This window comes from Streptomyces minutiscleroticus (assembly GCF_014650875.1).
Classification (GTDB): domain Bacteria; phylum Actinomycetota; class Actinomycetes; order Streptomycetales; family Streptomycetaceae; genus Streptomyces; species Streptomyces minutiscleroticus.
This window is the reverse complement of record NZ_BMVU01000025.1, coordinates 1-114,056: the sequence shown is the minus strand read 5'-3', so window position 1 is coordinate 114,056 and position 114,056 is coordinate 1. Positions and strand designations below refer to the sequence as shown.

97 protein-coding genes and 4 pseudogenes (1 of these 101 running past the window's edge) are annotated in these 114,056 nt (G+C 74.9%); 60 read left to right on the top strand and 41 right to left on the bottom strand.

The annotated features are described in order from the left end of the window. Together IE271_RS23290 and IE271_RS23285 are read right to left on the bottom strand one after the other, a co-directional pair. Nucleotides 1–678: the 5' portion of a peptidoglycan-binding domain-containing protein gene (locus IE271_RS23290; RefSeq protein WP_229919503.1), read on the bottom strand. Its footprint begins 303 nt before the window's first position; only the first 678 of its 981 coding nucleotides appear in the window; its start codon is at nt 676–678; its stop codon lies off the left edge, out of view. A gap of 157 nt (nt 679–835) precedes the next feature. Then, nucleotides 836–1,351 (bottom strand): VOC family protein, encoded by a 516-nt coding sequence (locus tag IE271_RS23285; protein ID WP_229919502.1) that lies wholly within the window; start codon nt 1,349–1,351, stop codon nt 836–838. A gap of 414 nt (nt 1,352–1,765) precedes the next feature. Between IE271_RS23285 and IE271_RS23280 the strand changes: the two genes are divergently transcribed. The 4 genes from IE271_RS23280 to IE271_RS23265 all read left to right on the top strand — a co-directional run bounded on the left by IE271_RS23280 (nt 1,766) and on the right by IE271_RS23265 (nt 6,033). Then, entirely contained in the window at nt 1,766–2,365 is a 600-nt protein-coding gene (locus tag IE271_RS23280; RefSeq protein WP_190192345.1) for a hypothetical protein, read from the top strand. Next, nucleotides 2,352–3,179, top strand: a complete 828-nt coding sequence (locus IE271_RS23275; RefSeq protein ID WP_190192344.1) for a class F sortase — start codon at nt 2,352–2,354, stop codon at nt 3,177–3,179. The genes IE271_RS23280 and IE271_RS23275 overlap by 14 nt, the downstream gene beginning before the upstream one ends. Before the next feature lie 141 nt (nt 3,180–3,320). Next, complete coding sequence (locus IE271_RS23270) at nt 3,321–4,736, top strand: S1 family peptidase (protein WP_190192343.1); 1,416 nt, start codon at nt 3,321–3,323, stop codon at nt 4,734–4,736. A 94-nt stretch (nt 4,737–4,830) separates the two neighbouring features. Beyond that, on the top strand, nt 4,831–6,033 hold the full coding sequence (locus tag IE271_RS23265) for a damage-control phosphatase ARMT1 family protein (RefSeq protein ID WP_190192342.1): 1,203 nt from the start codon (nt 4,831–4,833) through the stop codon (nt 6,031–6,033). A 207-nt stretch (nt 6,034–6,240) separates the two neighbouring features. On the opposite strand, the gene IE271_RS23260 is transcribed toward IE271_RS23265, so the two are convergent. After that, on the bottom strand, nt 6,241–6,435 hold the full coding sequence (locus IE271_RS23260) for an antitoxin (RefSeq protein ID WP_190192341.1): 195 nt from the start codon (nt 6,433–6,435) through the stop codon (nt 6,241–6,243). A gap of 120 nt (nt 6,436–6,555) precedes the next feature. Continuing rightward, nucleotides 6,556–7,266: a ribonuclease H family protein gene (locus IE271_RS23255; protein WP_190192340.1), complete on the bottom strand. Its 711-nt coding sequence runs from the start codon at nt 7,264–7,266 to the stop codon at nt 6,556–6,558. Between the two features lie 154 nt (nt 7,267–7,420). Here IE271_RS23255 and IE271_RS23250 point away from each other — a divergent pair, with 154 nt between their 5' ends. The 6 genes from IE271_RS23250 to IE271_RS23225 all read left to right on the top strand — a co-directional run bounded on the left by IE271_RS23250 (nt 7,421) and on the right by IE271_RS23225 (nt 12,498). Further along, nucleotides 7,421–8,884 carry a serine hydrolase domain-containing protein gene (locus IE271_RS23250; RefSeq protein ID WP_190192339.1) on the top strand — a complete coding sequence of 488 codons (1,464 nt, stop codon included), beginning with the start codon at nt 7,421–7,423 and terminating at the stop codon, nt 8,882–8,884. A gap of 78 nt (nt 8,885–8,962) precedes the next feature. After that, a complete protein-coding gene (locus IE271_RS23245; protein WP_190192365.1) occupies nt 8,963–9,886 on the top strand; it encodes a MurR/RpiR family transcriptional regulator in 924 nt (307 codons plus the stop codon). Between the two features lie 208 nt (nt 9,887–10,094). After that, complete coding sequence (locus IE271_RS23240) at nt 10,095–10,481, top strand: hypothetical protein (RefSeq protein WP_190192338.1); 387 nt, start codon at nt 10,095–10,097, stop codon at nt 10,479–10,481. Between the two features lie 78 nt (nt 10,482–10,559). Further along, on the top strand, nt 10,560–11,300 hold the full coding sequence (locus IE271_RS23235; RefSeq protein WP_190192337.1) for a TetR family transcriptional regulator: 741 nt from the start codon (nt 10,560–10,562) through the stop codon (nt 11,298–11,300). 158 nt (nt 11,301–11,458) lie between these two features. Next, entirely contained in the window at nt 11,459–11,860 is a 402-nt protein-coding gene (locus IE271_RS23230; protein WP_373308814.1) for a Zn-ribbon domain-containing OB-fold protein, read from the top strand. 131 nt (nt 11,861–11,991) lie between these two features. After that, nucleotides 11,992–12,498, top strand: a complete 507-nt coding sequence (locus IE271_RS23225) for a mycothiol transferase (protein ID WP_190192336.1) — start codon at nt 11,992–11,994, stop codon at nt 12,496–12,498. 250 nt (nt 12,499–12,748) lie between these two features. Here IE271_RS23225 and IE271_RS23220 read toward each other — a convergent pair whose 3' ends face one another. From IE271_RS23220 to IE271_RS23205, 4 genes are all read right to left on the bottom strand, one after another. After that, nucleotides 12,749–13,036 (bottom strand): hypothetical protein, encoded by a 288-nt coding sequence (locus IE271_RS23220; RefSeq protein ID WP_190192335.1) that lies wholly within the window; start codon nt 13,034–13,036, stop codon nt 12,749–12,751. Nucleotides 13,037–13,243: 207 nt separating this feature from the next. After that, nucleotides 13,244–15,223, bottom strand: a complete 1,980-nt coding sequence (locus IE271_RS23215; protein WP_190192334.1) for an elongation factor G — start codon at nt 15,221–15,223, stop codon at nt 13,244–13,246. Nucleotides 15,224–15,417: 194 nt separating this feature from the next. Next, entirely contained in the window at nt 15,418–15,921 is a 504-nt protein-coding gene (locus IE271_RS23210; RefSeq protein WP_190192333.1) for a metallophosphoesterase family protein, read from the bottom strand. Nucleotides 15,922–15,926: 5 nt separating this feature from the next. Next, complete coding sequence (locus IE271_RS23205; protein WP_190192332.1) at nt 15,927–18,386, bottom strand: SpoIIE family protein phosphatase; 2,460 nt, start codon at nt 18,384–18,386, stop codon at nt 15,927–15,929. A 286-nt stretch (nt 18,387–18,672) separates the two neighbouring features. On the opposite strand from IE271_RS23205, the gene IE271_RS23200 reads away from it, so the two are divergent. Further along, complete coding sequence (locus IE271_RS23200) at nt 18,673–20,826, top strand: SpoIIE family protein phosphatase (protein WP_373308813.1); 2,154 nt, start codon at nt 18,673–18,675, stop codon at nt 20,824–20,826. 225 nt (nt 20,827–21,051) lie between these two features. On the opposite strand, the gene IE271_RS23195 is transcribed toward IE271_RS23200, so the two are convergent. Then, nucleotides 21,052–22,404 carry a S1 family peptidase gene (locus tag IE271_RS23195; RefSeq protein WP_190192331.1) on the bottom strand — a complete coding sequence of 451 codons (1,353 nt, stop codon included), beginning with the start codon at nt 22,402–22,404 and terminating at the stop codon, nt 21,052–21,054. A gap of 684 nt (nt 22,405–23,088) precedes the next feature. Here IE271_RS23195 and IE271_RS23190 point away from each other — a divergent pair. The 4 genes from IE271_RS23190 (at nt 23,089) to IE271_RS23175 (ending at nt 29,352) form a co-directional block, all read left to right on the top strand. Next, the gene (locus tag IE271_RS23190) at nt 23,089–23,301 is read left to right on the top strand and encodes a type A2 lantipeptide (RefSeq protein WP_190192330.1); all 213 of its coding nucleotides are present in this window, start codon (nt 23,089–23,091) and stop codon (nt 23,299–23,301) included. A 135-nt stretch (nt 23,302–23,436) separates the two neighbouring features. Further along, nucleotides 23,437–24,243 carry a biotin/lipoyl-containing protein gene (locus IE271_RS23185; protein ID WP_190192329.1) on the top strand — a complete coding sequence of 269 codons (807 nt, stop codon included), beginning with the start codon at nt 23,437–23,439 and terminating at the stop codon, nt 24,241–24,243. A 56-nt stretch (nt 24,244–24,299) separates the two neighbouring features. Next, the gene (locus IE271_RS23180; RefSeq protein ID WP_190192362.1) at nt 24,300–26,516 is read left to right on the top strand and encodes an NHLP family bacteriocin export ABC transporter peptidase/permease/ATPase subunit; all 2,217 of its coding nucleotides are present in this window, start codon (nt 24,300–24,302) and stop codon (nt 26,514–26,516) included. 1 nt (nt 26,517) lies between these two features. Beyond that, entirely contained in the window at nt 26,518–29,352 is a 2,835-nt protein-coding gene (locus tag IE271_RS23175; RefSeq protein WP_190192328.1) for an NHLP bacteriocin export ABC transporter permease/ATPase subunit, read from the top strand. Nucleotides 29,353–29,588: 236 nt separating this feature from the next. Here the strand turns inward: IE271_RS23175 and IE271_RS23170 are convergent, their stop codons facing one another. Both IE271_RS23170 and IE271_RS23165 read right to left on the bottom strand, forming a co-directional pair. Further along, a complete protein-coding gene (locus IE271_RS23170; protein WP_190192327.1) occupies nt 29,589–29,765 on the bottom strand; it encodes a hypothetical protein in 177 nt (58 codons plus the stop codon). Nucleotides 29,766–29,787: 22 nt separating this feature from the next. Beyond that, nucleotides 29,788–30,246 carry a hypothetical protein gene (locus tag IE271_RS23165; RefSeq protein WP_190192326.1) on the bottom strand — a complete coding sequence of 153 codons (459 nt, stop codon included), beginning with the start codon at nt 30,244–30,246 and terminating at the stop codon, nt 29,788–29,790. Between the two features lie 1,737 nt (nt 30,247–31,983). On the opposite strand from IE271_RS23165, the gene abmR reads away from it, so the two are divergent. Together abmR and IE271_RS23155 are read left to right on the top strand one after the other, a co-directional pair. Further along, complete coding sequence (gene abmR, locus IE271_RS23160) at nt 31,984–32,547, top strand: ATP-binding transcription factor AbmR (protein WP_190192325.1); 564 nt, start codon at nt 31,984–31,986, stop codon at nt 32,545–32,547. A 186-nt stretch (nt 32,548–32,733) separates the two neighbouring features. Beyond that, nucleotides 32,734–33,903, top strand: a complete 1,170-nt coding sequence (locus IE271_RS23155; RefSeq protein ID WP_190192324.1) for a lactate 2-monooxygenase — start codon at nt 32,734–32,736, stop codon at nt 33,901–33,903. Nucleotides 33,904–33,951: 48 nt separating this feature from the next. Here IE271_RS23155 and IE271_RS23150 read toward each other — a convergent pair whose 3' ends face one another. Together IE271_RS23150 and IE271_RS23145 are read right to left on the bottom strand one after the other, a co-directional pair. Then, the gene (locus IE271_RS23150; protein ID WP_190192323.1) at nt 33,952–35,559 is read right to left on the bottom strand and encodes an RICIN domain-containing protein; all 1,608 of its coding nucleotides are present in this window, start codon (nt 35,557–35,559) and stop codon (nt 33,952–33,954) included. A 462-nt stretch (nt 35,560–36,021) separates the two neighbouring features. Beyond that, nucleotides 36,022–39,133 (bottom strand): annotated as a pseudogene (locus tag IE271_RS23145) (glycoside hydrolase family 2 TIM barrel-domain containing protein). 408 nt (nt 39,134–39,541) lie between these two features. Here IE271_RS23145 and IE271_RS23140 point away from each other — a divergent pair. From IE271_RS23140 to IE271_RS23130, 3 genes are all read left to right on the top strand, one after another. Then, nucleotides 39,542–41,986: a SpoIIE family protein phosphatase gene (locus tag IE271_RS23140; protein WP_190192322.1), complete on the top strand. Its 2,445-nt coding sequence runs from the start codon at nt 39,542–39,544 to the stop codon at nt 41,984–41,986. A gap of 243 nt (nt 41,987–42,229) precedes the next feature. After that, on the top strand, nt 42,230–42,616 hold the full coding sequence (locus IE271_RS23135) for a hypothetical protein (RefSeq protein WP_190192321.1): 387 nt from the start codon (nt 42,230–42,232) through the stop codon (nt 42,614–42,616). A 535-nt stretch (nt 42,617–43,151) separates the two neighbouring features. After that, nucleotides 43,152–44,411, top strand: a complete 1,260-nt coding sequence (locus tag IE271_RS23130; RefSeq protein WP_190192361.1) for an SLC13 family permease — start codon at nt 43,152–43,154, stop codon at nt 44,409–44,411. Between the two features lie 282 nt (nt 44,412–44,693). Here the strand turns inward: IE271_RS23130 and IE271_RS23125 are convergent, their stop codons facing one another. Then, the gene (locus IE271_RS23125; protein ID WP_190192320.1) at nt 44,694–45,341 is read right to left on the bottom strand and encodes an HAD-IA family hydrolase; all 648 of its coding nucleotides are present in this window, start codon (nt 45,339–45,341) and stop codon (nt 44,694–44,696) included. Further along, nucleotides 45,325–46,500, bottom strand: coding sequence for a hydroxyacid dehydrogenase (locus tag IE271_RS23120; protein WP_190192319.1), 1,176 nt, complete (start codon nt 46,498–46,500; stop codon nt 45,325–45,327). Before IE271_RS23120 ends, IE271_RS23125 begins: the two co-directional genes overlap by 17 nt. A 347-nt stretch (nt 46,501–46,847) precedes the next feature. On the opposite strand from IE271_RS23120, the gene IE271_RS23115 reads away from it, so the two are divergent. Together IE271_RS23115 and IE271_RS42220 are read left to right on the top strand one after the other, a co-directional pair. Beyond that, nucleotides 46,848–47,717, top strand: coding sequence for an endo alpha-1,4 polygalactosaminidase (locus IE271_RS23115; protein ID WP_190192318.1), 870 nt, complete (start codon nt 46,848–46,850; stop codon nt 47,715–47,717). A 126-nt stretch (nt 47,718–47,843) separates the two neighbouring features. Then, nucleotides 47,844–48,506, top strand: a complete 663-nt coding sequence (locus IE271_RS42220; protein ID WP_229919501.1) for a hypothetical protein — start codon at nt 47,844–47,846, stop codon at nt 48,504–48,506. Nucleotides 48,507–48,554: 48 nt separating this feature from the next. Here the strand turns inward: IE271_RS42220 and IE271_RS23105 are convergent, their stop codons facing one another. Genes IE271_RS23105 through IE271_RS23095 form a run of 3 tightly spaced genes read right to left on the bottom strand, consistent with a single transcriptional unit; the run spans nt 48,555 to nt 50,515 of the window. Next, nucleotides 48,555–49,073: a flavoprotein gene (locus IE271_RS23105; RefSeq protein ID WP_190192317.1), complete on the bottom strand. Its 519-nt coding sequence runs from the start codon at nt 49,071–49,073 to the stop codon at nt 48,555–48,557. A 32-nt stretch (nt 49,074–49,105) separates the two neighbouring features. After that, entirely contained in the window at nt 49,106–49,303 is a 198-nt protein-coding gene (locus IE271_RS23100) for a ferredoxin (protein ID WP_190192316.1), read from the bottom strand. 24 nt (nt 49,304–49,327) lie between these two features. Continuing rightward, the gene (locus tag IE271_RS23095; protein WP_229919500.1) at nt 49,328–50,515 is read right to left on the bottom strand and encodes a cytochrome P450; all 1,188 of its coding nucleotides are present in this window, start codon (nt 50,513–50,515) and stop codon (nt 49,328–49,330) included. Between the two features lie 504 nt (nt 50,516–51,019). Here IE271_RS23095 and IE271_RS23090 point away from each other — a divergent pair. The 8 genes from IE271_RS23090 to IE271_RS23055 all read left to right on the top strand — a co-directional run bounded on the left by IE271_RS23090 (nt 51,020) and on the right by IE271_RS23055 (nt 59,097). Then, entirely contained in the window at nt 51,020–52,480 is a 1,461-nt protein-coding gene (locus tag IE271_RS23090; protein WP_190192314.1) for an aldehyde dehydrogenase family protein, read from the top strand. A 253-nt stretch (nt 52,481–52,733) separates the two neighbouring features. Continuing rightward, the gene (locus IE271_RS23085; RefSeq protein ID WP_190192313.1) at nt 52,734–54,212 is read left to right on the top strand and encodes an aminotransferase class I/II-fold pyridoxal phosphate-dependent enzyme; all 1,479 of its coding nucleotides are present in this window, start codon (nt 52,734–52,736) and stop codon (nt 54,210–54,212) included. Between the two features lie 266 nt (nt 54,213–54,478). Then, nucleotides 54,479–55,162, top strand: a complete 684-nt coding sequence (locus IE271_RS23080; protein WP_190192312.1) for a HemK2/MTQ2 family protein methyltransferase — start codon at nt 54,479–54,481, stop codon at nt 55,160–55,162. Then, nucleotides 55,146–55,361 (top strand): CDGSH iron-sulfur domain-containing protein, encoded by a 216-nt coding sequence (locus tag IE271_RS23075; RefSeq protein WP_190192311.1) that lies wholly within the window; start codon nt 55,146–55,148, stop codon nt 55,359–55,361. The genes IE271_RS23080 and IE271_RS23075 overlap by 17 nt, the downstream gene beginning before the upstream one ends. Further along, nucleotides 55,358–56,392 carry an iron-containing redox enzyme family protein gene (locus IE271_RS23070; protein WP_229919499.1) on the top strand — a complete coding sequence of 345 codons (1,035 nt, stop codon included), beginning with the start codon at nt 55,358–55,360 and terminating at the stop codon, nt 56,390–56,392. Before IE271_RS23075 ends, IE271_RS23070 begins: the two co-directional genes overlap by 4 nt. Before the next feature lie 49 nt (nt 56,393–56,441). Further along, nucleotides 56,442–57,314: an SDR family oxidoreductase gene (locus IE271_RS23065; RefSeq protein ID WP_190192310.1), complete on the top strand. Its 873-nt coding sequence runs from the start codon at nt 56,442–56,444 to the stop codon at nt 57,312–57,314. 22 nt (nt 57,315–57,336) lie between these two features. Further along, entirely contained in the window at nt 57,337–58,569 is a 1,233-nt protein-coding gene (locus IE271_RS23060; protein ID WP_190192309.1) for an FUSC family protein, read from the top strand. Between the two features lie 81 nt (nt 58,570–58,650). Next, nucleotides 58,651–59,097, top strand: coding sequence for a nitroreductase family deazaflavin-dependent oxidoreductase (locus IE271_RS23055; protein WP_190192308.1), 447 nt, complete (start codon nt 58,651–58,653; stop codon nt 59,095–59,097). 345 nt (nt 59,098–59,442) lie between these two features. Here the strand turns inward: IE271_RS23055 and IE271_RS23050 are convergent, their stop codons facing one another. Next, nucleotides 59,443–60,447, bottom strand: coding sequence for a cation diffusion facilitator family transporter (locus IE271_RS23050; protein WP_229919505.1), 1,005 nt, complete (start codon nt 60,445–60,447; stop codon nt 59,443–59,445). 325 nt (nt 60,448–60,772) lie between these two features. On the opposite strand from IE271_RS23050, the gene IE271_RS23045 reads away from it, so the two are divergent. The 3 genes from IE271_RS23045 (at nt 60,773) to IE271_RS23035 (ending at nt 62,771) form a co-directional block, all read left to right on the top strand. Continuing rightward, nucleotides 60,773–61,840, top strand: coding sequence for a glutathione S-transferase family protein (locus tag IE271_RS23045; protein WP_190192307.1), 1,068 nt, complete (start codon nt 60,773–60,775; stop codon nt 61,838–61,840). A gap of 77 nt (nt 61,841–61,917) precedes the next feature. Next, a complete protein-coding gene (locus IE271_RS23040; protein WP_190192306.1) occupies nt 61,918–62,214 on the top strand; it encodes a DUF4235 domain-containing protein in 297 nt (98 codons plus the stop codon). 86 nt (nt 62,215–62,300) lie between these two features. After that, a complete protein-coding gene (locus IE271_RS23035) occupies nt 62,301–62,771 on the top strand; it encodes a peroxiredoxin (protein ID WP_308435203.1) in 471 nt (156 codons plus the stop codon). Between the two features lie 160 nt (nt 62,772–62,931). Here IE271_RS23035 and IE271_RS23030 read toward each other — a convergent pair whose 3' ends face one another. Beyond that, complete coding sequence (locus IE271_RS23030) at nt 62,932–63,324, bottom strand: VOC family protein (RefSeq protein ID WP_190192305.1); 393 nt, start codon at nt 63,322–63,324, stop codon at nt 62,932–62,934. A 392-nt stretch (nt 63,325–63,716) separates the two neighbouring features. Between IE271_RS23030 and IE271_RS23025 the strand changes: the two genes are divergently transcribed. Further along, nucleotides 63,717–64,754, top strand: coding sequence for a 7-epi-alpha-eudesmol synthase (locus tag IE271_RS23025; RefSeq protein ID WP_190192304.1), 1,038 nt, complete (start codon nt 63,717–63,719; stop codon nt 64,752–64,754). Between the two features lie 183 nt (nt 64,755–64,937). On the opposite strand, the gene IE271_RS23020 is transcribed toward IE271_RS23025, so the two are convergent. Genes IE271_RS23020 through IE271_RS23000 form a run of 5 tightly spaced genes read right to left on the bottom strand, consistent with a single transcriptional unit; the run spans nt 64,938 to nt 69,513 of the window. Continuing rightward, nucleotides 64,938–66,200 carry a cytochrome P450 gene (locus IE271_RS23020; protein WP_190192303.1) on the bottom strand — a complete coding sequence of 421 codons (1,263 nt, stop codon included), beginning with the start codon at nt 66,198–66,200 and terminating at the stop codon, nt 64,938–64,940. Next, nucleotides 66,197–66,802, bottom strand: a complete 606-nt coding sequence (locus IE271_RS23015) for a GTP-binding protein (RefSeq protein WP_229919498.1) — start codon at nt 66,800–66,802, stop codon at nt 66,197–66,199. Before IE271_RS23015 ends, IE271_RS23020 begins: the two co-directional genes overlap by 4 nt. Next, on the bottom strand, nt 66,783–67,154 hold the full coding sequence (locus IE271_RS23010) for a DUF742 domain-containing protein (RefSeq protein ID WP_190192302.1): 372 nt from the start codon (nt 67,152–67,154) through the stop codon (nt 66,783–66,785). Before IE271_RS23010 ends, IE271_RS23015 begins: the two co-directional genes overlap by 20 nt. Then, nucleotides 67,151–67,561 (bottom strand): roadblock/LC7 domain-containing protein, encoded by a 411-nt coding sequence (locus IE271_RS23005; protein ID WP_190192301.1) that lies wholly within the window; start codon nt 67,559–67,561, stop codon nt 67,151–67,153. Before IE271_RS23005 ends, IE271_RS23010 begins: the two co-directional genes overlap by 4 nt. Continuing rightward, nucleotides 67,558–69,513, bottom strand: coding sequence for an ATP-binding protein (locus IE271_RS23000; protein ID WP_190192300.1), 1,956 nt, complete (start codon nt 69,511–69,513; stop codon nt 67,558–67,560). The genes IE271_RS23005 and IE271_RS23000 overlap by 4 nt, the downstream gene beginning before the upstream one ends. Nucleotides 69,514–69,984: 471 nt before the next feature. On the opposite strand from IE271_RS23000, the pseudogene IE271_RS22995 reads away from it, so the two are divergent. From IE271_RS22995 to IE271_RS22985, 3 genes and pseudogenes are all read left to right on the top strand, one after another. Beyond that, nucleotides 69,985–70,346, top strand: a pseudogene (locus IE271_RS22995) (DUF1304 domain-containing protein). Next, nucleotides 70,343–70,892 (top strand): annotated as a pseudogene (locus tag IE271_RS22990) (TetR/AcrR family transcriptional regulator). Before IE271_RS22995 ends, IE271_RS22990 begins: the two co-directional pseudogenes overlap by 4 nt. Nucleotides 70,893–71,932: 1,040 nt before the next feature. After that, complete coding sequence (locus IE271_RS22985) at nt 71,933–72,313, top strand: anti-sigma factor antagonist (protein WP_190192299.1); 381 nt, start codon at nt 71,933–71,935, stop codon at nt 72,311–72,313. Between the two features lie 80 nt (nt 72,314–72,393). On the opposite strand, the gene tuf is transcribed toward IE271_RS22985, so the two are convergent. Beyond that, nucleotides 72,394–73,587 carry an elongation factor Tu gene (gene tuf, locus IE271_RS22980; RefSeq protein ID WP_190192298.1) on the bottom strand — a complete coding sequence of 398 codons (1,194 nt, stop codon included), beginning with the start codon at nt 73,585–73,587 and terminating at the stop codon, nt 72,394–72,396. Between the two features lie 253 nt (nt 73,588–73,840). Between tuf and IE271_RS22975 the strand changes: the two genes are divergently transcribed. Next, nucleotides 73,841–74,491, top strand: coding sequence for a DUF4230 domain-containing protein (locus IE271_RS22975; protein WP_190192297.1), 651 nt, complete (start codon nt 73,841–73,843; stop codon nt 74,489–74,491). A 10-nt stretch (nt 74,492–74,501) separates the two neighbouring features. Here the strand turns inward: IE271_RS22975 and IE271_RS22970 are convergent, their stop codons facing one another. Next, a complete protein-coding gene (locus IE271_RS22970) occupies nt 74,502–74,717 on the bottom strand; it encodes a DUF6479 family protein (protein ID WP_190192296.1) in 216 nt (71 codons plus the stop codon). Nucleotides 74,718–75,178: 461 nt separating this feature from the next. Here IE271_RS22970 and IE271_RS22965 point away from each other — a divergent pair, with 461 nt between their 5' ends. Then, on the top strand, nt 75,179–75,838 hold the full coding sequence (locus tag IE271_RS22965; RefSeq protein ID WP_190192295.1) for a VanZ family protein: 660 nt from the start codon (nt 75,179–75,181) through the stop codon (nt 75,836–75,838). Nucleotides 75,839–75,966: 128 nt separating this feature from the next. Continuing rightward, complete coding sequence (locus tag IE271_RS22960) at nt 75,967–77,214, top strand: glycoside hydrolase family 16 protein (RefSeq protein ID WP_190192294.1); 1,248 nt, start codon at nt 75,967–75,969, stop codon at nt 77,212–77,214. An 86-nt stretch (nt 77,215–77,300) separates the two neighbouring features. On the opposite strand, the gene IE271_RS22955 is transcribed toward IE271_RS22960, so the two are convergent. Next, a complete protein-coding gene (locus IE271_RS22955; RefSeq protein ID WP_190192293.1) occupies nt 77,301–77,537 on the bottom strand; it encodes a hypothetical protein in 237 nt (78 codons plus the stop codon). A gap of 213 nt (nt 77,538–77,750) precedes the next feature. Between IE271_RS22955 and IE271_RS22950 the strand changes: the two genes are divergently transcribed. From IE271_RS22950 to IE271_RS22940, 3 genes are all read left to right on the top strand, one after another. Continuing rightward, on the top strand, nt 77,751–78,788 hold the full coding sequence (locus IE271_RS22950) for a PHP domain-containing protein (RefSeq protein WP_190192292.1): 1,038 nt from the start codon (nt 77,751–77,753) through the stop codon (nt 78,786–78,788). Nucleotides 78,789–78,854: 66 nt separating this feature from the next. Next, entirely contained in the window at nt 78,855–79,520 is a 666-nt protein-coding gene (locus IE271_RS22945; protein ID WP_190192291.1) for an HAD family hydrolase, read from the top strand. Nucleotides 79,521–79,937: 417 nt separating this feature from the next. Further along, the gene (locus tag IE271_RS22940) at nt 79,938–80,900 is read left to right on the top strand and encodes an SDR family NAD(P)-dependent oxidoreductase (protein ID WP_190192290.1); all 963 of its coding nucleotides are present in this window, start codon (nt 79,938–79,940) and stop codon (nt 80,898–80,900) included. Nucleotides 80,901–80,970: 70 nt separating this feature from the next. Here the strand turns inward: IE271_RS22940 and IE271_RS22935 are convergent, their stop codons facing one another. After that, nucleotides 80,971–81,243, bottom strand: a complete 273-nt coding sequence (locus IE271_RS22935) for a hypothetical protein (RefSeq protein ID WP_190192289.1) — start codon at nt 81,241–81,243, stop codon at nt 80,971–80,973. Between the two features lie 98 nt (nt 81,244–81,341). Next, a complete protein-coding gene (locus tag IE271_RS22930; RefSeq protein ID WP_190192288.1) occupies nt 81,342–82,634 on the bottom strand; it encodes an ROK family transcriptional regulator in 1,293 nt (430 codons plus the stop codon). 166 nt (nt 82,635–82,800) lie between these two features. Here IE271_RS22930 and IE271_RS22925 point away from each other — a divergent pair, with 166 nt between their 5' ends. From IE271_RS22925 to IE271_RS22895, 7 genes are all read left to right on the top strand, one after another. Further along, the gene (locus IE271_RS22925) at nt 82,801–84,120 is read left to right on the top strand and encodes an ABC transporter substrate-binding protein (RefSeq protein ID WP_190192287.1); all 1,320 of its coding nucleotides are present in this window, start codon (nt 82,801–82,803) and stop codon (nt 84,118–84,120) included. Nucleotides 84,121–84,125: 5 nt separating this feature from the next. Further along, nucleotides 84,126–85,115: a carbohydrate ABC transporter permease gene (locus tag IE271_RS22920; protein ID WP_190192286.1), complete on the top strand. Its 990-nt coding sequence runs from the start codon at nt 84,126–84,128 to the stop codon at nt 85,113–85,115. A gap of 17 nt (nt 85,116–85,132) precedes the next feature. Beyond that, entirely contained in the window at nt 85,133–85,972 is an 840-nt protein-coding gene (locus IE271_RS22915) for a carbohydrate ABC transporter permease (RefSeq protein WP_190192356.1), read from the top strand. A gap of 29 nt (nt 85,973–86,001) precedes the next feature. Further along, nucleotides 86,002–87,360 carry a GH1 family beta-glucosidase gene (locus IE271_RS22910; protein WP_190192285.1) on the top strand — a complete coding sequence of 453 codons (1,359 nt, stop codon included), beginning with the start codon at nt 86,002–86,004 and terminating at the stop codon, nt 87,358–87,360. 206 nt (nt 87,361–87,566) lie between these two features. Next, nucleotides 87,567–88,061: an FBP domain-containing protein gene (locus IE271_RS22905; RefSeq protein WP_190192284.1), complete on the top strand. Its 495-nt coding sequence runs from the start codon at nt 87,567–87,569 to the stop codon at nt 88,059–88,061. Between the two features lie 68 nt (nt 88,062–88,129). After that, nucleotides 88,130–89,380 carry an FUSC family protein gene (locus IE271_RS22900; protein ID WP_190192283.1) on the top strand — a complete coding sequence of 417 codons (1,251 nt, stop codon included), beginning with the start codon at nt 88,130–88,132 and terminating at the stop codon, nt 89,378–89,380. A gap of 194 nt (nt 89,381–89,574) precedes the next feature. Then, nucleotides 89,575–90,816: a lactonase family protein gene (locus IE271_RS22895; protein ID WP_190192282.1), complete on the top strand. Its 1,242-nt coding sequence runs from the start codon at nt 89,575–89,577 to the stop codon at nt 90,814–90,816. Here the strand turns inward: IE271_RS22895 and IE271_RS22890 are convergent. From IE271_RS22890 to IE271_RS22850, 9 genes are all read right to left on the bottom strand, one after another. After that, nucleotides 90,784–91,509 (bottom strand): DUF2470 domain-containing protein, encoded by a 726-nt coding sequence (locus IE271_RS22890; RefSeq protein WP_190192281.1) that lies wholly within the window; start codon nt 91,507–91,509, stop codon nt 90,784–90,786. The genes IE271_RS22895 and IE271_RS22890 overlap by 33 nt on opposite strands. 120 nt (nt 91,510–91,629) lie before the next feature. After that, nucleotides 91,630–92,502 carry a pentapeptide repeat-containing protein gene (locus IE271_RS22885; RefSeq protein WP_190192280.1) on the bottom strand — a complete coding sequence of 291 codons (873 nt, stop codon included), beginning with the start codon at nt 92,500–92,502 and terminating at the stop codon, nt 91,630–91,632. A gap of 238 nt (nt 92,503–92,740) precedes the next feature. Beyond that, entirely contained in the window at nt 92,741–94,042 is a 1,302-nt protein-coding gene (locus IE271_RS22880) for an alpha/beta fold hydrolase (RefSeq protein WP_190192279.1), read from the bottom strand. A gap of 157 nt (nt 94,043–94,199) precedes the next feature. Beyond that, nucleotides 94,200–95,231 carry a LacI family DNA-binding transcriptional regulator gene (locus IE271_RS22875; RefSeq protein WP_190192278.1) on the bottom strand — a complete coding sequence of 344 codons (1,032 nt, stop codon included), beginning with the start codon at nt 95,229–95,231 and terminating at the stop codon, nt 94,200–94,202. A 283-nt stretch (nt 95,232–95,514) separates the two neighbouring features. Further along, nucleotides 95,515–95,835 (bottom strand): L-rhamnose mutarotase, encoded by a 321-nt coding sequence (locus IE271_RS22870; RefSeq protein ID WP_190192277.1) that lies wholly within the window; start codon nt 95,833–95,835, stop codon nt 95,515–95,517. Between the two features lie 10 nt (nt 95,836–95,845). Next, on the bottom strand, nt 95,846–96,931 hold the full coding sequence (gene rhaS / locus IE271_RS22865) for a rhamnose ABC transporter substrate-binding protein (RefSeq protein ID WP_190192276.1): 1,086 nt from the start codon (nt 96,929–96,931) through the stop codon (nt 95,846–95,848). Between the two features lie 33 nt (nt 96,932–96,964). After that, nucleotides 96,965–97,963 carry an ABC transporter permease gene (locus tag IE271_RS22860; protein ID WP_190192275.1) on the bottom strand — a complete coding sequence of 333 codons (999 nt, stop codon included), beginning with the start codon at nt 97,961–97,963 and terminating at the stop codon, nt 96,965–96,967. Then, a complete protein-coding gene (locus tag IE271_RS22855; protein WP_190192274.1) occupies nt 97,956–98,996 on the bottom strand; it encodes an ABC transporter permease in 1,041 nt (346 codons plus the stop codon). Before IE271_RS22855 ends, IE271_RS22860 begins: the two co-directional genes overlap by 8 nt. Further along, the gene (locus tag IE271_RS22850; RefSeq protein WP_190192273.1) at nt 98,993–100,510 is read right to left on the bottom strand and encodes a sugar ABC transporter ATP-binding protein; all 1,518 of its coding nucleotides are present in this window, start codon (nt 100,508–100,510) and stop codon (nt 98,993–98,995) included. The genes IE271_RS22855 and IE271_RS22850 overlap by 4 nt, the downstream gene beginning before the upstream one ends. 263 nt (nt 100,511–100,773) lie before the next feature. Here IE271_RS22850 and rhaI point away from each other — a divergent pair, with 263 nt between their 5' ends. The 8 genes from rhaI to IE271_RS22810 all read left to right on the top strand — a co-directional run bounded on the left by rhaI (nt 100,774) and on the right by IE271_RS22810 (nt 110,858). Beyond that, nucleotides 100,774–101,934, top strand: a complete 1,161-nt coding sequence (rhaI, locus tag IE271_RS22845; protein ID WP_190192272.1) for an L-rhamnose isomerase — start codon at nt 100,774–100,776, stop codon at nt 101,932–101,934. Between the two features lie 314 nt (nt 101,935–102,248). Next, on the top strand, nt 102,249–104,288 hold the full coding sequence (locus tag IE271_RS22840) for a bifunctional aldolase/short-chain dehydrogenase (RefSeq protein WP_190192271.1): 2,040 nt from the start codon (nt 102,249–102,251) through the stop codon (nt 104,286–104,288). Beyond that, a complete protein-coding gene (locus IE271_RS22835) occupies nt 104,285–105,769 on the top strand; it encodes a rhamnulokinase (protein WP_190192270.1) in 1,485 nt (494 codons plus the stop codon). The genes IE271_RS22840 and IE271_RS22835 overlap by 4 nt, the downstream gene beginning before the upstream one ends. Before the next feature lie 133 nt (nt 105,770–105,902). Next, nucleotides 105,903–106,658, top strand: a complete 756-nt coding sequence (locus IE271_RS22830; RefSeq protein WP_190192269.1) for a (Fe-S)-binding protein — start codon at nt 105,903–105,905, stop codon at nt 106,656–106,658. 85 nt (nt 106,659–106,743) lie between these two features. Then, nucleotides 106,744–108,201 carry a LutB/LldF family L-lactate oxidation iron-sulfur protein gene (locus tag IE271_RS22825; protein ID WP_190192355.1) on the top strand — a complete coding sequence of 486 codons (1,458 nt, stop codon included), beginning with the start codon at nt 106,744–106,746 and terminating at the stop codon, nt 108,199–108,201. Next, nucleotides 108,198–108,860, top strand: a complete 663-nt coding sequence (locus IE271_RS22820) for a LutC/YkgG family protein (RefSeq protein ID WP_190192268.1) — start codon at nt 108,198–108,200, stop codon at nt 108,858–108,860. Before IE271_RS22825 ends, IE271_RS22820 begins: the two co-directional genes overlap by 4 nt. A gap of 176 nt (nt 108,861–109,036) precedes the next feature. Beyond that, nucleotides 109,037–109,930 (top strand): lytic polysaccharide monooxygenase, encoded by an 894-nt coding sequence (locus IE271_RS22815; RefSeq protein ID WP_190192267.1) that lies wholly within the window; start codon nt 109,037–109,039, stop codon nt 109,928–109,930. A 91-nt stretch (nt 109,931–110,021) separates the two neighbouring features. Continuing rightward, nucleotides 110,022–110,858 (top strand): MBL fold metallo-hydrolase, encoded by an 837-nt coding sequence (locus IE271_RS22810; protein ID WP_190192266.1) that lies wholly within the window; start codon nt 110,022–110,024, stop codon nt 110,856–110,858. A 30-nt stretch (nt 110,859–110,888) separates the two neighbouring features. Here IE271_RS22810 and IE271_RS22805 read toward each other — a convergent pair whose 3' ends face one another. Then, nucleotides 110,889–111,080: a DUF2795 domain-containing protein gene (locus tag IE271_RS22805; RefSeq protein ID WP_190192265.1), complete on the bottom strand. Its 192-nt coding sequence runs from the start codon at nt 111,078–111,080 to the stop codon at nt 110,889–110,891. A 159-nt stretch (nt 111,081–111,239) separates the two neighbouring features. On the opposite strand from IE271_RS22805, the gene IE271_RS22800 reads away from it, so the two are divergent. Beyond that, nucleotides 111,240–111,581 carry a tetratricopeptide repeat protein gene (locus IE271_RS22800; RefSeq protein ID WP_190192264.1) on the top strand — a complete coding sequence of 114 codons (342 nt, stop codon included), beginning with the start codon at nt 111,240–111,242 and terminating at the stop codon, nt 111,579–111,581. A 107-nt stretch (nt 111,582–111,688) separates the two neighbouring features. Here the strand turns inward: IE271_RS22800 and IE271_RS22795 are convergent, their stop codons facing one another. Then, nucleotides 111,689–113,128, bottom strand: a complete 1,440-nt coding sequence (locus IE271_RS22795) for a PepSY-associated TM helix domain-containing protein (protein WP_190192263.1) — start codon at nt 113,126–113,128, stop codon at nt 111,689–111,691. A 192-nt stretch (nt 113,129–113,320) separates the two neighbouring features. Here IE271_RS22795 and IE271_RS22790 point away from each other — a divergent pair. Then, nucleotides 113,321–113,986, top strand: a pseudogene (locus IE271_RS22790) (peptide deformylase); the annotation flags it as partial. Nucleotides 113,987–114,056: the final 70 nt, after the last annotated feature.

The window sequence follows — 114,056 nt, the reverse complement described above, 5'->3', positions numbered from 1 at the left end:
CCCCTGCCGGAGCGTGCCGGCGCCGTCCGGGTCCGGGACGGCCGCTCCGGACGCGGTGGCCGACGGCGCGGGGACGGCCGGTGCCCGCCCGTGCGCGGCGTCGGCGGGCTGACCGCGCACGAGCAGCAGGGCGAGGCCGAAGCCCGCCACGACGGCCGCCGCGAGGGCGATCCCGACGGCCGTGCGCCGGAACCACGGAGGGTGTGCCTCCGCTCCCGCGTGCGCCCGCGGTCCCGCGCGTCCCGTCCGTCTCGCGTGCCCGGACGGTCTCTGGCGGCCGGCCCCGCGCGGCGGCTCCGCGAGCGAGCGCAGCAGCCGGCCGAACCCGGCGGCTTCCGGCCACCTTGTGGAGCGGCGCGACCGGCGCGACCGGCGGCCGGGCGCGACGCCCGCGGACGGCCACGCCTCCGCCCGCCCGACGACGACGTGCGGCGACGGCCCCGCCCCGGCGACGGCCGGCGCCGTCTCCTCGGTGTCCTCGTCGGCGTCGTCGGCGTCGTCGGGCGGCGCCGGGGGGATGCGGACCACCTCGTAGTGCTCGTCCGCGCCCCGCTCCCGCGCCTCCCCGCCGCGCCGCAGCAGGTCCGCCAGCGTCTCCCGGCGGCGGGGACGCAGGACGTGGGTGGGTTCGAGCGCGGGTCGCCGGGTCGGCTCCGCGGGTTCGGACGGTGTCGGCACGCTGCTCTCCCTCCGTGCACCGGCGGCCACTGATACGCACGAACGGAGCCGGAGGTTCAGCATGCGGCGGGCGGCCGCGGGCCCGGCGCCGTTCCGCGCGCCGGGCGCGGAACCCGGCGCACGGAGCCGGGGCGAGGCGGGCGGGGCCGCGGCGCGCTCAGTTCACGACGGTCCCGTACATCTCTCCCAGCGGGTCCGCGATCAGTTCGACGCGTACGCCGTCGGGGTCGCGGAAGTAGACCGATGTGCCGCTCTCCTCCTGGTAATCGACGCCCGCCGCGGCCAGCTTGTCGCGCAGCCGCCGCCAGGTCTCCGGCTCGACGGAGATGGCCAGGTGGTGCAGTCCGCCGAGGACCTCCGCGTACGGGCCGAGGTCGAGGCCGGGGAAGTCGAAGAAGGCGAGCAGGTTGCCGTTGCCGAGGTCGAAGAAGAAGTGGGTGGAGCCCTCGTAGTCGCGGTTCCCGATCATCTCGGTGAGCGGGAACTCCAGGAGGTCCTGGTAGAAGCGCACGGTCCGCTCGACGTCCGAGGAGAGCAGCGCCACGTGGTGCAGGCCGCGGGCCGAGCTCGCGGGCCGCTCCTGGGCCAGATGGGTGTCGCGGATCCGGGCGCGCTCCGCCTCGATCGCGGTCAGGTCCACAGTGGGCTCCTCCATGACTGGGTGTCCGGGCATGACTGGGTGTTCGGGTACGGGACGGCCGGAAACCGCCGACGGCCGCGGAGAGTCGCCCGAAAGCAGTTCGACGTTCAATCAGTCGCCACTCTAGACACCTCCTCCGCCCGGTCAAGTCGGCGCGAAGGGCACGTACCGGAACAGGCCGCAGGTCCGCCCCGGAGCCGCCCGGACGGGTCACACCGGCACGGCGCGCCGACCGCGCGGAGGACCTCCGGCACCCCGCCCCGGGGCGGTCGCCCCCTGCCCCCTCCCGGCCCCGGGATCCGGCCCGGCCGGGCGCCGGGACTGGGCCGATCGGGCGGTTTCTGACGTGTCATCAGCGTTGTGCCGCATCGTCCCGCCGCGAATGTGACAGAAAGTCAGTCGCACGACAGATTTGTACGACAATCGCACTTCTCGGAGGAACCCCGCATGCCTGCCTTCCCCCTCTCCGGCCCCCGCCCCGCCCGCACGGGCGCGGCCGCCCTCGCGGCGGTCACCGTCGCCGCCGGCGGCGTCCTGCTCGCCGCTCCGTCCGCCCTCGCCGCGCCCGGGGACAACGGCGACGTCAAGGTCCACCAGCCGAACACGCCCACCGGCGACCTGCGGGACGAGCCGAAGGTCTGCGAGTTCTACCTCGACGCCACCAACTTCGACACGGTGCCGACGCTCAGCTGGACCATCGAGCCGCAGCCCAAGAGCACGAGCACCTCGACGCTGACCGGCACCCTCACGCTCCAGGAGGGCACCGGCCGCACCCCGGCCCAGTCGCTGCCCGACGGGCAGTACAAGCTGAGCTGGACCGTCCCGGGCAACCCGACCGCGAACAAGCAGAAGGTCTTCAAGGTCGAGTGCGCGAAGACCAACGCCGCGCCGGAGCCCGGCCCGAGCGGCGGCGTCGCCGCGGGCGGCGGCGGCCTGGCCGAGCCGAGCGTCTCCCAGGTCGGCGCGGCGGCCGCCGTGGGCCTGGTCGGCGTGTCGGGCTTCGCCTACGTCCGGATGCTGCACCGCCGCACCGATGGCGCCGCGTAGGGGCCGCAGGAGGCCCTGGTTCCGGACGCGCGCCTTCCGCCTGGCGAGGACGGTCGTCCTGGCGTACGTGCTGGTGGCGGGGGTCGTCTGGTGGTGCCAGGACGACGGGCGGCCGGCCGACGCGGCGGTCGCCGGTGCGGCGGGGTCCGGCCTGGCGGGGGCCGGGGACGCGAAGGCGTCCCCGGCTCCGGCCCGGTCCCGGGAGGCCGGCCGCACGCCCGCCCCGCGCCGGACCGCGTCCGCCCCGCCGAGCCCGCCCGCCGGCCGGGCGGCGCCGCGGCCGCCCGCCCCCCGCGCTCCGTCCGCCACGCCCCGTCCGGCCCGCCCCTCGCCGAGTCCCCCGGCGCCCCGGACGCTGCCACGTTCCCCGGCAGCGACGCTGAGCATCCCCTACCTGGGGCTGAAGGCGCCGGTCATGGGCCTGAAGCTGAACCGGAACCGGGAGCTCGCCACCCCGCCGCTGGACAGGCCCGAGCTGGTCGGCTGGTACGAGGACGGCCCCTCGCCCGGGGAGCCGGGCACCGCCGTGGTGGTCGGGCACCTGGACACCAAGCGCGGGCCCGCCGTGTTCGCCGGCCTCGGCTCGCTCACCCCGGGCCGGCTGATCGAGGCCCGGCGGGCGGACGGACGGACCGCCGTCTACACCGTGGACGCCGTGGAGACGTACGAGAAGGACGCCTTCCCGAACACCAAGGTGTACGGCCCGCGGAACCGGCCCGAACTGCGGCTGATCACCTGTGGCGGCTCCTACGACCACAAGACCGGCTACGACAGCAACACCGTGGTCTTCGCCCATCTGACCCGCACCGTGTGAGACGCACGGTGCGGGTCGCACCGCGTGCCGGGGCCCGCGGTGAACCGGACGGCCCGGCGGCACGTACTGGAGGGGGGCTCCCGGCTCGCGGGGCGCCCGTACTGGTGACGCCGGTTCGGCACGGTCGCACGGGAGCCATGGATGAGGCACGCACGACGGAACGTTCAGCGCATCGCCCGGCTGGCCGCCCTCGGCGGCCTGCTGTGCGGCGGTCTGATGGTGTCGTACGCCGCGGCGGACGAGGGCGGCGACGGTCCGGCCGCGGCGGGCGGCACCGCGCACGCCGCCGCCACGGGCGCCCGCCTGGTCGCCGAGCTGGGCCCGTCGCGCACGGCGGGCAGCTGGATCGGGGACGACGGGCGCCCGGTCGTCGCGGTGACCGACGAGGCGGCGGCGGACGCGGTGGAGCGGGCGGGCGCCCGCCCGAAGAGCGTCCGGTACACCCTGCGGGAGCTGAGGTCGGCCACGGCCGAACTGGGTGACGCGCCCCGGGTGTCCGGCACGGCCTGGGCGGTGGACTACGCGGCCAACCAGGTCGTCGTCCGCGCGGACAGCACCGTGTCCGCCGCCGAGTGGACGCGCCTCGCGGAGGTCGCCGACGGCATCGGCGCGACCGTGCGCATGGAGCGCGTCGAGGGCGCCTTCACCCCCCGGCTGAACGGCGCCGAGCCCATGTTCGCGGGCACCGGCCGCTGTTCGGCCGGGTTCAACGTGACCGACGGGCGGTCCGAGTTCGTCCTCACGGCCGGGCACTGCGGGCCGGTGGGCACGGACTGGTTCACCGGCCGGGACGCGCGGCAGCGGCTCGGGGAGACGGTCTCCGGTTCGTTCCCCGGCGACGACTACTCCCTGGTGCGCTACGCGCCCGGCACGGACCCCGGGCAGGCCGGCGTGGTGGCGGTCGGCGGCGGGCGCGGGGTGCGCGTCACGGGCACCGGCGCCGCCGCGGTGGGCCAGCGGGTGTTCCGCAGCGGCAGCACCACCGGCCTGCGCTCCGGCGAGGTGACCGGTGTGAACGCGACGGTGAACTACCCCCAGGGCACCGTCAGCGGGCTGATCGAGACCACGGTGTGCGCCGAACCGGGCGACAGCGGCGGCCCGTTGCTCGCCGGGGGCCTCGCGCTGGGCGTCACCTCGGGCGGCAACGGGGACTGCGACGAGGGCGGCACGACGTTCTTCCAGCCGATCGGCGAGGCCCTGGACGCGCTGGGGGTGACCCTGCTGGTGGACGAGGCCCCGGACGGGCGGGCGGCCACGCCCTCCGCCCGGGACGACGGCGCGGGCGCCGCTCCCCCGGCGGACCCCCCGGCCGCCCCCACGGACCCGGCCGCCGCGCCCGGCGCCATGGGCCCGGCGGACGCGCCGCCCGCGGGGGCCGGGGCGGCGCCCGGTGCGGCGGCGGAACCGTCGCTGCTGCGCCGCGTCTCCGACGTGCGCACCCTGGGCCCTGGCCTGTTCGTCGTCGCGGGGAGCCTGCTCGCCCTGGTGGCCCTGCGCATCCGCTCGGAACGGGGCCGCCGGCGCTACCGCAGCGAGTACGCGCGCACCTGGGGCTGACGCACCCGCGATCCCCGGGGCGGCGGGCCCGGGACGCCGCGGGCCGCGCCGCCCGGGACGCCGCGTCCCGCCCCCCAGGGCTTTACTGGGACCCATGACACCTTCCTCCCCCGCCACCGGAACGGCCGCCTCCCCGGCCGAGGACCGCGCCCCCGTCGTCGTCGGCACCCCCGGCTCGTTCGCCCGGAGCGTGCTGGACGAGCGGCACCCGGCCCTCCTGGAGCGCGTACGGCGGGCGACCCCGTACCCGCCGGAGCTGCGGGCCGCCCTCGACGGTCTCCTGGAGGAGGTCACCGAGGGAGTGATCGAGCCCCTGGACGGCACCGAGCCGGGCGCCGGGCCGTGGCTCGCGTGGGGCGGGGGGCACTACGGGCGGCCCTGGTCCGAGGTGCCGTTCCTGTGGGCGGAGAGCTTCTTCTACCGCAAGCTCCTCGCCGCCCTGCGCTACTTCCGCCCCGGCCCGTGGCAGGGCGTGGACCCCTTCGCGCCGATGAAGGCCGCCGAACTCGCGGGCGGCGGCGTGGACTCCGAGTTCGCCGCGCTCGACCGGCTCCCCGGCGACCCGCCGGAGCGGGACCGCGCCCTGCTGCACGCGGCGCTCTGGGGCAACCGGGCCGACCTGGGGTTCCGGCTCTCGGCGGGCGGCACGGGACCGGGCGAGCGCGCCACCGGGCTCGTCGCGGACGACTCGGCCCGGCTCTGGGCGGTCCTGGAGGCGTCGGCGCCCGGCACGGTCTGCCTCGTCGCCGACAACGCGGGCCCCGAGCTGCTGCCCGACCTGGTCCTCGCCGACCACCTGCTGGCCACGGGACGGGCGGCGGCGGTCGTCCTGCACCTCAAGGCGTACCCGTACTACGTCTCGGACGCCGTCACCGCCGACGTCCTGGCCTGCCTGGCCCGTACGGCGGCGGCGTCCGGGCGGGCCGCGGAGACCGGCGAGCGGCTCCGGCGGGCCCTCGCGGACGGCCGGCTGGAGCTGCGCGCGCACCCTTTCTCCTGCGCCCCCTTCGGCTACGACCGCATGCCGGGCGACCTCGCCGCCGACTTCGCGTCGGCCACCTTGACGATCATGAAGGGCGACCTCAACTACCGCCGTCTGGTGGGCGACCGGCACTGGCCGGCGGAGACGCCCTTCGCCGAGGCCACCGCGTACTTCCCCGGTCCGGTCGCCGCCCTGCGCACGCTCAAGTCGGACGTCGTGACCGGCCTGGAGGCGCCGGCGGTCGAGCGTCTGGAGGCGTCCGAGCCCGGCTGGCGCACCAGCGGCCGGCACGCCCTGGTCCAGGTGTCGGCCTGAGGAACCGTCCGGCGGTGCGGGCGCGGCCCTCCGCCCGGTGCCCGGACGGCACGGCGACGGCCCCCGGTCACAGGGGCGGGGTCCGGCCCGCGCGGGAGGACTCCGCCCCCGCACGCGCACGGGCCGGCCCCCGGTGCGGGAGCCGGCCCGTGCCCGGCGGAAGCGGGTCCCTCTGCCGGGATGCGGCCGATGCGCCGGCGCCGGCGTTCAGGTGCGCGGCGGCCCGTCCTGCCCCTGTCCGCCGCCGAACTCGTCCCTCATCCGGTCCTGGGCCGTGTCGACGTGCTGGGCGTACTTGCCCTGGGTCCTCCGGTCGACGTAGTCGCCGGCCTTGTCGATGCCCTTGTCCGTCTGGCTCTCGTGGCCTTTGAGCATCTGCTTGAGCTTGTCCATCATGGACATGAGCAGTCCTCCTCGTCGGCTCGCTCCCCCGCACCCATCCAGGGTCCTCTCCGGGGGCGGGTTCCGCATCCCGAGCGGCCCGGATCCCGACGTACCGCGTCCGACGTGCGAGAACGACGGCTACACGGCCACCTCGGACCGGCACTCGGGGTGGCCCCAGCCGTCCGGGTTCTTCGCGATGGTCTCGCCGGCGGCGTAGGAGCGTCCGCAGCGGCAGCGGCCCGGGAACTTGGCCTTCAGCGTGCGGCCGGAGGAGCCCGAGGAGCGCCCGCGCGAGGACGCCGCCCCGGACGTGCCCTTCGGCGCCGGCTTCCTGGCGGCGGGCACGGACGAGGCCGGCGGCTCCGGGGAGCCCTGCTCGCTGCCCGCGGCGCGCTGCTCGGACGCGGCCTGGCTGGCGGCCCGGTCGGCGAAGTCGTTGAGCCGGTCGCCGTCGACCTGGTGGGCGGGCACGTAGCGGAACTCCACCGAGCGGCCCTGCAGCAGCTCGTCGATCCGCACGACCAGCTCCTGGTTGGCCACGGGCTTGCCCGCCGCCGTCTTCCAGCCCTTGCGCTTCCAGCCCGGCAGCCAGGTGGTGACGGCCTTCATCGCGTACTGGGAGTCCATCCGGATCTCCAGCGGGACGTCGGCGGCCACGGCGGTCAGCAGCCGCTCCAGCGCGGTCAGCTCCGCCACGTTGTTGGTCGCCGTGCCCAGCGGGCCCGCCTCCCACCGGTCGGGGGCTCCCTCCTGGTCGGCGACGACCCAGGCCCAGCCCGCGGGCCCGGGGTTTCCCTTCGACGCCCCGTCACACGCGGCGACAACACGATCTGCCATAGGCACGATCATGCCAGCCCCCGGCACCTCCTCCGGCCGTGGGGGGCGGGCGCCCGCGACCGCCCGGCAGGGGGGCGGCCGGTCCGTGGACATACCCGCCGCCCCGCAGGAAAGATGACCATTACACAGAGTGCCGCCGTCCCCACGCCACCGGAGGAGAGCCTCGATGAGTGCCCGTCCGCTGCCCCTCAGCCCGCCCGCCGCGCAGGGCGTCGACGCACGCGGCGTCCACGCGTTCCTGGACGCCGTGGAGGCCGCGCCGGACATCGAGCCGCACAGCCTGATGATCCTGCGCCACGGTCACCTCGTCGCCTCCGGCTGGTGGGCCCCGTACACCCCGGAGCGGCGGCAGCTGCTGTACTCGCTGAGCAAGAGCTTCACCTCCGCGGCGGCCGGCCTCGCCGTCGCCGAGGGGCTGCTGGACCTGGACGCCCCGGTGGTCTCCTACTTCCCCGAGTTCGAGGCCGACGTCACCGACCCGCGCAGCCGCGCCATGCGCGTGCGGCACGTGGCGTCGATGGCCAGCGGCCACGTGGCGGAGACCCTGGAGCGGGCGCTGCGCCTGGACCGGAACGAGATCGTGCGCGGCTTCCTGCTGCTGCCCCCGGAGCGCGACCCGGGCACCGTCTTCGCCTACAACCAGCCCGCCACCCACACGCTCGCCGCGATCGTGCAGCGCGTCACCGGGCAGAGCCTGACCGCGTACCTGCGGCCGCGGCTGCTGGACCCGCTGGGCATCGGCGAGGTGGCCTGGCAGCAGTTCCCGCCCGGCCGCGACCTGGGCTTCAGCGGGCTGCACGCGACGACCGACGCGATCGCCCGGCTCGGCCTGCTCCACCTCCAGGGCGGCGTGTGGGACGGCGAACGGCTGCTGCCCGCCGCGTGGATCGCGGAGGCGACGCGCGCGCACGTCCCCACCTCGGACGGGACGGACGTGAAGACCGACTGGCAGCAGGGGTACGGCTTCCAGTTCTGGATGTCGCGGCACGGCTACCGGGGCGACGGCGCGTACGGGCAGTTCTGCGTCGTCCTGCCCGAGTACGACGCGGTGATCGCGACGACGGCCGCCACCGAGCAGATGCAGCTGCTCCTGGACGCGGTGTGGGACCTGCTGCTGCCCGCCTTCGGACCGGTCCCGCTGGAGGGCCGCGAGGAGGAGGACGCGGCACTCGGCGAGCGCCTGGCCGGGCTGCGCCTCGCGCCCGCCGTCGGCGCGGCCGAACCGCCCGCCGACCGCGCGGACGCCTGGTCGGGCACCGGCTTCGTGCCGAGGGGCGGGGTGTGCGAGGACCAGCCGACGCTCACCGGGATCACGGTGGTGCCGCCCTCCGACGGCGGCGGCTGGGGCGTCGCGCTCGACGACAAGGACGTACGGCTCGGCCTGCGCCTCGGCGGCGCGAAGTGGACGACCGACGAGGGGACGGCCGGCCCGGACGCGCCGCCCACCGCCGTGAGCGGCGGCTGGACCGGACCGGACACCCTCGCCTTCGACGTCGTCTTCCTGGAGACGCCGCACCGCCTCGCCCTGACCTGCTCGCTGCGGGACCGCACCTTCACCGCGCGCTGGCGCACGGCGCCGCTGCGCCGGGGTCCCCTGCGCTCCCTGCGCGCACCCCGTACGCAGGGCTGACGGCCCGTCCGCCGCCGCGGCGGACCCGGTCGCCGGTGCGTTATGTTGAACGCGGCCGGGTCACGAAGGAGGCGCATGGTGCCATCGCCGCAGCAGGCGCGCGCACAGGCGTCCGCGATCACCTCGGGCGGGCCGGCCCCGGCCGCGGAGCCCTCCCCCACGTCGGCCCTGCGGGCGCTGTTCGACGGCCCCCGGCTCTCCCCCGGGCAGCGCCGCATCGCCCAGTACCTCATCGAGAACGTCGCCGAGGCGGCGTTCCTGTCGATCACCGACCTCGCCGAGCGCGTCGGCGTCAGCCAGCCCTCGGTCACCCGGTTCGCGACGGCGGTCGGCTTCAGCGGCTACCCGGCGCTGCGGGAGCGGCTCCAGGCGCTCGCGCTCAGCGCCCGGTCCGGCGCGCCCGAGGCGTCCGGCGTGCCCCGCCCCAACGAACTGCAGGCGGCCGTCGACGCGGAGATCGAGAACCTGGAGAACCTGCGGCGCGACTTCGCCGACCCCGCCCGGGTGGTGGAGGTCGGCCGCGCGCTGTCGCGGTCGAGTCCGCTGACCGTCCTCGGCCTGCGCATCTCGGTGTCCCTCGCCGAGTACTTCGCGTACGCCGCCCGCCGCATCCACCCCGACGTGCGCCTCGTGACCCGCGGCGGCAGCGTCGCGTACGACGCGCTGCTGCAGTCCCGGGAGGCCGGCGGCACCTGGGTGCTGGCCTTCGCGATGCCTCGGCACGCGCAGGAGTCGCTCACGGCCATGCGGGTCGCGCGCCACGCCGGCCTGCGCGTGGCGCTGGTGACCGATCTGGCGCTGGGCCCGCTGGCCGACGAGGCGGACGTGGTCTTCGCCACCGGGACCGGCTCCCGCCTGGTCTTCGACTCCTACGCGGCCCCGGTCCTGATGTCCGCGGCGCTGCTGCAGGCCATGACGGACGCCGACCCCGAGCGCACCCACGCCCGCCTGGAGGAGTACGAACAGGTGGCGGAGCAGCACGCGTTCTTCCTCAAGGACTGAGGACCGGCGCGGACGCGGGAAGGGCGGACAGGGAGACGCCCCTTTCCCGAATACGGGGCCGCCTTTTGACGACGTGTGATTCAAAAGCCCCCGGACATGAATTTTTTCATTCACTTGCGCATTGGATCGTATATCTGAATACTGCCTGCTGATCGGGGTTCCACGGGTCCCCGGTCGCCCCGGGAACAGCTCCTCGGAAGCGATGATCATGGCACTGACGACGTACTCACCGATCGACTCGGACTGGCCCTGCCAGGTCAGGACGCCCGGCAGCCGTGACTGGGAGCGATCGGCGTCGAAGTGGCTGCGCGAGCTGGTGCCCGCCCGCTACGGCAGCTACCCCCTGCTCGTCCGGCAGCCCGTGCTGCTGGCCCGGCACGCCCAGATCCAGCTCCAGCACGAGATCCGCGTCGTGCGCACCGCGCTGCACACCGCCCGGGCCGAACTGCCCGCCACCGGCATGCCGGAGTCGGTCATCGAGCACACCATCAAGATGTACGCCGCCGAGCTCGCCCAGCTCCACCACATCGCGCGCGGCGTACGGGTCGTCATGCGGGCGCTGCTGGACGAGGGCTCCGCCCGGCACGGCCACTGAGCCCGCACGGCTCCGGCACCCGGTTCCCTCCCCCGCGCACCGAGTGCCACCGCTCGGGGTGAATGCTAGGTTCCCCGCATGAGCGAGGCACCCCGCCGCGGCCGGGCGGACGACGCGACGACTTCGAAGCCGCCGATCCGGGACGCCCTCGTCGCGGCGGCGTTCCGGCTGTTCGTGGAGCGGGGCTACGAACACACCACCGTGGACGACATCGTGGCGCTGGCCGGCGTCGGACGGCGCTCCTTCTTCCGGTACTTCCCGTCGAAGGAGGACGTGGTCTTCCCCGACCACGAGCGCTGCCTGGCGGAGATGACCGCCTTCCTGGCGCACGGCGGCGACGCGGACGACCCGGTGGCGCGCGTGTGCGACGCCGCACGCCTCGTGCTGCGCATGTACGCCGAGAACACCGCCTTCTCGGTGCAGCGCTACCGGCTGACCCGCCGGGTGCCGGGCCTGCGCGCGTACGAGCTCTCCGTGGTGTGGCGGTACGAGCGGGCCCTCGCCGGCTATCTGCGCGACCGGTTCGCGGGACGGCCCGACGGGGCGCTGCGGGCCGACGTGATCGCCGCGGCGGTGGTCGCCGCGCACAACAACGCCCTGCGCTCCTGGCTGCGCGCGGACGGCGAGGGCGACGCGGCCGCCCAGGTGGACCACGCGCTCGCGCACGTCAAACGGACCTTCGGCGACGGCACCGGTCCCCGGCCCGCCGCGGCCGGCGGCGACGAGCGGGACGACGACGTGGTGGTCGTCGTCTCGCGGCGCGGCGCGCCGCTGTGGCGGGTGGTCCAGGAGATCGAGTCCACGCTGGGACGCGACTGACCCCGGGAGCCGCGACCGCTCTCCCATCGAGGGGTACTGAGTGCCTTTACGGGTGACACTGCGTGCCATACATTGGAATCCGCGCGTCACCGGTGCCCGCGGTTCCGCGGCCGCGTGCGCGCGCTTCGGCTGCCGGCCCGGCACAGGGAGATGACATCGTGTTCCACAGAGGAAACGGGATCACCGCGGGTGTGCTCGACGCGGAGGAGCCGCCGCGGGAGACCGAACCGGCTCTCTACTACCAGCGCTGCCGGTGGTGCGGGACGACCATGTTCCACCGGCTGCTCTGCCCCGTCTGCTCGGGCAGCGACCTGCGTCTGGAGCGCAGCGAGGGCACGGGCATGGTGCGCCACGCCACCGTCGTGCAGCGCAACACCCCCGCCGCGCGCAACGTCTCCCTCGTGGAGATGGCCGAGGGCTTCGTCGTGCGGGGCCGCGTGCTCGGCCCGCTCGTGGCGATCCGCCCCGGGGACCGCGTACGGCTGACCACGGCGCAGGACCCGGTGCGCCGCGAGCCGGTCTTCCAGCTCTGCGAGGATCCGTACCCCTCCTGGTCGTAGACCGGGCCGCGGGCGGTCCGGGCGGTTCCGCGGAGGACGGGCGGCCCGTCACGGCATGGCGTGCGGCGCATGGAAGCCGTTCCCGGGGAAACTGGCGAACGACAACCGTTCGCGCAGACCGCGGAGGACACATGCGCTCCCAGGACGTTCTCGTCGAGGCGTACGGCCGCATCAAGGAAGAGGTGCACGCGGTCGTCGACGGCCTCACCGCCGACGACCTCAACGCCCGCGTCGGCGGCGGGGCGAACAGCATCAGCTGGCTTGTCTGGCACCTGACCCGGGTCCAGGACGACCACGTCGCCGACGCCTTCGGCCTCGACCAGGTGTGGCCCGCCCAGGGCTGGGCGGACCGCTTCAAACTGGACCTGCCGCACGAGGACACGGGGTACGGGCACTCGTCCGAGCAGGTCGGCAAGGTGCGCGTGGACTCCGGCGACCTGCTCCTCGGCTACTACGACGCCGTGCACGACCAGACGCTCGCCTGTCTGCACGGCGTCGGCGACGCGGCGCTCGACCGCGTCGTCGACGAGAACTGGGACCCGCCCGTCACGCTGGGCGTCCGCCTGGCCAGCGTCCTGTCGGACGACCTCCAGCACGTGGGCCAGGCCGCGTTCGTGCGGGGGCTGGTGACCGGCTGAGGCGCGCCCGGCCCCCGGACGGCCGGGAGCCGGGCGCGCGTCCCGGAGGACGGGGCCTGGTGCCGTGACCGGGGAGGTTCACCGGCTCACGACGCCCGGCACGGCACTCCCCCTGGCTCTTCGAGCAGGGGGACCCCCACGCCGCGTTGCCGGAGCCACCCGGGTACGCCCGGTACGAGGACGGTCCTCCGCCTCGCGGCGCACCGCACCGGACGCCGCGAGCCCACAGCAGACCTCTCCGGTCACGGCACTAGATCGGCAGGAGGTTGAAGACCGGGGCCACGGGAGCCACCAGCTGCTCCAGCTGATTGAGGTTGTTCAGCTGCTGGAGACCGGTGAGCTGGTCGGTGACGGTGGGGACCGCGCTCTGCTGCTCGGCGGGCAGACCGGCGCGGGTGACCGCGTTGAGCGTGTCGTCGGCGTCGATCGGGCCCATGCCGCCGATGGCCGGAACGGCGGCGCTCGCGGTCGGCACGGCGAGGACCGTGAGTCCGGCGGCGAGACCGACGGCGGCGGCGATGCGTCGTGTTGAGATCATGCTTTCGTCAACGGCGCGGACCGCCCGCGGACACGGCCGCCCCCCGCCCCTCACCCGGGAGGCGCATCGTCCCGGCCGCGCGGGCCGGTGCGGCCGGGGCGGACAGGCCCGTAAGTGCCAAGCTCCGTACGCCCGTTCGCACCCGCGGTCCGGCCCCGCGCACCCCCGCCGGCCCGGCCGCGTACGCCGGGCCGGGCCGTCCTGCGGTCACCCGTCGACGCGGCGGGTGACGTTCAGGAGGTACTCCTTGCGGTCGAGCGGGTTGTCGTCGGTGCGCGGGCGGTGCGGGACGGTGCCGCCCGCGACCGGCTCGTAGTGGTCGAACTCCGTCTCCAGCTCCGCCTCGCCGCGCGTGGGCCCGGGGAGCCGCCGCTGCAGCGCGTGCACCCGGGCCGCCGGCACGGTGCCCTCCAGCACGCAGACGCCGCCCCCGGTCCGCACGTCGCCCGGCACCGCGCGCTCCTTCGCCAGCAGCGGCAGCAGTACGCCCAGCGTGTCCGCGGGCGCCTCCAGGCGGAAGCGGTGGACCGGCTCGTGCACCCGCGTGCCGGCCGCCCGCAGCGCCGCCGTCAGCACCAGCGGGGTCAGGCCCCGGAAGTCCGCGCCCGTGCTCGACATGCTCTTGTCGAAGCCCTGGTGGGCGTGGCTCTGCCGGGGCGAGTAGCCGCAGTGGGTCATCGCCACCGCGCAGCCGGTGACCTCCCAGCCGTACAGCCCCTGGCCCAGCGTCTCGCGCACGGTGTCCTCGACGGCCCTGAAGAAGGCGTACGGCATCGCCCCGAGCTCCACCTCCAGGCCGAAGGAGACCCCCGAGCCGGGCGGCGCCGGCTCGACGCGCAGCCCGACGGTCGCGAGGAAGGGGTTGCCGTCCCGGCCGTTGAACTCGGCCGCCGAGCCGGTTCCCACCGGCCGCTCGACGCACAGCGGCGTCGTCCCGCGGAACGTCACGTCGAGGCCGTACTCCTCGGCGAGCGTCGCCTGGACCACCTCCTTCTGCACCTCCCCGTACAGGGACACGGACAGCTCGCGGCGCACCGCGTCGTGGCGCAGGCCGATCAGCGGGTCCTGCTCGGCGAGCTGCGTGAGCGCCAGGTGCAGGGCGCCCGCGTCGGCGGGGTCGCGGGGCACGACGACCGTCTCCAGCGTGGGCGGGGCGAAGTGGTGCGCGCCCGGCGGCGGGGCGTCCCCGCGCGGTGCGCCGAGGGTGTCGCCGATCCGGACACCGTCGAGCCCCCACAGCTTGCCGATGCGCCCCGCGGCGACCGCGCCCTCGCGGGCGTCCGCGCCGCCGTCGAAGACGCGGGCCGCGGTGACCTTGCCCTCCCGCCCGTCGCGGAGGGGGACCGTGTCCCGGGTGCGGACCGTCCCGGAGAACATCCGCACGTACGCGATCCGCTCCCCCGCCGCCCCGCGCTCGACCTTGAAGACGCTGCCCGAGACCGGGCCCCCGGGAGCCGGCAGCAGCTCCGTGACGCCGCCGATCAGCGCGTCCACGCCCGCGCCGGTGAGGGCCGAGCCGAGGAACACCGGGTGTGCGCGGGCCCGGCGGGTCTGCTCGGCGAGGGCCGCGCGCAGCCGCGCGCCGGACAGGCCGCCCTCGACGTAGGCGGCCAGCAGGGCGTCGTCGCGGTCCGCGAGCACGTCGAGCGCGGCGTCGCGCAGGGCGTCGTCCGCGTACGGGACGTACGCGGCGGCCGGGGTGCCGGGCGCGGCGGCGCGGCCCATCGGCACGACCGCCGGGGTCAGCCGCGCGGCGATCCGCCGCAGCACGGCCTCGCACTGCGCGCCCCTGCGGTCGATCTTGTTGACGAAGAGCAGCGTCGGGATGCGCAGCCGCCGCAGCGTGCGCATCAGGACCCGCGTCCGCGCCTGGACGCCCTCGACGGCGGAGACCACGAGCACGGCGCCGTCGAGCACGCCGAGCACCCGCTCCACCTCGGCGACGAAGTCCGGGTGGCCGGGGGTGTCGATCAGGTTGACCGTGGTGGTGCCGACGGTGAACGAGACGACGGCGGACTTGATGGTGATGCCGCGCCGGCGCTCCAGCGCGAGGGTGTCGGTCCTGGTGCTGCCGTCGTCGACGCTGCCGATCTCGTCGATGGCCCCGACGGAGTGCAGGAGCCGCTCGGTCAGGCTCGTCTTTCCGGCGTCTACGTGCGCCAGGATCCCCAGATTGAGCACGTGCACGAAGCGTCTTGTCCTTCACGGGAGGAGGGAGGGAGGCATGTCCGGGTGGACATGGACGCTCCGCGCATCGTGGCTCCTCGGCTCTCGTGGACGACTCCGCCGCCCTCATGGGCGGCTCCGTCCGTAGTGCAGCAGGCGGCACCGCCGGACGGCAACGGATTAATCCGCAACGGACTGATACGCGCCACGCCGCGTCAGGTGCGCGGCGGCAGCCGGTGCAGGCGCACGTCCCGCAGCTCGCCGCCGGAGACCTCGGCGGTCATGTACGTGCAGTGGGGCTGGCGGCGGCGGTCGGTGGGCGAGCCCGGGTTGAGCAGGCGCAGCCCGCCGGGGGCCGTGGTGTCCCAGGGGATGTGGCTGTGGCCGAAGACGAGCACGTCCAGGTCGGGGAAGCGCTCCTCGCACCGGCGTTCGCGGCCCTGCGCGGCCCCGGTCTCGTGGACGACCCCGAAGCGCACTCCGCCCAGCTCGGCCCGGGCCACCTCGGGGAGCCGGGCGCGCAGCCCGGGCCCGTCGTTGTTGCCGTACACGGCGAGCAGCCGCTTCGAGCGGCTCTCCAGGAGGTCGAGGGTGGCGGTGTCCACCCAGTCCCCGGCGTGGACCACCACGTCGGCGCGCGGGAGTTCGGCCAGCAGGGCGTCGGGGAGCCGCTTGGCGCGGCGGGGCAGGTGGGTGTCGGTGGTCAGCAGCAGGCGCACACGGCTCAGCCTAGGGCGATGTCGCTCCAGACCTGCTTCCCGCCGCTCACCGGAACGGTTCCCCAGGCCGTGCTCATCGCCTCGACGAGCAGGATGCCGCGGCCCCCGGTGGCCTCCCAGCCGATGCTCGTGGGCTTGACCGGCGTCCGCGGCGAGGAGTCGGCCACGGCGACGCGCAGTCGGCCGTCGACCAGCGTGAGGTCGAGGCGGACCGGGCCCTCGGTGTGCGCGAGCGCGTTGGTGACCAGCTCGGAGACGACCAGTTGCACGGCGTCGGCGTCGGCGGCCTCGGCGGCGCCCCACGAGCGCAGGGTGCGCCGGGTGAAGCGGCGGGCGTGCCGCACCGCCTCGGGCACCCGCCACACCGTCCAGCTCTCGCGCAGCGGCCGCAGCGCCATGCCGTCGTAGCGCATCAGCAGCAGCGCCACGTCGTCGCCGCGGTTGGCGTCGGCGAGCAGCGCGTCGGCCACCGGCCCCAGGCGGGAGGGGTCGGCGGCGGCGAGTTCGCCGGCCATCCGGCGCAGCCCGTCGTCGAGGGGGAGTTCGGAGGACTCCACCAGGCCGTCCGTGGTCAGGGCCAGCAGCGTGCCGGGGCGCAGGGCCAGCTGGGTCATCGGGAAGTCCGCCCGGTCCAGCACGCCGAGCGGCGGGCCGCCCTCCGCGTCGACGACCGCGGTGGTGCCGTCCGGGTGGCGCAGGACCGGCGGCAGGTGCCCGGCGCGCACGCACCAGGCCGTGCCCTCCGCCATGTCGACGTCGACGTAGCAGCAGGTCGCGAAGAGGTCGCTCTCCATGCCGGTCAGCAGGCGGTTGGCGCGCGAGACCACGACGTCGGGCGGGTGGCCCTCGACGGCGTACGCGCGCACGGCGGTGCGCATCTGGCCCATCAGGGTGGCGGCCTGGGCGTTGTGGCCCTGGACGTCGCCGATGACGAGGGCGACGTGGTGGTCGGGCAGCGGGATCACGTCGTACCAGTCTCCGCCGACCTCCAGGCCCGCCGTGGTGGGCAGGTAGCGGGCGACGGCCTCGGCGCCGGGCAGGGCGGGCAGCCGGCGCGGCAGCAGGGTGCGCTGGAGCATGCCGACGAGCTCGTGCTCGGCGTCGAAGGCGTGGGCCCGCAGCAGGGCCTGTCCGGCGAGCCCGGCGGAGGCCGTGAGCAGGGCGCGCTCGTCCGGCCCGAAGTCGTGCGGGCTGTCCCAGCCGATCAGGCAGGCGCCGGCCATGCGGCCGCCCGCCGGGAGCGGCAGCACGGCCAGGCCGCCGGGGCCGACGTCGGCGAGGGCCGGCTCCAGCGGCGTACCGGCCGGCCAGATGGCGGCGCGGCCCTCGCGCAGGGCCGCGGCCAGGGTCGGCATGGTGCGCACGGGCGCGTCGGGCCACTCGGTGCGCCACTCCGCGCGCCACAGCTCCGGCCATGCCTCGGGCTCGGGCGGGTCGAGGACGGTGACGACGAGCCGGTCGCCCTCCAGCGCGGCCAGCGCCATGCGGTCGGCGAGGAGGGGCCGGCGCAGCGCGGTGACCACGGCCCGGCCCACGTCGCGGACGGTGCCGGCGGTGGCCAGGGCGGCGGCGAGGCGCTGGACGCGGGCCACCTCGTTGCCGCCGGAGCGCAGCTTGGAGGCGTCGGTGACGGTGCCCACGAGCCGGGCCGGGCGGCCGTCGGCGGCGGGCAGCAGCCGGCCGCGCAGCCACAGCCAGCACTGCTCGCCCGAGGGCCGCATGATGCGGAACTCCAGCTCGCGCTCGCCGCCCGACAGGTGGTCCGCCTCGACCACGGACATCAGCGCGGGCAGGTCCTCCGGCACGGTCAGCGCGAGCAGGGTCTCGACGCGGCCGTCGAAGTCGTCCGGGCCGAGCCCGAACAGCTCCAGCATCTCGTCGTCGACCTCGATGCGCCCGGTGTCCGTGGCGAGGCTGAAGGAGCTGCCCGGCCGCTCCGCGGTGTCCTCCGCGCCGGACGGCGGCGGGCAGGACGCGGCCGCGGCGAGCAGTTCGAGGCAGCGCCGGTCCTCGGCGTCGAAGCCGCCGGGGCGCTCGGTGACGGCGAGCAGGCAGCCGCGGCCGTGCCGGCCGCGGGGCAGCGGCAGGGCCGCCAGCGCGTGGTCCCCGGCGGCGGTCCGCCGGGCCTCCGGGTGCGCCGCCCGCTCCTCGGGGCCGCACCACAGCGGGCGGCCGAGGCGGAGGGCGTCCGCGACGGCGGAGCCGCCCGACAGCGGGTAGCCGGTGCGCAGCCCGTACAGCGTGCGCGGCACCCCGGCGGACTCGATCAGGCACAGCTCGTCGCCGCTGCCCCCCGGCGCGTACACCGCGACGAGGCTCGCCCCGGCGAAGACGAGCGCCTGCTCGACGACGCGGCGCAGCCGCTCCCTGGCGCCCAGGTCGGCGTCGAGCGCCTTGAGGGCGAGCTCGGCACGCAGGGATCTCGATCCTTGTTCCGCAGCGCCCTCACCGACCACGTCCGTCATTACAGCGCTTCCGGGGCGCTCGCGCAGCCCCTGTGACCGTTCCGCGCCCGGAGCGTGGCCCGCCCGGCGGTACGCGGCGCGGCCGGCCGGGCGGCACGGGGCGCGGGCGGGCACCGGCGGATCCGCCGGGCGCCGGTCCGCCGTCCGCGCAGACGGGCCCGCCCCACCGCGCGGACCGGCCCGTCCCGGCGCCCGCACCGGCTCGTTCCGCCGTGCGGGGAGCGCGGACACGGGAGAGCCTTGAGCCCTGGACACCCGGTGCGCCGAGCGGAGGGAGGTGGCGGACGTGTCCGACGCGTCCGACGGACCCCCGTCCGGGGACGGCACCGCCGGGGACGCGGCGCGGACCGGCGCCCCCGTGCTGTCCCTCGCCCTGGCCTCGCTCATGGACGACCTCAGGGCCCACGCGGGGGCCGTGTACCTGCTGCACCCGCAGGAGCCCGTGCTGGAGCTGGCGGTGATGGCCGGGCTGCCCCGGCCGTTCGTGGCGCCCTGGGAGCGGCTGGGGCTCAGCGCGAAGGTCCCCGTGGCGCAGGCGGTGCGCGAACGGCGGCTGGTGTGGGTCGGCGACGGCGAGGAGATGGCCCGCCGCTTCCCGCGGATCGCGGTGGTCCTGCCGTACGCCTTCACGCTGGCCGCGCTGCCGCTGGCGACCGGCCGGGCCACGTACGGCGCGGTGTTCGTGGCCTGGCCGAGCACGCATCCGGCGGAGCTGTCCGAGCGGGAGCGGGGCCTGCTGACCGCCGCCGGGGACCGGCTGGCGCGGCGGCTGGAACGGGCCGCCGAGAAGGGCCGCCCGGCGCGCCCCGAGCCCGATCTGCTGTCCCCGGCCCCCGTGGCGGCGGGCGTGGGCACGTTCGGCAGCCTGGAGGCGGCGCGGATGGTGGCGCGGCTGCCGTACGGCATGTGCGCCCTGGACCTGGACGGCCGCGTCGGCTACGCCAACCCCGCGGCGGGCGAGCTCCTGGGCCTGCCGGTCAGCGCGCTGCTGGGCAGTCCGCTGTGGGCCAACCTGCCCTGGCTCACCGACCCCGTGTACGAGGACCGCTACCGGGCGGCGCTGATCAGCCGGCGCCCGACGTCGTTCGTGGCGCTGCGCCCGCCCGCCGACTGGCTCTCCTTCCGGCTGTACCCCGGCGCGGACGGGCTGAGCGTGCGCATCTCCCGGGCCGGGCCCCGGGCCCGGCCGGGGGCGGAGCGCCCCTCGGGCGCCGACGACGTGCCGCTCGTGACGATGACGCAGGTCCTCGGCCTGACCGGCGCGCTCACCGAGGCCGCGAGCGTGCAGGACGTGATCGACCTGGTCGCGGACGAGATCGGGCCGTCCGTGGGCGCCCGGGCCGCGGTCGTGCTGGGCTCGCAGGGCGGCCGGATGCACGTGCTCGGCCACCGCGGCTACCCGGACGCGCGCCTCGTCGAGCGGTTCGAGGGGACGCCGCTGACCGCGCGGACGCCCGGGGTGCGGGCGCTGACCACCGGGCTGCCCGCGTTCTTCGAGTCCCGCGCCCACCTGGAGCAGGTCTACCCGGAGCGGGAGGCAACACCGGACACCATGGCGGCCTGGGCGTACCTGCCGCTGATCGCGTCGGGGCGGCCGGTGGGCGCCTGCGTCCTGGCCTACGCCGAGCCGCACACCTTCCCCACCGGCGAGCGCGCGGTGCTCACCAGCCTGAGCGGGCTGGTCGCGCAGGCGCTGGAGCGGGCCCGCCTGTACGACGTCAAGCACCGGCTCGCGCACGGTCTGCAGGCGGCGCTGCTGCCGGACTCGCTGCCGTCGCTGCCCGGCGTCGAGGCCGCCGCCCGCTATCTGCCGGCCACGGAGGGCATGGAGATCGGCGGGGACTTCTACGACCTGGTGCCGACGCCCGGCGGGGCCGCCGCGGTGATCGGCGACGTGGAGGGCCACAACGTCACGGCGGCCGCCCTGATGGGGCAGCTCCGTACGGCCGTGCGCGCGTACACGACCGTCGGGCAGCCGCCGGACGGCGTCCTGCGCGGCACCAACCGGCTGCTGATCGAGCTGGGCAGCGACCTGTTCGCGACCTGCGTCCACCTGGCGATCGACGTCGCGGGCGGCCGGGTGCGGATGGCGCGGGCGGGGCATCCGCCGCCGCTGCTGCGCGGGCCCGACGGCCGGGTGCGGACGCTGGAGGTGCCCGGCGGGCCGCTGCTCGGCTTCGACCCGGACGCCCGGTACCCGGCCACCGAGGTGCCCTTCCCGCCGGGGTCCGTGCTCGCCCTGTACACCGACGGGCTGATCGAGTCGCCGGGCGTCGACCTCGACGACGCGCTCGCCGCGCTCGTCCGGCGGCTGGCCTCCAGCGGCGACCTGCCGCTGGAGGAACTGGCCGACCACCTCGTCCGGCACAGCGCGACGGCGCGGCGGCGCTCCGACGACGTGGCGCTGCTGCTGCTCCGCGCGCTGCCCGGCGGCGGCTGACGAACCGCCGGGTACCGGACGGGCGGACGGGAGCCGGGACGGCGACGGTCCGGCCCTCCCGCCGGAGGGCCGGGCCGCGCGCACCGGCTGCCGCCGGTCCGGTCCGCCGCACGGCGCGCCGCCCCGCCTCGCCGCTTCACGGGGGTGCGGCGGGGCGGGCGCTCGCGGCGGAGCCGTGCGACCGGGGCGGCGGCCCGCCCGGAGCCGGGAGCCGCCGCCCGGCCGTCACTGGCGGGACGCCGCGCCCGAGGCGTCGTCCGCGCCCCGGTCTGCTCCATGGCCGTCGCCGGCCTGGTCGCCCGCGCCGCCGGCCGCCTGGTCGTCGGCACCGGCGCCCGCGTCACCCGCGCCGGCGCCCTCGTCGCCCGCACCGGCCACCGCTCCTCCGTCGCCCGCACCGGCCACCGCGCCTTCGTCGCCGGCGCCTCCGGCGCCCGCCTCGTCACCGGCGCCCGCACCCGCGTCGCCCGTGCCGATGGTCGCGCCGACCGCCTCCAGCGCGGTGGTGACCGGCTGGAAGAAGGTCTCGCCGCCGGCCGTGCAGTCGCCGCTGCCGCCCGAGGTCAGGCCGATCGCGCTGCCGTCCTCGGTGAACAGCGAGCCGCCGCTGTCGCCCGGCTCGGCGCACACGTCGGTCTGGATGAGGCCGGTGACGGTGCCCTCCGCGTAGTTCACGGTGGCGTCCAGGCCGGTCACGGTGCCGTCGTTCAGGCCGGTGGTGCTGCCCATGCGGAGCACCTGCTGGCCCACGGCGGCCTCGGCGGCCTGGGTGATCTCCACGGTCCGGCCGTCGCCGAGGTCCACCGTGCTGGGCGCCTCGGTCGCCGGGTCGTCGTAGGCGACCAGCGCGAAGTCGCCCTCGCCGGGGAAGGTGGCCGTCTCGACCGTGCCGATGGGCGCGCCGTTCTGCGCGTCCGACCACTCGGCCGCCGCGACGCCGCAGTGGCCCGCGGTCAGGAAGCCGGGGGCGCCGTCCTGGGTGGTGACGTTGAAGCCGAGCGAGCAGCGCGCCCCGCCGCCGAAGACGGCGTCGCCGCCCTCCACGAACGGCTTGAACTCCCCGGCCGACCTCTTGACGGTCGCCATGCCGGAGCCGAGGTCCTGGACGGTGGACTCCAGCCGGTCCCACTCGGCGCCGGTGACCGTGCTGTCGGCGGTGACCTGGATCCTGTTGGTCCGGGGGTCGACGGCCCAGGCGGTGCCCGGGATGGTCGCCTCGGCCTTGAGCGTCTGCGCGGCGGCCTCGATCTCGGCCGTGCTGTTGTCGACCTCGCGGACGGCGGCGCCCGCCTTCTTCGCCTGGACGACCAGGTCGTTGTCGTCGCCCACGACGTTCACGACCAGCTGCCGGCCGTCCGCGTCGTAGTAGGCACCGGCGAAGGCCCCGCCGAGCTGCTCGGCCAGCCGGGAGGCGAGGTCCGAGGCCTCGGCCGCCTTCAGGGTGCGGGGGGCGGCGTCGTCGGCCGCGTCCGTCTGGGACGCGTTGGCGTTCGGCAGCAGGAGTGCCGCCGCTCCGAGGGCCGCCACGGCACCTGCCGCCAGGGCGGCCTTGCGCTTGGGTATTCGCTTGTGACTCAACTCTCGACCTCCTGGGGGGCGGGGTCCGTGCCGCTGCCGGCAGCGGCTGGTGCCGCGCCTGGACGGCTGTTGGTACGGACGTGCCGCCCGGGGTGTTCAAAGAGTCCCGGAAACCGACCGGTCCCCCCTGCCAATTTCCTTTGCCAATAAGGAAGTTGAAGAATCTTCCCCGCTCCTCGCGTCCGTCTCCTCCTTCCGCGCGCACTCCGGCACCGACAGGCGGACACCGCGAGCCGCGGGTCACGAACCGCGACCGCCCCGTCACCCGCCGTCCGGCCGCCGGACCGGAATATTGGCTTCAGCGAATCTGCACAGCGACTGCGCAGCCGGGTCACGGCGTACGGAGGACGCGCACAACCCGCCGGGGTGCCTCACGAACTTGGTGCGGGACTGTCCGGTTCCGGCTCCGGGCGGTCGCCACCGGCGCACGAGCGGAGCGCGGAGGCTGTGAAGGACTCGCCACCGAGGCGTGCCCGCGTCTGCACGTCTGCGTCGCTTGCGGCCCTCAAGTGCCCTGGTCGGGCCGGGGGTTGAGTTGAAGCCCGCGGACGCAGGCGCTTGGATCCTTGTCACCGCGAGGGCCGCTCGCCGGTTCCCGCCCCACGGGTTCCGGAAGTCCCCCGCGCTGTCCCCCGAGGGGGCCGCCACCCCCTGTGAGAATCCATACGAAGGGAAGTTCCATCAATGAACACCCCCCAGGTCGAGACCGCTGAGATCTCCGACGCCGAGCTGGACAACGTCTCCGGCGGTCTGTCCCTGGACGTCGTGAACACCGTCACCGGCACCGTCGACTCGGTCGCCCCCGTCACCGGCGTGGTGAACCACGTCGTCGGCACCGTCGAGGGCGTGACCGGCCTGAACACGGCCCCGGTCACCGGCCTCGTCGCCGGCCTCTGAGACCCGGCACCGCCCGTGGGTCCCGGAACCTCCTGACGGTTCCGGGGCCCGCGACGCCGTGATCCGAACGGCCGTGCCCCGCCTCCCCACGGGACACGGCCGCCCGTCCCCGCCCGCAGCCGAGGGAAAGTCCCCGTGCAGTTCCGCCAGCAGGCCCTCGCCAAGCTGCAGTCGCCCGAGGAGCTCGACCTCCCGGTGCGCCTCGCCCGTCCCCAGGGCTGGCTCGTGCTGGCCGTGACGGTGGCCGTCACGGCCGCCGCCGCCGTGTGGGCCGTGACCGGCTCCGTGGCGTCCACGGTGAGCGCGCCCGCCGTCCTGACCCACGCGCAGGGCAGCTACGTCCTGCAGAGTCCCGTCTCCGGCCAGGTCACCGCCGTCCTCGCCGAGCAGGGCGAGCGGCTGCCCGCCGGCGCGCCCGTGATCGAGGTGCGCACGGACCGCGGCGAGACGGTTGTGCGGACCGTCGCGGCGGGCCGCGTCACCACCCTCGCCGCCGCCCTCGGCGCGATCGTCACGACCGGCGCGGACGTCGCCGCCGTGGAGAAGGTCGCGCGGACCGGCGACCCGCTGTACGCCACGGTGTACGTCCCGGCCGGGAGCGCCGCCGCGATCCCCGCGCACGCCGCCGTGGACCTCGCCGTCCAGTCCGCGCCCGCCGGACGCTACGGCGTGCTGCGCGGCCATGTGCGGTCGGTGGACCGCGCCGCGCAGAGCAGGCAGCAGATCAGCGCGTTCCTCGGTGACAGCCAGCTGGGCGAGCAGTTCACCGCGCGGGGACGGCCGGTGGCCGTCCTGGTCCGGCTCGACCGCTCCTCCGCCACGGAGTCCGGCTACCGGTGGTCGTCCGCCCAGGGCCCGCCCTTCCGGCTCGCCTCCATGACCCAGGCCACCGGCACGATCCGGCTGGCCGACCAGCGTCCCGTCGATTGGCTGCTCCCGTGACCGCTCCCCAGGAGACCGCAGGGACCACGGCGGCAGGGGCGGTCCCGCGGCCGCCGCTGCCGCCGCCCGTGCGCGGCCGGCGCCGCGCCGCGCCGAGGCGCCCGCCCGCGCCCGGCGGCAGGGCCAAAAGGGTCCGTACGCCCACCGTCCTGCAGATGGAGGCCGTGGAGTGCGGCGCCGCCTCGCTGGCCATGGTGCTCGGCCACTACGGGCGGCACGTGCCCCTGGAGGAGCTGCGCATCGCGTGCGGCGTCTCGCGGGACGGCTCGCGCGCGAGCAACCTGCTGAAGGCCGCCCGCGGTTACGGCCTCACCGCCAAGGGCATGCAGATGGACACCGCCGCGCTCGCCGGGGTCCGCGCGCCCGCGGTGCTGTTCTGGGAGTTCAACCACTACGTCGTCCACGAGGGCATGGGGCGCCGCCTCGGCCGCCGCGGGGTGTACGTCAACGACCCCGGCAAGGGGCGGCGGTTCGTGCCCATGGAGGACTTCGACGCCTCCTTCACCGGTGTGGTCCTGGTCATGGAGCCGGGCGAGGGCTTCGAGAGGGGCGGCCGCCGGCCCGGCGTGCTGGGCGCGCTGCCCGCCCGGCTGCGCGGCACCTCCGGCACCGTGCCCGCGGCCGTCCTCGCCAGCCTGCTGCTGGTGGCGGTCGGCGCGGCGGTGCCCGCGCTCAGCCGGACGTACATCGACACGTTCCTCATCGGCGGCCGGACCTCGCTGCTCGGTGTGCTGTTCGCGTCGATGGGCGCGTGCGTGCTGCTCACGCTGGCGCTGACCTGGCTGCAGCAGGCGAACCTGCTGCGCGGCCGCCTCATCGCCTCGACGCTGGGCAGCGCCCGCTTCCTGCGCCACCTGCTGCGGCTGCCGGTCACCTTCTTCGCCCAGCGCAGCCCGGCCGACCTGGTGCAGCGCCTGCAGTCCAACGACGCGGTGGCCGAGACCCTGGCCCGCGACCTGGCCGCCGCCGGGGTGGACGCGGTGGTCGTCGTGCTCTACGCGCTCCTGCTCCACGCCTACGACCCGCAGCTCACGGCCGTCGGCGTCGGCGTGGCGCTGCTCAACGTGGTCGCGATGCGGGTGGTCGTACGGCTGCGGGCGACGCGCACGGCCAAGCTGCGCGCGGACACCGCGCGGCTGACCACCACGGCGTACACCGGTCTGCAGCTGATCGAGACGATGAAGGCGACCGGTGGCGAGGACGGCTTCTTCCGCACGTGGGCCGGGCAGCACGCCACGACGCTGGAGGAGCAGCAGCGTCTCGGGGTGCCGGGCGCCTGGCTGGGCGTGGTAGCGCCGACGCTGGCGACGCTGAACAGCGCGCTGATCCTGTGGATCGGCGGGCTGCGGGCCGTGGAGGGCCACCTCTCGGTCGGTCTGCTGGTCGCCTTCCAGGCGCTGGTCACCCGCTTCACCGCGCCGCTGACCCGGCTCAACGGCGTCGCGGGCCGCATCCAGGACTTCGCCGCCGACGTGGCCCGCCTGAAGGACGTCGAGAGCTTCGCCGCGGACCCGGTCCACACCCGGCGCCCGGCGGACGGGAGCACCCGCCGGCTGCGCGGGCACGTGGAGCTGGAGGACGTCACGTTCGGCTACAGCCCGCTGGACGAGCCGCTGCTCACCGGCTTCTCGCTGTCCGTGGGCCCCGGGCGGCAGGTGGCGCTGGTCGGCGGGTCCGGCAGCGGCAAGTCGACGGTGTCCCGGCTGATCTCCGGCCTCTACGCCCCCTGGGAGGGAGCGATCCGCATCGACGGGCGGCGCCTGGCGGACATCCCGCGCGGCGCGCTCGCGGCCTCCGTCTCCTTCGTCGACCAGGACGTGTTCCTCTTCGAGGGCACCGTCCGCGACAACGTCGCCCTGTGGGACCCGTCGATCCCCGACGACGCCGTGCTCGCCGCGCTGCGCGACGCCGTCCTGGACGACGTGGTGGCGCGCCGCCCCGGCGGCATCCACAGCCGCGTCGAGCAGGACGGGCGCAACTTCTCCGGCGGCCAGCGCCAGCGCCTGGAGATCGCGCGGGCGCTGGTGCGCGACCCCGGTGTCCTGGTCCTGGACGAGGTCACCAGCGCCCTGGACGCGGAGACCGAGCAGCTCGTGATGGACAACCTGCGGCGCCGGGGCTGCGCCTGCGTGGTGATCGCGCACCGGCTGAGCACCGTGCGCGACAGCGACGAGATCGTGGTCCTGGAGCACGGCTCGGTGGTCGAACGCGGGCGGCACGAGGCACTGGTGGCGGCGGGCGGCCCGTACGCGCGGCTGGTCGGGGAGCGGTGAGATGACCTCCGTACGGCACCAGCACCGGCCGGTGGCCGAGGGCGACCACGTCCTCGCCGCGCTCTGCGGCACGGGCACCCCGGTCGACGGCTCCGGGCTCAGCCGCCTCGACCTCGAAGGCCCGCACGTGCTGTGGCTCGTCGCCCGCGGCGCGCTGGACCTGTTCGCGGTCGACGCCGCCGAGGAGGGCCACTGGCACCACCTCGGCCGCCTGGAGGCGGGCGCCCTGCTGCTCGGTCCGGTCGCGGGCGCCCGGCACACCCTGGTCGGCCGCCCGGCGCGCGACTGCGTCCTGCGCCGCGTCGCCCTGCGCGGGCTGCACCGGCCCCCCGAGGCGCGGACCTGGACGTACGACGCGTACGGCACCCCGCAGTACGTGCCACCGGAGACGAGCCCGCTGGAGTACGCCCTCTCGCTCGGTCTGGGCCGGGGCCTGGCGCTCCTCTTCGGAGCGCCGTCGGCCTCCGAGGCGGCGGCCGCCGCGCCGGCCGACGAGGACGTCCTGTGGACGCAGGTCCCGCCGGGCGGCGTGCGGTACGGCGCGGAGGCCGGCGCCGGGGCCGCGGCCGACCTGCTGGTGGACCCGGGGCTGTGGCAGGCGATGGTCGACCGGCAGTACCGGCTGCTGACCGTCCTGGACCGCTGGATCGAGCAGTTGGAGCGCCGCCACGAGGACCGCGCGGCCGAGGGGATCAGGGCGGGCGAGGCCGTCCGCGCCCGCGCCGACCGCGCCCTGCTCGCGTCGCTGTCCGGGCGCCCGGCGGCGCGGCCCGCCGCCGACGCCGACGCCACGTACGCCGCCTGCCGGCTGGTCGCCCGCGAGGCGGGGATCGAGCTGTCGGACCCGGCGCGGGGCGGCGCCGGGGGCGAACGGCTCGACCCGGTCGAACGGGTGGCCCTCGCCTCCCGGGTGCGCACCCGCGCCGTCCGCCTCGACGGGCGCTGGTGGCGCGAGGACGCCGGGCCGCTGGTGGGCCGGCGCGCCGCGTCGGGCGCGCCGGTCGCGCTGCTGTGGCGGCGCGGCGGCTACGTGGCGGTGAGCCCGTCGAGCGGCCGCGAGACCCCGGTGGAGAAGACCGGCGCGCGGGAGTTCGAGCCGCGGGCCGTGATGTTCTACCGGCCGCTGCCCGAGCGCCCCACCCCGCTGCGGCTGCTGCGGTTCGCCCTGCGCGGCACCGGCGGCGACCTGCGCAACCTCTTGGTCAGCGGGCTGGTGACGGTGGCGCTCGGCGCCCTGGTGCCGCTCGCCACGGGCCGGGTGCTCGGCGAGTACGTGCCGAGGGCGCAGCACTCCCTGATCGTGCAGACCTGTCTGGCGGTGATCGTCGCGAGCGTGGTCTCGGCGGCGTTCCTGCTGCTGCAGAACCTCACGCTGCTGCGCCTGGAGGGCCGTATCGAGGCGACGCTGCAGCCGGCGGTGTGGGACCGCCTGCTGCGCCTGCCGGCCGCGTTCTTCACCGAGCGGTCCACCGGCGAGCTGGCGAGCGCCGCCATGGGCGTCAGCGCCGTCCGCCGGCTGCTGGCGGGCACCGGCCCGGTGGTCGTGCAGGCGGGCACGGTCGGCGCGGTGAACCTGCTCCTGCTGCTGTGGTTCAGCGTGCCGCTCGCGCTGGCCGCCTGCGCCATGCTGCTGGTGGTCTCGGCCGTGTTCCTCGTCCTCGGCCTGTGGCAGGTGCGCTGGCAGCGCCGTCTGGTCGCGCTCACCAACAAGCTGAACAACCAGGCGTTCCAGACCCTGCGCGGCCTGCCCAAGCTGCGGGTCGCCGCGGCCGAGAACTACGCGTACGCGGCCTGGGCCGCCGAGTTCGCGCGCAGCCGCGAGCTCCAGCGCAGGGCCGGCCGCGTCAGGAACCTGAACACCGTGCTCGGCGCGGTGTACCTGCCGCTGTGCTCGCTGCTGATGTTCATGCTGCTCGCCGGACCCGCCCGCGGCTCGCTGTCGGCGGGCGCCTTCCTGGCGTTCCACACGTCGATGACCATGCTGCTGACCTCGGTGACCCAGCTGACCGGCGCGTTCGTCTCGGCGGTCGCGGCGCTGCCGCTGTTCGAGGAGATCCGGCCGGTGCTCGACGCGGCGCCCGAGGTGCGCGGCTCCAGCACCCCTCCGGGGGAGCTGTCCGGCGCCCTGGAGGCCAGGCGGCTGTCCTTCCGGTACACCGACGACGGCCCGCTCGTCCTGGACGACGTGTCGTTCGCGGTCCGCCCGGGCGAGTTCGTGGCGGTCGTCGGCCCCAGCGGCTGCGGCAAGTCCACCCTGCTGCGGCTGCTCATCGGCTTCGACAGGCCGCTGTCCGGCAGCGTGCTGTACGACGGCCAGGACCTGGCCGCCCTGGACCGGCCGGCCGTGCGCCGCCAGTGCGGGGTGGTGCTCCAGCACGCGCAGCCGTTCACCGGCTCGGTCCTCGACGCCATCCGCGGCACCGGGCCGTACACACCGCAGGAGGCGATGGCCGCGGCCGAACTGGCGGGCCTGGCCGAGGACATCAGGCGCATGCCGATGGGCCTGCACACCCTCGTGACCGGCAGCGGCTCGCTCTCGGGCGGCCAGCGCCAGCGCCTGATGATCGCCCAGGCCCTGATCCGCCGCCCCCGCATCCTCTTCCTCGACGAGGCGACCAGCGCGCTCGACAACGCGACGCAGCGCACGGTGATCGAGAGCACCCGGGCCCTGAACGCCACGCGCGTCGTCATCGCCCACCGCCTGTCCACCGTGCTGGACGCGGACCGCGTCGTGGTGATGGAGGAGGGCCGGGTGGTCCAGGAGGGCCCGCCCGCGCAGCTCCTCGCCGACACCGGCGGACGGCTGCACGAACTGGTCCGGCGCCAGCTGCGGTAGGACCCCGCCGGTACGGCGGCGACGGGGACCGGCGCCGCGTCCGTCGGGCGCGTGCGCCGGGGCCGCCGGCCGGTGACGGCTGACGCGGCCGCCGCGGGCGGCGCAGCGGCGGATGTCCCGCCCGGTCGGCAACGGGCGGGACACCCGCCGGGCCGGTGATCCGGCGCGGTGCGCCGGGCCGGCGGTGCCGCGGCGGGGCGGCGTCCGTGGAGCCGCCGCCCCTCCCCGTACACGCGCTACGGGGACGCGGCACTGCGTACGGCCGGCGGGTGCGCGGCCCGGCCCGGTCGCACGGGGGCGCCCGTCGTGCCGCCGGTGGCGGCCGCGGGGCCGTCCAGGGGAAGCCGGTACGGCGACGACCGCGCGCCCTCGTCGACCCGGCCGAACGACAGCGCCGAGCCGTTCGCTCTCACCTCGTCCACCGTGCCGGGGGCCTCAGCCCTCCGGCGCGCCTCCCGGCCGCCAGGAGCCCCGCCACACCACCCAGACGTGGCCGTCCGGCCCGTGGTGCACCTTCAGGCCGTCGACCATGGCGAAGACCCGGAGCCGCGCGGCGGGTGTCTCGTGCGCGGTCTCCATCGAGACCCGGATGTCGTCGGTGGCGGCCAGGGTGATGCCCGCGCGGTCCGCGGTCAGCACGATCCGGCAGGTCTCGGCGTTGCTGCGTTCCAGCAGGCAGGTGCTCACGGAGCGCCCCGCGTCCCGGACCGGCGCGAGGAAGGACCCCGGCGCCTCGATCACGCGCGTGACCGCCGCCGTGGCGGCCTCCGCGGCCAGGTCCCCGTCGGAGCGGGCGAAGTGAGCGGTGAACTCCATCTCCAGTGCGGGCTCCATCAGCCCGTACTCCGTCAGCAGCGGTAAGTCGTGCGACGAGGTGCGTACCGGCGTGCTCACCGCCCATTCCCCCCTGGAACGACAGTCGTAGGGACATCGGTGCAGCCGGGGACCGGGGCGGCACTGCGACTGTACGATCCGCCGCTCCGCCTTGAACAGGTCATCTTGAGCCAGCACAGATGACCAACTGTCAACCCTTTTGCCCGACATTCACCTTGTCGTGTGACCATGTCCTTGACGGGGGCCTGGTAGGAGTGACAGGCGTCCACGAGGACGGCCGCGGAGGCCGTACCCGCCCTTCGTCCCGGAGGTGGAGCCGCGACGCCGCCGGTGGCCCACGGCCGCCCCGCGGCCGGCCCCGACGGACGGCCCTCCGGGACCGGACTCCCGGCGGACGGCCCCTACGCCCGCGGCTACGCGAGGAGCGGGCACCCCGCCGCCGCGCCCCGGGCGAGGCCGCCACGGCGCCCGCGGGCGCCGTGGCCGGACACCTGGGGACCGCGGCGGAGCGGCCGGCCCGCGCGTACTGGCCGATCTGCGCCGCGGCGGCTTCTTCGAACGCCCGGACCTCCGGACGCCGCGCCGGGCTGAACACCGGGCACGGGAGCACGGAGGCGACCTGCGCACGGCTTCCGGAAGCCCCCGCCTCCTCCGCCGCCGCCCCGCGCGGCGGGCCCACCCGACCGGTTCCCGTCCCCGCCGGATCCGCCGCGGAGACACCCACGGCGCACGCCGACACGACGGACGACGCCGGTACGACGGATGGAAGCGACGCAAGGGACGGCGCGACGCGACGGACCGGAGGGGCCCTCCGGGTCGGCTCGACCGACCGGGCGGACCGCGCCACGGCTCGGGTGGACCGCGTCACGGCCCCGGCGGGCCATGTCACGGCCCGGGCGAACCGCACCGCGTCGGGCGACGGCCCCCGCCTCGCGGCTCCGGCCGGGTGAGCCCCCGGCGGCGCACGGCCCGGTGTCGCACGATCCGGCGGCGCACGGTCCGGCGGCCCGCGGCCGGGTGTCACACGGTCCGACCGACCACAACTCGGTGTCACACGGTTCGACAGCCCACGACTACGGTGTCACACGGTTCGACGGCTCACGATCCGGTGCCGTACGGCCGGGTGCCGCGCGGTTCGGCGGCGTACGGTCCGGGCTCCGGGGGGCCGGCCCTCGACGCGGCGCCGGCACCGGCGGCGGGCGAAGCCGCGGTCCCGCCGGAGCCCCCTGCTCCGGCGGGACCACTGCCGCCGGGGCGGCGGGACGGCCCCACTTCCGTCCCCGCCGCTCCCCGGTGCGGAGGTCGCGCGGCGCCCCGCGGCGGGACCCGCACTCCCCTGCTGCGAGTTCCCGGTCGGCCGCGAGCCGTCGGCCGACGCACGCGGAGCCCGCGCGACCTCGGTCCCCGGTGCGTGAGGACGCCCCCTGCCGTCGTCGTCCCCACGCGACCGGATGGCGTGCCGAACCGTTTCTGCTTCGGAACGCCCCTGTCGCCGGCCCCGAACTTCCGGACCGGCGAGCGCGAGTCTGCCGAGTCGGCGGGGGAAACACACATCGACCCCGCACGTTTCAGTAACGTTTCGTGTTGAATCAGTGGCGGGAAGTGACGCGAGGCGTCAGGGCCGTCCCCGGAAGTCCCCTGGACATCCCTCGAACGCGGAGGAAAACCCCTCTTCAGGGGCAAGCCTTGGCCGAAACCTCACCGCTCGGCAGTCGGCCGGAACCGTTCCGCGGGCGGCGGCGGAATCGGCCCTTGCCGGGGCTTGCCAGGCGGCCGCGGACGCGCAACGTTGCTTACATGCTTACAGCCGAACAGCACGAGAAGTTGCGCGGCTGGTTCGCCGGCCGTGTGCCCGACGAGCTCTTCGAGGACCTCGTCGACGTCACGGTGGACCGCGAGGAGATCACCGTCGTCGGCCGCATCCCCGAGCCCCGGCTCGCCGGGGGCGCCTCCGCCGCCGAGCGGGAGGCGGCGGTGGCGGCGCGGATCGCGGAGTTCCGCGAGCGCAGCCGGGACGACCGGGTCGCGGTGGCCCGCGAGGCCGAGCACCGCTTCCGCCGCAAGGTCTCCTGGGGCGTGGAGTGCGGCTCCGAACGCGCCCTGTTCACCCACGTCGCCGCGCCCGTCATGACGCGGCTGCGCCAGCCCCAGCGCCGGGTCCTGGACACCCTGGTCGCGGCCGGCGTGGCCCGCAGCCGCAGCGACGCCCTCGCCTGGTGCGTACGGCTCGTCGAGCGGCACGCGGACGACTGGCTCACGGAGCTGAGGGACTCCCTGGAACACGTCCGGCGGGTCCGCTCCCGGGGCCCGGACGCCCCGCCGCGCGAGGAGGACGCGGAGGCGGACGCCGACGGCGTCTGACGGCGCCTGCGGGGGCGGTGGGCACGGTCCCGCCCCCGGAGCCGCTCCCCTTCCCGTACGCCGCCCCGCCCGGACGTGACGATCGCAACTGCGGTGGTCCGCGCCGGACGGTGGACGTGTCCGGCCGCGCTGACCAGGATCGTCCGGGGACATCGCGGTCCCCGGGACGAAAGGCAGGGCGTACGGATGCCGAAGCACTGGGCGGACTTCCAGTACGAGATCTATCTGAACGGCATGACGGGCGCGGTGCCCCGGCTGCCCACCGACCTCACGCGCCTGGAGGAGCTGACCGAGCAGCGCCTCGGGCCGGGCCCGGTCGGCTACGTGGCGGGCAGCGCGGGCAGCGGCAGCACGGCGCGCGCCAACAGGGCCGCCCTGGAGCGCCGCCGGATCGTGCCGCGCATGCTGCGCGACGTGCACGAGCGGGACCTGACCGTGGAGGTGCTGGGCCGCACCCTGCCCGCGCCGCTCGCACTCGCCCCGATCGGCGTGCTGTCGATCATGCATCCCGACGCCGAGCCCGCGGCGGCCCGGGCCGCCGCGGCGCAGGGCGTGCCGTTCGTCCTGTCCTCGGCCTCCAGCACCCCCATGGAGCAGGTCGCGGAGGCGAGCGGGGACGGCGAGCGCTGGTTCCAGCTGTACTGGCCCAAGGACCGCGAGGTGGCCCGCAGCTTCCTCGGCCGGGCGAAGGCCGCCGGGTACACCGCGCTGGTCGTCACGCTCGACACCCCGCTGCTGGCCTGGCGGCCGCGCGACCTGGACCAGGCGTACCTGCCGTTCCTGCACGGCGTGGGCACCGCCAACTACTTCTCCGACCCCGCGTTCCGAGCAGGGCTGGCCAAGCCGGTGCACGAGGACCCGAACGCGGCCGTGCTGCACTTCGTCGGCATGTTCGCCGACCCCGGCAAGACCTGGCCGGACCTGGCGTTCCTGCGGGAGAACTGGGACGGCCCGATCGTCCTCAAGGGCGTCCTGCACCCGGACGACGCGCGCCGGGCCGCCGACGCCGGCGTGGACGGGGTGGTCGTCTCCAACCACGGCGGGCGCCAGGTGGCGGGTGCCGTCGCGGCGGCCGACGCGCTGCCGCGGGTGGCCGGGGCCGTGGGCGACCGGCTCACCGTGCTCTTCGACAGCGGGGTGCGCACGGGCGACGACATCGCCAAGGCGCTCGCGCTGGGCGCGCGGGCGGTGCTCGTGGGACGGCCGTACGCCTACGGGCTCGGGCTCGACGGGCAGGCGGGCGTGGAGCACGTGATCCGCTGCCTGCTCGCCGAACTCGACCTCACCCTCGCCCTGTCCGGCCACGCGGGCCCGGGTTCGCTGGGCCCGGACGACCTGGCCGTGGAAAGCGCCTGACGGTCCGTCACCGGCCGGCTGCCGACGGGTGGCCGGGGTGACGGCCCCTCATGAGACGGGGACGTCCGCTCCGGCGGCCGCCAGGGAGCGCGGCGAGGCCGTCGCCGGCGCGTCGGTCAGCCAGCGCTGGCGGTGGCCGCCGTCGCGGTCCTTGACCACGACGTCCGCACCGAGCGCGGTGGCCGTGGCGGTGACCGCGAGGCCGTCGCCGCGGCGCGCCACCAGTTCGCCGCGGACCGTGAGGTCGTAGCGCACGTCGTCGCCGCGCCCGTGCCCGGCGGCGACGCACGGGCCGAGGGTGAGCACCCCCTCGTCGGCGTGCGAGTCCAGGCAGAGCCCGGGGTTGGCGATGCTGCGCAGCAGCCCGTCCTCCTCGTACGACCACTCCTGGGTGGGGGCGGAGGAGCAGGCCGTGAGCAGGGCCCGCGCGCCCGCCCGCGCCCGCCGGTCCTCGATGTCGAGGCAGAGCCCGGCCGCGACGTTGCGCAGCCGGGTGCGCGCCGGGACGGGCGACCCGACCGTGTCGGGGGGCGCCGCGGAGTCGCTGCCCGGGTCGTCCGTACGGCTGCCGGCCGTACCGGTGGAGGCCGTGGAGCCGGCGCCGTCGTCCTGCGGCAGCAGGCCCGCGACCAGCGCACTGCCGAGCAGCAGCGCCGTCACCAGCCCGGCCCCGGTCAGCAGGGCCTTGGTCTGGCGCTGGTCCGCCGGGAGCCCCCGGACGCCGCGGACGGCGGTGATCGAGGACAGCAGGCGGTAGCGGACGCTCCGGCGTCGGCGCCGGTCGCGGCGGCCGCCGCTCCGGCTCCGGCCGGCCGGGGTGACGCGGCCGGGCCGGGAGTCGAGGTAGCGCCGGGCGCCCCAGCCGAGGACCGCCTCGGCGAGCAGTACGCCGAGGTCGCCGTCGAAGAAGCGGAGCTGCTCGGCGGCGTGCCGGCAGAAGGCGCACTCAGCAAGGTGCTCGCGGACGTCCGGCAGCAGGGTGCCGCCGCGCCGCATCGGGACGTCGAGCAGCCGGTTGTAGTGGCGGCAGTCGGGGTGCGGCGCCAGCTCGCGGTGGGCGCGCACGCAGCCGTCCCGGAACTGGTCGCGCGCCTGCTCCAGGGTGGCCGCCGCCGTCCCGGCGTCCACGCCGAGCAGGGCGGCGGGCACGGAGACGGGGTCGGCCTCGACCTCCTTGTGCCAGAGCAGGGTCTGCAGGAGCCCGGGCAGGGCCCGGAAGGAGCGCTCCGCCAGCAGGCGGTTCTCCGCGGTCATGGTCCGCGCGGTGCGCATGCCGCGGCCGCCCGCCGGTTTGCCCAGGTCCGGCAGGGCCGCGGAGACACGCTCGTCCGCGGCCCAGTCCCGCACCGTGTCCCGGACCGCCACCAGGAGCCGGGGCCGCAGGGCCGCGCCGGGCTCCAGGTAGCGCGGCGAGCCCAGCACCTGCCGCCAGGCCGCCGCCGTGACGACGGAGGCCGCCCGCCCCGAGGAGGCGAGGCAGATCACCGCGTAGTCGTGCGCGGGCTGCCAGTGCCGGGCCAGCAGCAGCCCGGTGGCCCGGGAGACGTCGCCCTCCGGGCCCGACCGCAGCCGTGCGGCGAGGCTCTCGTCGGATTCCTCCGGCACGCCGCCCGGGGAGGGCGGGGAGGAGGGACGAGGAGGGTGGGGGGTGTGCACCGAGCGGTTTCCTTCCCGTGCGGCAGGCAGCACGCAGAGTTCGTGTCGCCGAGGGGACGCGTCCCGCGGGTGCGTTCCCCTCGAGGCGTGCGCGGGAGTGCGGCGGGATTCCGGCTGCGGAGGGAGCGGGTGCCGAGAGCCTTCTGGGCCGGCGAGGCACCGCGGTACCGAACAGCGAAGGGGGCCCGGCGATCGCCCGTGCGCGAGGGAGTTCACCCTCGCACAGAACTCCGACCACCAACAAGGCGGTTGGGTCATTCGCACATCGCGGAAGTCATTGACAGGAAGTCAGCGAAAGCGGGCGCCGGGCGGAGTGCCGGGTATGTCGCCCGGGGCCGCCCCGGTGGACGCGCCGGGCGGGCCGTACGGAGCGTACGCGGCGCTTTGTACGGCCCGCCCGGCCCGTGCGACGTACCCGGCTCACCCGGCCCCCGCCTCCCGGGGACCGGGCGGCACCGCGCGTCAGCGCGCCGGCACCTCCAGGCGGCTGATCCGCAGGGCGCCGCCGGCCTCGCCCGGGCGGCGGCTCGTCAGGGTCAGCCGCAGCCGGCGCCCGCGCACCGGGTCGAAGGCGATCACCGTCGGGGCGTCGGAGGCGGTGGCCCAGTCCACGGACTGGTGCCGTACGGGGCGCCGGCGGCGGCCGTCCCAGACCTCGGCCCCGACGGCGGCGGGCAGGCCGTGGCCGGCGTCGGCGGTGAAGGACACCTCGACCCGGTCGACGGTGCGCGTGCGCCCCCCAGTCCACCGACACCCAGCCCTCGGGGCGGGCCCCGTCGAACGCGGGCAGCAGGGCGGTGGCGGCCTTGTGGAAGGCGTTGGACCAGCCCGTGGCCGGGTCGCCGTCGAGCATCGCCGCGGGCACGGTGTCCGGCCGCCCGGAGTAGCTCGCGTCCGCGCGCGGGTGTCCCGGAGACTGCGGGACGGGCCCGGGGCCGGGCCCGAAGCGCGGCGCGGGCGTCAGCGTCCTCTCGTCCTCCCGCGCCTCGGTGGTGCGCAGGGTGACCCGGCCGGTGCGCAGCCCCTCGGAGCGGGCGGTCACCGTCAGGCGTCCGGCCCTGGTTCCCGAGCGCACGACGGCGAGGGCCCTGCCGTGGAAGGCGGTCCGTGCGCTCGCCTGGTAGCGCTCGGCGCTCGCCTGGCGGCCGTTGTCGACGCCGGCCAGGGAGCCGCCGCCCACGTCGAAGGCGATCAGGTGCTCGGCGCCGGGGACGACCGTGCCGCGCGCGTCGACGACCTCGGCGGTCACGAAGCACACCGACCGCCCGTCCGCGGCGAGGGACTCGCGGTCGGCGGTGAGGCGCACGGCGTGCGGCTCGCCCGCGGTGCGCAGCACGTCGGTGGCGACGGTGCGGCCGCCGCGCCGGGCCACGGCCTTCAGCTCGCCGGGCGCGTAGGGCACCTTCCAGGTCAGGTGCAGTTTGCCCGCGCTGCCGTTCGGGCTGGTGCAGCTGCCGGGGCAGGGGCCGTCGGTGAAGGTCTTGTCGTCGCCGCTCGCCTCGGTGGTCTCCAGGTAGGTGCGCCCGTCGGTGGTCCTCTTGGTGTCGAACCTCCGCACGCCCAGCGACGTGCCGTCGAGGTACAGCTCCACGGTGTCGACGTTGGAGTACGCCCAGACCTCGACGGTGTCGCCGTCCTCGTGGTTCCAGCCCATCGGCACCAGGTGGACCATGGGCTCGGTGGTCCACTGGCTCTTGAAGAGGTAGTACGTGTCCTTGGGGAACCCGGCCGTGTCCACGGCCCCGAAGAACGAGGTCTTCACCGGGAAGACGTCGTACGGCGTGGGCTCGCCGACGTAGTCGATGCCCGACCACAGGAACTCGCCCGCGAACCACTTGCGGTCGCGGTCCCTCTTCAGGCCGTACTCGCCGCTCATCGTCCAGGAGGCGAGGTTGTTGTCGTAGGAGGAGGTCGCGCGGCGGCCCGGCGTGTGGTTCTCACCGGTGTTGAGGTGCTCCGGCTCCTGGTACGTCGAGCGGCTGGAGGTCTCCGAGGAGGACTCCGACTCGAAGAGGAACAGGTGCGGGTAGCGGGCGTCGACCGACTTCGCGGTGTTGTGGTTGAGGCCGAGCCCGTCCAGCTTCGCGGGCATCAGGTCGGCGGCCGACCCGACGGCCGGCAGGCTCCTGTACTTGTCGGAGCCGATGACCAGGGGCCGGGTGTCGTCCTGTGCCCTGACCGCGTCGATGACCCGCTGGGCCATGGCGAGTCCGGCGGTGCTCGTGGAGTCGGGTATCTCGTTGCCGATGGACCACATGATCACGGCGGGCGAGTTGCGGGCGGCGAGCACCGTCTCGGCGGCGTCGCGGTCGGCCCACTCGTCGAAGAAGCGCCCGTAGTCGTAGGGGTTCTTGCCGGTCCGCCAGCAGTCGAAGGCCTCCACGACCATCACGACGCCCAGCTCCTCGCAGGCCCGCAGCGTCTCGGGCGAGGGCGGGTTGTGGGCGGTGCGCAGCGCGTTGACACCCATGGACTTCCTCAGGGTCAGCTGCCGTCGCACGGCGTCGTAGCTGGTGGCGGCCCCGAGGGCGCCGAGGTCGTGGTGCAGGTCGACGCCCTTGAGCTTGGTGTGTTCGCCGTTGAGCGAGAAGCCCTCGTCCGGGTCGAGCGCGAAGGTGCGGATGCCGAAGGGGGTGCGGACGGTGTCGGTGACCTCGCCGCCGACGCGCACCTCGGTCACGAGGGTGTACAGGTGCGGCGCGTCGAAGGACCACAGGCGCGGCGCGGCCACGGTCAGGTCGTGGGTGGCGGTGGCGGTGTCCGCGACGGCGAGCGAGGAGTCCGCGCGGGCCACCGTGCGGCCGCCGGGCGCGACGATCCGGGAGGAGACCTCGGCGTCGGCCGCGGCGCCCGAGGCGTTGACGACGGTCGTCAGGACCCGGACGGAGGCGCGCTCGCGCGAGACCTGCGGGGTCGTCACCCGCGTGCCCCAGCGCCGGACGTGCACGGGCTCGGTGACGACGAGGCGGGCCTCGCGGTGGATGCCGCTGCCGGAGTACCAGCGGCTGCTGGGCAGCCGGTTGCGCACCCGCACCGCGAGGACGTTCCCGGTCCTCCCGTCGGTGTGCACCTGGCCGGTGAGGTCGAGGGCGAAGCCGGTGTACCCGTAGGGGTGCCGGCCGACGAGCTCGCCGTTGCAGTACACGTACGCGTCCATGTAGACGCCGTCGAACTCCACCGGGACGCGCTTGCCGCGGAGGGACGGCGGCAGGGTGCAGGCCAGGCGGTACCAGCCCAGGCCGCCGGGGAGGAAGCCGGGGAGGAAGCCGGTGCCGCTGGTGGTGCCGTGGTCGGTGGTCGGCGAGAGCCCGATGCTCCAGTCGTGCGGGACGGCGACCCGCCGCCACCCCGAGTCGTCGTGGCCGGGCGCGGCGGGCGCCACGTCCGTGCCGTCCGGGTCCGCCCCGCCGTCCGGGTCGACGAGTTCGAACCGCCAGCCGTCGCGGAGCGGGACGGTCGTACGGCCCGCGGCGGGGCGGGCCGTGCCGGGCGCGACGCCGGCGTCCGGGGCCGCCGCCGGCACCACCGGGGTCGCGGTGCCTGCGATCAGTACCGATCTGCGAGTGACCGTCACGGGTCTCCCCCTCGTCGACGGCACGCGGTCGTGCCCGGGGCACACGCGGGGGCAGGAGGACACACGTGCTCGGAACCGCCCGGGATCGCACAAGGTCTGACGGTGCGGCACTCCGGCCCGTCAAGACTCGTGTCGTGCCCTTCCGTCCGTCGTGTCACATCGGCCGAAAACTCCCCGCGGGTCCCGGAGCGGCGCCGCGGCCGTCCCGCGGCGGTGTTCCCACCCGTACGGGGCCCGCCGCGCCGGGCCCGCGCGCCGCGTCCGCGCTCCGGGCGGACCGGACCGCAGGGGGGTGTGCGGCCCGTGCCCGGGCAGGCACCCTGTGTGCGGAGCGCGCGCACCCACTAGGCTTGGAACACAAGTGACGCGCCTGTTCACTGAGAGTGTGCGCAATGGAGTGGCGGCGACTTGAGTAGCCCCAAGGACACATACGGCCCCGCCTCGGACGTCCCGTTCGACGAGGCCGCCACGGCCCGTGCCGTCGTCGACGCCGACGGCACCCTCGTCGCGTGGAACGAGGGCGCCCGGCGTCTGCTCGGCCATGCCCCGGCGGAGGTCGTGGGACGCCCCGCCGCGCGGCTGCTCGTCGACGGCGCGGAGGACCCGCCGCCCGACGACACGGGCAACCGGCGCAGCGGCACCCTCACGCTGCGTCACCGTGACGGCCGCACGACGACCGTGTGGGTCCTGGCCCACCGTCTGCGGCCCGAGCTCGGCGACCGCAGCGACTGGCTCGTGGTCTCGCCGCTGGAGGCCGACCGGCCGCGGCCCGCCGACGACCCGCTGGCCACGGCCCTGATCGACCAGTCGCCCTGCGCCCTGGCCATCTTCGACGAGCGGCTGCGGCTGCACCGGGTCAACGGCGTGATGGCCGACACGGTCGGGCTCCCCGCGGCCCGGATCCGCGGACTGCGGCTCCCGGAGGTGGTCGGCGATCCCCGCTACGCCGACCTGGAGCAGCGGATGGCGCGGGTGCTGGCCCGCGGGCAGCACGAGGACGTGCGGACACGGCCGCGCCCGGACCGCGCGGAGCACGCGGGGACCTGGCTGGTGCGGCTCGCCCCGCTCACCGACGGCGAGGACAAGGTGCGGGGCGTGTGCGTGGCCGTGCACGACGTCTCGGACCAGTTCCGCGCCGAGGAGCGGCTGAGGCTGGTGAACGAGGCGAGCGTGCGCATCGGCAGCACCCTCGACGTCACCTGCACCGCCCAGGAGCTGGCCGACGTGCTGGTGCCCGCGCTCGCCGACTTCGTCAGCGTCGACCTGCTCGACCCGCTCGAAGGGGGCGGCGACCCGGACACGGAGCATCTGTCCGCCCCGGTCGCCCTGCGCCGCGTCGCCCACCGCTCGATGCACCCCGGCGCCCCGGAGGCGGTGGTCGAGCCGGGCCGGGCCGACGTCTACCCGGAGTCCTCGCCCCAGGCCGACTCCCTGCTCACCGGCCGTACGGTCGTGATCGACGACCTGACGGGGCGGCGCACCCACTGGCCGGCCGACGACCCGGCGCGCGCCGAGTACGTCACCAAGTACGACCTGCGGTCCGTGATGTCGGTGCCGCTGCGGGCCCGCGGCGCGACGCTCGGCGTCGCCGTGCTGACCCGGTCCGGGCAGCGCGGCCCCTTCTCGGGCGAGGACGTCCTGCTGGCCGAGGAGGTGGCGGCGCGCGCCGCCGTCTGCGTCGACAACGCCCGGCGCTACTCGCGGGAGCGCGACACGGCCCTCGCCCTGCAGCGCAGCCTGCTGCCGCGCCGACTGCCCCGCACGGCGGCGCTGGAGGCGGCCTCGCGCTATCTGCCCGCCGCGCGCGCCGGGGTGGGCGGCGACTGGTTCGACGTGATCCCGCTGTCGGGTCTGCGGGTCGCCCTCGTCGTCGGCGACGTGGTCGGCCACGGCGTCCAGGCGTCGGCCACGATGGGCCGGCTGCGCACGGCGGTGCGCACCCTCGCCGACATCGACCTCGCCCCCGACGAGCTCCTCACGCACCTCGACGACCTGGTCGTCCGGCTCTCCGCGGACGCGGGCAGCGGCGTGACGGCCGGCGAGGTCGGCGCGAGCTGCCTGTACGCCGTGTACGACCCGGTCTCGCGGCGCTGCACCATGGCGCGGGCCGGGCACCCCGCCCCGGTGCTGGTCGCGCCCGGCGCCGCGCCGCGCCTTCTCGACCTGCCGGCGGGTCCCGCCCTGGGGCTGAGCGGGCTGCCCTTCGAGTCCGTGGAGATCGAGCTGCGCGAGGACAGCGTGCTCGCCTTCTACACCGACGGCCTGCTGGAGAGCCCGGGCGACGGGGACGCCGACACCGGGCACCGGCTGCTGTGCGAGGCCCTCGCCCGCCGCACCGACTCGCTGGAGGACGCCTGCCGGGAGATCCTCCACTCGGTGCTGCCGCCGGGCGGCGCCGCCGACGACGTGGCGCTGCTGCTCGCCCGCACCCACGGACTGCCCGCCTCGGCCGTGGCGACCTGGGACATCCCCGCCGACCCGGCGCTGGTCGCGCCGATCCGCAAGCAGGTCGTGGACCGGCTGGAGCGCTGGGGCCTCGCGGAGGAGGCGTTCACCACCGAGCTCGTGGTGAGCGAGCTCGTCACCAACGCCATCCGGTACGGCGAACGCCCCATCCGGCTGCGCCTCATCCACGACGACGCCGTGCTGATCTGCGAGGTGTCGGACAGCAGCCACACCGCCCCGCACCTGCGCCGCGCCCGGACGTACGACGAGGGGGGCCGCGGTCTGCTGCTGGTCGCCCAGCTCACCCGCCGCTGGGGCAGCCGGCACACGCCGGAGGGCAAGACGATCTGGGCGGAGATGCCGGTGGGCGGCGTGTTCGGCGACGGCCCGGCCGACGACGGCGCGTAGCACCGCCGTCCCGCTCCTCGGCGGTCCTGCCGCACCGCCGCGCGGCCCCGGACCGGTGCGCCGCCGTGCGGCCCGACCGGTCAGGGGGCGCGTCGCCGTACGGCCGAACGCGCACGTCACATCGTCCGTACGGCTCCCGGGCCGTTTCCCTCCCGTATCGCGGGTACTCGCTGCGGCGACACAGAGGACATCCGCGTCCGGCGCGTCCGGACGGCACGAGGGACACGAGGGAGAGGAATCGTCGTGGACACGCAGCACTCGCTCACGTCGCAGGTCCAGGTGGTACTCAGCGACTGCTCCGGGGACGACGCCGAGCGCGTCCTAGGGGCCCTGCACGGATTCTTCGCCGCGGGCTCCGGGGACGGGGGCGGTTCGCGGACGGACCGCTCCGAGAAGTCCACGGCCTGGACGGGCGTGTTCGACACGCAGTCCTCCGGCTCGTCCGCCCCGGACTCCCCCGTACGGCTGTCGGGCCCGGTCACCGTCGAGCTGCAGGGCACCTGCCCCGCCGTGAAGGCGGCGCGGGAGGCCCTGGAGAAGGTGTTCGGCGTCCAGGAGACGGGCCACGTCTCCGGCGACCAGGAGGTGGAGGTCGGGCTGCGGCTGGAGAGCCTCGACGGCGCGGCCTGACGGCATGACGACGCGACGGGTTCCGGCGCGGGCACCGGGGACGGTCCCGGCGCCGGGCGCGGGCCCGGGCACGAACGCGGGCGTGGGTACGGACCGGCTGCCCGGTCCCGCGTTCGTGCCCCTCGCCGGCCGCGGTGCCCAGGCGCCGCCGTAACGGCCCTCCCGTCCCGGCGACGGACCGCACGGCCCTCCTCTCCGCCCCGGGACGGACGCACGCTCCTCCCTACCCCGGGACGGACGAACGCTCCCCTCTGACCGGGAGCGGACGCGCGGTCCTCCCCACCCCGGAACGGACGCACGGTCCCCCGCGCCCCTGGACGGCGCACGGTCCTCCCCTTCAGGACGCACGGCCGCTTCCAGGACGGGCACGGCCCCTTCCGGGCCGGCGCTCGACTCGCTCCGGCCGGGCGACGGACATCACGCCCCTCCCCCGCCTTGACAAGGGGTTGCGCGGGCAGGAGGGTGCCGCGCCCTCCCCGCGCGGCGGCTGGTTGGATGAGCGCGCACCAGTGATCGTCTTTCGGAGGACTGCGCCCTGAACAGCCCGCTCGCGGAGGTCTTCTCCGTCGTCCTGCTCGCCGTGGTCCTCGTCGGCGCGGTGGTACGCCCCTTCGGGCTGCCGGAGGCGGTGGTCGCGGTCCCCGCCGCCGCGCTCGCCGTGGCCACCGGCGTGATCTCCCCGGCCCACGCCCGGGACGAGGCCGGAGTGCTGGGACCCGTCGTCGGGTTCCTGGCCGCGGTCCTCGTGCTCGCCAAGCTCTGCGACGACGAGGGGCTGTTCCGGGCGGGCGGCGCCTGGCTGGCCCGTACGTCGAGGGGACGGCCCCGGCGGCTCCTGGTCGCCACCTTCCTGCTGGCCTCGGGCGTCACGGCGGTGCTCAGCCTGGACGCCACGGTCGTGCTGCTCACGCCGGTGGTGTTCGCGACGGTGGCCCGGCTGGGCGCCGGCCCCAAGCCGCACGTCTACGCCTGCGCCCACCTGTCGAACACGGCGTCGCTGCTGCTGCCCGTCTCCAACCTCACCAACCTGCTCGCGTTCGCGGCGAGCGGTCTGAGCTTCCTGCGCTTCGCCGCGCTGATGGCGCTCCCCTGGCTCGTCGCGATCGCCGCCGAGTACCTCGTCCTCCGCCGCTACTTCGCCGCCGAGCTGGACGCGGGGGCCGCCGGTGCGGCGGACGCCGACGAGCCGGTCGAACGCCCGGTGTTCGCCCTGGTCACGGTCGCGTGCACACTCGCGGGCTTCGCCGTCGCCTCCGCGGTCGGCGTCGAACCCGCCTGGGTGGCCGCGGCCGGGGCCCTCGTCCTGGCCGTCCGCGCGCTGGCCCGGCGGCGGACCACCGCGCTCGCGGTCGTCCGCGCCGCCTCGCTGCCCTTCCTGGCCTTCGTCCTGGCGCTGGGCGTCGTGGTGCGCGCCGTGGTCGACAACGGGCTCGCGGACGCGCTCGGCCGACTGGTGCCGGGCGCGCAGAGCCTGCCCGCGCTGCTCGCGGCCGCCGCGCTCGCCGCCCTCCTGGCGAACCTGATCAACAACCTGCCTGCCGTTCTGGTGCTGCTGCCCCTGGCCGCCCCGGCCGGCCCCGGCATGGTGCTCGCCGTGCTGCTCGGCGTGAACATCGGCCCCAACCTGACGTACGCCGGGTCCCTGGCCACGCTGCTGTGGCGGCGCATCGTGCACCAGCACGACCACGAGGTGGAGCTCGGGGAGTTCACCCGGCTCGGCCTGCTCACCGTGCCCGCCGCGCTGGTGCCGGCGGTGGTGGCGCTGTGGGGCTCCCTGCTCGTGCTCGGCGGCTGAGACGTGGCGGAGGCGGATGGACGCGGAGGGCGTGGAGGGCGCGCCGAAAGCGGCGACCGCGACATCCGTGGGGGACGCGGCCGGTGACGGCTTGAAAGCCAAAGTGGTAGATTCAACTTTCAAGTAAGGCCCGAGGGGGGACCTTGCGACGACGGAGCCCCGTCCGGCACGCACCCGGACAGGGCTCCGTCGCGTTCCGGCGGCACGCTCCGGTCCCGGGCGCCGCCGTACGGGCAGCGGCACACCGGAGACGGCCGGCCGGAAGTCCACAAACGCAGCAGCTCAGGAACGCAGCAGCTCCGCCCCGCTCAGGTCGAGACCGCCGTCCCGCCAGACCAGGCCGCGCAGGTCGCGCACGACGACGTCGGCGTCCGTGGCCAGCCCCCGCTCGCCGACGCCGACCACGTACGCGCCCGCCGCCGCCCCCGCCTCGGCTCCGGCGGCGCTGTCCTCCAGGACGACGGCGCGGGCCGGCTCGACGCCGAGCCGCGCGGCCGCCGCGAGATAGCCGTCGGGGGCCGGTTTGCCCCGGGCGACGTCGCCGGCGGTGACCAGGACGGCCGGCAGCGGCAGCCCCGCGGCGTCCAGACGCGCCCGGGCCAGGGGCCCGACCCCGGACGTGACGACGGCCCAGACGTCCTCCGGCAGCGCCTTCAGCAGGGAGGAGGCGCCGGGCAGCGCCACCGTGCCGGCGGCGGCCTCCACCTCCAGGCGGTCGATCTCGGCGAGCGCGGCGGGCTGTTCGGCGGGGTCCGCGACGAGCAGCGCCACGGTGTCGGCGGAGCGCCGGCCGTGCACCATGGCCGTGACCTCGTCCTCCGGGAGGCCGCGGGCGCGGGCCCAGCGGCCCCAGGCCGTGCGGACGCCCTGGTCGGAGTCGACCAGGACGCCGTCGTTGTCGAAGAGGAGTCCCTCACAGGGGATGCGCACGACGGCCGTCCTCGGTGTTGTCGGTGTCCTCGGTGTCTTGAGTGTCCTCGGTGCCTTCGGTGTTATCGGTGTTCCCGCTGTCGTTCTCGGTGTTCCCGCCGACTGTGCCGCTTCCGCCGTCCCGGTGCTCCGCGGGTCCCCGGCCGGTGACGGGGCGGTTGCGGTACCGGCCGACGAGTTCCCGCGCGGCCGCCTGCATACGGACGGGCGGCAGACCGCGGGCCACGAGCGTCAGGTCGTCCAGGACCATCTCGCCGATGGCCGTGAAAGCCTGCGGGATGCCGCCGGCCCGGTGCGCCGACAGGACCAGGCCCTCCAGACCGCGCGCCGGATGGCCGGCGGGGACGGGCTCCTCGGGCCACACGTCGACGGCGGCCAGCAGCCGGCCCGCGGCGACGCGGTCGAGCAGCGCGGGGAAGTCGACGACCGGGGCCCGGCTGACCAGCACCAGCCGCGCGCCGTCCGGCAGGAGGTCCAGTTCGCGGGCGCCCAGCAGGTGCCGGCTCTCGTCGGTGACGGTGGCCAGCACGAACACGAACCGGCTCGCGCGGAGCGTCTCCTCCAGCGTGGCCGGGACGACTCCGTGGTCGCGCAGTTCCGCGTCCGGCAGCCAGGGGTCGTGGACGCGGACGACGGGCCGGAAGGCCGCGAGCAGCGGGTGGAGGGCGCGCCCGAGGTTGCCGAACCCGACCAGGCCGACGTCCGCGCCGCGCAGCAGGACGGCGTCGGCGTTGCCCTCGGAGACGTACCGCTCGCGGCCCGCCCGGAACGCGCGGTCCTCGCGGCTGATGCCGCGCGCCAGGTCGAGCGCGAGCCCGAGGGCGTACTCGGCCACGGCCTGCGCGTAGGCGGGCCCGCAGCCCAGGACGTGGACGCCGCGCGCGAAGCAGGTCCCGTAGTCGACGTTGGGGAAGAAGTTGCCCTCCACGTTGAGCAGGGCCCTCAGCCGGCCGGCGCGGGCCAGCCGCTCGGCCGGCAGGTCGGGCTGGCCCACGACGGCGAAGGCGTCGGGCAGCGCCCGGTCGAACTCCTCCTCGGACTCCGGCTCCACCACGGTGAAGCGCTCGCGCAGCCGCGCCAGCGTGTCCGGGGCGAAGACGCGGTCGGTGCGCTGCGGGGCGGGGCTGAGGATCACCAGGGGCCTGGATGGGGTGCTCACTGCTCTCCTTCGTCCGCACGGGCGTCCGGGGGCGCACCGGCCACCGGCCACCGGCCACCGGCCACCAGCCACGGTAGCCGTCCGCGCCGGGTCCGGCAGGAGCGCCGCACGCGGGGCGGGCGGTGCGGCGGGTCCTCGTCCGGGGCGGCGAGCGGGACGCCCCGCGTCTGCCGCCGCGTCGCTCCCGCACCCGCCTCGCACCCACCCCCGCGCCCGCCTCCGCCTCCGTCCGTATTTGACGCGCGCCGCCGCCGCGCGTTTTGATCACGGGCGTGACCGGGCGCGCGGCCCGGCACGGAGCAGGGCGCCCGCCCGGCGGCGAAGGCCGTGGCGGCCTGGGCGTCCCCATGAGTGAGGGAGCGATCATTCCCGTCGTACATGCTGCCCGTCGCGCAGCGGCCGGCGCGGCCGCTGCCCTGGTCTCCCTCACCCTGCTGACCTCGTGCTCCACCGGCTCCGCGAGCCCCGGCGCGACCGCTGCGGACCGGCGGACCGCCGAGGACCCGGGCGTCGAGCCGCCGCCCCGGCACGCCGGTTTCGACTACCAGATCGGCGGCGCCTACCGCCCGCCGGCCGGGGTCCGCGTCGTCAGCCGCGACCGCGCGGCGGACCCGGCCCCCGGCCTGTACAACATCTGCTACGTCAACGCCTTCCAGGCCCAGCCCGACGAACTGGCCGACTGGCCCGACGACCTGGTGCTGCGCGACGACGAGGGCGAGCCCGTCGTCGACGAGGACTGGGACGAGGCGCTGCTCGACATCTCCACCGCCGTCAAGCGCGAGCGGGTGGCCGAGCGCGTGAACCGGTGGGTCGACGGCTGCGCCGAGAAGGGCTACGACGCCGTCGAACCCGACAACTACGACAGCTACACCCGCTCCGACGGCCTGCTGACCGCCGACGACGCCGTGGCGTTCGCCCGGCTGCTGACCCGGCACGCCCACGCGCGGGGGCTGGCCGTGGGCCAGAAGAACACGGCGGAGCTGCTGGACCGGCGCGCCCGTGCGGGGTTCGACTTCGCCGTGACCGAGGAGTGCGGGGCGTACGACGAGTGCGGGACGTACGCGGAGGCGTACGACGACCGGGTCGTGGACGTCGAGTACACCGACAGCGGGCTGCGCAAGGCGGTCGCCGGCTTCGGCGACCGGATCGCCGTCGTCCGCCGCGACCTGGAGGTCTCGACCCCGGACGACGCCGGGTACGTCCGCAGGACGGGCTGAGCGGTCCCGGCCGGGGCCCCGGGCGGGGCGGAGCGGGCGCCGCCCGGGCGCCGCGGGGTGCGGACGGCCGCGGCGCGGTACCGGCACACGGGCCCCGGCGTTGCTGCCGCCAGGTGACCGTACGGCGTGGGAGCGCCGGACGGACCCCAGCGGTCGCGCATCCTGCCCTCGGACGACCGGCGCCGGGCCGGTCACGACCTGCGGGAGGTGGCGGTGCCGAACCGTCCGACGCGGGCGTCGCTCCGTACGCGGCCCCGGACCCTGATCGTCGCGGCGGCGGTGGCCGCCACCGTGGCCTGGGCGGTCCCGGGCGGGCCGCCGCCGTCCGCCGCACAGGCCCCACAGGCCCCGCAGTCCGCCGGGCGCGCCTCCGCGGACCCGGCGGGAGCCGCACCGCCCACCCACCGCGTCGAGGTCGACCGCCGCACCGTGCGGCCGGGCACCGTGACGACGCTGACGTACACCGTCGCGCGCGACAGCGACGAGGGCGACGGCAGCGCGCGCCTCGGGCTCATCGGCGAGGAGGCGACCGGGACGGAGCTGACCACGACGGACCCGCGCTGCGTGAACCCGCTGACCGGGCGCTACCCGTCGACGACGCGGAACGCGCACGCGCTGGACTGCGCGCTCACCGACCTCCAGCCGGGCCGCCCCGCCACGGTCGTCGTGCACGCGGCGGTCAAGGACACCTGCGGCACGATCGTCTCCAAGCTGTCCTACTGGATGCCGCGCGGGCAGGAGCTGCACACGGACCGCGCCCTGGCCGGGCCCACCGTCGGCTGCGAGTGAGCGCCCGGCGCGGGAGCCGCCCCGGGCGGCAGCCGGGTACGGCGCCGGTCAGCGGTGCGTGCCGAGGGGCAGCAGATCCAGCCCTTTTCCCCAGGGGAAGCCGTCGCGGCCGCCGTCGTGCCCGGCGAACCGGACGCCCATGCCGCGCAGCCGCTCCAGGCTCTCCCGGTACGCGGGGTGGGCGGCCAGTTCCGGGTTCACGCACGGCAGCACGGCGATCGGGACGCCCCGCCCGTGGGCCTCGCACAGGGTGCCGAGGGCGAGGGTGTCCGCGATGCCCGCCGCCCACTTGTTGACGGTGTTGAAGGTGGCGGGCGCGACCAGGACGGCGTCGGGGTCCGGGAACGGGCGGGGGTCGCCGGGCGCCCGCCAGGCGGAGCGGACCGGTCGGCCGGTCCGCTCCTCCATGGCCGCCACGTCGAAGAACCGCGTCGCGAGCGGCGTCGCGAACACGCCGACCCGCCAGCCCCGCTCCTGGGCGAGGCCGGCCGCCGCGCCGACGTCCTCGGCGACTCCGGCGGCGCAGACGACGAGGTAGAGGAAGGGGCCGCGGGCGCTCTCGGTCATCCCGGGACCCTACCCGCCCGTGCCCCGTTCCCCTACGGGGCGACGGTGATCGCTCCCACGGGGCAGGACCGGGCGGCCTCCCGCGCCAGGGCGCCGTCAGCGCCGCCCTCGGCGCCCGGGAGCAGTCCGCTGAGGCCGTCGTCGTCCTGGGTGAAGACGTCCGGAGCCGTCAGCACGCACTGTCCGGCCCCGATGCAGCGGTCCTTGTCGATGTCGATGTCGGTGCCCACGGCTCCTGCCTCCCCCGGACGGTCTCACCAGGTGACGGGGAGTTCGAGCATCCCCTGGATGGTGTCGCCCGGCTTGAAGGGGATCTCCTCGGCGGGCACCGCGAGCCGCAGCCCGGGCAGCCGCGCGAACAGCGAGCGCAGGGCGATCTCCATCTCGGCGCGGGCCAGGTTCTGGCCCAGGCACTGGTGGATGCCGAAGCCGAACGCGAGGTGCTGGCGCGAGGAGCGGTGCCAGTCCAGGGCGTCGGACTCCGCGTAGACGTCCGCGTCGCGGTTGATGACCGAGGTGGAGAAGACGACGCCCTCGCCCGCCCGGATCGTCGTACCGGCGATCTCCACGTCCTCGACCGCCACCCGCACCATGCCGTCCGCTATGGACAGGAACCGCAGCAGCTCCTCCACCGCCGCCGGCATCAGGGAGTCCTCGGCGCGCAGCTCGGCCAGCTGCTCCGGGTGGGCGAGCAGCGTGAACACACCGAGCGAGATCATGTTGGCGGTCGTCTCGTGGCCCGCCACCAGCAGGATCGTCGCCAGGTCGACCAGTTCGTCGCGGCCGGGCGCGCCCTCGTCCAGCTGACGTGCGATCAGTTCGTCGAGCAGCCCGTCCCCGGGGTCCTTGCGCTTGCGGTCGATCAGCTCGTGGAAGTACGCGTGGAGCCGGTCGCGGGCCCGCATGGTGTCGTCCGCCGTGGGGCCGCGCAGCAGCCGGCGCGACTGCTCCTCGAAGAACTCGTGGTCCTCGTAGGGCACGCCGAGCAGCGCGCAGATCACCATGGACGGCACCGGCAGCGCGAACGCGCCCACCAGCTCGGCCGGCGGCCCCTGTTCGACCATGGCGTCCAGCAGCCGGTCGACGGTCTCCTGGATGCGGGGGCGCAGGGCGGCCGTCCGCTTGAGGGTGAAGCTCGGCACGAGCATGCGCCGCTGGACGTGGTGCGCGGGGTCGTCGACGCCCAGGAGCGCCGTGCGGCGGTCGCGGACCGCGGCGAAGCGGGGGCTGAGCATGGGGAAGCCGGCCCGTTCGCGGTCGGACGACAGCCGCGGGTCGCCGAGGAGGGCGCGGGCGGCGGCGAGACCGGTGACGACCCAGACGTCGCGGCCGTCGAAGAGGGTGACCCGGGACAACGGCCTGGCCTCGCGCAACGGCCGGTAGGCGGTGGGCGGGTGGTAGGGGCAGGTACGGTCCTGCGGGAAGGCGACGGATTCCGTCATGGCTGACCTCACTGACCTCGCGAGCGGGAAGTCCCTCGTACCGATCTTCATTAGATGCCTGGGTCATGCACGGAACCACCCGAAGTTCGGCCAGATGTGCCGGACATCCGGTCCGGCCGGATTCCGGGGATACGGGGCGGTGCCTTCCGGCCGGTGCCGCAGGGGGTCCGGCCGCGGGGTCCGGCGGGCCGGAGGCGTCCACCGCCCTCCGGTCCGGGGCCGGCGCCGCCGCCCCGGCGGCGCCCCGCGTGGCGCGATCCCTTCGCCGCCGCTGTCCTGAACGCGCGGCTCCCGCCGGTGCCGTCCGCGCCGGCACCGGTGGACGACCGCACCGGTGAGGGTGCGCGTGCCGTACCGGTGGCGGAGGGGGCGCCGGACCATTGACGTGGGAAGGCCCGCGTTGCAGACTCCTTTGAACATTCAATGGAGAATTGTTCACCAGGCGAACACGCGGCTCGGGACGGGCCCGGCCGTCTCGCCGCGCACGAACGGGAAGACCCGCGCATGACCCTCCATCGTGACCTGCTCATCGGCGGCAAGGACGTACCCGCGGCCTCCGGCCGTACCACCGAGGACGTGAACCCCCACACCTCCGAGGTGTACGCCACGGTCGCGGCGGCCGGCGTCGAGGACGTCACCCGGGCCGTCGACGCCGCGCAGGCCGCCTTCCCCGCCTGGGCCGCGCTCGGCCCCGCCGCCCGGCGCCGGATCTTCCTCGACGCCGCCGACCTGCTCCAGGAGCGCACCGAGCAGGTCGTGGAGACGATGGCGAGCGAGGTGGGCGCCGTCCGGCCGTGGGCGATGTTCAACGCCGGGCTCGCCGCGGACATCCTGCGCGAGGCCGCCGCCGCGGTGACCGCCCCGCGCGGCGAGGTGCTGAGCGCCCAGGAGGAGGGCGCGCTCGGGCTCGCCGTGCGCGAACCGGTCGGTGTCGTGGCCGCCTTCTCGCCGTGGAACGCGCCGGTCATCCTCGGCGTGCGGTCCGTCGCCGCGCCGCTCGCCGCGGGCAACACCGTGGTGATGAAGCCCAGCGAGGACGCGCCGGTCGCCTGCGGCCTGTTCATCGCGGACGTGCTGCGCGAGGCGGGCCTGCCCGACGGCGTGCTCAACGTCGTCACCAACGCCCGCGAGGACGCCGCCGAGGTCGCCGAGGCGCTGGTCGCCGACGCGCGCGTGCGCGCGGTCAACTTCACCGGCTCCACGGGCGTCGGCCGGGTCATCGGCGTCCACGCGGCCCGCCACCTCAAGCCCGCCGTCCTCGAACTCGGCGGCAAGAACTCGGTGATCGTGCTGGACGACGCCGACGTGGACTACGCCGTCGACGCGGCCGTCTTCTCCGTCTTCATGAACTCCGGCCAGATCTGCATGTCGGCCGACCGCGTGCTGGTCCACGAGAGCCTCGCCGAGGAGTTCACGGCCAAGTTCGTCGCCAGGACCGCCTCGCTGGCCGCCGGCGACCCGACCGACCCGTCGACGGTCGTCGGCCCGCTGATCACCGCCGACTCCGCCCGCCGCGTCGCGGCCCTCGTCCGGGACGCGGTGGACAAGGGCGCCACCGTGCTGACCGGCGGGACGGAGCCCGAGGGCGCCCTGCACCCGGCGACCGTGCTCACGGACCTGCCCGAGGAGGCCGAGCTGTACCACGGCGAGGCGTTCGGCCCGCTGGCCGTGGTCTCCGCCTTCGCCACCGACGAGGAGGCCATCGCCCTGGCCAACGCCACCGAGCACGGTCTGACCTGCGGGATCATCACGGAGAACGGCACCCACGGCCTGAAGGTCGCGCGCCGGATCTCCACCGGCATCGTGCACGTCAACGACCAGTCGGTCGCCGACGAGCCCACCGCGCCCTTCGGCGGGTTCAAGGCCAGCGGCTACGGCCGGTTCGGCGGGCGCTGGGGCATCGAGGCGTTCAGCAACACGCGCTGGGTGACGCTGGCGACGCAGCACGCGCACTACCCGTTCTGACGGGCACCGGCCCGACGGCCGTTCCGACGGGCACCCGCCAGACGGGCGCCCGCCCCGGCGGGCGCCCGGAGCGCGCGTACGGCCGCCGCTCCCCGTCCCCCGGCCGTACGCGCGCCCGTCCCGGCCGTACGGGGGCGCCTCCCCTCCCCCGCGGCCCGCGCCCGCACGCCTACGGCGGGCGTCCTGGCCGCGCGGACGCCCCGTACGGCGGACCGCCGGATTGGGCCCGCCCTCTCCCGGGAACCCGCCCGCCATGCCGACCGATCACTCTCGAGCACCCGTACTGGAAGCACTCGCCGACTACCACCGCAAGGGCCGCCTGCCCTTCACCCCGCCCGGTCACAAGCAGGCCCGCGGCGCCGACCCCCGGGTGCGCGAGGTCCTGGGGGACGCCGTCTTCCTGGGGGACGTCCTGGCCTCCGGGGGCCTCGACGACCGCCGGACCCGGCACGAGGTGCTGGAGCGGGCCGAGCGTCTGATGGCCGACGCCGTCCACGCCGACCACACGTTCTTCTCCACCTGCGGCAGCTCGCTGTCGGTCAAGGCGGCCATGCTGTCCGTGGCCGGACCGCACCAGCAGCTGATCGTCGGACGGGACGCGCACAAGTCGGTCGTCTCGGGCCTGGTGCTGTCCGGGATCCACCCGGTCTGGGTCGATCCCCGCTGGGACGCCGAGCGGCACCTGGCGCACCCGCCGTCGGCCGAGGACTTCGAGAGGGCCTTCGAGGCGCACCCCGACGCGAAGGGCGCCCTCGTCACCACGCCCACCCCGTACGGCACCTGCGCCGACCTGCGCCGCATCGCGGAGGTCTGCCACCGCCGCGGGGTGCCCCTGATCGTGGACGAGGCGTGGGGCGCGCACCTGCCGTTCCACCCGGACCTGCCCTCCTGGGCGATGGACGCGGGCGCCGACCTCTGCGTCACCAGCATCCACAAGATGGGCAGCGGCCTGGAGCAGGGGTCGGTGTACCACCTGCAGGGCGACCTGATCGACCCGCACCTGCTGCAGACCCGCGCGGACCTCTTCGACACCACCAGCCCGTCCGTCCTGATCTACGCGGGCCTGGACGGCTGGCGCCGCCAGATGGTGGAGCACGGCCGCGACCTGATGCAGCACGCCCTCGACCTGGCCGACGAGGTGCGGGCGGAGATCGAGAAGATCGACGGGCTGCACGTGCACGGCCGCGACGACTTCTGCGGCCCCGGCCTCGCCGACGACATGGACCCGCTGCCCATCGTCATCGACATCACCGCACTGGGCACCACCGGCTACCGGGCCGCGGACTGGCTGCGCGAGCACCACCGCATCGACCTGCACCTGTCCGACCACCGCCGGATCGGCGCCCAGTTCACCCACGCCGACGACCGGGAGACGGCCGACGCGCTCCTGAGGGCGTTGCGGGAACTGGTCCGAGTGGCCCCGGAGCTGCGGCCCGCGCCGCGGGTGGACGTCCCGCCCCCCGCCGAGCTGCGGCTGGCCCAGGTGGACCTCCCGCGCGACGCCTTCTTCGGGCCGGTGGAGGACGTGCCGGTCGCCGAGGCGGTGGGACGCATCGCCGCCGAGATGATCACGCCGTATCCGCCGGGCATCCCCGCGGTGCTGCCCGGCGAGCGCCTCAACGAACGGGTCCTGCGCTATCTGCGCACGGGCGCCGAGGCGGGCATGAACATCCCCGACGCCACGGACCCGGAGGTGCGCACCGTCCGCGTCAGCGCCGGACCCGGGAGCTGACCTCCGCGCACACGGCGCCGCGGTCCGCCGGGACGGCCCCGGGGCGGATCCGGGACGGGCGGTGCCGCGGCCCGCCGCCGGATCGGCATATGCGGCGTCGTACGAGGTCAGGTGTGGACCGCGGACACCGGGGCACCCAGGGTCACGACAGCGACTGGCGCCTCTCCGCCCGTCCGGGGTCCGCCATCCACGAGTGGTGGCGGACCCCGGACGGGCGGAGGGTGAAGAGGGCGGTCCCCGCTGGGGCGCGCCGATCGGAGGTATCCATGACCGCGGAAGCCCTGAGGCCGGGTCCGTCCGCTCCTCTGGTGACGTTGCCGGGCGTCTACGCCCCGCAGTACGACACGAACCTGCTGACCCGGGCGCTGTGCCGGGAGAACATCGGCCCGGAGACGGAGGTCCTGGACCTGGGGACGGGCAGCGGCGCGCTCGCCGTGCAGGCGGCCCGCCTGGGCGCCAGCGTGACGGCCGTCGACATCTCCCGGCGGGCCGTGCTGACCGCCCGCCTCAACGCGAGACTCGCCGGCCAGCGCGTCACCGTCCGCCGCGGCGACCTGACCTCGGCCGTGCGGGGGCGCTCGTACGACCTGGTCGTCAGCAACCCGCCGTACGTGCCCTGCCCCGACCCGCGGCTGCCGCGCCGGGGCGCGGCCCGGGCCTGGGACGCGGGCCTGGACGGGCGGGCGCTCCTGGACCGCATCTGCGACACGGCGCCCTCCGTGCTGCGTCCGGGCGGGACGCTGCTGCTCGTCCACTCCGCCCTGTGCGGCACCGAGGCGACGCTGAAGCGGCTCGCGGACGCCGGACTGACCGCGGAGGTCGCCGACCGCGCCCTCGTGCCCTACGGCCCGGTGCTGCGCTCCCGGCACCAGTGGCTGTGCGAGGAGGGCCTGAGCAGCCACGACGAGACCCGAGAGGAACTGGTGGTCGTCCGTGCCGAACGACCCTGAGCGCCCCCGCCGCGTCACGGTGGAGCCCGGCGGCCCGGTCCTCGTGGAGGGGCCCGTCGAGGTGGTCGGCGACGACGGCACCGTCACCACCTCGCGGCGCTTCGCCGCCGCCATCTGCACCTGCCGGCGCAGCCGGACCTACCCGTGGTGCGACACCAGCCACCGCCGCCGTGTGAAGAAGGGGGAGGAGACCTCATGACGACGACGATGGACCCGCGGGCCGCGGCCACGGCCCGCCCGCTGCTGCCGGAGCCCCGGGGCGAGCTGTCCGGGGCCGTGGTGCGCGCCCTGCGCGGCGGCGACCTCGGCCCCTGGCCCGCGACGGTCGGCGACCCCTACGGCGACGACCTCCAGCTCGCCCTCTACCTCCTGTACGAGCTGCACTACCAGGGCTTCGACGGCGTGCCCGACGACCGGGAGTGGGACCCGGCGCTGCTCGGCGCCCGCCGCACGCTGGAGCGGCGCTTCCTCGACGCGCTGCGCGCCGACGTGCCGCACGACGGCGACGCCGAGGGGGCGCTGGCCGGGCTGCTCGTGGAGCCCGTCGGACACGACGAGAACAGCGTCAGCCACCACCTCAAGCGCGACGGCGAGCTGTGGCAGCTGCGCGAGTACGCGGCCCTGCGCTCGCTGTACCACCTGAAGGAGGCCGACCCGCACGCCTGGGTCATCCCGCGGCTGCGCGGGCGCGCCAAGGCGGCGATGGTGGCCATCGAGTTCGACGAGTTCGGCGGCGGGCGCCCGGAGGAGATCCACGCCCAGCTCTTCGCCGACCTGATGACGGACCTGGGCCTGGACACGACGTACGGGCACTACCTGGAGGCGGCGCCCGCCGAGGCGCTCGCCACCGTCAACCTCATGTCCCTGTTCGGCCTGCACCGCGCCCTGCGCGGCGCGCTCGTCGGCCACTTCGCCTCCGTCGAGGTGACCTCCTCGCCGGGTTCGCGCCGGCTGGCCGAGGCGCTGCGCAGGGCCGGCGCGGGCCCCGCCGCCCAGCGCTTCTACGACGAGCACGTCGAGGCCGACGCCGTCCACGAGCAGGTCGTACGCCGTGACGTGGTCGGCGGCCTGCTCGCCGACGAACCGCACCTGGAGGCCGACATCGCCTTCGGGGTGCACGCCACCGGCCACCTGGAGGACCGTCTGGGCGCCCATCTGCTCCGGGCCTGGCGGCAGGGGCGCAGCGCGCTGCGCGTCCCGCTCGCCGAGCCCCCCACGACCACCGGCTGAGGTTCCCCCACGACCGCCGGCCGAAGAAGAAGGAACGAGGAAGGACACCATGACCGAGGACCCCACCACCAAGTACCCGCAGCCCGACCTTCCGCAGCAGGAGCAGGAGCACCCGGGCTCGACCGGCGCCATGGAGCCCCGGCCGGACCACGGTGAGGACTCCTACGTGGGCTCCGGGCAGCTGACGGACCGCAAGACGATCGTGACCGGCGGGGACTCCGGCATCGGCCGCGCCGTGGCGCTGGCGTTCGCGCGCGAGGGCGCCGACGTGCTGTTCACGTACCTGCCGGAGGAGGAGAAGGACGCGCAGGAGACGGTGCGCCTGGTGGAGGAGGCGGGCCGCAAGGCGGTCGCCGTGGCCTGCGACATCCGCGAGGAGGAGCAGTGCCGCGCGCTGGTCGAGCGGGCCGTCTCCGAGTTCGGCCGCATCGACGTCCTGGTGAACAACGCCGCCTACCAGATGTCCCAGCCGGACGGCATCCAGGCCATCACCACCGAGCAGTTCGACCGGGTCCTCAAGACCAACCTGTACGGCATGTTCTGGCTCTCCAAGATGTCGCTGCCGCACATCCCCTCGGGCGGCTCCATCATCAACACCACGTCCGTGCAGGCGTACCAGCCGAGCCCGCACCTGCTCGACTACGCCACCACCAAGGCCGGTATCAAGGCATTCACACAGGGCCTCGCGCAGATGGTGGCCTCCGACGGGGTGCGCGTGAACGCCGTGGCGCCCGGACCGGTGTGGACGCCGCTGATCCCGGCGACGATGCCGGACACGTCCGAGTTCGGCAAGCAGTCCCCGCTCGGCCGGCCCGCGCAGCCCGCCGAGATGGCGCCCGCGTACGTCTTCCTCGCCTCCGAGAAGGCGAGTTTCATCACCGCGGAGATCGTGAACGCGACCGGCGGCACCCCGCTGCCGTAACCGCGGTCCGGACGCACCCGTGGTGAACGAGGACACGCGAGCGCAACGGAACACGGGGCGGGAAAGGCTCCGCAACGCCTGGTACACGCTGCGCCGGGAACCCGCCGCGATCTGGTACTCGGTCCGCCGGTCCGTCACGGACGCCGGTCCCGAGCGCGAGACGGCGGTGCAGTCGCTCAAGGCGGCGGGCGCGGCCCTGCTGGCCTGGGCGGTGGCCGGCGTCTGGTGGGACGCGCCCATGGCGCTGCTCGCGCCGTGGACGGCGATGTTCATGGTGCAGAGCACCGTCTACCGCTCGCTGCTCTCGGCGGTCCAGCAGTTCGCCGTGGTCGTCATCGGCACGCTGCTGGCCGCCGGGGCGGCGATGCTGACCCACGGCACGATGGCGGCGATGGCCCTGGCCCTACCGCTGACCATGCTGCTGGGCAACTACGCGCGGTTCGGCACGCAGGGCCTGAACGCCCCGACGGCGGCCCTGTTCGTGCTGGCCTACGGCTCGTACTCGGGCTTCGACATCGTGCACCGGTTCCTGGAGACGCTGCTCGGCGCGGTGATCGGCGTCTGCGTGAACGCCTTCGTGCTGCCGCCGGTCTACACCCGCAGCGTCCGGCGGCTGCGCACCCGGCTGCCGGCGGCCTGCGCGGAGCTGCTGCACGAGGTCGCCGACGAGGTGCGCGAGCCGTACGACCGGGAGCGGGCGCGCGGCTGGTACGACCGGGCCGAGCGGCTGACGGACATGATCACCGATCTGCGGTCCTCGCGGCGCTGGTCGGACGAGAGCCGCCGGCTCAACCCGGGACTCGGCCTGCGCCGGGCGCTGCCGACGCCGCCGTCGGCCGACTGGGACATGACCTGGGACCGGATGACCGAGCACATCCGCACGACCATGCGGTCGCTGGGCGAGCCCGTCCGGCGCGACATCGAACTGCCCGCCCCCGTGCCGAGGACGCTGTCGGCGCTGCTGCGCCGGGCGGGCGACGTGTGCGCGCTCGACGACCGGTCCCGGGAGCCGCAGGACGAGCGGGACGCGGACGAGCGGGCGCGGGCGCGCGAGCGCGCCTGCGCGGCGGCGATGTCGGCGCACCGGCGGCTGACCACCGTCCTGGCGGACCCGGCGTACGCGGCCGTGCCCGCCCTGGCCGGCATCAGCGCGGACACCCGCCTCCTTCTGGAGGACGTGGCCGAAGTGGCCGGGTGGAGCGACAGCGAGAGTGTGGCGACGACCTCCGCGGCGGGTACCGGTGAGGATGCCTGACCTTTCGGCGGCCGCGCCCTTCGGGGCGCGGCCGCCGCGGGAGGGCGGACAGTACCGGTACGCGACGATGGGACGGTTGCCATGCCTCTTGAGGGCGAGTACGAACCCAGCCCGACGCAGTGGGTGCGCGAGCAGGTGGAGCTGATCGAGAGCTCCGGCGGCAGCAAGGGGATGACGCTGGGCGGGCGGCCCGTCATCCTGCTCGTCACGCGGGGCGCCAGGAGCGGGAAGATCCGCAAGACGCCCCTCATGCGGGTGGAGCACGAAGGGCGCTACGCGGCCGTCGCCTCGCTGGGCGGCGCGCCGAAGAACCCCGTCTGGTACCACAACCTCAAGGCCGACCCCCGGGCGGAGCTCCAGGACGGCCGGGTGCGGCAGGACATGACGGCCCGTGAGGTGACGGGCGAGGAGAGGGCGCTCTGGTGGGAGCGTGCGGTGGCCGCCTTCCCGGACTACGCCGACTACCAGAAGAAGACGGACCGGGAGATCCCGGTCTTCGTCCTGGAGCGCGCGGCCGAGGGCCACTGAGCGACACCGCCGCCCGGCACCCGCGCCGAGGGGCCCGTACCGGACCGGTACGGGCCCCTCGGCATGTCCGCATCCGTGTCGTGTCCGTGTCCGCCGGGGCGGCGGTACGCGGGGCAGGGCGCGTCCCCGGAGCCCGTACGACGCGGAGCGGGCCGCCCGTGCGGCGGGACGGGGCCCGGACCCGGCCGGGGCCGACACGCGGGCGGACCGCCGCCCGGTCCCGCACCGCCGGCCGCGCCGGCCCACCGGACCGCCGCGGCCGGGGCGCCGAAAGGGGCTGCCGGGATTGCTGAGGATTCCCGGCAGCCCCCGTGCATGAACCCGTGCCGGACGGGCACCCGGTCCTCAGGCCCCGCCGCGCTCCCCCGTCGCGGCGGGGTCCCTGTCGTCCCGGTCCCCCGTGTCCGCGCCGTTCCCGGCGTCCTCCCCGCTCCCGTGCGGGTGCGCCACGGCCGGCGGGTCGACGCGGCCGTCGCGGCGCGCGATGCGGGAGTCCGTCACGTCGAGGTAGATCTGCTCGGCCTGCGGGACCAGGTGGGACACCGAGCGCTTGATGCGTTCGGACACCTCCTCGACCTCCTCGCTGTCCATGCCGGGCACCAGGTCGATCCGGGCGGCCACGAGCACCGAGTCCAGGCCGATCTCCATCGTCAGCAGCGACTCCACCGAGTCGATCTCGGGCTGGGCGTCGAGCAGCGCCCGGATGCGGTCGCACATCTCGGAGTCGGCGGCCTGCCCGATGAGCTGGTCGCGGGCGTCGCGTCCGAGCCGGTAGGCCACGTACACCAGGAGCGCCCCGATGGCCAGCGAGGCCGACGCCTCCCAGAGGACCTGGTCGGTGACCATGTGCAGGGCCATGCCGGCCATCGCGAGGGTCACGCCGAGCACGGCGGTGCCGTCCTCGGCGACCACCGTCCGCAGCGCCGGGTCGCGCATGCCCTTCGAACCGCCCTGCTTGCGCACCTGGTACAGCGCCCGCAGCAGGGAGGCGCCCTCGGACACCAGGGCGACCCCGAGGACGATCAGGCCCGCCAGGTAGCCGCTCTGCGACTCCTCGCCGCCGCCCCGCAGGGCCTCGACGCCCTGGTAGAACGAGAAGCAGCCGCCCATCACGAAGATGCCGACGGCCGCGAGGAGCGACCAGAAGAAGCGCTCCTTGCCGTAGCCGAAGGGGTGCCGGGCGTCGGCGGGGCGGCGGCTGCGGCGCAGGGCCGCGAGCAGGAAGACCTCGTTGAGGCTGTCGGCGACGGAGTGCGCGGCCTCGGAGAGCAGCGCGGGCGAGCCCGAGAAGAGGCCTCCCACGGCCTTGGCCGCGGCGATCACCAGGTTGGCGGCCAGCGCCACCAGCACCGTGACGCGGGTCCTGCGGTCGGCGTGGTGCGAGGAGGCGTCGCCGGACTCGGCGGGCGCCTCGGCCGGCGTGCACGGCCCGGAGGACTCCGCGGGCTCGCGGGAGGCCGGTGAGGACCCGGGCCGCTCGGCCGGCCCGGACGGCCCGGCGTCCGGCACGGGTGACGCGGACGATGCGGACGATGCGGTCTGCGGGGTCGAGGAGGATCGCTTCACGTCCGCCGGATGCCCCGGACCCCGTCACTCACACGGGGGAACCCGCCGATATCGGGGAACTCCCACCAGAAAAAGGGTCATTCGCTTCGAAAGGAAGTCGAGGCACCACATGAACAGCGTCGAGAGCAACAAGGCGTACGGCAGCAAGCCGTTCAAGCGGTCCAGGAGCCACTTCACGGACCGCGTCACGGCGGACGGCCGGGACGGCTGGCCGGTGGAGGCGGGACGCTACCGCCTCGTGGTGAGCCGGGCCTGCCCCTGGGCGAGCCGCGCGCTGGTCTCGCGCCGGCTGCTGGGGCTGGAGCGGGCGCTGTCGCTGGCGGTCGCGGACCCGGTCCAGGACGACCGCAGCTGGCGGTTCACCCTCGACCCCGGCGGCAGGGACCCGGTCCTCGGCATCCGGTTCCTTGGCGAGGCGTACGAGGCGCGGGAGCCGGGCTTCCCGGGCGGAGTGAGCGTGCCCGCGCTCGTGGACGTGCCCAGCGGCCGCCTGGTGACCAACGACTACCAGCAGCTCACCCTGGACCTCGCCACGGAGTGGACGGCCCTGCACCGGGAGGGGGCGCCCGACCTGTACCCGCGCCCGCTGCGCGAGGAGATCGACCGCGTCATGGACGAGGTCTACGGGGACGTGAACAACGGCGTGTACCGGGCCGGGTTCGCCACCACCCAGGAGGAGTACGAGGCGGCCTGCACCGGGGTGTTCCGGCGTCTGGAGGCGCTGGCCGAGCGGCTCGCCGGGCAGCGCTACCTGGTCGGCGACACGATCACGGAGGCGGACATCCGGCTGTTCACCACGCTGGTGCGCTTCGACGCCGTCTACCACGGCCACTTCAAGTGCAACCTGTGGAAGCTGGCCGAGAACGAGGTGCTGTGGGCCTACGCCCGCGACCTGTACCAGACGCCCGGGTTCGGCGACACGGTCGACTTCGACCACATCAAGCGGCACTACTACCAGGTGCACGAGGGGATCAACCCGACCCGCGTCGTACCCCTCGGCCCGGACCTGTCCGGCTGGACGGCCCCGCACGGCCGGGAGCGGCTCGGCGGGCGCCCCTTCGGGGACGGGACGCCGCCGGGCCCCGTCCCCGCGGGCGAGGAGGTCGCGCCGGCGGGGCGGCCGCCGGCCCGGGCCGCGGAGCGTGACCGGGCCGCGCGATCGGCCCGGGCGGTGTGACCGGCGCCGAACAGGACACACAGCAAGGGTCCGGTAAAACCGTCCGTGCGGGCGGAACGACGAAGGAGAACGAGGAGATGGCGAAGAAGAAGAGCATGCCGGTCGTCTACAAGCCCATCGGCTTCGCGCTCGGCTGGGTGAGCGGCTCCCTGGCGGGTCTGGCGTTCCAGAAGACCTGGAAGCTCATCCGCCACGAGGACGACGCCCCCGACGCGCTCGACAAGGACCGCAGCTGGGGCGAGGTACTGCTGGCCGCGGCGGTCCAGGGCGCCATCTTCGCCGTCGTCCGCAGCGCCGTGGACCGCACCGGCGCGACGGCCATCGAGCGGTCGACCGGCGTCTGGCCGGACGGCGAGAAGGGCGGCCGGGACTGACCCGCTTACGCTCCAGTAAGGTCGGCCCCCTGGATGCCGCGGGCGCTGGGGCGCCGGGGGGTGCGGCCGTGGAGCGAGGAGCGCGTGTGAGGAACCGGATCGACGTCGGCGACACGGTCGAGGACTTCGCCCTGCCGGACGAGACCGGCACGGTGCGCCGGCTGTCCGCTCTGCTGGACGAGGGCCCCGTGGTCCTGTTCTTCTATCCCGCCGCCCTCTCTCCCGGCTGCACCGCCCAGGCCTGCCACTTCCGCGACCTGGCCGCCGAGTTCGCGGCCGCCGGGGCGCGGCCGGTGGGCGTCAGCGGCGACGGGGTGTCACGCCAGCAGGAGTTCGCCGGCCGGCACGGCCTCGGCTTCCCGCTCCTGTCCGACCCCGACGGTGCGGTCCGCGAGCGCTTCGGGGTGAAGCGGGGCCTCGCGATGGCACCCACCAGGCGGGCCACCTTCGTGATCTCCCAGGACCGGAAGGTCCTGGAGGTGGTGCGCAGCGAGATCAGGATGAGCACGCACGCCGACCGCGCCCTGGCGGCGCTGCGCGCGCACCGCGGGGACTGACCCCGCCTCCACCGCGAGGGCCTGCCGCCGGACCGCCACGAGGGTCCGCCTCGGGCCGGTCCCCGCCGTGCGGCCGCCGGAACGGCCCCCGCGACCGACGGGATCCGGCCCCGCTCACCGGGTGCCCGGTCCGCTCCCGCGGCAGGCCCGGCCCGGACGCTCAGCCCTGCTTGGGCGCGACGGCGCGCGAGCGGCGCAGGGTGAAGGAGTGCCCGGCCGGGTCGGAGTAGCTGCGCTCCTCGAACGGTCCGGTCGCGTCCTTCGTGTCCAGCGGGCGGCCGCCGAGGTCGACCACCCGGCGCTCGGCGGCGTCGAGGTCGTCGACGTAGAAGTCCAGGTGGGCCTGGAGCGAGTTCTCGGGGCGCGGCCAGCTCGGCGGGGTGGCGTTCACGTCTCGCCGGAAGGCCATGCGCATGCCGTCGGCGCCCTTGATCTCCACGCGGTTGGCGGTCGCGTCCGTCACCTCCCCCTCCAGCAGCTCCCTGTAGAACTCGGAGAGCTTCTCCGGCTCGGAGCAGTCCAGTACGACCAAGCCTGCGACGAACAGTGCCATATCTCCTCCGTCGGGAAGGTGGGACATGCGCGCGAGCGGTCGTGCCGCCGCTCCTGCGTCGTCGGATACCCCGCGCCGGGCCGGACAGTCGGCGCCACCGCCCCGCCGGGGCCCCGCACCGCCCTTTTCCGACAGCCGCGCGCCGCGGCGCCGCACGCCGCGCGGCCGGTCCGCCCCGCGGCCCGGCGGCACTCCGTCCCCCTTCTGCCTCTCGGGTCCCCCTGGCCGCTCCGCCGTGCACGGGAACGATCTTTTACGGCTACCGCCGCCCGCGCCTCTTGCCGCGTCAACTACCTTGTACCGAGCCACGGTTGGATCATGGCGGGCGGCGGTCACGGCTGCCCGCCCGCAGGGCGGCGGGGGACTCTGCGACGCCTCTGGAAAGGACGCGCATGCCGCAGGACGTCACCTTCGACCTCCCCTTCGACACCCCCGTCAGCGAGCACCTCCAGTACGCCCGCGGGCGCCATCTGCGCTGGGTCTGGGACATGGGCCTGGTGCGCAGCCAGGACGGGTTCGAGGAGTACCGCTCCTGGGACCTGCCCGAGGCCGCCGCGCGCACCTATCCGCACGCCTCGGCCGAGGACATGGTCGTGCTGATGAACTGGTTCTCGCTGGCCTTCCTCTTCGACGACCAGTTCGACGCGGGGCGCCCCGACCGCGCCGACCGGGTGGCCGAGGTCGCCCGGGAACTCATCGTCACCCCGCTGCGCCCGGCGGGGAGCACGCCCCGCGTCGTCTGCCCGATCACGGTGGCCTGGGCCCAGGTCTGGGAGCGCCTCTCGCATGGCATGTCCCTGACTTGGCAGACCCGGTTCGCCGCGTCCTGGGGGCGGTTCCTGCAGGCGCACACGGAGGAGGTCGACCTGGCGGCCCGGGGCCTGGCGGGCACGCTGGGCCTGGACGAGTACGCCGCGTTCCGCCGCCGCACGGTCGGCATCCACCACAGCATCGACGCCGGCGAGCGCAGCCGCGGCTTCGAGGTGCCGGCCCAGGTGCAGGCGCACCCGCTGATGGTCCGGATGCGCGACCTCGCCGCCGACACCATCGGCTTCATGAACGACATCCACTCCTTCGAGCGCGAGAAGCGGCGGGGCGACGGGCACAACCTGATAGCCGTGCTCCACCGGGAGCGCGGCTACGGCTGGGAGGAGGCGGCGGCCGAGGCGTACCGCATGACCCGGGCGTGCCTCGACGAGTACCTCCGCCTGGAGGCGCAGGTGCCGGAGATGTGCGACGAGCTGCGGCTGACGGACGACCAGCGCGCGGACGTGCGCAAGGGCGTCGAGGCGATCCAGCACTGGATCAACGGCAACTACGAGTGGGCGCTGACCACGGGCCGGTACGCCGCGGACAAGGAGAGCCCGGCCGCCGAGGCCGAGCTGGCGGGCCGGGGCTCGCTCGACGACCTGCTCGCCGTCGGACGCTGACAACGCTGTCGGCCGGTCACCCGCGCGGTGACCGGCCGGCACGCCTCACGGCCGCGCCGGGCGCGGCCGTGCCCGGCGCGGCCCCACACATCCCACACGTCCTGCGCGTCCCAGACGTCCTGTGCCTCCTCCGCGCCCCATGAGCCGCCAGGCAGCTCAGGCGGCTTGAGCGGCTGAGGCGGCTCAGGCGGCGAACTCGACCGGGAGCCGGTCGAGCCGGCTCTCCCAGGTGGACGCCGTCGAGGTCAGCTCCTCGGGCTCCACGGCCAGGCGCAGCCCCGGCAGTCGGTGCAGCAGCACGTCGACGGCCGTCTCGATGATGGCCTGGCCGATGTTCTGGCCCGGGCACTCGTGCGGGCCGCCGCTGAACGCCAGGTGCGACTGGTTGCCGTGCACCGAGACGCCCACGTCCGGGCGTATCTCCGGGTCGAGGTTGCCCGCCGCCAGCCCCAGCACCAGCAGGTCGCCCTCGCGGACGCGGTGCCCGCCCAGCTCGAGGTCGGCGGTGGCGAACCGGCCCGGCAGCACGGCCAGCGGCGGGGTGTTCCACATGACCTCCTCGACCACCGAGGAGATGTTCAGCTGCCCGCTGACCAGGCCGGATAGCCGGGAGGTGTCGGTGAGGACCTTCTCCAGGACCCGGGCCAGGAGGTTGCTGGTGGTGGTGTGCGCGGTGATCAGCACCAGGCGCAGGTGCTGGACGAGTTCGTCCCCGTCGAGCGCGGCGTGGTGCTCCAGGAGCCCCGTGGCGAAGTCGGGGCCGGGCTCCTCCCGCTTGCGCTCGGCCAGCTCCCCGAGGATCTCCATGATCCGCTCGTTGTGCTCCAGGGCCTCCGCGCCGCCCTTGATGACCTGCGCGCAGGACTCGGCCAGCCGCCGCCCCTCCCCCTCGGGCAGCCCGAAGAGCCGGGTCAGCACGAGCATCGGCAGGTACTCGGCGTACTGGGCCACCAGATCGGCGCCGCCCGCGTCCGCGAACGCGTCGATCTGCTTGTTCGCGAAGTGCGTGACGTGGCGGCGGATGCCGCGGCCCGAGGCCACGTGCAGGTTGTCGGTGACCGCGGCGCGCAGCCTGCGGTGCGGCTCGCCGTCCTGGGAGACGCAGTCGGGGCGCCAGCCGAGCATCTGGATGAGCGGGGAGGTCTCCTCGACGCGGCCCTCCTTCCAGTCGCGCCAGATGCGCGAGTCCCGGCTGAACTGCAGGGGGTTGTCGAGCACGCGGCGGTTCTCGCGGTAGCCGAGCACCAGCCAGGCCGGTACGTCGCCCTCCAGCAGGACCGGGGCCACGGGCCCGTGCTCCTTGCGCAGCCGGGCGTAGATGCCGAGCGGGTCGCTCGCCGCCGCGAGGCCGTACAGGCGCGTGGGCCCGTCCGCCCCGCCGTGCGCGACGGGGCAGCCGGCGGGCGCGTCCGGGCCGCCGCCTCCGGTCGGGGGCCGGCCGGTCATCGCAGCTCCAGGGAGGGGGCCGTGCGGTCCTTGAGGTGCTGGATCAGCGCGATCAGCACGTCGCGGCTGGAGGCGCGGTCGCGGGCGTCGAAGGCCACGACGGGCGTGTGCGCGGGGATGTCCAGGGCGTCCCGGATCTCCTCGACGGGGTGCTCCTCGGAGTCGGGGAAGACGTTGAGGGCGATGACGAACGGGACGTTCTGCCGCTCCATCTCCTCGACGGCCCGGAAGCTGGAGGCCAGGCGCCGGGTGTCCACCAGGACCACGGCCCCGAGCGCGCCCTTGAACAGCCCGTTCCACAGGAACCAGAACCGCTCCTGTCCCGGCGTGCCGAACAGGTAGAGCACCAGCCGGTCGTTGATGCCGATCTTGCCGAAGTCGAGGCTGACGGTGGTCTCCTGCTTGTCCGTCACCCCGATCAGGTGGTCGACGCCGGCGCTGGCCTGGGTCAGCGTCTCCTCGGTGGTGAGCGGCCTGATGTCGCTGACGGAGCGGACCATGGTGGTCTTGCCGGTGCCGAACCCGCCGGCGATCATCACCTTCACCGAGCGGGTCCCGCCGTCCGGCTGCCGGTCGGGGTGGTCAAAGCCTTTGAAGTCCACTGAGTACCTCCTCAAGGAGCGCGAGGTCGGGCCCGCGGCCGGCGGCCGACGCCGGTAGGGGGTCACGGGCCTCGACGCGGCCCGCGTCCAGCAGGTCGGACAGGAGCACGGCGAGAATGTTGAAGGGCAGGCCGAGGAGGGCGCCGAGTTCGGCCACCGACAGCGGATCGCGGCAGAGCCGCAGGATCTCCTCGTGCTCGTGCTGCAGGCCCGGGGCGGGCGCGGCACGCGAGATGATGAGGGTCGCCACGTCGAGACCCGACGCCGAACCGCCCGGTCCGCTGCGTCCCCCGGTGAGGACGTAGTACCGCTCGAGACCGGACGGGTCGGTGGGACGGCGGGGACCGCTCATCCAGGGTGCTCCTCCCCACGCGGGGTGGTGCCGAGGAGCTCACCCATCCTGCGGGCCAGATCCCTCATCTGGTGGCCGAGGAGGCCCTGGTCGAGTCCCTCGCGGGCGAGGACGCCGAGGTAGGTCTCGACCCCGGCCCGGACGACGAAGAGATGGCCCCCGTCCACCTCGATCATCGCCAGGCGCAACTGCCCCGCGTACTTGGGGAACTGCTCGGCCACGGGCTGCGCCAGCGCCTGCAGGCCCGCGACCACGGCGGCGAACCGGTCCACGTCGTCGGGGTCGTCGGCCCCGTAGGAGGTGATGGCCTTGCCGTCGCTGGAGGCCACCAGGGCGAAGCGGATCTCCTGGATGCTCTCCACCAGATCGCGGAGCGCCCAGCTCACGTCGGTTCCCTGTTGCGTCATGTGGACCAGTCGCTCTCTTCAGTGCGGTGCTCGGGGTGCTGCTCGGGGGTGTCGTCCGCGGAGGGCGTCCCACCCTCGGTCGCGGAGTCGGGGACGGGCTCGGACTCGGAGGCGGGCCCGTTGCCCGTGGTGGTCTCATGGTCCGCGCCGGACCCGCTGCCTGCGGCGGGCCCGCGGTCCGCGACGGTCTCACGGCCCGCGCCGGACTCGCGGCCCGTAGTGGTCCCACGGCCCGCTGTGGCGAAGGCGGCCAGGCCGGCGAAGGAGGCGTCCGGGGGAACGGCATACACGTCGGCCGATGCCCCGGTGCCGCCCTCGGCCCGGTCCTGTCCCCCGGCCCGCCCGGACCGTCCCGCCTCGGTCCCGGCCTGCCCGGACCGTCCCGCCTCGGTCCCAGCCTGCCCGGACCCCGCCGCCTCGGTGCGCCGGCGGCGCCTGGGCAGACCGCCGGGCGTGGTGTCCGCCGCCTCCCCGTCGGGGGCGCCCGCAGCCGCGGCTCCGGCTGCGCCCGGCGCCGGGGCAGCCTCCGCGCCCGTACGTCCTCGCGTGCCCGTCGCCGTGGCGGTGAGGGCGGCGGGAGCCGGGGCCGGGGCGGCCGCGGCCAGCGGGGTGAAGTACTTGTGCGGCACCACCACGACCACCGACGTGCCGAGCCAGGGCGAGTCGGAGAAGGTGACGCGGATACCGTACCGGCGGGCCAGGGCGCCCACCACGCGCAGGCCGAGCCGCGCGTCCTCCGAGACGCCGCCGAGGCCGGGGCCGGGCTCCTCGCCCGCGAGGGACCGTACGGCCTCCTGCTTGCGCTCCTCGCTCAGACCCTTGCCGGAGTCCTGGATCTCGACGCCGACCCCGTTCGGCACCTCCTTGCCCGAGACGAGCACGGGCTCGGTGGGCGGCGAGTAGCGCGCCGCGTTGTCGAGGAGGTGGGCGAAGATCAGCGTGAGGTGGTCCACCAGGCCGCCGTCGACGCCGAGTTCGGGCAGCTGGCGGATCTCGACGCGATCGAAGTCCTTGATGCGGCCGATGCCGCCACGCACGACGCTGAGCAGGCGCTGCGGCTCCTGCCACTGGCGGCCGGGCCGGTCGGAGCCGCCGAGGACGCCGATGCTCGCGGCGAGGCAGTCGGCGGGGCCGATCTCCTGGTCCAGCTCCATCAGGCCCCGCGCCACCGACGGCAGCCGCCCGTGCTCGAACTGCATCTCGTGCAGCCGTCCGCGGAGCTTGCTGGTCAGTACGTGGATGCGGTTGCCGATGCTGATGACGGCCTGCTCGGCGGAGGTGCTGCGGTTGAACTCGTGCTCGACGCCGATGAGCGCGGTCCTGAGCACCTTGCGCAGGGCGGCGCGGAACTCGGGCGTGCCGTCCGTGTCCCGGGTGACGGCCGGCAGGACGTCGTCGATCGCGTCGCCGGCCCGCAGCCGGGCCAGCGCCTGGGGCAGGTACTCGGTGCCGACCCGCACCGCAAGGGCCTGCTGCCCGTCGAGCCGCTCCCGCCAGGCCCGCGTCTCCTCGGCGAGCCGCGCCTCGTAGGTCCTGGCCTGCTCGGCGAGCTTCTCGTCGTGGGCGCCGGCCTGTTCGGCCAGCCGCTTCCCGTGCGCCTCGGCCTGTCCGGCGAGCCGCTCCTCGTACGTGCGGGCCTGCTCGGCCAGCCGGGTCTCGAAGTCCGCGCGGTCGGCGGCGTACCGCTGCCGCTGCTGAGCGCTTTCGGCCCGCTCCGCCGCCGACTCGGCGGTGACGCGGAGCAGTTCGCGCCGGGAGCCGACCAGGCGGCGCACGCAGGCGGCGCTCACCCCGGTCACCACCACTCCGGCCGCGGCGGCTGGTACGCGGATCCCGTCGGGGCCCAGGACCGCGGCGACGGCGGTTCCGGCGGCCAGCGCGAGCGGCAGCAGCCACCAGCCGTACCAGGCGACCGGTGCCCGCACCGCCAGCGGCGGAGTGGCAAGTTCCATCTGAATCCTTCGACGCAACAGGATCGGATCGGGGAGAGGTGACCCACCTCGCAGCGGGTCCGGGCACACACCGGGCGACGGCGGATTCCGAACACCTCAACTCGCGGCACCGCAAGGAACCTTATCGGGAAAGACACCGAAAGGATCAACCTGCTCACAGCTGATCACCACGCTTCGGACAGCCCCTGACCAGGCGCGATCAAATCGCGACATCCCGGTACTCATCACCCCGTCTGCGCCCGCGCCGCCACGCCTCCGCACCCTGGCCACGACCGCACCATGTCGCACCGTCACCCCGGATCTGGCCGAGAACAATCAGAAACGGGCATGATCCCCACGCCTTCCGGGCTCGAACGGGCGTTCCACCAGCACCACTTGACCGTTTCCAAAAACTTCCTGGACACCTGTCCATGTACGTCGGGCACCCGCCCAGGAGCCCCTGGGCCCCCCTGGAGACGAGAAGGCCACCCCATGCAGATCCTCGCGAACGTGCTCGTCGGACTGGTCGCCGCCCTGCACGCGTACTTCCTGGTGCTGGAGACGTTCCTCTGGGAACGGGCGCCGGGCCGGCGGCTGCACTGCTTCGACGCCGGCACGGCACGGGTCACCGCCCCCTGGCCGGGAACCAGGGGCTCTACAACGGCTTCCTGGCGGCCGGCCTCGTGCGGGGCCTCGCCGCCGGCGACCCGACGGGATTCCGCGCCCAGGTCTTCTTCCTCGTCTGCGTCGTGATCGCGGGGGCGTACGGCGCCGCCACCGCCGACCGGCGCATCCTGCTCGCCCAGGCGCTGCCGGGCGCGCTCGCCCTCGCCGTCGTCCTCGCCGCGCGATGAGCCCCGGCCCCCGCACCGGCCGCACCCGGGCCAGGCTGCGCGAGGCGCTGCTCGCCAAGTGCGCCGAACGCCCGCTCGCCCAGGTGGGCGTGGCCGCCCTCGCCCGCCGGGCCGGGGTCGGCCGCGCCACGTTCTACCTGCACTGCGCCAACCTGGAGGCGCTGGCGGTCGACGCCTGCGCGGACGTCGTCCGGGACGCCGTGGACGCCCTGCACGCCCGGCGCGGCACGCCCGACCCGGAGACGACCCCGCCCGCGGTGCTCGCGTTCTTCGCGGCGCTCCCCCCGCACGCCGGGCTGCACCGGGCGCCGCTCGGCCCCGGCGGGGCGGGTCCCCTGGCCGCGTCCTCCACCAGGACCTGCGGGCGCGCAGCCGGGCCGAACGGGAGCGCGCCGACGCGCCCGAGGCCGCGCTCGTCGCCTCCGCCGTCGCCGCGACCTTCACCGGCGTGCTCGGCGACTGGCTGCACGGCTCGGTCGAGGGCACCCCGGAGGAGATCGCCCCCGGGTCTGGCGGCCGCCGGCCACCCTGCACCGGGTGCGGTGAACGGCCGAGGCGGACACCGCCGGCGGCACGCGGCGGTCAGCGCGGGAGCCGCCGACACGGGAACCGGCCCGCGCGGAAGCCGCCGGCACCTGGCGGCCCGCGGAGCCGCCGATACGTGAAGCCGGCACGGAGGCCGTGGGCACGGAGCGACCGGCACGGGGACGGTGGGCACGGAGCCGTCGGCACGAGACCTGCCGGCCCACCGCCGGCCCACCGCCGGCCCACCGCGGGCGGGCCCGGCGCGCTCTACCGCGAAGGGCCGCGGGCCGGGGCCCCCGGGGATCGCGGTGGATGCCCGCGAGGGGCCGCGGGGACGCGGGGCCCGCCGCCGCTCCCCCGCGGCGTTCCGGCGGCGGACGGGTTCCGGACGAGTTGCGTGCGTCCGGCGCGGCGCGGTGACACGCCTGGTGCGGGCCGTCCGTCGCACGCCGGGCCGCAGCGCGCACGGCGACCACAGGCCCGGCCGTGACTCACCGTGAGGACGCTTCGCGGGGGCCGCGCGGGCGCTGACCATTGATGCGCCTTCGTGAACGGGCGGCCCCGCGGCGCCGGAGGGCGGGGGCGGGCCGGACGGCCGACCGGCCGGCGCATGGCTCGAACCAGCCGGACCGAGCCCGGTGCCGAGCGTCCGGTACGCGTCACGGGGGACGGCGGCACGGCCCGCCCGGACGTCGCACCTCCCCCAACTCACGTATCATGCACGCTCGTTCGACGATCTGTTCGACGAATCGGCCCCGGGGCACGGTCGGCGTCGCACCGGTCGCCCCCCGTCCGGCCCCCTCCCCCGGCGCACCGCACGATGCCCGAATCCCCCCTTGCGGAACATGGCGAGTGAATCGGAGACATATGTCAACCGAACGTGCTCAAATTCAGCCCATCGAGGGTAACTTGACGGGTGAGGAACGGTTTCACCGCCTCAAGCCCCCGGGTGCCGCCTTTACGCTCACGGAACGTCGTCACCCCGGCCCCCGGTGACCTTCGATGCCGTTCCCCGTTCCCCGGCGGAGCGGGAGCCGTCGCCGGTTGGAGGTGATGTCGTCGTGCGCAACGATCCCGCGGTCCGCACGCCGCATCTGCGCATTCATCAGCACAACGAGTACACCGTTCTGGAGTTCCACGGCGAGATCGACATTCTGGCGGCGCTGGAGACGTCGCCCCTCCTCGACGCCGCGACCGGGCGGCCCGCCCCGCAGATCGTCATCGACCTGCGGAACATAGAGTTCCTGGACTGTTCGGGACTGCGGCTGCTCCACCGGATCCGGCGCCGGACCCTCGCCCAGGGCGGCCGGGTGCACCTGGTCTGCACCCACCGGCTGACCCTGCGCGTCCTGCAGGTCACGGGGCTCGCCGCGGAACTGCCGCCGCTGTCGTCGCTGGACGAGGCCTTCAGCCACCCGGAGGCCACCACCGAGCCGCTGTGACCGCGCCCGGACCCCGTGACCCGTCCGCACCCGGACGTCCGCACCCCGTCCCGACCCGGGCCCCGTGACCCGCGGAGCCGTCACTTCAGGATGCGGGTCACCTGACCGGCGCCGACCGTCCGGCCGCCCTCGCGGATCGCGAACTTCAGCCCCTCCTCCATCGCCACGGGCTGGATCAGCTGGACGTGCATGGTGGTGTTGTCGCCCGGCATGACCATCTCGGTGCCCTTGGGCAGCGTGACCACCCCGGTCACGTCGGTGGTGCGGAAGTAGAACTGGGGACGGTAGTTGTCGAAGAACGGCGTGTGCCGCCCGCCCTCGTCCTTGGACAGGATGTACGCGCGGGCCTCGAAGTCGGTGTGCGGCGTCACCGAACCGGGTTTGATCACGACCTGGCCGCGCTCGACCTCCTCGCGCTTGACCCCCCGCAGCAGCAGCCCGACGTTCTCCCCCGCCCGCCCCTCGTCCAGGAGCTTGCGGAACATCTCGACGCCGGTGACCGTCGTGCGCTGCTTCTGCGCGTGGATGCCGATGATCTCCACCTCGCTGTTGACCTTCAGCACGCCGCGCTCGATCCGGCCGGTGACGACGGTGCCGCGGCCCGTGATGGTGAAGACGTCCTCGATGGGCATGAGGAACGGCCGGTCGACGTCCCGGACGGGCTCGGGCACGAACGCGTCGACCGCGGCGAGGAGTTCGAGGACGGAGGCGGTCCACCGCTCGTCGCCCTCCAGCGCCTTGAGCGCGGACACCCGCACCACCGGCACCTCGTCGCCCGGGAACTCGTACTCGGTCAGCAGCTCCCGCACCTCCAGCTCCACCAGTTCGAGGATCTCCTCGTCGTCGACCATGTCCGTCTTGTTCAGCGCGACGACGATGTAGGGGACGCCGACCTGGCGGGCGAGCAGGACGTGCTCCTTGGTCTGCGGCATGGGGCCGTCGGTGGCGGCGACCACCAGGATCGCCCCGTCCATCTGCGCCGCCCCCGTGATCATGTTCTTGATGTAGTCCGCGTGCCCGGGACAGTCGACGTGCGCGTAGTGCCGGTTCTCCGTCTGGTACTCGACGTGGGCGATGGAGATGGTGATGCCCCGCTGACGCTCCTCGGGCGCCTTGTCGATCTGCTCGAACGGCGTGTAGGGGTTCAGGTCGGGGAACTTCTCGTGCAACACCTTGGTGATGGCGGCCGTGAGGGTCGTCTTGCCGTGGTCGATGTGGCCGATGGTGCCGATGTTGACGTGCGGCTTGGTGCGCTCGAACTTCGCCTTGGTCACTGCGAGCCCTCCTGCTCCCGTGGGTGGCGCCGGGCCTGCGCGCCGGACGGCCGTGCGCCCGCCCGGTACGGCCGTACTGCACTGCTCTATTCGGTACTGCCGTTCGCACCGCCTGTCCACGGCGGCGCGGAGCGCGGGGCGACTCCCCGTCACCGGCGCACCGGCGCGTCCGGCACCGGCGCTCTGCGCTCGACCGCCCGGCCTGACAAGGGAATTGACGGGCAGATGCTTGGGTGAAAGGAGGACTGTCGACATGACGACGTCCCTGAAACGCGTACCGGGCTGGGCCAAGCTGGTGGGCGCCCTGGTGCTGGTGCTCGCGGTGCTGTTCGCCGGGCTGCGGCTGGCCGTCCTGCCCGGGCTCGGCGACCTGTTCGGCGAGGAGACCCACGACCGGTCGGGGCCCGCGCTGCTGAAGTCGATCCAGGACATCAGCCGCTACGAGGCCGCCTCCGGCAACTTCCAGGTCGTGGTGGACCTGGAGAAGGACGCCAAGTACCTGCCGGACGCGATCCGCGGCACCCGCACCCTGTACGTGGGCGCGGGCACGGTCGACGCGTACGTCGACATGGGCGCCCTCGGCGAGGACGACGTCCGGGTGAACGAGGACCGCACGTCGGCCACGATCGAGCTGCCGCACGCGGCCCTGGGCGAGCCCGCCCTCGATCCCGACCGCTCCTACGCCGTCTCCAAGCAGCGCGGCCTGCTGGACCGGCTGGGCGACCTCTTCTCGGACAACCCCAACGACGAGCGGGCGGTGCAGCGCCTGGCGGCGAAGCACATCGGGGAGGCGGCCCAGGAGAGCGAGCTGACGAAGCGCGCCGAGGAGAACACCACGAGCATGCTGGAGGGTCTGCTGCGCTCCCTGGGCTTCAAGGAGGTCCGGGTGACGTACGGTTCCTGACCGTCGCGCGTCAGGTGTTCCGCCCCGTGCCGTCGTCGCCGGGGGTGTCCCAGGAGTCGGAGCGCGGCTGGGAGACCCGCGACGGCGACGGCTGGTGCGCCGTCCTGCGCCGGCCCCAGACGAAGGCGCCGAGCAGCACGGCGACGACCACGACGCCCACCACGATGAACAACAGGGAGTTGGAGCCGGCCGAAGCCAGTGTCTGTGCAGGTGAGGAAGTGTTCATGACCTTCCTTCTTGCCCCGGATCCCGGTGTCGACGCCCCCTCGGCCGACCGGGACGCCGGGCAGCGCCGGGACGGGGCCGGGCGCGGTCCCGGCCGCGGTCCGGCGCGGCGGTGGCGGCGCGCGCCGTCCGCCCGTGTGCTGCGGCGCCGCCGGCGGGAACCGGAGGGCGGCCGGTGACGCGCCCCGTCCGCATCCGTGCGCCCCGCGCGGTCCGGAGCCCGGTGCCGGGCGGCCGCCGGGACCCCGGACCGCACGGCCGGAGCGCTCCGGGGCGCGCGGTCGCGGCACGCCGGGACGTACGCGGCCGGAGCCACGCGGCCGGGTGGGCGGAGAAGCGCGCGGCCGCGCGGGGACGGAGGGCGCCCGCGCAGCGCTTTCGCGTCGCCGACGCAACGGCATCCTCACCCGGTTCGCGGGTAACCGCCTGTCGTCGGAGGCCGGTTGAGACCAGGAGGGCGCGATGGCCCGTACCGCAGTCAGTGCTCGCTCGTTCCTCACGCGCGGCGGATGGCGTCCGCGCTCCGCGGGGGCGGACCGCCCGAAGGAGGCCGCGCCGCCGGAGAAGGAGCCCGAGGGCGCCAAGAGGCCGGCGGCCGGGAGGAAGGGCCGCAAGTCCGCCGCCGAGTCCGAACGGCGGCCGCTCCCCCTGTTCGTCCGCCTGCTGGTGATGCTGGTCGCCTTCGCGGCCATGGTGGCCTTCGGCGCCGCGCTGGCCAAGCTGACCCTGGAGCCGTCCCCGGCCTCCGAGTCGCTGACGCACAGCAACCTGCGGCCGGGCGACTCCCTGCAGGCCTATCTGAACCAGCCGGAGCTGCGCGACGCCGTCAAGCAGGTCGGCGGCAACCTGTTGCTCGGCGTGCCGTTCGGGGTGCTGCTGCCCGTGCTCGTGCCGAAGGTGGGCGGGCTGCTGCGGGTGGTGTTCCTGACCGCCGTGGTCATGCTGCTGGTGGAGCTGGTGCAGGGTGCGCTGATCACCGGGCGCGCCTTCGACATCGACGACGTCATCCTGAACACCACGGGCGCGCTGATCGGTTACCTGCTGCTGGGCCGCCGCCTCAACCACGCCGTGCACCGGCGCGGGCGTGCGCGCAAACCCCGCGGGCGGCTGCGGAAGACCTGAGACGCAGGTACGTACCAAGGTCTTGACACTCCCTTTATTCACTTCTTAAATCATCAGGCGAAGCATGCACCCCCCACCTCAGTAGGCCCGCCCCTCCTCCCTGGGGCGCCCCCACGGAAGGGAGAGTCGTGGACTCCCCGCGCCTGCTCCGCAGATGCCTCTTCGCCGCCCTGTCCGCCACCCTGGTCGCGATAGCCGCCGTGGCCCCCGCCCAGGCCCGAGAGGCCGGGCCCGGGGCCGTGGCGGCGGTGACGTTCTCCGACACCTTCGACGGCCCCGCCGGCGCCGCCGTCGACAGCGGCAAGTGGCAGCTGGAGACCGGAGACAACGTCAACAACCACGAGCGGCAGTACTACACCTCCGGCACGAACAACGCCAGGCTCGACGGCCAGGGCCACCTGGTGATCGAGGCCCGCCGCGAGAACCCGGGCAACTACCAGTGCTGGTACGGCCGGTGCGAGTACACCTCGGCCCGCCTGAACACCTCCGGGAAGTTCACCGCCCAGTACGGGCGGGTCGAGGCCCGCATGAAGATCCCGCGCGGCCAGGGCGTCTGGCCCGCCTTCTGGATGCTGGGCCAGGACCTGGGCCAGGTCGGCTGGCCCGACTCCGGCGAGATCGACGTCATGGAGAACGTCGGCTTCGAGCCCGCCACCGTGCACGGCACCCTCCACGGCCCCGGCTACTCCGGCTCCGGCGGCATAGGCGCCGGCTACACCCTCCCCGGCGGCCAGGCCTTCGCCGACGCCTTCCACACCTTCGCCGTCGACTGGGCACCGGACCGGATCACCTGGTCCGTGGACGGCACCGTCTACCAGACCCGCACCCCGGCCGACCTCAACGGCAGCCAGTGGGTGTTCAACAAACCGTTCTTCCTCATCCTCAACCTCGCCATCGGCGGCTACTGGCCCGGCGACCCCGACGGCTCCACCCCCTTCCCCGCCCAGCTCGTGGTCGACGAGGTGAAGGTCACCACGAGCGACGGCTCGGGCGGCACCGGCACGACGATCAGGGGCCTGGCGAACAAGTGCGTGGACGTGGCCAACGCGAACACCGCCGACGGCACGCCGATCCAGCTCCACGACTGCAACGGCAACGACGCCCAGAAGTGGACCGTCGGCTCCGACGGCACGATCCGCGCCCTCGGCAAGTGCCTCGACGTCGCCGGCGGCGGCACGGCGGACGGCACGCCCGTCCAGCTCTGGACCTGCAACGGCACCGCCGCCCAGAAGTGGGTGGTCACCGCCGCCCGCGACATCGTCAACCCCCAGGCGGACAAGTGCCTGGACGTGAAGGACAACAACTCCGCCAACGGCACCCGGCTGCAGATCTGGACCTGCGCGGGGACGGCCAACCAGAAGTGGACGGTCGGCTGAGGCGACGGGACCGCGCGCCCGGCCGGGGACATCCCGGCCGGGCCTTTCCGTACCGGTCCGGGGCCGGTGCTCCTCTTCGGGCCGGGCTACCGCCGTCGCCAGGTCAGCTTGTCGCCGCCCACCCAGCAGACCTCGGCCGGGTCGTCGGCGTCGTGGATCACGACGCCGCGGTGCGCGGCCGCCACGAGGACGTCGGCCAGGTCCTGCGCCGCGCCGACGACCTCGCCGTCGATCTCCACGACCCGGAACGGCGGGCGGTCGGGCTGGACGGGCCCCACGACGATCCGCGGCATCGTGATGCAGGGGCTTGAGATTTCGGTCATGATCCCACCGGTCCCACGTGTGTTCCGTCGGCAGACCTCGCGGACGTCCGTCCGGTCCGCCCGGTCGGCGGGGGCCGCGGACGGTCCGTTCGGCCGCGGTGCGCGCCCCGGCGCCGTACGCGGTGCCCGGGCGCGGGCCGCACCTTCAGGGTCGCACGGAGGCGGCCGCCGCGCCGTCGTGCGCACCGGCCGATGCTGCGCGACGCTGGGCCCATGGACCCCGTCGAGGCCCTGGACCGCATCGCCTTCCTGCTGGAGCGCGCCCAGGCCCCCACCTACCGCGTACGGGCGTTCCGCACGGCCTCGGGCGTCCTCGCGGGCCTCGGCGGGGACGAGGTGCGGCGACGCGCGGCGGACGGCTCGCTCCGGGAGCTGAGGGGCATCGGCCCGCGCACGGCCGAGGTGGTGGACGAGGCGCTGGCCGGGCGGGTGCCCGGCTACCTGGAGAGGCTGGAGGGCGAGGCGGCCCGGCCGCTGGCCGAGGGCGGCGAGCGGCTGCTGTCCCTGATGCGCGGCGACTGCCACGTCCACTCGGACTGGTCGGACGGCGGCAGCCCCGTCGAGGCGATGGGCCGGGCGGCGGCCGCCCTGGGGCACGAGTGGGCCGTCCTCACCGACCACTCGCCGCGGCTGACGGTGGCGCGCGGCCTGTCCGCCGGGCGGCTGCGCGAGCAGCTGGACGTCGTGGCGGGGCTGAACCGGAGCTGGGCGCCGTTCCGGCTGCTCACCGGCATCGAGTGCGACGTCCTGGACGACGGGTCGCTCGACCAGGACCCGGAGCTGCTCGCCCGGCTGGACGTGGTCGTGGTGTCCGTGCACTCCAAGCTGCGCATGGACCGGGAGGCGATGACCCGGCGCATGGTCGCGGCCGTGACGAACCCGCTGGCCGACGTCCTGGGGCACTGCACCGGGCGGCTGGTGACCGGGCGCGGCCGGCCGGAGTCGGAGTTCGACGCCGACGAGGTCTTCGCCGCGTGTGCGGAGTCCGGCACCGCGGTGGAGATCAACAGCCTGCCCGCACGGCTCGACCCGCCCCGCCGGCTGCTGCGCCGGGCGGTGGCGGCGGGCACGCTGTTCGCCGTGGACACCGACGCGCACGCGCCCGGGCAGCTCGACTGGCAGCAGTACGGCTGCGCGCGGGCCGAGGAGTGCGGGGTGCCCGCCGAACGGGTGGTGACGACCTGGTCCGCGGACGCGCTGACGGCCTGGACACGGCACCGCGAGGTCCCGTCCGGCGTGCGCGGCCCGTAACGCGGTACTGGGAGGAGGGAACGGCGACGATGGCGCGCCGGCGCGACGAGACGAGAGGGACAGCACATGGGACGGGCCGCCGTGTTCGACGTCGACGGGACCCTCGCCGACACCAACCATCTGCACGTGACGACGTGGTGGGAGGCGTTCCGGCAGGCCGGGCACGACGTCCCGATGCACGCCGTCCACCGGGCCGTGGGCCTGGGCTCGGACGACCTGATCGCCCACCTGCTGGGCGAGGACCGGGACGAGGACCAGGACGACGCGATCAGCGCCGCCCACAAGACGCTCTACGGGACTTACTTCGACCGGCTGCCGGCCCTGCGGGACGCGGGCCGGCTGCTGAAGAAACTGCACGGCGACGGCTGGACCGTGGTCCTGGCCACCTCGGCGGGCGGCGCGGAGCTGAAGGCGCTGCGCCGCGCCATCGACGCGGACGACGTCATCGCGGCCGTCGCCAGTGCGGACGACGTGGAGCGGGGCAAGCCCGCGCCGGAGCCGGTGCAGCAGGCGCTGGAGCTGGCGGGCGTCCCCGCCGAGCGCGCGGTCTTCGTCGGTGACACGGTGTGGGACATGCGGGCGGGCACGCGGGCCGGGGTGACCTGCGTGGGCGTGCTGAGCGGCGGCATCCCGCGCGCCGACCTGGAGGAGGCCGGGGCCCGCGCGGTCTACGACGACCCGGCGCACCTGCTCGCGTCGCTGGGCGACAGCCCGTTCGCCGCGCTCGCCTGAGAACGCCCGGCGGCCCCGGGCGGGTGCCACGGGGGCCCGGAAGGGCACCGGACGGACGGCCCCGTAGCCGCGTGACGCAGATCACCTCTCTACAGGGCGGGACGCGGAACAGTCACCACTTGTTTCTCGTTGAACCAACCGTGGGTGCGGATGGGACAGTGTCCCCGGGCCTCACCTTCCGCCCACAGGGACGATCGTTCGGCTGAAGCCCTGTGGAGCCCTTCGCCGCGAGGCGACCGCCATCCGCGGCCACCCACAGACGGCCCCGACCGAGATTCCCCCGTCCGGTCGGGGCCTTTCCCTGTCCTGGGGCCCGCTTCCGCCCGGGGCGCGCCCGGCGTCCGGCAGCATCGCACGGTCCCGGCGCACGGCCGCGCCGCTTGACTTCGAGGGCGCTCCCATCCGTAGCGTCACCGCATGACCACCGCACAGCAAGGCATCGGCTCCGGATTCGGCTTCGGCAGCACCGCGGACGACGTGCTCGACGGCATCGACCTGACGGGGCGGCTCGCCGTCGTCACGGGCGGCTACTCCGGCCTCGGCCTGGAGACCACGCGCGCGCTCGCGAAGGCGGGCGCGCGCGTCGTCGTCCCCGCCCGGCGCCCCGAGGTCGCCGAGGAGGCCCTCGCCGGGCTCGACGGGGTGGAGGTGGACGAACTCGACCTCGGCGACCTGGACAGCGTCCGCGCCTTCGCCGAGCGCTTCCTCGCCTCGGGCCGGTCCGTCGACATCCTGATCGGCAGCGCGGCGATCATGGCCTGCCCGGAGACCCGGGTCGGCCCGGGCTGGGAGGCCCAGTTCGCCACCGGCCACCTGGGCCACTTCGCGCTCGCCAACCGGCTCTGGCCCGCCCTGGCGGCGGACGGCGGCGCCCGGGTCGTCTCGGTGTCCTCCCTCGGCCACCGCCGGTCGGACATCCGCTGGGACGACCCGCACTGGCGGACCGGCTACGACAAGTGGGGGGCGTACGGGCAGGCGAAGACGGCGAACTCGCTGTTCGCCGTCCACCTCGACGCCCTCGGGCGGGACTCCGGCGTCCGGGCGTTCACGCTGCACCCCGGCGGCATCCTCACCCCCCTCCAGCGCCACCTGCCCAGGGAGGAGATGGTCGGGCTCGGCTGGATCGGCGAGGACGGCACCCCGCTGAACCCGGCCGGCTTCAAGACGCCCGAGCAGGGCGCAGCGACCCAGGTCTGGGCGGCCACCAGCCCGAAGCTGGCGGGCCTGGGCGGCGTGTACTGCGAGGACTGCGACATCGCCCCGATCGCCGCCGGGCCCGGGGCGCCGTCCGGCGTCCGGCCCTACGCGGTCGACCCCGCCTCGGCCGCGCGCCTGTGGGCCCTGTCGGCGGAACTGACCGGGGTGGACGCGTTCGCGTGACGCCTTCCCCGTACGCGCGGGGGCCCGGCGCACGTACCGGTGCGCCGGGCCCCCGCGCGTACGGGGCCGTTCAGGCGGTGGACTCGTCCGCGCCCGGGTGCTCCGGGTGGACGGTGCCCTCGTTCCGCTCCCCCTTCGGGCCCGTGCCCGCCTCGTCGGTGTCGGGGAGGCCGGAGGCGGCCCCCTTCTCGTCCCCCGACCCGTCCTCCGCCCCCTCGGCGCCGCCCGTCACGCCGGGGGCGACGTCCCAGGGGTCCTCCCCCGGCTGGACCTGCTGGTCCGGCAGGTCCCGCGGTACGGGGTGCCCGCTCTCGCCGGGGCCCTCCAGTCGTTGGTCGGTCACAGCGCGCTCCTCTCCCGGTCGTCCGAGGAGGAACAGGTACCGCGCGGCCGTACGGCGAAACCGTCCCGCACCGCCGCCTCCGCCGGCGAACCGCCCGCTCAGTGCGGCGCCCGCTCCTCCAGCGCGGTGCGCCAGACGGGCAGCGGCACCTCCCGCGCGGCGGGCTCCGGGCGCCGGCCGCCCTGGACGAAGAAATCGGCGAGCGGCAGGATCGCCGCGCCGACGGTGACCGCGTCGGGGCCGAGCGCGCCGAGGTCGACGGTGACGCTCTCGGCCGGGTGGCGCAGCGCGTACGAGGCGGCGTACCGGCGGACCGCGGGCAGGAAGCGCGAGCCCAGCCGGAGGCCCGCCCAGCCGCCGATGAGGATGCGCTCGGGCTGGAAGAGGTTGATCAGGTCGGACAGGCCCGCGCCCAGGTACTCGGCCGTCTCCTCCAGGACCGCGAGGGCCACCGGGTCGGGCGCGGCGCCGTCGGCGGGGTAGGCGGCGGCCAGCATCGCGGCGAGCGCGGTCTCCTCGTCGGCGCCGGCGGGCGGGCGGCCGCCCTCCTCGCGCCAGCGCTCCAGCAGTGCCTCGGCCCCGGCGTACGCCTCCAGGCAGCCGAGCGCGCCGCACCGGCAGCGGCGCCCGCGCACCCGTACGGTGAGGTGCCCCCACTCCACGGCGCGGCCCTGCTCCACGTCGTCGGTGACCAGGCAGGCGCCGACGCCGGAGCCGAACAGGACGACGATCGTGCTGTGCGCGCCGCGGCCGGCGCCGAACCACATCTCGGCCTGGCCGAGCGTCTTGGCGCCGTTGTCGGTGAAGTACGGGACCCCGTCGGGCAGCAGGCGGCTCTCGCGCAGCAGGGACTCCAGCGGGACGGCGTCCCAGCCGATGGTCTGGCCGTGCACCACCGCGCCCCGGTCGGAGGTGCGCTCGACGATGCCGGGGACGCCGATGCCGACGCCGAGCAGCCGGCCGGGGTCGAGGTCCGCGGCGGCCAGCACCTCGGCGACGCCGTCGCGGATGTGGCCGACGACGACCCCGACGTCGTAGCGCTGGTGCTCCAGGACCCGCTCGGCGCGGGCCAGTTCGGTCAGGGCGAGGTCGAAGAGCTCCACGCGGACGCGGGTCTCGCCGACGTCGACGCCGATCATGTGGCCGCTGGCGGGCGCGACGCGCAGCAGGGTGCGCGGGCGGCCGCCGTCGGAGTCGACGCTGCCGGCCTCCTCCACGAGGCCGTCGGCGACGAGTTCGGCGACGACGTTGCTGATGGACCCCGAACTCAGCCCGGTCGCCGGGCCGAGCTCGAAGCGGCTCATCGGACCGTCGAAATACAACCGTTGCAGTACGGCGGCGCGATTGCCCCGCCGCAGGTCACGGACCGTGCGCCCGCTCCGCCCAGCCATGTGGCTCCTTCCCGTTCCGCCCCACCTGCAAGATACCGCTGCGCGATCCCTTGACGCGCTGTGCTTCCAGGTCTTAACTCACGTCCTAAATTAAGCCATGAGGGCGTTCGGTACGTGGACGCCGGCGTCCCCTCAGCCGTTCCCTGCCGGAAGGGACCTCCACACCATGCGCAGATTCCGAGCCGCGGCCGCGAGCGCCGTCACCGTCTCCCTGCTGGCCGCCGCGACCGCCTGCGGCGGCGGCTCGTCGACGGACGGCGGCGGGTCGGACGACTCGCCGAAGGAGCTCACGTACTGGGCCTCCAACCAGGGAGCCAGCGTCGAGGTCGACAAGAAGGTCCTCCAGCCCGAGCTCGACAAGTTCGAGAAGGAGACCGGGATCGAGGTGAAGCTGGAGGTCGTGCCCTGGTCCGACCTGCTGAACCGGATCCTGACCGCCACCACCTCCGGACAGGGCCCCGACGTCCTCAACATCGGCAACACCTGGAGCGCCTCGCTGCAGGCGACCGGCGCGCTGCTGCCGTGGGACGCGGAGAACTTCGACAAGATCGGCGGCAAGGACCGCTTCGTCGACTCCGCGCTCGGCTCGACCGGCGCCTCGGGCCAGGACCCGGCGGCGGTACCGCTGTACTCGATGGCGTACGCGCTCTACTACAACAAGAAGATGTTCGCCGAGGCGGGCGTCTCCGAGCCGCCGGCCACCTGGGACGAGCTGGCCGCCGCCGGCAGGAAGCTGTCCAAGGGCGGCAAGTGGGGCCTGGGCGCCGAGGGGTCCAACCCGGTGGAGAACGTCCACCACGCCTTCGTCTTCGCCAAGCAGCACGGCGCCGACTTCTTCACCGCCGACGGCAGGCCCGACTTCACCGACGAGGGTGTGGTCGCCGCGGTCGAGCAGTACGTCGGCCTCATGGCCGAGGAGAAGATCATCGCGCCCGGCAACGCCGAGTACGCGCAGAACCAGTCCGTGAGCGACTTCGCCAAGGGCAGGAACGCCATGCTGCTGTGGCAGTCCGCGTCCGCGAACCTCAAGTCCCAGGGCATGAGCGAGGACGACTACGGCATCGCGCCGGTCCCCGTGCAGTCCGGCGCCCCCGGCGGCGGCAAGAACGTCAACTCCATGGTCGCGGGCATCAACCTGGCCGTCTTCAAGAACACCGACAACCTCAGCGGCGCCACCGAGTTCGTGAAGTTCATGACCAGCGACGCCGAGCAGAAGATCCTCAACACCGCGTACAGCTCGATCCCGCCGGTGAAGGCCGCCCAGGAGGACCCCTCCTTCAACACCCCGGCCAACGCGGTCCTGAAGGACACCCTCGCCAAGAGCGCGGCCGCCCTGCCCCAGGTCGCCGACGAGTCCCAGTTCGAGACGGCCGTCGGTACGGCGATCAAGGAGCTGTTCGCCGACGCGGCCGCCGGCAAGCCGGTGACCGCGCGGTCGGTGAAGGCCAAGCTCGAGAAGGCCCAGCAGCAGATGCCGGCGAAGTGAGCGCGATGACCACCACCGTCCGGGCCGACGGACCGGCGGTGCGCAAGGACGCCCCCGGTGCGGCGCGCGGCCCCCGCCGCCGCACCGGGCGGATCCGCCGCGCCGGCCTGCCCTACCTGCTCCTGCTGCCCGCCCTGCTCCTGGAACTGCTGGTCCACCTGGTGCCGATGGTGACCGGCATCGTGATGAGCTTCAAGGAGCTCACCCAGTTCTTCATCCGCGACTGGGGCGCCGCCCCCTGGGCGGGCCTGGACAACTACAAGGTGTCCGTGGACTTCGACGCCCCCGTGGGCGAGGCACTGCTCCACTCCTTCCTCGTCACCGTCGGCTTCACCGTGCTCTCCGTCGGCCTGTGCTGGCTGGTCGGCACGGCCGCCGCGGTCCTCATGCAGGACGCCTTCCGCGGCCGGGGCCTGCTGCGCGCCCTGTTCCTCGTGCCGTACGCGCTGCCCGTCTACGCGGCCGTGATCACCTGGGTGTTCATGTTCCAGCACGACAACGGCCTGGTGAACCACGTCCTGCACGACCAGCTCGGCCTCACCGGCAAGCCGTCCTTCTGGCTGATCGGCGACAACAGCTTCGTCGCGCTGCTGACGGTGTCCGTGTGGAAGGGCTGGCCGTTCGCCTTCCTCATCGTCATGGCCGGCCTGCAGAACATCCCCCGGGAGCTGTACGAGGCCGCCGCGCTGGACGGCGCCGGGATGTGGCAGCAGGTCCGCCGCATCACCCTGCCGTCGCTGCGCCCGGTCAACCAGGTGCTGGTCCTGGTGCTGTTCCTGTGGACGTTCAACGACTTCAACACGCCGTACGTCCTGTTCGGCAGAACGGCCCCGGCCGCCGCCGACCTCGTCTCGGTCCACATCTACCAGGCGTCCTTCGGCAACTGGAACTTCGGCACCGGCTCCGCCATGTCCGTGCTCCTGCTGCTCTTCCTGCTCGTCGTGACGGGCGCCTACCTCGCACTCACCTCGCGCGGACGGAGGACCGCCGCATGAGCACGCCCAGGTCCCCGATGGCCCCGCCCCGCTCCTTCCTGTGGACCCGGCGGATCCTCCTCACCCTGCTCACCGGCTTCGTGCTGCTGCCGGTGTACGTGATGGTCTCCAGCTCGCTGAAGCCCCTCGCGGACGTCACGGGCGCCTTCCGCTGGCTGCCGAGCGAGCTGACGGTCCGCCCGTACATCGACATCTGGTCCACGGTCCCGCTCGCGAAGTACTTCGTGAACTCGCTGATCGTGGCGGGGGCCGCGACGGTCTGCTCGGTGGTGATCGCGGTCTTCTCCGCGTACGCCGTCAGCCGCTACGACTTCCGCGGCAAGCGCGTCTTCACGGTCACCGTCCTGTCGACCCAGATGTTCCCCGGCATCCTCTTCCTGCTGCCCCTCTTCCTCCTCTACGTCAACATCGGCAACACCACCGGCATCGCCCTGTTCGGCTCGCGCGGCGGCCTGATCCTCACCTACCTGACCTTCTCCCTGCCGTTCTCGATCTGGATGCTGATCGGGTACTTCGACTCGGTGCCGCGCGACCTGGACGAGGCGGCGAAGGTCGACGGCTGCGGCCCGCTCGGCGCCCTCTTCCGGGTCGTGGTGCCCGCCGCGATCCCCGGCATCGTCGCGGTCGCCGTCTACGCCTTCATGACCGCCTGGGGCGAGGTGCTGTTCGCCTCGGTGATGACCAACGACACCACCCGCACGCTCGCCGTCGGGCTCCAGGGCTACTCCACGCTCAACGACGTGTACTGGAACCAGATCATGGCCGCCTCGCTCGTGGTGAGCGTGCCGGTGGTCGCCGGGTTCCTGCTGCTCCAGCGCTATCTGGTCGCCGGCCTCACCGCCGGCGCCGTGAAGTGACGCGCTCCCCTCTCCCGGAAAGGACCTCCGTGACCATCGACCTCGCCGCATTCCCCCACGACTTCCTCTGGGGCACGGCCACCTCGGCGTACCAGATCGAAGGAGCCGTCGCGGAGGACGGCCGCTCGCCCTCCATCTGGGACACCTACGCGCACACGCCCGGCAAGGTGGACCACGGCGACCACGGCGACGTCGCCTGCGACCACTACCACCGCTGGCGCGAGGACATCGCCCTGATGAAGGAGCTGGGCACCAACGCCTACCGGCTCTCCGTGGCCTGGCCGCGCGTGGTGCCCGGCGGCGACGGCCCGGTCAACGCCAAGGGCCTGGACTTCTACGACGCCCTGATCGACGCCCTGCTCCAGGCGGGCATCACCCCGTCCGTCACCCTCTACCACTGGGACCTGCCGCAGGTGCTCCAGGACCGGGGCGGCTGGCCCGAGCGCGACACCGCGTACCACCTGGCCGCGTACGCCGCGGCCGTCGCCGAGCGCCTGGGCGACCGGGTGAAGCACTGGACCACGCTGAACGAGCCGCTGTGCTCGGCCTGGATCGGGCACCTGGAGGGCCGGATGGCGCCGGGCCTGACCGACCTCACGGCGGCCGTGCGCGCCTCCTACCACCTGCTGCTCGGCCACGGCCTGGCCACCCAGGCGGTCCGGGCCGCCGTCCCGGACGCCGAGGTCGGCATCGTCAACAACCTCTCCGACGTCGTGCCCGCCTCCGAGCGCCCCGAGGACGTCGCGGCCGCCCGCCGCATGGACGGGCACTCCAACCGCTGGTGGCTGGACCCGGTGCACGGCCGCGGCTTCCCCGAGGACATGCGCGAGGTGTACGGGGTGGAGCTGCCGGAGCGGGCGGGCGACCTGGAGACCATGGCGCAGCCGCTGGACTGGCTGGGCCTGAACTACTACTTCCCCTCGGCCGTCGCCGACGACCCGACGGGCCCGGCGCCGTACGCGCACGCGGTGCGCCGCCTCGGCGTGCCGCGCACCGGCATGGACTGGGAGGTGGAGGCGGCCGGCATCGAGCGCCTGCTGCTGCGCCTGACCCACGACTACGGCGCCCGCAGGCTGTACGTCACGGAGAACGGCTCCGCCTACCCGGACGTCGTGCGCCCCGACGGCACGGTCGACGACCCGGAGCGCAAGCGGTACCTGGAGGACCACCTGGCGGCCTGCGCCTCGGCGGTCCGCAAGGGCGTGCCGCTGGCCGGCTACTTCGCCTGGTCGCTGCTGGACAACTTCGAGTGGGCCTACGGCTACGACAAGCGCTTCGGCCTGGTGCACGTGGACTACCGCACGCAGCGGCGCACGGTGAAGGGCAGCGGCCGGCACTACGCGGAGATCATCCGCGGCCACCGGGCGCGGGCGCGCAGGGCGGCCTGACCGCCGCCCCGGCCCGAAGCCCCGCTCCACGGCCCGCCCGCCGGACTCCCGGCGGGCGGGCCGCGTCCGGTGCGCGGCCCGCCCGCTAAATCCATTGGCCTCCTCAGTTTCCGCTACGTACTGTAGGTGGGTTCCTAATGGCTATAGGTTCCGTCGTGTCCGCGGGCGCGGTCACGGCGGGGCTCCACCTGTGAAGGGCCTCCCTCATGAAACCGCTCACCGAGCAGGACATCCGCACCTCGTTCGTCAACTGCTCCAAGGGCGAGGCCAAGCGTCTCCACCTCCCGAAGGACCTGGCCGAGCGGCCGTGGGACGACCTGGACTTCCTCGGCTGGCGCGACCCGGGGGCGCCCGACCGCAGCTATCTGGTGGCCGAACGGGACGGCCGCCCGGTCGGCGTCGCCCTGCGCTTCCCGACGCAGCAGCGCGGCTTCCTGCACCGCAGCATGTGCTCGCTGTGCCTGACCACGCACCCGGGCAGCGGCGTCTCCCTGATGACGGCCCGCAAGGCGGGCCCGGCCGGCCGCGAGGGCAATTCGGTGGGCGTCTACATGTGCGCCGACCTCGCCTGCTCCCTGTACGTGCGCGGCAAGAAGGTCCCGGAGTCCGGGGGCCGCCTCCAGGAGAGCCTGACCCTGGAGGAGCAGATCGCGCGCACGACGGGCCACCTGTTCGCGTTCCTGGACCGTCTGCACGTCTGAACCGCCCCGCAGGGATCTTCCGTTCCGCACGGTGTTCGACGGGCCGGTGGAGCGGGAACTGGCGAAGGATGCGAGATGTACGTGGTCTGTGGGACACATGCGTCCGGTTGTTTCACCAATGGCGACGCGAACCGGCGGTCGTACAAGCGGTGCGCTCGACGGGCGCCGCGACGATCGCCTATGTCATCGCCGTGCACCTCAGCCCCGAGGCGGCCCCGCTCACCGCGCCCCTGACGGCGCTCCTCGTCGTCCAGGTCACGCTGTACACCACCATCATCACCAGCGTCCGCCGGGTGAACTCGGTGGTGACCGGCGTCGTCATCGCCATCGCCTTCAGCGTCCTGGTCGGCCTGACCTGGTGGAGCCTCGCGCTGATCATCCTCGCCTCGCTGGCGGTGGGCCATCTGGTACGGGTCAGCGAGTTCGTGCCCGAGGTGGCGATCAGCGCGATGCTCGTCCTCGGCGTCACCAGGGTCGGGGACACGGCCTGGGCGCGGGTCCTGGAGACGCTGATCGGCGCCGTCGTCGGCCTGGTCTTCAACCTGCTCCTCGCTCCCCCGGTGTGGGTGGACGAGGCGGGCGCGGCCGTCGAGGACCTGGCCCGCCGGATGCGGCAGTTGATGCGGCGCATCGGCGAGGAGGCCCGGGGCGGCATCCCGGTCGCGGAGACGACGGAGCGGCTGTACGAGGCGCGCCGCCTCGACCACGAGATCGTCGAGGTGGACGCGGCGCTGCGGCAGGCCGAGGACAGCCTGCGGCTCAACCCGCGCGTCCGCGAGGGGCTGCTGCACCGGATCGTGCTGCGCACCGGCCTCGACACCCTGGAGATCTGCACGGTGGTGCTCCGCGTCCTCGCGCGCAGCCTCACCGACCTGGCGAAGGCGCGCGACCCCGAGCCGATGTTCGAGCAGGAGACGGGCGCCGCGCTGGAGCAGGTCCTGTCCGACATCGGCGACGCCGTGGTCAGCTTCGCGGTCCTGGTGACCACCGACGTCAGCCGCAGCGCGGAGTCCGCGGAGACCCGGCTCGCCGCCGAGCTGACCGCGGCCCGCGCCACCCGGGACAAGCTGTCCCAGCTGCTGCGCGACGAGGCGCTGCGCGAGACCCGCTGGTGGCAGTACCACGGCGCCGTGCTGACGGAGGTCAACCGCATCCTGGACGAGCTGGACATGGAGCACCGCTCCCGGCGGCTCCTGGAGGAGCTGGACCGCTGCGCCCGCGAGCAGCGCGAGCGCATGCCCCGGCTGACCCGGCTGCAGCAGCGGTGGCGCGGACTGCGCCGCCGCAGGCGTGTCGCCGCCGCACGGCGTACCGACTGAGGGCGGACCGCACGTACGGGTCCGCCGGGGCGGGGGAAGGTACGGACGGCGGCCGGCGGGCCCGCGTCCGCGCGCCGGTGCGCCGCCCCGCGCGGGGTGGCGCATCGCACTCCGCCGGTCTTTGCGCTCGGCGGCTCCGCGCGCCAGGGTGGCCGTCAAAGCCGTGACGACCGACCCCGACCCGAGGTGCAGGCATGAGCAGTGGTACGGACCCGGCGCGCGGAAGCGGGCCCTTCGGCGGTGTGAGCAGGCGGCGCCTCCTCGGGACGCTGGGGGCGGCCGCGGCGGTGGCGACCGTCCCGGCCCCCGCTCCCCCGGCGGACCCGGCGCCCCCGGACGGCCCGCCGTCCCCGTCCGCCGGGCCGTCCCGCGGCGGCGCGGACACCGCCCGCCGGCCCGCCGGGCGGCGCCCGCTGTACCTCGGCACGTACACGTCCGTCGAGGGCGGCGGCAAGGGGATCGGCCTGGCGGAGTACGACGCCGCGACGGGACGCGTCACCGGCACGGGCACCGTCGTCGAGGTCGACGACCCGTCCTACCTGGCCGTCCATCCGGACGGCCGCACGCTGTACTGCGTGGCCGAGCGCGAGGAGGGCGCGGTGACGGCCGTCCGGCGCTCGGACGGCGGGCGGCACGAGGTGCTCGGCACGCGCGCCACCGGCGGCGCGGCACCCTGCCACCTGTCCGTGCACCCGTCCGGACGCTGGCTGCTGAGCGCGGAGTACGGCTCCGGGAGCGTGGCCGTGCACCCCGTCGGCGCCTCGGGCGCGCTCGGCGAACGGACCGACCGCGTCGTGCACTCCGCCCCGGAGCCGGGCCCCCGCCAGGACGGGCCGCACGCGCACCAGGTCCTCACGAGCCCGGACGGCGGCCACGTGCTGGCGGTGGACCTGGGCACCGACACCGTGTACACCTACCGCCTCGACGGGTCGGCGGGCACGCTGCGCCCCGTGTCCCGGGCGCGCACCCGTCCGGGCTCGGGCCCGCGCCACCTGGCCTTCCACCCCGGGGGCCGCTTCGCCTACCTCGCGAACGAGCTCGACGACACGGTCGTCGTCTGCGGCTACGACCCGGCCACCGGACGTCTCACGCCCGGCGACCCGCAGCCCACCGGAAGCGGCGGCGGCACCAACCACCCGGCGCAGCTGGTGGTCACCCCGGACGGGGCGTACGCGTACCTCGCCAACCGCGGCCACGACAGCCTGGCCCGCTACGCGGTCGAGGCGGACGGGGCCCGGCTGCGGCTGCTGGACACCGTGCCCGTGCGCGGCGGCTTCCCGCGCCACCTCGCGCTCTCCCCGGACGGCACCCTGCTGTTCGCGGCGAACCAGAGGTCGGGCACCGTCAGCGTCTTCAGCGTCGGACGGGACGGCGGCCTCGGGCCCGCGGGCGAGCCGTTCGCCTCACCCGTCGCCGTCTGTGCGCTGCCGCTGTAGGGCGCGCGGGCAGGAGACGTTGCCCGCCTGCGCGAGCAGGACGTGCATGCGCTCCGAGAGCTGCCCGAGGTCGTCGGCCGGCCGGTGGAACGGCAGCCGTACGTCGCCGTGGGAGCGGGCGCGCTCGATGCGCAGCGTCAGCCCGTGGCGGTCCACGGCCAGCGGCTGGACGCGCACCGCGCCGTGCAGGCTGCCGTGGTCGACGAGCCGGGTGAGCCGCTCGACCGCGTCCGGGTGGGCGTCGGCGAGGTGGGTCAGCAGCCGCGGCTCGGCGGTGGCCAGCGGGTCCGGCCGGGCCTTGGCGTACTCGTCCGGGCCGACGACGACGGCGCCCGCGGCGTCGCGGAGCACGACCCGGGTGGGCTCGAAGACCAGATGGGACTCCTCGTGCCGGAACCAGCCGGCAAGCCACAGGCGGCAGCGGATGCGGGACCGGACGGGGACGGGCGCGACGTCGGCGAACTCCAGGACGGCGGACGGCTCCCCGCGCGGCGCGCAGAGCGCCGCGGTGACCAGGTCGCTGTCCTCCGGCAGGTGCAGCAGCACTCTGCCGTCCTCTGCCACGTGGTGCGCGCCGATGAACTCCTCCCGGCCGCCCTCCGCTGTCACCGCGCAGGACCACGCCGAGGCGAGCACCGAGCGGGCCCGCTGGGCCGCGGCAGGCGCAGCCGTCCAGGTGTGACGGTCACCCATCCGAACCTCCAATTAGGTAAGCCTCACCTAACCTAACGGAGATCCGAGCGCACGCCAACCACCCGAGGCCCCCTGTCCCCCTGCCGTGTCTCCTCCCGGGCGCGCCGGCGCCGCGGCCGGTCAGCCCCGCGCCGGCCAGTGCCGGGGCCGCGCGAGCGACGGCGGCAGCTTCGTGCCGGCACCGCCCCGGGCCGCGTCGAGCTGCGGCTGTGTGAGGAAGATCGCGCCGGTCAGGTCGGCGTCCGTGAGGTCGGCGTCCCGCAGGTCGGCGCCGATCAGCTCCGCGCCCCGCAGGTCGGCCCCCGTCAGGTCGGCGGCGATGAGGTACGCGCCGCGCAGGTTGGCGCCTCTCAGGTCGGCGCCTCTCAGCCGCGCGCCCATGAGGTCCGCTCCCCGGCGGTCCTTCCTCCGGCCCCGTCCGCCGGCGGCGGCGCGGGCCAGCTCGCCCGCGCGCACCAGCAGCACGTTGGCCCCGGCCCGCACCGCCGGGACGTCCAGCTCCACCAGCTCCTGCGCGGGCAGCCGGGTGAGCGCGTCCACCTTCTCGAACTCCCGGCCGAGATCCGCGCGGATCGGACGGGCCGCCGGCAGCGCGCGGGCCTCGTCGAGGTAGCGCAGCAGCTCGTGCAGCTGCCGTACGACCGGGAAGACCTCGAACATCAGCCGGGTGCGCGCCTTCGGGCCGCCGCGCCAGTCCGCGCCGCCGAAGGTGACCTGCGAGACCTTCTGCCCGGCGCCGAAGCAGTCGTACACCGTGCAGCCCGTGAAGCCGCGCTCCCTGAGCCGCGCGTGGATGCCGCAGGTGGAGTCCGCCCGCAGGTTGCGGCACGGCTCGCCCGCGGCCTTGTCCACGGGGAAGTCCGCCGAGGCGGAGAAGGGCAGGGCGACGCAGCACAGCCCGAAGCAGCTGCCGCAGTCGGACCGCAGCTCGGTGGGCGGCACGGCCCGCGGTTCGGTACGCGGTACGGAGGCGGTGCCGGAGTCTTCACGCATGCCGACCAGCCTACGCAGTGGCGGGGCGCCGCCCGGCCGGGTCCGGAGCCGCACGATCGCCGGCCCCAGGCCGTACGGCCGCAGGACCCGGGCCGTACGGCCGCCGGGCTTGGGCGGGAAGACCGCCGGCCCGGGCGGGAAGACCCGCCGCCCCGGACAGGAGGACCCGCGGGCCCGGGCGGGAAGACCCGCCGACCCGGGCGGGAAGACCCGCGGGCCCGGGCGGGAAGGCCGTGGCTCAGACCTCGTCGCGGCTCAGCGCGAGCAGGCGGTCGAGGACGCGGGGGCCGCCCGCCCGCACGCCGTCGTGCTCGAACTCGTCCGTCACCCAGGTGCGCAGGCCGCGGATCGCGCGGGCGGTGGCCAGCGAGTGGTCCGCGTCGACGTACATGTCGTCGTGGTAGACCGCCGCCGCCACCGGCACCTCGTTGGCGGCGAGGCGCTCCTTGTCGTACAGCGGGGTCCAGTCGGTGCGCGCGGCGAGCAGGTCGGCGGTCTCGCGCAGCGGGCGCAGCGCCGGGTCGCAGTCGAAGGTCCAGGGGTGCACCGACTCGCCGGTGAACAGCAGCGGACCGTCGCCCGCCAGCGTCTTCGCCGCGTCGAACTGCGGGAACTCGGCGCGCACCCGCTCCGCGGACCAGGCGGTGGGCCGCTCGTCCTGGCCGTAGATCGCCTCGTGGACGAGGGCGTACAGGGGGTGGCCCGCGTACGACAGGGCCGTCTGCACCTCCTCCTGGAAGGCGTCGGACAGGGCCGGTCCCGAGGGCGTGCGCACGAAGGCGTCCTCCAGCAGGTAGTGCAGCCGGTGGCTGCCCTCGCCGCCGCCCAGCACGATCCCGAGGGACTGGAACGCCTCGACGGTCAGCCGGTAGCCGTTCGGCAGCACCGTCTCGTGCCGGAGCAGGTGCTCGGCGATGCGCCGGGCGCGCTCCACGTCCTGCGGGTAGCGCGCGTAGTGGGCCGCCACCTTGCGCTCGATGCGCGGGTACGCGGCGCGGTAGACGTCGTCCGCGTGGGCGTCGAGCGAGGGCAGCCCGCCGGTGATCAGCGCGGCGCTCAGGCCCTCGGGCGCGGCGGACAGGTAGTGGGTGGCGCAGAAGCCGCCGAAGCTCTGGCCGAGCACCGTCCAGGGGGCGCCGCCGGTGAGCTGCGGGCGGATCGCCTCGCAGTCGCGGACGATGGAGTCGGCGCGGAAGTGCGTCAGGTAGTCGGCCTGTTCGGCCGGGCCGCCGCGCAGCGGCAGGGTCTGCCGGTTGGCGGGCGTGGAGGCGCCCGTGCCGCGCTGGTCGAGCAGCAGCACCCGGAACTCCTCCAGGGCGCGGCCGAGCCAGGCCGGGCGGCCGATGAAACGGTTCGCCCCGAAGCCGGGACCGCCCTGGAGGTAGACCAGCCACGGCAGTTCGGCGCCCGCCTTGTCGCTCGCGACGGCCTCGCGCGCGAACAGCTCGATCGTCTCCCCCGCGGGGTCGTCGTGGTCGAGCGGCACGGTGAAGCGGCGGTCGGTGAGCACGACACCCGGCTGGCGGTAACTGACGCTCAACTGAGACTCCCCATACGGACGGACATTCCAGGCCGCGTCCCAGTTCAGCACATGGACGACCGCCCTTCGCAGGCGGGGACCCGCAACGCGCCCACTGACCGACCGATCAGTGTCATCGGCCCGCACCGCCGACCGGGCGGCCGGCGGGCAGGGGGTGTCAGCGCGGGGGCAGGCTGGAGCTGCGCACCACCAGCTCCGGCTGGAGCACCACGCGGCGGTGCTCGTGGGCGGTCCGGGACGCCTCGCTGCCGGTCCCGGTCTCCTCCAGCAGCAGCTGGGCGGCGAGCGCCCCCATGGTCACGGCGGGCTGGCGCACCGAGGTGAGCGGGACGGCCGCGGCGGCCGCGAACTCGATGTCGTCGTAGCCGACGATCGCCAGGTCGTCCGGGACGCCCACCCCGGCCGCGAACATGGCCTGGAGCACGCCGAGCGCGAGCAGGTCGTTGGCGCAGAACACGGCGGTGGGCCGGTCGGCGAGGCCGAGCAGCCGGGCCCCGGCGTCGCGGCCCGCGGCCACGTCGAGCCGCTCGGTGGGCAGCTCCCGCAGCGCGTCCGGGCCGAGCCCGGCCTCGGCCAGCGCCTCCAGGGCGCCCGTGCGGCGGTCGCGCACCTGGTTCAGGCCGGGCGGCCCGCTCACGTACGCGATCGAGCGGTGCCCCGCGTCGACCAGGTGCCGCACCGCCAGCGCGCCGCCCGCCACGTCGTCGACGGAGACGGAGCACTCGGTGGTGCCCTCGGCGACCCGGTCGACCAGCACGAACGGGATGCCGTGGCGGCGGAAGGCCTCGATGGTGCGCCCGGTGGCGTCGGCGGGCGTCAGCAGCACGCCGCGCACCCGCTGCTCGGCGAAGAGCGAGAGGTAGTCGGCCTCCTCGGCGGGGCTCTGCGCGCTGTTGCAGACCATGACGCCGAGTCCGGCGTCGCGGGCGGCGCGCTCGGCGCCGCGGGCGACGTCGACGAAGAAGGGATTGCCCATGTCGAGCACGAGCAGTCCCATGATGCGGCTGCGTCCGGCGCGCAGCTGCCGCGCCGACTCGCTGCGGACGTAGCCGAGGCGGTCGATCGCGGACAGGACGCGGGCGCGGGTCTCGGAGGCGACCGTGTCCGGGCGGTTGATGACGTTCGAGACGGTGCCGACGGAGACCCCGGCGACACGGGCGACGTCCTTGATACCCACCGACTGGGCCATCGGGCAAAGACCTCCAGGTGGACGGGGAGCGGCGGGTGCGTGTTCAGCCTACCCGCGGGATCCGCCCGTCCGGGCCGGGCTCCGGCGGACGCCGGGGCGGTGCGGGAGCGGCGACGGGACGCGCGCGCGGCGCCCCGCCACCGGGCGCCCCCGGGAGAACCGGACGGACGGGGCCGGCGGACGGAGTGGTCCGTCCGGGTCCCGTGCCGTCCGCGGGGGCGGGGGGACCCGCGGCGCGGGCCGCGGGCTTCCCCTCCTCCGCGGACGGAGGAGGGGAAGGCGGTCAGGCGAGGTGGAACACCTCCGTCAGCGGCTTCATGGCCTCGTCCGGGCGGGCGCCGTCCAGCGCCTCGAAGAACGGGGCCATCTCGGCCTGCCAGCGGGCGTTGACCTCGGTCTTCTCCATGGCGGCCTGCGCCGCGGCGAAGTCCTCGGTCTCCAGGTAGCCGACGAGCAGGCCGTCCTCGCGCAGGAAGAGCGAGTAGTTGTGCCAGCCGGTGGCCGTGAGCGCCTCGCACATCTCGGGCCACACGGAGGCGTGCCGCTCGCGGTACGCCTCGATCCGGTCCTGGCGGACCTTCAGCAGGAAGCACACGCGCTGCATGCCGGGCCGCCTAGAAGTCGAACTCGTCGATGTTCTCGGCGTCGAACACGGTGGGCCTGCCGAGGTTGATCACACCGTCCTTGCCGATGGTGTACTCGCCCATGTCGCCGGCCGTGAAGGTCTCGCCCTCCTTGCCGGTGATCCGGCCGGAGGCCAGCGCGACCGAGGTGTGCGCGGCGAGCTCGCCGAGCTTGGCCGGGTCCCACAGCTCGAACGCCTCGACGGTGCCGTTCTTGACGTACTTGCGCATGTCGTTGGGGGTGCCGAGGCCGGTCAGCCTGACCTTGCCCTTGTACTTCGAGCCGGACAGGTACTGGGCGGCCGCCTTGATGCCGACCGTGGTGGGCGAGATGATCCCCTTCAGGTTCGGGTGCTCCTGGAGCAGGCCCTGGGTCTGCTGGAAGGACTTCTGGGCGTCGTCGTCGCCGTAGGCGACCTTGACCAGCTCGATGTCCTTGTACTTGTCGTCCTTCAGCTCGTCCTTCATGTAGTCGATCCAGGTGTTCTGGTTCGTGGCGGTCTGCGCCGCCGACAGGATCGCGATCTCGCCCTTGTAGCCGATCTGCTCGGCGAGCAGCTGCACCTCGGTGCGGCCCAGGTCCTCGGCGCTGGCCTGCGAGACGAAGGCGTTGCGGCACTCGGCGTCGGCGTCGGAGTCGTAGGTGACGACCTTGATGCCGTTCTTCATGGCCTGCTTGAGCGCGGTGCACAGGGCGCCCGGGTCCTGGGCGGACACGGCCATCGCGTCGACCTGCTGCTGGGTGAGCGTGTTGACGTAGGAGACCTGGCCCGCGGTGTCGGTGCCGCTGCTGGTGCCGACCTCCTTGTAGGTGGAGCCCAGCTCCTTCACGGCCTTCTCGCCGCCCTTGTCGGCGGTGGTGAAGTACGGGTTGTTGACCTGCTTGGGCAGGAAGGCGACCGTCAGGCCCTTCTTGGTCTCGGCGTTCGGGTCGGCCTTGCCGGCCGAGGCGCCCGAGCCGCCCTCCTCCTTCTTGACGTCGTTCTTGGTGGTGCCGCCGCAGGCGGTCGCGGCCAGCGTGAGCGAGGTGACGGCCGCGAGCGCCGCACAGGCACGGCGGAGCGAAGACTTGCGCATGGCGGGAGTCCTTTACGGGGTACGAGGGGGTGGCTACGGGGTCGGAGTCGGGGTGGAGGCGGCTCTGCGCCCCGCCCTCGCGACGGAGATCTGGCGCGCGACCCGGGGGCCGAGCACGGAGATCACGAGCAGGACGCCCGTGACGACGATCTGGGACTGCGCGGAGACGTTCACCAGGCTCATCACGTTCTGCAGCGCGCCCAGCAGGAAGACGCCGGCGATCGCGCCGCCCAGGGTGCCCTTGCCGCCGTCGAAGTCGATGCCGCCGAGGAGGACGGCGGCCACGACCGACAGCTCCAGGCCGCCTGCGTTGTCGTAACGGGCGCTGGCGTAGTGCAGCGCCCAGAAGACGCCGGTCAGCGAGGCCATGAGGCCGGTGAGGACGAACAGGACCAGCTTCTGCCGCTTGACCCGGATGCCCGCGAACCGAGCGGCCTCCTCGCTGGCGCCGACGGCGAACAGCGAGCGCCCGAACGGCGTGGCGTGCAGCGCGACGACGGCGATCGCGAGCAGCACCAGGAAGGGCAGGAAGGCGTACGGGACGAACGTGTCGCCGATGCGGCCGGCGGCGAAGTCCAGGTACTGGGCGGGGAAGTCGGTCACGGCGTCGGAACCGAGCACGATCTGCGCGATGCCCCGGTAGGCGGCCAGCGTGCCGATGGTGACGGCGAGCGAGGGCAGTCCGAGCCGGGTGACCAGCAGGCCGTTGACCAGGCCGCACACCACGCCGAGCAGCAGGCACAGCGGGATGATCGCCTCGATGGTGAGGCCGGCGTTCCACAGCGCGCCCATCACGGCGCCGGACAGGCCCGCGGTGGAGGCCACCGACAGGTCGATCTCGCCGGAGACCACGAGCATCGTCATGGGCAGTGCGATCAGGGCGATGGGCAGGGTGTTGCCGATCAGGAACGACAGGTTCAGCGCGTTGCCGAAGCCGTCGACGAAGCCGAAGGACAGCAGCAGCACGACGATGAGGAGCGCGCCGACGACCGTGTCCCAGCGGACGGCTCGGGAGAGGGCGGAGTCAGCCATGGCGGGCGTTCCTCTTCTTCAGGGCGGACGCCACGCGCAGCGCGACGACCCGGTCGACGGCGATGGCGAGGATGAGCAGGACGCCGTTGATGGCGAGCACCCACACCGAGCTGACGCCCAGGGCGGGCAGCACACTGTTGATCGAGGTCAGCAGCAGGGCACCGAGGGCGGCGCCGTAGACGCTGCCGGAGCCGCCGGTGAAGACGACGCCGCCGACGACGACGGCGCTGACGACGGTCAGCTCGTAGCCGTTGCCGGTGCCGGAGTCGACGTTGCCGAACCGGGCCAGGTACAGCGCGCCGGCCAGGCCCGCGAGGGCGCCGCAGAAGGTGTAGGCGGCGAGGATGCGCTTGCGCACCGGGATGCCCGCCAGCCGCGCGGCCTCCGGGTTGGAGCCGAGCGCGTACAGCTCGCGGCCGCTGCCGAAGTGCTTGAGGTAGTACGCGGTGCCCACCAGGACGGCGAGCGCGATCAGCGCCAGCCACGGCACGGCCGAGACGCCGCCGGCGCCGAAGTCGATGAAGCCGTCCGGGAGGTCGGCCGCGGTGATCTGCCGGGAGCCGACCCAGATCGAGTCGATGCCGCGGATGATGTAGAGCGTGCCCAGGGTGACCACGAGCGCGGGGACCTGGCCGAAGCTGACGAGCAGGCCGTTAAGCACGCCGAAGGCGATGCCGAGCAGGACCGCGAGGACGATCGCGACGACGGGGTTCCCGCCGCCCTGGAGGTAGGTGCCGGCGGCGAAGGCGCTGATGCCGAGGGTGGAGCCGACCGACAGGTCGACGTTGCGGGTGATGACGACGAGCGACTGACCGGTGGCGACGAGCACCAGGATGGTCGCGTTCAGCAGCAGGTCCTTGATGCCCTGCTCGGACAGGAACTCGCTGTTGCCCGCCTGGGTGACGGCGATCATCACCAGGAAGACGGCCAGGATGGCCAGCTCGCGCATCTTGAAGACGCGGTCGACCAGGCGGGTCCCGCTGGACTTGGGCACCTCTGCGACGGGTGCGGACTCGGGAGCGGTCACCGTCATGCGGCGGCCCTCCCCGTGGCTGCGGCCATCACCGTCTCCTCGGTGGCTTCGGAGCGCGGGATCTCGGCGGTGAGCCGGCCCTCGTGCATCACCAGCACGCGGTCGGCCATGCCGAGGATCTCGGGCAGGTCGGAAGAGATCATCAGGACGGCCACGCCGTCGGCCGCCAGGCTCGAGAGCAGCCGGTGCACCTCGGCCTTGGTGCCGACGTCGATGCCGCGGGTGGGCTCGTCGACGATCAGCACCTTGGGGCCGGTGGCCAGCCACTTGGCGAGGACGACCTTCTGCTGGTTGCCGCCGGACAGGGTGGAGACGGCGTCGGCGATCCGGGCGTACTTGACCTGGAGCCTCACCGCCCAGTCCAGCGAGCGGCTGCGCTCGGCGCCGCGGTTCATCAGACCGGCCTTCACGGTCGTACGGAGACCGGTGAGGCCGATGTTCCGCTCGATGGACATGTCCATCACCAGGCCCTGGGCCCGGCGGTCCTCGGGCACGAGCGCGAGGCCGGCGGCCATGGCCGTGGAGGGCGCGCCGTTCGTGAGCGCCTTCCCGTCGACCTCGACCTCGCCCGCGTCCCAGCGGTCGACGCCGAAGACGGCGCGGGCCACCTCGGTGCGTCCGGCGCCGACGAGGCCGGCCAGGCCGACGATCTCGCCGCACCGCACGTCGAAGGAGACGTCGGTGAAGACGCCCTCGCGGGTCAGCCGGCGCACGCTCAGCGCGACGGCGCCGGGCTCGACGTCCTGCTTGGGGTAGAGCTCCTCCAGGTCGCGGCCGACCATGCGGCGCACGAGGTCGTCCTCGGTCATGCCCTCCAGCGGCTCGCTGGAGATGTACGCGCCGTCCCGCAGGGTGGTCACGCGCCGGCAGATCTCGAAGATCTCCTCCAGGCGGTGGGAGATGAACAGGACGGCGGCGCCCTGTTCGCGCAGGGTGCGCACGACGCCGAAGAGCCGGGCGACCTCGCTGCCGGTCAGGGCGGCGGTCGGCTCGTCCATGATCAGGACGCGCGCGTCGAAGGAGAGCGCCTTGGCGATCTCCACGATCTGCTGGTCCGCGATGGACAGGCCGCGTGCCGGGCGGTCGGGGTCGAGCTCGACGCCGAGGCGCGTCATCAGCGCCAGGGTCGCCTCGTGCGTGGCCTTGTGGTCGATGCGGCCGAGGGCGCGCCGCGGTCGGCGGCCCATGAAGATGTTCTCGGCGATCGACAGGTCGGGGAAGAGCGTGGGCTCCTGGTAGATCACGGCGATACCCGCGTCGCGTGCGTCGGCGGGGCCGTGGAAGACGGTGGGCTCACCGTCGAGCAGCACCTGCCCGGCGTCCGGGCGGTGCACGCCGGCGAGTGTCTTGATGAGGGTCGACTTGCCCGCGCCGTTCTCGCCGGCGAGGGCGTGGACCTCGCCGGGGAAGAGCTCGAGGGACACGTCTCGCAGGGCGCGTACGGCGCCGAAGGACTTCGAGACGTCCTTCAGCGCGAGCACGGGGGCCGGACCCGTGTCGGACCGGTGGGTCATGAGGGCTCCTCAACGACGCACGGCGGGGCGACCTCACGGCGTCGTGAAAGGTTTCAACTAGGTTGCCGGGACGTTAGGCAGGACGAGTAGGTCCCGTCAATGGGTCGGGATCGAAAATTTTCGAATGTCAGAAGTAACGGCCCGGTCACGGATTTTCGTATGAGCCGGAGGGGTTGACAGCCCCTTGCGGCGCTCATAGCTTCCCATCCTGAATCGTTTCAGACTCGATGTCTCTCTGCCCCCCCTGTCGTAGGAGCCGTGAAGTGACCGAGCCCGCCGCCGTGAAGGCCGCCCTCAAGAACCAGGCCGTCGAGACGCCGTCGTGGGCGTACGGGAACTCGGGGACCCGGTTCAAGGTGTTCGCGCAGGCCGGAGTGCCGCGCACGCCGCAGGAGAAGCTGGAGGACGCCGCCAAGGTCCACGAGTTCACGGGCGCGGCGCCGACCGTCGCCCTGCACATCCCGTGGGACAAGGTCGACGACTACGCCGCGCTCGCCGAGTTCGCGCAGGACCACGGCGTGAAGCTCGGGACGGTCAACTCCAACACCTTCCAGGACGACGACTACAAGCTGGGCAGCGTCTGCCACCCGGACGCGGCCGTGCGCCGCAAGGCCCTGGACCACCTCTTCGAGTGCGTCGACATCATGGACGCGACCGGGTCCAGGGACCTGAAGCTGTGGTTCGCCGACGGCACCAACTACCCCGGCCAGGACGACGTCCGCGAGCGCCAGGACCGGCTCGCCGAGGCCCTGGCCGCGGTCTACGAGCGGCTCGGCGACGACCAGCGGCTGCTCCTGGAGTACAAGTTCTTCGAGCCGGCCTTCTACACCACCGACGTGCCGGACTGGGGCACGGCGTACGCGCACTGCCTCAAGCTCGGCCCCAGGGCGCAGGTCGTGGTGGACACCGGCCACCACGCGCCGGGCACCAACATCGAGTTCATCGTCGCCACGCTGCTGCGCGAGGGCAGGCTCGGCGCCTTCGACTTCAACTCCCGCTTCTACGCGGACGACGACCTGATGGTCGGCGCCGCGGACCCCTTCCAGCTGTTCCGCATCATGTACGAGGTGATCCGCGGCGGCGGCCTCACCTCCGACGTGGCCTTCATGCTCGACCAGTGCCACAACATCGAGGCGAAGATCCCCGCGATCATCCGCTCGGTGATGAACGTCCAGGAGGCGACGGCCAAGGCGCTGCTCGTCGACCGCGAGGCGCTCGCCGTCGCCCAGCGCTCCGGCGACGTGCTGGAGGCGAACGCCGTCCTGATGGACGCCTACAACACCGACGTGCGCCCGCTGCTGGCGGAGGTCCGCGAGGAGCTGGGCCTGGACGGCGACCCGATCGCGGCGTACCGCCGTTCCGGCTGGGCCGAGCGGATCACGGCGGAGCGTGTGGGCGGGCAGCAGGCGGGCTGGGGCGCGTAGGCCGTCCGGCCCGGTGGCGGTCGCGGGTCCGTGGCGGGCCCGCCGGGCCCGCCTGCCGGCCGGATTCGCCTCCCGGCAGGTCTCGCCTGACGGCGGGATTCGCCTGACGGCGGGTCTCGCCTGACGGCGGGTCTCGCCTGACGGCGGCCGCCGGTTCGCCGTGCGGCTCCGGGGCCGTTCGGCGGGTGCGGGTCGCTCGTGGCTGGTCGCGCAGTTCCCCGCGCCCCTGACGGGGCGCTTCCACCCGGTCCCGGGATTCGCCTGACGGGGCGCCCTCGGATAACCCGTTCACATACTTCGAAGGACTGGAACACATGGCAACCCATCCCGAAGCCGCCGCGCTTCTCGCCCGTTCGCACCGGCTCGGCGCCGATCCGCGCAACACCAACTACGCGGGCGGCAACGCCTCCGCCAAGGGCACCGACACCGACCCGGTGACCGGCGGCGACGTGGAGCTGATGTGGGTCAAGGGCTCCGGCGGCGACCTGGGCACGCTGACCGAGGCCGGGCTCGCCGTGCTGCGCCTGGACCGGCTGCGCGCGCTGACCGAGGTCTACCCGGGCGTCGAGCGCGAGGACGAGATGGTCGCCGCGTTCGACTACTGCCTGCACGGCAGGGGCGGTGCCGCGCCCTCCATCGACACCGCCATGCACGGACTCGTCGACGCCGCCCACGTCGACCACCTGCACCCCGACTCCGGTATCGCCCTCGCCTGCGCCGCCGACGGCGAGAAGCTGACCGCCGAGTGCTTCGGGGACAGTGTGGTGTGGGTGCCGTGGCGCCGGCCCGGCTTCCAGCTCGGCCTGGACATCGCCGCCGTCAAGGAGGCCAACCCGCAGGCCATCGGCTGCGTCCTGGGCGGCCACGGCATCACCGCCTGGGGCTCCACCGCCGAGGAGTGCGAGCGCAACTCGCTGCACATCATCCGCACCGCCGAGGCGTTCCTGCAGGAGCGCGGGAAGGCCGAGCCGTTCGGGCCGGTCCTCGACGGGTACGCCCCGCTGGGCGCCGCCGAGCGCCGCGAGCGGGCCGCCGCGCTCGCGCCCGTGATCCGGGCGATCGCCTCCCAGGACCGCCCGCAGGTCGGCCACTTCACCGACTCCGAGGTCGTCCTGGACTTCCTGGCCGGCGCCGAGCACCCGCGCCTGGCCGCCCTGGGCACCTCCTGCCCCGACCACTTCCTGCGCACCAAGGTGCGCCCCCTGGTCCTGGACCTGCCGCCCACCGCGCCCGTGGACGAGGCGGTCGCGCGGCTGAAGGAGCTGCACGCCGAGTACCGCACCCAGTACGCCGCCTACTACGAGCGGCACGCCGAGCCCGGCTCCCCCGCCATGCGCGGTGCGGACCCGGCGATCGTGCTGGTCCCGGGCGTGGGCATGTTCTCCTTCGGCAAGGACAAGCAGACCGCGCGCGTGGCGGGCGAGTTCTACGTCAACGCGATCAACGTGATGCGCGGCGCCGAGGCGGTGTCCACGTACGCGCCGATCGAGGAGTCGGAGAAGTTCCGCATCGAGTACTGGGCCCTGGAGGAGGCCAAGCTCCAGCGGATGCCGAAGCCGAAGCCGCTGGCCACGCGCGTGGCGCTGGTGACCGGCGCGGGCAGCGGGATCGGCAGGGCGATCGCGCACCGGCTGGTCGCCGAGGGCGCCTGTGTCGTCGTGGCGGACCTGAACGCCGGGAACGCCGCCGCCGTCGCCGAGGAGCTGGGCGGCCCCGACAAGGCCGTCGCGGTGACCGTGGACGTCACCGACGAGGAGCAGATCGCCGCGGCCTTCAAGGCGGCCGTCCTCGCCTTCGGCGGCGTCGACCTGGTCGTCAACAACGCCGGCATCTCCATCTCCAGGCCGCTCCTGGAGACCACGGCGAAGGACTGGGACCTCCAGCACGACATCATGGCCCGCGGCTCCTTCCTCGTCTCGCGCGAGGCGGCCCGGGTGATGATCACGCAGGGGCTCGGCGGCGACATCGTCTACATCGCCTCCAAGAACGCCGTCTTCGCCGGCCCGAACAACATCGCCTACTCCGCGACCAAGGCCGACCAGGCCCACCAGGTCCGCCTGCTGGCGGCCGAGCTGGGCGAGCACGGCATCCGTGTCAACGGCGTCAACCCGGACGGCGTGGTGCGCGGCTCGGGCATCTTCGCGGGCGGCTGGGGCGCGCAGCGCGCCGCCGTGTACGGGGTGGAGGAGGAGAAGCTCGGCGAGTTCTACGCCCAGCGCACCATCCTCAAGCGGGAGGTGCTGCCGGAGCACGTCGCGAACGCCGTGTTCGCGCTGACCGGCGGCGACCTGACGCACACCACCGGCCTGCACGTCCCGGTCGACGCGGGTGTGGCCGCCGCGTTCCTGCGATGACGGCGACGGCACCGGCGGCGGGCACGGGCCCGCGCGCGTACGCCGCGGTCGACCTCGGCGCGTCCAGCGGACGCGTCATGACCGGCCGCGTCGGCCGCGACCTGCTGGAGCTGACAGAGGCGCACCGCTTCCCCAACCGGCCGGTCCGCCTCCCCGAGGGGCTGCGCTGGGACGTCCTCGGCCTGTACGCCGGTGTGCTCGACGGACTGCGGGCGGCCGGCGCGCTGTGCGGCGGGCGGCTCGGCTCCGTCGGCATCGACAGCTGGGCCGTGGACTACGGTCTGCTGGACGCCGACGGGGCGCTGCTCGGCAATCCGGTGCACTACCGCGACGCCCGCACCGAGGGCGTCGCGGAGAAGGTGTGGGCGAGCGTCCCGGCGGACGAGCTGTACGCGGCGACGGGCCTGCAGTACGCGCCCTTCAACACGCTCTACCAGCTCGCCGCCGCGCGCGGCACCGCGCAACTGGCCGCCGCCGAGCGGCTGTTGCTCATACCCGACCTGCTGGCGTACTGGCTGACGGGCGAGCAGGGCACCGAGCTGACCAACGCCTCCACGACGCAGCTGATCGACCCGCGCACCGGCGACTGGGCGCGCGGCGTCGCGGACCGGCTGGGTGTCGACCTGGGCCTGTTCGCGCCGCTGCGGCGGCCGGGCGACCCGGCGGGCGCGCTGCGTGCGGAGCTCCTGGCCGAGCTGGGCCTGACCGGGCCCGTCCCGCTGACGACGGTCGGCTCCCACGACACGGCGTCCGCGGTCGCCGCGGTGCCGGCGGCCGACGAGCGCTTCGCCTACATCTGCACCGGCACCTGGTCCCTGGCGGGCCTGGAGCTGGACGCGCCGGTGCTGACCGAGGCGAGCCGCGCGGCCAACTTCACCAACGAGCTGGGCCTGGACGGCACGGTCCGCCACCTGCGCAACATCATGGGCCTGTGGCTGCTCCAGGAGTGCTGCCGCGCCTGGGGCGATCCCGACCTGGGCGAGCTGCTGCGCGAGGCGGCCGGGGTGCCGGCGCTGCGCTCGGTCGTGGACGCGGGGGACGCCGCGTTCCTCGCGCCGGGCCGGATGCCGGAGCGGATCGCGGCCGCGTGCCGGGACGCGGGGCAGCCGGTGCCGGAGTCCCGGGCGGAGATCACCCGCTGCATCCTCGACTCCCTCGCCCTGGCACATCGCCGGGCGGTCGCCGAGGCGCAGGCCCTGGCCGACCACCCGGTGGACGTGGTGCACATCGTGGGCGGCGGCACGCGCAACGCGCTGCTGTGCCAGCTGACGGCGGACGCCTGCGGGCTGCCCGTCGTCGCGGGCCCGGCCGAGGCCGCCGCGCTCGGCAACGTGCTCGTCCAGGCGCGGGCGCAGGGGCTGGTCGGCGACCGGGCGGAGATGCGCCGGCTGCTGGCCCGCACCCAGCCGCTGGAGCGCTACGAGCCGCGCGGGGACCGGGCGGCCTGGCGGGCGGCGGAGGACCGGCTCGCCGGCCGGTGAACCCGCCCCGCCCGCCGGGGCGGCGGGGTCCTCCCCGCTCACGGGGTACCGGGCCGGTGCGCGGAGGTCTCCCTTTGCGCACCGGCCGCCCCGTACCCTGCATTCATCCCATGTTCGATCACAAGGAGCCGCGATGCGTGTCGCCCTGTTCCTGACCTGTGTCAACGACACGCTCTATCCGGACACCGGACGTGCCGTGGTGAAACTGCTGACCAGGCTGGGCGTCGAGGTCGACTTCCCGATGGGCCAGACCTGCTGCGGGCAGGCGCACTACAACACCGGCTACCGCCACGAGGCCGAGCCGCTCGCCCGGAACTTCTCCGAGGTCTTCGGGGGGTACGAGGCGATCGTCACGCCGTCCGGATCGTGCGGCGCGATGGTGCGCGAGCTGTATCCGCGCATGGGCGAGCGGGCCCGCGCCGAGGGCCGCGGCGACACCCTCGCCCGCACCCTGGCGCCGGTGGTGCCCAGGACGTACGAACTGACGGAGTTCCTGGTGGACGTGGTCGGCGTGACGGACGTGGGGGCGTACTACCCGCACACCGTCACCTACCACCCGACCTGCCACGGTCTGCGCAGCCTCGGGCTGGGCGACCGGCCGCGGCGGCTGCTGGAGGCGGTCGGGGGCCTGGAGCTGCGGGAGCTGCCCGGCGCCGAGGAGTGCTGCGGCTTCGGCGGCACGTTCGCGGTGAAGAACTCCGACGTCTCCGCGGCGATGGGCGCCGACAAGGTGCGCAACGCCGCCTCGACGGGCGCGGACGTGCTGTGCGCGGCCGACAACTCGTGCCTGATGCACATCGGCGGCACGATGACGCGGCTGCGCGTCGGCATGCGCCCGGTCCACATCGCGGAGATCCTGGCGAGCACGGAAGAGGAGCCCCTGGCATGAGCGAGCGCGTCATGTGCGCCCCGCGCGCCGAGCACACCGAGTACGCCGGGAAGGAGCGGGACGCGTGAGCGGGACGTTCGTCGGCATGCCGGCCTTCCCGAAGGCCGCGCACGAGGCCGTGCGCGACACGACGCTGCGCGGCAACCTGCGCCACGCCACCCACACCATCCGCGCCAAGCGCGCCAAGGCCGTCGCCGAGGTGTCCGACTGGGCGGAGCTGCGCGAGGCGGGCAGGCGGATCAAGGACCACACGCTGCGCCACCTCGACCGCTACCTGGTGCAGTTGGAGGAGTCGGTCACGGCGGCCGGCGGCACCGTGCACTGGGCCGCCGACGCGGACGAGGCCAACCGCATCGTCGCCGACCTGGTCCGGGCCACCGGCGAGACCGAGGTCGTCAAGGTCAAGTCGATGGCCACGCAGGAGATCGGCCTCAACGAGGCGCTTCGGGCCGAGGGCGTCCACGCCTACGAGACCGACCTGGCCGAGCTGATCGTGCAGCTGGGCGATGACCGCCCCTCGCACATCCTGGTCCCGGCGATCCACCGCAACCGCGGCGAGATCCGCGACATCTTCCGCTCGGAGATGGGCGAGTGGGGCCGCCCGGCCCCCGAGGGACTGACCGACACCCCCGCCGAACTCGCCGAGGCCGCCCGGCTGCACCTGCGGGAGAAGTTCCTGCGCGCCAAGGTCGGCGTCTCCGGCGCCAACTTCATGGTCGCCGAGACCGGCACGCTGGTCGTCGTGGAGTCCGAGGGCAACGGCCGGATGTGCCTGACCCTGCCCGAGACGCTGATCTCGGTCGTCGGCATCGAGAAGATCGTGCCGACCTGGCGGGACCTGGAGGTCTTCCTGCAGACCCTGCCGCGTTCCTCGACGGCCGAGCGCATGAACCCGTACACGTCGACGTGGACGGGTACCGCCGACGGGGACGGCCCGCGCACCTTCCACCTGGTCCTGCTCGACAACGGCCGCACCGACACCCTCGCCGACGAGGTCGGCCGCCAGGCCCTGCGCTGCATCCGCTGCTCGGCCTGCCTCAACGTCTGCCCGGTCTACGAGCGGGCGGGCGGCCACGCGTACGGCTCGGTCTACCCCGGCCCGATCGGCGCCATCCTCAGCCCCCAGCTGCGCGGCACGCAGAGCGAGATCGACGCCTCCCTGCCGTACGCCTCCTCGCTGTGCGGCGCCTGCTACGAGGTCTGCCCGGTCGCCATCGACATCCCGGAGGTCCTGGTCCACCTGCGCGAACGCGTCGCCCAGGGCGGCGTCGTGACGCAGAGGGGCGCCAAGGTGATGCTGAAGCCCGCCAAGGGGCACACCGCCGAGCGGGCGGCGATGCGGGCGGCCCGCTGGGCGCTCGGCAGCCCGGGCGCGCTGCGCGCGGGCCAGCGGATCGCCTCGCGCTCGCGCCGCTTCCACCCGCGGACGCTGCCGGGGCCCGGCCGGGCCTGGAGCGCGAGCCGCGACCTGCCGCCGGTGCCCGCGGAGCCGTTCCGCGACTGGTGGCAGCGCACGCACGGCGGACAGGGGACTGGCAAGTGAGCAGCAGGGACCTGATCCTGGCCCGGGTGCGGCGCGCGCTCGCGGACGTACCGGCGGACGACACCCCGTACGAGCGGGCCGTCCCGCGCCCCTACGCGACCGAGCACGGCGACCGGACCGCCGAGCAGACGGTGGACCTCCTCGCGGAGAACCTCGCCGACTACCGGGCGCTCGTGCACCGCTGCACGACGGGCGAACTGCCGGGCACGCTGGCCCGGTTGCTGGCCGGGCGGGGCGCGGGCAGCGTCCTGGTCCCGCCGGGTCTGCCCGGGGCCTGGCTCGCGGAGGCCGACGGCGTGGAGCACGTACCCGACGCGGCCGGGAGCACCGCGCACGAACTGGACCGGGTCGACAGCGTGGTCACGGGCTGCGCGGTGGCGATCGCCGAGACCGGCACCATCGTCCTGGACGGCTCCCCCGACCAGGGGCGCCGCCGGATCACCCTCGTCCCCGACCACCACGTCTGCGTCGTGCGGGTGCCGGAGCAGGTCGTCTCCTCGGTCCCGCAGGCCCTGCCCCGGCTCGACCCGGCCCGCCCGCTGACCTGGATCTCGGGCCCGTCCGCGACCAGCGACATCGAACTGGACCGGGTGGAGGGCGTGCACGGCCCGCGCACGCTGGAGGTGGTGCTGGTGAGCGGGGCGGACGAGGGGAAGTAGCCGAGGGGCGCGGCGCCGCCCCCGCACACGGGCGGCCGCCGGTCCGGTGGGCGGCCGCTCCGGTCCGCGCTGAACGCCGGGCGGGTGCGGGCCGTACTCCACGGGACACCGATCGGTTCGGCCCCGACGGCGTCCCGCCGGGCCGGACGCCGTGCCGTGCCCAGGAGGTCCCGCGGATGGCCGTGTCCCGCGCCCGCACCCGTACCGCCGCCCTCGCCGGGGTCCTGCCGCTGCTGCTCGCGGTGGCGGCGGCCGGGCCCGCCGCCGCGCACGGGGCGCCGACGGACCCGGTCGGCCGGGTGGTGGCCTGCTCGCCGCAGGGCGGCGCGCAGGCCCGGTCGGCCGCCTGCCGGGCGGCGCGGGCGGCGGGCGGAAGCGCCTTCGCCGCCTGGGACGATCTCCGTGTGGCCGGGGTCGCGGGCCGTGACCGCCGGGTGATCCCGGACGGCCGGCTGTGCAGCGGCGGCCTCGACGCCTACCGGGGCCTGGACCTGGCCCGCGCCGACTGGCCGTCGACCCGCCTGCCCGCCGGGGGCCGCCTGACGCTGCGGTACGCCTCGACGATCCCGCACACCGGCACCTTCGAGCTGTACCTGACGAAGGACGGCTACGACCCGTCGAAGCCCCTGAACTGGTCCGACCTGGACACCCGCCCCTTCGCCACGGCCACCGACCCCGCCCTGGAGGACGGCGCGTACCGCGTCGCGGCGAAGCTGCCCGCCGGCCGTACGGGACACCACCTCCTCTACACGATCTGGCGGAACACGAGCACGCCGGACACGTACTACTCCTGCTCGGACGTGGTGCTGGCCGGTTCAGGCGACGCGGGCGGCGGCACGGCGGAGCGGACCGCGCCCGCCGCCTCCGCTTCCCCGCGCCCGCCGTCCCCGTCCCCCTCGGGGACGCCCGCGTCCGGGGCCGCCTCCGGCTCCCCGTCGCCCGACGGGACGGGGACCGTCGCGGGCGAGCCGGCCGCGGCGGCCGACCGCACGACCCTGCCGCTGGTCGCGGGCGCAGGGGCGGGCGTCCTGCTCCTCGCCGCCGCGGCCTTCGCCCTGCGCCGCCGCTGAGCGTCCGCAGGCGTACGCGTGTAGGCGGCGGCCCCGTGGTCACTCGGGCGGTGGCACGGAAGCGAGCGGTACGCGGCTGAAGGAGGCGGTCATGGAGCGGGCACCGGCGGACGGCACCGCGGAGATCCTGTTCATCGGCAACGCGACACTGCTGATCCGCTACGGCGGTCTGACGCTGCTGACCGATCCGAACTTCCTGCACAGGGGGCAGTTCGCCCACCTCGGGTACGGCCTGGTGTCGCGCCGGCTGACCGAGCCCGCACTGGACGCGGCGGACCTGCCCCACGCGGACCTGGACGCGGTCGTCCTGTCCCACCTGCACGGCGACCACTTCGACCGGGTGGCGCGGCGCCACCTGGACCGGGGGCTGCCCTTCGTCACCACCCCGCACGCCTCCCGCACCCTGCAGGGCCTGTTCGGCTACCGCCGGGCCATGGGGCTGCGCACGTGGGAGAGCCACACCCTGCGGCGCGGCGACTCGACGGTGCGGATCACCTCGCTGCCCGGCCGGCACGCCCTCGGCCCGGTGGGCGCCCTCCTTCCCCCGGTGATGGGAAGTCTGCTGGAGTTCGGCGACCGCTCCGGGGAGGTCCGCCTGGTGCTCTACCTGACCGGCGACACGCTGTACCACGACGAGCTGGGGGAGATCGCCCGCAGGTACCCGGACATCCACCTGGCGGTACTGCACCTGGGCGGCACGACGCTGCCCGGTGGCCTGATGGTGACCATGGACGCCGGGCAGGGCAACGACCTGCTGGAGGCGATCGGCCCGCGCCGCGTCCTGCCGGTCCACTACGACGACTACGGCGTCTTCCGCTCCCCGCTGTCCGCCTTCCTCGCGGAGGCGGAGCGCCGCGGGCACGGCGCGCGGGTGGTGCGCTGCGGGCGGGGCGAGCGGGTGACGGTCGGGGCGGACGCCGTCGTGTGAGGGCACTCCCCCCGCTGGGGCCGTACCGCCTCAGGTGTGCCGGTTGACCTCCTTGTTGATCTCGGCCGGGGTGCCGTACTCCTTGTCGGGCAGCGCCTCCAGGGCTCCCATGATCTCCTTGTCGGCGCCGTGCTGCTTGGCCTGGTCCACGACGGTCTTCTTGTCGGCGGGGTAGTTCATGCCGCCGAGGCACTTCTGCAGTTCGATGGGGTTCACGTTCATGGCGCGATGCCTACCCGGAGCGGCCCCGCGCCGTGCGGCGCCGGGTCCTTCATGACGCGAATGGGCGCGCCGGGCACGGCCCGCAGGGGGCCGGTCGGGGAGGCGGAATATCCGCCGCTCTCCCGCCGTTCGGGCTGGTCGGAAGGGAGCTTCAGCGAGATGAAGTACTACGAGCAGGGCACGTCGGCGGAGCGTTGGGAGCGGGCGCGGACGTTCTTCGACGCCAAGAGGTACTCCATGGCGGCGGACATCCTCGGCGGCCTCGTCGAGGAGGTGCCGGACCAGGTCGGGCCGCGGCTGCTGCTGGCCCGCGCGTACTACCACTCGGCCCAGCTCAAGCGCGCCGAGGACCAGCTGCGCGTCCTCGTCGAGCGCGACCCGGCCGAGCACTACGCCCGGCTGATGCTCGGCCGCACGCTCCAGCGCCAGGGCCGCGACGCGGAGGCGGAGCCGCACCTGCGCCTCGCCTCGGCGCTGGCCGGTGACTTCGCCGCGCTGTAGGAGGCGACGGCCCGGGCCGGACGCGGAACGAAGGAAGGGCGGTGCGGTGACGGCCGCGTGCATGGCTGTCACCGCACCGCCCTTTCCCACGCCCTCGTCAGGGCCGCTCAGACGTAGGTCCGCTTCCCCCCGCGGTGGGCGATCTCGCCCAGCACGACGTCCACGGCCACGAAGGCCGCCAGCGGGATACCGAGGAGCGGCACGAAGTACCCCAGGACGGCGACCGCCGCCATCAGCGGGACGAGCAGCAGCGGGGGCACCTGCTGCCAGGCGCCGCGCGGTACGGGGCGGCCGAACCGCCCGGCGCGGCCGCGCAGCCACCACATGCGGTAGCCCCATACGGTCAGCAGGACCAGGCCGAGTCCGAGCGCCATCAGCACGAGCTGGTTGACCAGGCCGAACAGGACGCCGGTGTGGGCGTCGATGCCCCAGCGGGACAGCTTGGCGAGCACGGGGTGGTCCGCGAAGCGCACCACGTCGGTCACCTCGCCGCTCGCCGGGTCGACGGCCACCGCGTCCTGCTTGGTGGGCCAGGCGCGCTGCACCTGCTGGACGACGTACGCGGAGGAGGCGTCGGCCGGCGGCACGATCTCCACCGGGTTCTCCAGGCCCTGTGCGCGGGCGGCCGCCAGGACCTTGTCCACGCCGACGTCCCGCCCGTGCGTCCCGGCCGCCGCTCCGCCTCCGCCCGCCGCGCCCCCGTGTCCGGCGTGCTCGCCGCCGGCGTCCCCGCCGGCCACCTGTGCCGACACGGAGGGCGTGGCCTGGTGGAGGGCCGCGCGCAGGTCCGTGACGTTGGCCCCGGCGTACGTCGACCAGGTCAGTCCGGTCGCGGAGAGGAAGAAGAGCCCGAGCGCCGCCCACACGCCGACCGAGCCGTGCAGGGCGAGGACGCGGCGGCGGCCGGTGGCGCCGCGCACCTTCCGCCGGGCGCGGCGGCGCGCGCACCACAGCACCAGGCCGCCGCCCGCGACGACCCACAGCCAGCTGGCCGCGAGTTCGCTGTAGAGGCGGCCGGGCCGGCCCAGGTGCAGGTTCGCGTGCAGCTGGTCGATCCAGGTGCGCAGCGGCAGCGCGCCCGTGGACCCGTACTGTTCGAGGGCGCCGCGGACCTCGCCGGTGTAGGGGTCGACGAAGACGGCGAGCGTGTGGCCGGGGTCGACGCCGGGGACGCCGGACAGCATCACTCTGGTGGTCGCGTCGGCCTCGGGCGCGGGGCGCACGGCGGAGAGGGTGCCTTCGGGGTGCGCCTTGCGGGCGGCGGCGATCTGCTCCGACACGGGCAGCTCCCGGTCGCCGACGGCGGGGACGGTCAGCTCGTGGTCGTAGACGATCTCCTCGGCCTGGAACGACGCCGCGTACAGTACGCCGGTCACCGCGGCGACCAGCAGGAACGGGGCGATCAGCACCCCCGCGTAGAAGTGCAGTCGCAGCACGAGCGGGCGCAGCGCCGACCACGGCGAGCGGCGGGGCGGGACCGGGGCGGGCTGCGGACGGGACGGCGACCGGGGGGACTCGTCCGTCGCGGGCGGCGGGGCGGTGGACATGGGTGCGCTTCTCCCGTGGGCAGGGGGCGGGGCCGGACCGCGGACGGATCCGGCCACGGCAGTCCAGTAGTCGGGGCGCGGGGCCGGCGGGTTCCCGGACAAGGCGTGTGGCATGGGTCACACCGGTGGGGCTCGAGCCGGTTCCCGGGGCGCCGCTTCGCGGTGCGCCCCCGCTCTTGGCATGCTGGCGCGATGGCATCCCCCCGAGAGCGGAGCAGTGAGCGCATGGTGTCCCGGACCCTCGCCGAGCACGTCGAAGAACTCCTGGAGCACGAGGGCCCGTTGCCGATCGTCACCGCGGGCGACCCGGTGCTGCGCCGGGCCGCCGAGCCGTTCGACGGACAGCTGGAACCGGCGCTGCTGGCCCGGTTCACGGCCGCCCTGCGCGCCACGATGCACGCCGCGCCGGGGGTCGGCCTCGCGGCGCCGCAGGTCGGCGTCCCGCTGCGGCTGGCGGTGGTCGAGGACCCGGCGCCGGTGCCGGAGGAGGTGCGGACGGCGCGCGGCCGGGTGCCCCTGCCGTTCCGCGTCCTGGTCAACCCCGTGTACGAACCCGTCGGCCCGGACCTCGCCGCCTTCTTCGAGGGCTGCCTGAGCGTGCCGGGCTGGCAGGCGGTGGTGTCCCGGGCCGCCCGGGTGCGGCTGCGGGCGCTGGACGAGCGGGGGCGGGCGGTGGACGAGGAGTTCTCCGGCTGGCCCGCGCGCATCGTCCAGCACGAGACGGACCACCTGGACGGCACGCTCTACCTCGACCGCGCGGAGACGCGCTCGCTCGCCACGAACCAGGCGGTGGCGGAGCGCTGGAGCCAGCCCACCCCGGAGCGGGCCGCGGCCGGGCTGGGCTTCGAACTGCCGGGCCGCGCCCGGGCGGCGGACGGCGGACGCCGAGGGGCGGGGGCCCGCCGGCCACCGCGGCCGGCGGCCGGCG

Bases quoted from the DNA above. Each gene is read 5' to 3' on its own strand.
- IE271_RS23285 (WP_229919502.1), bottom strand. From the start codon at position 1,351: ATGCCCGGACACCCAGTCATGGAGGAGCCCACTGTGGACCTGACCGCG.
- IE271_RS23280 (WP_190192345.1), top strand. From the start codon at position 1,766: ATGCCTGCCTTCCCCCTCTCCGGCCCCCGCCCCGCCCGCACGGGCGCG.
- IE271_RS23275 (WP_190192344.1), top strand. From the start codon at position 2,352: ATGGCGCCGCGTAGGGGCCGCAGGAGGCCCTGGTTCCGGACGCGCGCC.
- IE271_RS23270 (WP_190192343.1), top strand. From the start codon at position 3,321: ATGAGGCACGCACGACGGAACGTTCAGCGCATCGCCCGGCTGGCCGCC.
- IE271_RS23265 (WP_190192342.1), top strand. From the start codon at position 4,831: ATGACACCTTCCTCCCCCGCCACCGGAACGGCCGCCTCCCCGGCCGAG.
- IE271_RS23260 (WP_190192341.1), bottom strand. From the start codon at position 6,435: ATGTCCATGATGGACAAGCTCAAGCAGATGCTCAAAGGCCACGAGAGC.
- IE271_RS23255 (WP_190192340.1), bottom strand. From the start codon at position 7,266: ATGATCGTGCCTATGGCAGATCGTGTTGTCGCCGCGTGTGACGGGGCG.
- IE271_RS23250 (WP_190192339.1), top strand. From the start codon at position 7,421: ATGAGTGCCCGTCCGCTGCCCCTCAGCCCGCCCGCCGCGCAGGGCGTC.
- IE271_RS23240 (WP_190192338.1), top strand. From the start codon at position 10,095: ATGGCACTGACGACGTACTCACCGATCGACTCGGACTGGCCCTGCCAG.
- IE271_RS23235 (WP_190192337.1), top strand. From the start codon at position 10,560: ATGAGCGAGGCACCCCGCCGCGGCCGGGCGGACGACGCGACGACTTCG.
- IE271_RS23225 (WP_190192336.1), top strand. From the start codon at position 11,992: ATGCGCTCCCAGGACGTTCTCGTCGAGGCGTACGGCCGCATCAAGGAA.
- IE271_RS23220 (WP_190192335.1), bottom strand. From the start codon at position 13,036: ATGATCTCAACACGACGCATCGCCGCCGCCGTCGGTCTCGCCGCCGGA.
- IE271_RS23205 (WP_190192332.1), bottom strand. From the start codon at position 18,386: ATGACGGACGTGGTCGGTGAGGGCGCTGCGGAACAAGGATCGAGATCC.
- IE271_RS23190 (WP_190192330.1), top strand. From the start codon at position 23,089: ATGAACACCCCCCAGGTCGAGACCGCTGAGATCTCCGACGCCGAGCTG.
- IE271_RS23175 (WP_190192328.1), top strand. From the start codon at position 26,518: ATGACCTCCGTACGGCACCAGCACCGGCCGGTGGCCGAGGGCGACCAC.
- abmR (WP_190192325.1), top strand. From the start codon at position 31,984: ATGCTTACAGCCGAACAGCACGAGAAGTTGCGCGGCTGGTTCGCCGGC.
- IE271_RS23155 (WP_190192324.1), top strand. From the start codon at position 32,734: ATGCCGAAGCACTGGGCGGACTTCCAGTACGAGATCTATCTGAACGGC.
- IE271_RS23115 (WP_190192318.1), top strand. From the start codon at position 46,848: ATGAGTGAGGGAGCGATCATTCCCGTCGTACATGCTGCCCGTCGCGCA.
- IE271_RS23105 (WP_190192317.1), bottom strand. From the start codon at position 49,073: ATGACCGAGAGCGCCCGCGGCCCCTTCCTCTACCTCGTCGTCTGCGCC.
- IE271_RS23095 (WP_229919500.1), bottom strand. From the start codon at position 50,515: ATGACGGAATCCGTCGCCTTCCCGCAGGACCGTACCTGCCCCTACCAC.
- IE271_RS23090 (WP_190192314.1), top strand. From the start codon at position 51,020: ATGACCCTCCATCGTGACCTGCTCATCGGCGGCAAGGACGTACCCGCG.
- IE271_RS23085 (WP_190192313.1), top strand. From the start codon at position 52,734: ATGCCGACCGATCACTCTCGAGCACCCGTACTGGAAGCACTCGCCGAC.
- IE271_RS23080 (WP_190192312.1), top strand. From the start codon at position 54,479: ATGACCGCGGAAGCCCTGAGGCCGGGTCCGTCCGCTCCTCTGGTGACG.
- IE271_RS23070 (WP_229919499.1), top strand. From the start codon at position 55,358: ATGACGACGACGATGGACCCGCGGGCCGCGGCCACGGCCCGCCCGCTG.
- IE271_RS23065 (WP_190192310.1), top strand. From the start codon at position 56,442: ATGACCGAGGACCCCACCACCAAGTACCCGCAGCCCGACCTTCCGCAG.
- IE271_RS23055 (WP_190192308.1), top strand. From the start codon at position 58,651: ATGCCTCTTGAGGGCGAGTACGAACCCAGCCCGACGCAGTGGGTGCGC.
- IE271_RS23045 (WP_190192307.1), top strand. From the start codon at position 60,773: ATGAACAGCGTCGAGAGCAACAAGGCGTACGGCAGCAAGCCGTTCAAG.
- IE271_RS23040 (WP_190192306.1), top strand. From the start codon at position 61,918: ATGGCGAAGAAGAAGAGCATGCCGGTCGTCTACAAGCCCATCGGCTTC.
- IE271_RS23030 (WP_190192305.1), bottom strand. From the start codon at position 63,324: ATGGCACTGTTCGTCGCAGGCTTGGTCGTACTGGACTGCTCCGAGCCG.
- IE271_RS23025 (WP_190192304.1), top strand. From the start codon at position 63,717: ATGCCGCAGGACGTCACCTTCGACCTCCCCTTCGACACCCCCGTCAGC.
- IE271_RS23020 (WP_190192303.1), bottom strand. From the start codon at position 66,200: ATGACCGGCCGGCCCCCGACCGGAGGCGGCGGCCCGGACGCGCCCGCC.
- IE271_RS23010 (WP_190192302.1), bottom strand. From the start codon at position 67,154: ATGAGCGGTCCCCGCCGTCCCACCGACCCGTCCGGTCTCGAGCGGTAC.
- IE271_RS23005 (WP_190192301.1), bottom strand. From the start codon at position 67,561: ATGACGCAACAGGGAACCGACGTGAGCTGGGCGCTCCGCGATCTGGTG.
- IE271_RS23000 (WP_190192300.1), bottom strand. From the start codon at position 69,513: ATGGAACTTGCCACTCCGCCGCTGGCGGTGCGGGCACCGGTCGCCTGG.
- IE271_RS22975 (WP_190192297.1), top strand. From the start codon at position 73,841: ATGACGACGTCCCTGAAACGCGTACCGGGCTGGGCCAAGCTGGTGGGC.
- IE271_RS22970 (WP_190192296.1), bottom strand. From the start codon at position 74,717: ATGAACACTTCCTCACCTGCACAGACACTGGCTTCGGCCGGCTCCAAC.
- IE271_RS22965 (WP_190192295.1), top strand. From the start codon at position 75,179: ATGGCCCGTACCGCAGTCAGTGCTCGCTCGTTCCTCACGCGCGGCGGA.
- IE271_RS22955 (WP_190192293.1), bottom strand. From the start codon at position 77,537: ATGACCGAAATCTCAAGCCCCTGCATCACGATGCCGCGGATCGTCGTG.
- IE271_RS22950 (WP_190192292.1), top strand. From the start codon at position 77,751: ATGGACCCCGTCGAGGCCCTGGACCGCATCGCCTTCCTGCTGGAGCGC.
- IE271_RS22945 (WP_190192291.1), top strand. From the start codon at position 78,855: ATGGGACGGGCCGCCGTGTTCGACGTCGACGGGACCCTCGCCGACACC.
- IE271_RS22940 (WP_190192290.1), top strand. From the start codon at position 79,938: ATGACCACCGCACAGCAAGGCATCGGCTCCGGATTCGGCTTCGGCAGC.
- IE271_RS22930 (WP_190192288.1), bottom strand. From the start codon at position 82,634: ATGGCTGGGCGGAGCGGGCGCACGGTCCGTGACCTGCGGCGGGGCAAT.
- IE271_RS22925 (WP_190192287.1), top strand. From the start codon at position 82,801: ATGCGCAGATTCCGAGCCGCGGCCGCGAGCGCCGTCACCGTCTCCCTG.
- IE271_RS22920 (WP_190192286.1), top strand. From the start codon at position 84,126: ATGACCACCACCGTCCGGGCCGACGGACCGGCGGTGCGCAAGGACGCC.
- IE271_RS22915 (WP_190192356.1), top strand. From the start codon at position 85,133: ATGGCCCCGCCCCGCTCCTTCCTGTGGACCCGGCGGATCCTCCTCACC.
- IE271_RS22905 (WP_190192284.1), top strand. From the start codon at position 87,567: ATGAAACCGCTCACCGAGCAGGACATCCGCACCTCGTTCGTCAACTGC.
- IE271_RS22900 (WP_190192283.1), top strand. From the start codon at position 88,130: ATGCGAGATGTACGTGGTCTGTGGGACACATGCGTCCGGTTGTTTCAC.
- IE271_RS22895 (WP_190192282.1), top strand. From the start codon at position 89,575: ATGAGCAGTGGTACGGACCCGGCGCGCGGAAGCGGGCCCTTCGGCGGT.
- IE271_RS22890 (WP_190192281.1), bottom strand. From the start codon at position 91,509: ATGGGTGACCGTCACACCTGGACGGCTGCGCCTGCCGCGGCCCAGCGG.
- IE271_RS22885 (WP_190192280.1), bottom strand. From the start codon at position 92,502: ATGCGTGAAGACTCCGGCACCGCCTCCGTACCGCGTACCGAACCGCGG.
- IE271_RS22875 (WP_190192278.1), bottom strand. From the start codon at position 95,231: ATGGCCCAGTCGGTGGGTATCAAGGACGTCGCCCGTGTCGCCGGGGTC.
- IE271_RS22870 (WP_190192277.1), bottom strand. From the start codon at position 95,835: ATGCAGCGCGTGTGCTTCCTGCTGAAGGTCCGCCAGGACCGGATCGAG.
- rhaS (WP_190192276.1), bottom strand. From the start codon at position 96,931: ATGCGCAAGTCTTCGCTCCGCCGTGCCTGTGCGGCGCTCGCGGCCGTC.
- IE271_RS22860 (WP_190192275.1), bottom strand. From the start codon at position 97,963: ATGGCTGACTCCGCCCTCTCCCGAGCCGTCCGCTGGGACACGGTCGTC.
- IE271_RS22855 (WP_190192274.1), bottom strand. From the start codon at position 98,996: ATGACGGTGACCGCTCCCGAGTCCGCACCCGTCGCAGAGGTGCCCAAG.
- IE271_RS22850 (WP_190192273.1), bottom strand. From the start codon at position 100,510: ATGACCCACCGGTCCGACACGGGTCCGGCCCCCGTGCTCGCGCTGAAG.
- IE271_RS22840 (WP_190192271.1), top strand. From the start codon at position 102,249: ATGGCAACCCATCCCGAAGCCGCCGCGCTTCTCGCCCGTTCGCACCGG.
- IE271_RS22835 (WP_190192270.1), top strand. From the start codon at position 104,285: ATGACGGCGACGGCACCGGCGGCGGGCACGGGCCCGCGCGCGTACGCC.
- IE271_RS22830 (WP_190192269.1), top strand. From the start codon at position 105,903: ATGCGTGTCGCCCTGTTCCTGACCTGTGTCAACGACACGCTCTATCCG.
- IE271_RS22825 (WP_190192355.1), top strand. From the start codon at position 106,744: ATGCCGGCCTTCCCGAAGGCCGCGCACGAGGCCGTGCGCGACACGACG.
- IE271_RS22815 (WP_190192267.1), top strand. From the start codon at position 109,037: ATGGCCGTGTCCCGCGCCCGCACCCGTACCGCCGCCCTCGCCGGGGTC.
- IE271_RS22810 (WP_190192266.1), top strand. From the start codon at position 110,022: ATGGAGCGGGCACCGGCGGACGGCACCGCGGAGATCCTGTTCATCGGC.
- IE271_RS22805 (WP_190192265.1), bottom strand. From the start codon at position 111,080: ATGAACGTGAACCCCATCGAACTGCAGAAGTGCCTCGGCGGCATGAAC.
- IE271_RS22800 (WP_190192264.1), top strand. From the start codon at position 111,240: ATGAAGTACTACGAGCAGGGCACGTCGGCGGAGCGTTGGGAGCGGGCG.
- IE271_RS22795 (WP_190192263.1), bottom strand. From the start codon at position 113,128: ATGTCCACCGCCCCGCCGCCCGCGACGGACGAGTCCCCCCGGTCGCCG.